The following is a 112,674-nucleotide window of genomic DNA, read 5'->3' as shown; positions in this document are numbered from 1 at the left end:
GGCTGTCCGCGTCCGCCGGGTGGCCGTCCGCCTCGGCGGCCTCGCGTAGAAGGGCGGCCAGCGGGGCCCAGCGTTCCTGCCCCGGCGGCCGCGCCCGGTCCCCCTCGTCGGCTGCGGCCAGGCCGGCCTGCACGATTGTGCGGGCGTGCTCGGGATGGTCCGTCAGGTAGCCGATCATGGCCCGCACGTAGGCCCCGGGGGCCTCTCGGGGCGAGGTTTCCTCGACCTTGCCGGCCACGTGCGTGACCAGGGCCGTCATCACGTGCTGGTAGGCCGTGGCCAGGACGGCGTCCTTGGTCGTGAAGTGGTAGACCACGGTGCCCTTGGCCACCCCCGCGGCCTGCGCGATCCTCGACAAGGAGGCCGCGGCGTGCCCGTGCTCGGCCACCAGGGTGATGGTCGTGGCGATGATCTGGGCGCGCCGCTCCCGCTCGATCCGGGTGAGACCGTCGGGCCCCGACGCGCGCGCTGGCATGGGACGAGGCTACTCTGGAACCTAGGATTTGACCGAACGGTCAAAAAAAAGGGGGACCATGGAGGAGGACGTCCAGGACGCGACGCCCGAGGACGGTGCCCGCATGGCCGCGCGCAAGCGTCGTCGCCGCCGGGCCGGGGGCATCACCGCCGGGGTGCTGGTGGTTGCGGTGGTGGCCGGGGCATTCGCGCTGCGCACACCGAGCCCTGTGGGGCACTGGAACTCGAAGGCCGGGTACGAGGCGTTCATGGCCGACTACAAGCGGGCCTGGGAGGCGATGCCCGCCCCGGACAAGACGCTGGACGTGCGCACCGGGTTCGGGTTCGTGCGCGTCTACCGGTTCGAGGCCACCACCGACGCCCCGGCGAAGCACCCGTTCGTGCTGCTGCCGGGCCGGTCCTCACCCAGCCCGATCTGGGCGGACAACATGCCCTCCCTGCTGGAGCTCGGGGACGTGTACGTGCTCGACCTGCTGGGCGAGCCCGGCCTGAGCGTGCAGATGGTCCCGATCGAGGACTTCGCCGACAACGCCGCCTGGCTCGACCAGGCCCTCGCCGAACTGCCCGAGGAGAAGTTCAACCTGCTGGGGCTGTCCATCGGCGGGTGGACGGCCGCGAACATGGCCGCCCACCGCCCCGAGCGGGTGGCCGGGCTACTGCTGATCGACCCGGCCTACACGTTCGGCAGCATCCCCGCCGAGACGGCGGTGCGGGCGATCCCGGCCTCGGTGCCCTGGCTGCCCAAGTCCTGGCGCGACTCTTTCGCCTCCTACACCGCCGGGGGCGCGCCAGTGGAGGACGAACCGGTGGCCCGCATGATCGAGACCGCGATGAGCGCCTACTCGATCAAGCTGCCCCAGCCGGCCCGGATCCCGGAGAAGGACCTGAAGGGCCTGAACATGCCGGTCCTGGCGATCCTGGCCGGCAAGTCGGTCATGCACGACACCGCGAAGGCCGAGAAGGTCGCCAAGCGTGTCCTGCGTGACGGGACCGTGGTCGTCTACCCGCATGCCTCCCACGCGGTCGGCTCCGAAGAGGCCGGCGCGATCGCCAAGGAGATCAAGGCCTTCCTCGCCGCTCACGCATGAACCTCGTCCGATGAGTTCGGTTCCGGCGGCTGGTCGGAACCTCGACACGACACTCACGAACGGAGGTATGAGCATGGGCAAGGTCATCGTCGATCTGAGCGTGTCCCTGGACGGGTTCATCGCCGGGGCCGACGCCGGCCTGGACAGCCCCCTCGGTGTCGGCGGTGAGCGGCTGTTCCATTGGTTCAGCGCGGGCCCGGAGTCCAACCGCGTCAACCGGTGGTTCTGCCCGCCCGACGCCAGCAGGCAGGTCATCGAGGGCTGGTACCGCGACATCGGGGCGATGATCAGCGGGCGGCGGACGTTCGACGTCGCCCGCGGGTGGCGGGACGGCCATCCCATCGACGTCCCCATCTTCGTCGTCACGCACAAGGCGCCGGCCGAGGGCGAGTGGAGCCCGCGGGTCTCCTTCGTCACCGAGGGCGTCGAGCGAGCCGTGGAGTTGGCGAAGGAGGCCGCCGGCGGACGGGACGTGTCGGTGTCGGCCGCCGACACCGCGCAGCAGTTGATCCGCGCCGGGCTGCTCGACGAGATCCGGCTGAGCATCGCGCCGTGCCTGCTCGGGTCGGGCGTCCGGCTGCTCGACGACATCGGGCCGGAGCCGCTCGACCTCGAGCAGATCTCCATCGTCCCGTCGGACGGCGTGACCCACGTCCGCTACCGCGTCGTCCGCTGAAGCGAGGCGGGCCGGGGGAACAGGTCCGGATCCGGAACGCGGCTACTCAACGCGCGGGGTCTTAAGGCTTCGGTGCACCGGCTGCTAGGCGTGCCAAATGCTGGCGAGCTGTCGGGTGGCCAGGCGGGCCGGGATCGCGCGCAGCAGGCTGTCACGCACCCAGGCGGCGGCCCCGGTCCGAGAGGTCAGCCGGGACTGCCGCTCGGCGGCTCGCATCATGCGGTTGGCGCGCGGGCGGCGCTGCGCGTCGTAGCGCAGCAGCCGCTCGGCCACGTGTGCGGGCTCTGCCGCCTCCAGGTGGCGGGTGAGCGAGGCGGCGTCCTCGAAGGCCTGGCTGGCGCCCTGCCCGAGGTCGGGCGTCATGGCGTGTGCGGCGTCGCCGAGCAGCGCGATCCTGCCGGACGCGAACGTCGGCAGCGGCTCGGCCAGGCAGGCGATCGGGTCGACGTAGACGTCGTCGGCCGCGGTGGCCGCCAGCAGTGCCGGGACGGCCGGATGCCAGTCGGCCATCAACTCCAGCATCAGCTCACGAGCCCGCTCCGGCTCCGGGACGGTTTCGGGCAGCGGAGAGTCGGTGAACCAGTACAGCCCGTCCGAGCCGAGGGGGAACAGCCCGAACATCGCACCGGTGCGCCGGTCGATCAGGATCCCGGCCAGCAGCTCCTCCACGTCCGGCTCCGCGGGGCGGGGCAGGGTGCCGCGCAGGTCCATGCGGCCGATTCTGCGCAGCCCGCGGTGGCCGGGGAACAGCTGTGCGCGCAGCCTGCTGCCGATCCCGTCGGCCGCGATCACCACGTCCGCCTCGTCGACGCGCTCGCCGCCGCTGAACACCGCCACCGCGTCCTCGCCGGCCTCCAGCCGCTCCACCGGTGCCGCGGTCCGCACCGAGTCGGCGGGCAATGGGGCGCGTAGGGCGCGGTGCAGCTCCGTCCGTTCGGCCACGATCATCGACCCGACCTCGCGTTGCGCCTGCACCGCGTCGGTGATCAGCAGCGGCCGTCCGCGCCAGTCGCGCAGCCCGCCGGTGCGGGCGCGGGTGGACCGCGCTCCGCCGATGTCAGTGGTGTCGTAGCCGAGTTCCTCCAGCGCCCGCAGCCCGTTGGGCATGACCACCACGCCGGTGCCCGCCTCGCGGAGCTCGGCGCCCCGTTCGTAGAGGACGACCTGGTGCCCCTGACGGTGCAGCCCCACCGCCGCCGTCACCCCGCCCAGCCCTGCACCGACCACGATGACGCGCATGGCACCCTCCATTCACTACGGTCGTACTACTACGGCTATTGGTAGCATGGTGCGGTGCCGCCCACCAACCTCGCCCGCCGCCAAGCCCTGACCGACGCCGCCATCGACCTCCTGGCGGCCTCGGGAGTGCACGGCGTGACCCACCGGACGGTGGAGAAGCAGGCGGGGCTGCCGCCCGGCACGGCGTCCAACTACTTCCGCAGCCGCGAGGCCCTACTGGTGGCCGCGGCGGAGCGGGTCGTCGAGCTGCACCTGGCCGACATGGAGCAGGCGGCCGAGCACCAGCCCGCGGGCGGCGCCGACCTGGTGGAGATGCTGACCGAGTCGTTGTTCACGGCGGCGACCGCGCTGCGCGACCGCTACCTTGCGATCTTCGAGCTGAAACTGGAGGCGCTGCGCCGCCCGGCGCTGGCCGCGGCGCTGGCGGGACTGCAGGAAGCCGCGGTGCGTTTCACCGCCGGGCTCCATGACCAACTGGGGCTGAAGATCGCACCCGAGAAGGTCCCCGCACTCATCGCGCTCTACGGCAGCGCCCTGTTCGCCCTGGTCAGCGCACCACCCGGCACCGTCACCCGGCCCTCCGTCAAAACCATCGTCGACACCATGGTGCACGGCTCAGCCGTACCGGATCCCTAACGCGGGCCGTGGTCGAGCTACGCCGCTCACGCCCCGAACCGGCGAGAGAAGGCCGCCCTGATGCTGCTCGACCAGAGGAACGGTTGGACGCCGAACCAGATCACACCCAGGGCTGTGAGCAAGGTGGCGAAGGAGGCGTCCAGTTCGATCTCCATGCCGTATCTCCAATCCGCCAGCTCGTAGACCGGCTTGGCCCAGAACAGGGCCACCACGCCCTCGACGGGAACCGCCACGGCGAGCAGGGCATGGCGGACGGGCGGGGCAGTCACCCGGCCGGCGAACGACCAGTTCATCACGGTGAAGGCCAGCATGAACGCGAGTGTGCCCAACGCCCAGGGAACTCCGAAGCCCTCTTTGGCCTGGCTACTCTCCCCGTACGTGTACACCGAGACGATTCCCACGTGAAGGGCGCCGAGAATCAAGATCATGCTGCCGAGGCTGAGGAGCGGTCTGTGCGACAGGAACCACAGTCCGCACATGACGATGAAAGCCACGACCACCAGCAACAGACCGGGCGAAGGGTGCGTGTAGTACTCGAGGGGAAACCTGTCGCCGACCTCGCTCCACGGTGAGACCAGAAAGGTCAGCATGGAGAGTACGGCGCAGACGAGGGCGACTCTGATCAAGATCGCTTGATGGCGCTGGAACGGGATGTCACTGACGGGTGAGGAGAGAAGGGAAGTACGGGGCTGCGGACGATCCTGGACGGGCGGTCCGATGTCGACCGCGGTGTTGCCTGTCAGGTTGAGGGCGGCGTTGAGCAGGTCGCGGACCTGTGCGGGGTGGAGCCGTTCGTCGGGGTTCTTGCGCAGTAGGCCGTTGAGGGCTTGGGCGAGTGGGCCGCCGCACCTGGGTGTGGGTGGGTGCCGGGTGGCGATCGCGACGAAGACGGCGCCGTGGCTGGGGCCGTCGAACGGTCGGCGGCCTTCGACCGCCGCGTACAGGGTGGCGGCCAGGGACCACAGGTCCGAGGCCGGGGTGACCGGCTTGCCCTCCACCTGCTCGGGCGACATGTAGGCGGGCGTGCCCAGCACCATGCCCGAACGGGTGATGGTGGCATCGCCCTCCAGCGCGGCGATGCCGAAGTCGGTCAGCAGGACCCGGTCGCCCTCCAGCAGCACGTTGGCGGGCTTGACGTCCCGGTGGACCACGCCCTGGGCGTGCGCGGCCGACAAAGCGTCCAGCATCGCCAACCCGATCACCGCGACCTCACGTGGCGGCAGCGCCCCCTGCCCGGCCAGCACGTCCCCGAGGGACCGGCCCTCCATGAGTTCCATCACGATCCAGGGACGGCCATCGTCGCCCGTCACCCGGTCATAGACGGCCACGATGCCGGGGTGCCGCAGCCGCGCGGCGGCGCGGGCCTCACGGTCCATCCGCGCGTACCAGTCGCGCCGTTCCCGGTCGGTGACCTGGTCGGGAACCAGAAGCTCCTTGACGGCGACCTCACGGTCCAGTTCGAGGTCATGGGCCCGCCACACCGACCCCATCCCGCCCCGGCCGATCCGGTCGAGCCGCCGGTACCGGCCCGCCAGCACCCCGTCACCGTCCCAACCCATGATCAGAACCTACCGATGCGGGACCGCCGGCCGTTGACGATCCGGGTAACTGTCAGACATCGGTGTTCGGCTGAAGGTCGCGTCCAGTGGAGTGGTGCAGGGAGTCGTGGTTTCAGCGGCTCACGGTGGTCTCCCGCTGCACGTACGACAGCTTTTCGGGGTTGCGCACGTGGTAGGCGCCGGTGATGAAGCCGTTCTCGACCCGCACCGCCACCACGCCGTCGATGTCTCCGTCGACCCGGACGAGCAGGCCCGGGCCACCATTGATCTGTACCGGCTCGACCGTCCTTTCGGCGTCGCGCTTCCACCAGCCGGTGGCCAGCAGGCGCGCCACCTTGTCGGCCCCGATGACGGGCTTGAGCAGGGCGTGTTTGATTCCGCCGCCGTCGCTCAGCGCGACGACGTCCGGCGCCAGGATGTCGACCAGGCGCTGCAGGTCGCCGGTTTCCACCGCGCGCTGGAAGGCCCCGAGCGCGGCCCGGGTCTCGGCCGGTGAGACGACGCCGCGCGGCCGGCGCGCGGCGACGTGCGCCCGTGCCCGGTAGGCGAGCTGGCGGACCGCCGCCGGGGTCTTGTCGACGGCTTCGGCGATCTCGTCGTAGTCCAGGTCGAACACCTCCCGCAGCACGAACACCGCCCGCTCGACCGGCTGCAGCGTCTCCAGCACCAGCAGCATCGCCATCGACACGCTGTCGGCCAGCTCGACGTCCTCGGCCACGTCGGGCGTGGTCAGCAGCGGCTCGGGCAGCCACGGCCCGACGTAGGACTCCTTGCGCCGGCCGAGCGTCCGCAGCCGGTCCAGCGCCTGCCGGGTGACGATCCGCACCAGGTAGGCGCGCTTCTCCCGCACGGTCGCCAGGTCGACGTCCACCCACCGCAACCAGGTCTCCTGAAGGACGTCCTCGGCGTCGGCGGCCGACCCCAGCATCTCGTAGGCCACGGTGAACAGCAGGTTGCGATGGGCGACGAACACCTCGGTGGCGGAATCCACGCGGTCACCGCGATCGAGCGGCTCGGCCGTGCTCGCCGTTCGTTCGCTGCGCTCGTGCATGCCTGACTCCCGCCCGCTCGCTCTCACCACTGCCATACGCACAAGACGTCGTTCTCCACCGCCCCGTAACACCCCGGGCGGGTGGCCTAGGTCACTTGTTCGCGCTGTTACGGAGATCGGGGCACCGGCGTCTCGTGGTCGTCGGGACGCCGCGCGGACGATCCGTCCGGCACTACGACATGCGACATCACGAGATGAGCTCGGAAGGGAAGACCTCACCATGTCCACACCCACGACGACCCCGCGGGAGCATCCGCGGTCGCGTATGCCCAACCCCCTCCCCTGGCCCACGGCATGAGCACCGTCAAGGCCGTGGTGGCGGGAGCGACCGGGCGGTTGGGACGCCACGTCGTGGACGTTCTGACCGAGAGGGGACACCGGGTCGTGCCGGTATCCCGGGCCACCGGCGTGGACATCGTCACCGGTGAGGGCCTCGGCGAAGCCCTCACCGGGGCCGGCGTCATCATCGGCGTCGACAACGCCACCGCCGGTTTCCTCGCCGCCAAGAAGGCGCACGAGGAATTCCTCCGGTCGGGTCCGATCCCCGTCCGCATCCTGCGGGCCGCGCAGTTCCACGAGTTCGTCGGCCAACTCCTGGACTGGCGGCAGGGCGACGTCGCCTACATCCCGGCTCTGCCCTCTCAGCTCGTGGCCTGCCCCACCGTGGCCGAGGAACTCGTCGGCCTCGCCCTGGATCCGGGCTCTCACGCTCTGGAGACGCCGATTCCCGAGATCGCCGGCCCCCGCAAGGAGGTCCTGGCCGAGGCCGCCCGGCTCCTCGGCGCCCGCCGAGGCGTCCAGGTCGTCGGCGTCGACGGCTCCGGCATGCCCGATGCCGAGATCGCCGCCGACGGCGGGTTCCTGCCCAGCCCGCACGCCAAGCTCGCCGGACCCACCTTCGAGGAGTGGCTCGGCGGCCAACCCTGAGCCGGCCGTACGCACGCGCCCGCCCTTGTTCCGGAAGCCCCACCACCCGCTACCCGACCACCTAGGAGTGCTCCCATGTCAACGCCGACCGCGCCGCCCTCCTCCGCCGGCGCCGAACAGCCCGTGCGTCCTCGGTTCTTCGCTCTGATGAAGGCGAGCACGGTGTTCCTGTCCACCGCGCTGCTGGTGCAGGGGGTCACCGCGGGACAGCTCCTGTCGGACGGGGGCAGCCGCCAGTTGCACGATGCGACGAGTCCCGCCGTTTCGGTCGCGATAGTCCTGCAGTTCATCGCCGCGCTCCTGGTGTGGCGGGCGGGGCGCGGGCCGGTGCTGTACCCGGCCGTCAGCGCGCTCCTTCTCGTGCTGATCATCGTCCAGTTCCTAGTCGGTGAGAGCGGTGACCTCGCCGTCCACGTCCCTCTCGGCGTGGCGCTGTTCGGGGCGAGCGCCGTCCTGACGGCACAGGTATGGTTCCCCCGCTCCGCCGACTGAGACGATGGAAGGGAGCGCCGCTCCCCCAGCCGATCACAGCACGGGCTTGGTGCCTGGTGAGCGAGCCGGCGGCTCGTTTTCTCGGGGTGTCGGGCCGAGGTCTTTGCGCGGAGGGCCCTGCGGCTCGGTTCCGGTCGGGACGCGTACCAGCCAGATGGCGCACACTGCGGTGACCGCGGCCATGAGGGTCAGCAGGACCCGGTAGTCGACGACCAGGGACAGTGCCGCGCCGAGGGCGATGGAGACGGTCTGCGGGGTGCTGACGACGCCCATCGACGCGGTCAGTGCCCGGCCGCGCAGGGCGTCGGGCGTGCGTCGCTGCACCGCCATGACCAGGCCGACGGTCGTCCAGCACATGCCGAAGCCGAAAAGGAACGCCCCCACCGCCACCGGGAGGATGGCGGGCGCCAGATAGACCAAGGACGCCACCGTCACCAGGGCGATGCCCGACATCACCGTGCGCAGGTCGCCCACGCGGCGGATGGCGGCGCCCGCCGTCAGGCCGGCGCAGACGGCGCCCGCGCCCTGCACACTGCTCAGCACGCCGACGAACGCGGGAGCGCGGTGCAGCCCGTCGTCGACGATGGAGAAGATGAGGGTCTGGGAGAAGCCCGTCACCAGCATGGCCAGGCCCAGTGCGCCCACCAGCGTGCGCAGTTGCGGGGACCGGTAGATGTGGCGCAGGCCCGACAGCACCTCTTCGCGCAACTCCAGTGCACCGGTGACATGACGCTGGTCACCGGGCGCTCGGATGAGCCACACGCATACCGCGGCCGCCAGGAACGTCGCCGCGTCCAGCAGGGCCACCACCTGGCCGCCCGCCACGGTGAACAACGCCGCGCCGAAGAGGGGAGCCAGCAACTTCACGCCGTCGGCGGAGGTCTGGAGCAGGCCGTTGGCGTCGGGGAGTGCGTCCTCGTCCACGATCGCCGTGACGAGGGCGGCCTGGGTGGCGGTGATGACCACGCCGGCGATGCCGTAGCAGAGGATGATCGCGTACAGCAGCCAGACCTGGCCCTCGCCGCGCACCAGCAGGCTGAGCAGCATGACGCACGCCATCGCCAGGTTGGTCACGACGAAGACCTGGCGCCGCGGGAACCTGTCGATGAGCACCCCGGCGAACGGGGCGAACAGGAACGGCAGGGCGACGAAGAAGAACGCGCCGCCCGCCGCCGCATTGCTGCCGGTCAGCTCCTTGACCCAGATGCCGAAGGCAATGATGAGAGCCCGGTCGCCAAGGGTTGACAAAGACTGCCCGATGATCAGGAGCCGAAACCCCCGATTGGTCAGGAGAACCCGCACAGGCGACCTCCTCGGCGGGGCGGCGGAACTACAAGACCATGCCATATCCGAGCCTTCATGGATATGGAAGACCGGTGGCCGGATCCGGCACTCGGCAATTCCGCCTGATCCATTTACCATCGGTAAAGATCATGTGTCGGACGACCCATCGGACACCTGAGCGACTGCGTCGCCGTCCTCCCGGCCACCCGCAGGGGAGGCGGCGAACTGGCCCGAGGCCGCTCGCCGGTGCCGTCCGTGCGAGGAGGTCGATATGTCGGAGGCGCCGGTCGCGGATCCGGCCGCGGGACTCGCGGAGCCCGCGGCGCTGCTGGACCCCTACGCCTTCTTCGGCCGCCTGCGCGAGAGCGCGCCCGTCCACCGCAGCGCCTTCCTCGACTCCTGGGTGCTGACCCGGTACGACGACTGCGCCGCGGTGCTGCGCGACACGGAATCGTTCGCCTCGGACTGGCGCCGGATCGGCGAGGCCGTGCCGGAGCCGCTGCTGAGCATCCAGTCGCTCGACCCGCCCGAGCACACGGCCATCCGGCACTTCATGGTCGACGCGGTCCGCGGGCTCGACCCGGGCGTGCTGCGCGAGCGCATCGCCGCGCAGGTCCGCGCCCGTGCCGAGCGGCTGCGCGCGGCCGGGGAGTTCGACTGCGTGTCCGACTTCACCGCGCCGCTCGCGCTGGACACCATCACCGCGGTGCTCGGGGTGCCGCCCATCGACCCCGCATGGTTCCTGCCCGTGTCGCAGACGATCGTGGACGGCATGGACGCCGGGATCTGGCCCGAGACCGGGGAGCCCGCCGTGCGCGCCCGCGCTGAGCTGGCCGAATACACCGGCCGGTGGCTGGACGATCCGCCGGCGGACGGGCTGGTGGCGCATGTGGCGGCCAAGGCGCCCGGCTCCGGCATCGCGCGCCCGGTGCTGCTGAACACGCTGCGGGCCGTCCTGCACGCCGGGTTCGAATCGGCGGGGCGGCTGCTCGGCAACGCGCTGGTCGTCCTGCTGAACTCACCGGAGAATTTGGCACGTTTCACCCGGGCTGACCTGTCACTCGCAGTGGAGGAACTGGTCCGGTACGTGTCGCCGGTGCAGGCCGACGCGCGGGCGTGTGTACGGGAGACGCGCCTCGGCGGCCGTGTCATCGCGCCCGGCGAAGCGGTGACGCTGATGCTGGCCGCCGCGAACCGGGATCCGGCCAGGTTCGCCGAGCCCGACGAGCTGGACTTCGCCCGCCGGCCCAACCCGCATCTGGGGTTCGGCCGGGGCGCCCACGCGTGCCTCGGGCAGTCGCTGGCGGTCCTCCAGGCCCGGGTCGTCCTCGGCCTGCTCGCGACCGAGTTCCCGGGAATCCGCCTGGCCGAGAAACCCGTCTACCACCGGAATCTCACGCTGCGAGGCGTGGCCCGGCTCAAAGTCCACCTCAGCTGACCGACCTCGAATCCGTCTTGACAGAAAGGAGGTGGCACGGATGCGTTACCTCCACTGAGTGGCATAGAGGGTGCCCGGCATATCGGAGCACGCTTCCCGCCTGCACCGATATGCCGGGCCACTCATTATTCACCGCGTCGGCCAACCTCAGAGACTCTCCGCGCACTTCAGCGCGGTCTCTGTCTCTTGGCACCACGTATTTTCATCTGGAGCGCTTATGAGGGTGTTTGTGCGCACAAAAACCGCCTTGGTAACCGGCCTCGTCACGATAACCGCCACCATCCTTCCGGCCGCTCCACCGTCCGCCACCTCCCACGCCTCCGCGACCCCGCTCCACGCGGCTCCCGCCCACGCGGCGGCAGGTCCTTCGGGCGACGGGTCCCGGGAGCTGTGGCTGGCGCGGCTGCTGGCGGGGTCCACCCATGGCGCCGACGCGTGGCGGCACCTGCGCGTCCTCGACCGGATCGCCGCACAGAACGGCGGGGTGCGCGCCACCGGCACGCCGGGGTTCGAGGCTTCCGCGCGCTACGCCGCCAAGGTGCTCACCGCCGCCGGCTACCGCGTTCACCGGCAGCAGGTGCCGTACACCGACTATCAGATCGACGCGGAGAGCGCGGCGGTGACCGCGCCCGCCGCCCGCCAGGTGCGCGCGATGGTCATGCGCTGGTCACCCGTCACCCCGCCCGGCGGTCTCGACGCCCACCTCGTCGTGCCCCGGGCCACGGCGGGCGACGCCGCCGGATGCTCCGCCGCCGACTACGACGGGCTGCCCGTGGCCGGATCCATCGTGCTCGTGCGGCGCGGATCCTGCGGCTACACGGCGCAGCAGCGCGTCGCCGCCGGCCTCGGCGCCCGGGCGATGCTGATCTACCTGGACACGCCGAGTCCGGACAACATCTACCGGCTGCACGCGTTCGACCCGAAGGCGTTCACCATCCCGGTGGCCAGCGTCACGCAGACGCAGGCCGAACAGCTCGCCCAGGAGACCGCGCAGCACCAGGTGCGGCTGCGTCTCGACCTGCGCGGGCACGGGGTCGCGGGAGTCACCACCAACCTGATCGCCGAGACGCGCGGCGGCAGCGACGACCGCACCGTCATGGCCGGCGCCCATCTGGACAGCGTGTCCGAAGGACCCGGCATCAACGACAACGCCGCCGCCGCGGCCGCGTTGATGGCGACCGCGCTGCGGCTGGCGCCCCACCAGGACAAGGTGCGGCACAAAGTCCGGTTCGCGCTGTGGGGGGCCGAGGAGCTCATCGACATCGGCTCCAACTACTACGTGCACAACCTGACCCCGGCCGAACGCGCCAAGATCGCGCTCTACCTCAACTTCGAACTGATCGCCGCGCCGAACGGGGTGCGGTTCGTCCTCGACGGGGACGCGAGCGAGCAGCCGCCGGGCACCCCGCCCGGCCCGGCGGGTTCGCAGGTCGCGGAGAAGGTCTTCAAGGACTACTTCGACCACGCCGGACTCCCCTACGAGAGCCACGACCTGCGGGCCGTCGGCTCCGACCACGAGCCGTTCGTGGCCGCGGGCATCCCGGTCGGCGGCCTGAACGGCGGCGTCCTCGGGGTCAAGACCGCCGCGCAGGCGGCCCGGTTCGGCGGGACGGCCGGGCAGCTGTACGACCACTGCTACCACCAGACCTGCGACACGATCGGCAACCTCGACCGCCGGGCTCTCGGCGAGAACGTGCCCGCCATCGCGTGGGCCGTGGGCCGCTTCGCCCTCGACGTCTCCGACCTGCCCGCGGCCGGCGCCCGGGAGCAGCGACCATGACGACGTACCACGAGGCCGTCGAATCGCCGACGGAACCGTCCGCCGCCTACCCGCCGTCGGCGCCGATGCGGCTCAGTTTCGACGTCGACGCGCTGCGCGCCGACCTCGACCTGCTGCGGCACCGGCGGTGGCGCGCCCAGCGCGCCTACAGCCAGGACGGCACCGCCATGGAGTCCGGCGTGGACTGGCGCATCCTGCCGCTGCGCAGCGTCGGCGGCGATCCGGTACGGACCGACCCGGGCGGCCCGGGCCTGACCGACTTCGCCGACACCCCGTGGCTGGACGACGCCCCGGCCCTCGCGCAGGTCATCGACGCCCTGCCGGCGCCGGTCCGGGGCGTACGGCTGATGGCCCTGGGCGCGGGTGCGACCGTGCACGAGCACCGCGACTACAAGTACGGGTTCGAACGCGGGCTCCTGCGGCTGCACGTGCCGATCGACACCAACCCGGACGCCGTCGTGGTCATCGACGGCGTGTCCGAGCACTGGACGCCGGGACGGTTGTGGTTCGGCGACTTCGGCCGCAGGCACTACGTGGCGAACCACGGGGACCGCGCCCGGGTGCACATGGTGCTCGATTGCCTGGTCAGCCGGGAGGTCGTCGGGCTGCTGCCGGACGAGTTCCGGGAGCTGCTGCCGCTGAGCGAGGTGATGTTCGCCCGCGATCCGGTGCCGCTGACCGCGTCCGAACGCGACCGGCTGTGCTGCCGGTTCCGGCTGCCGGGCGACTTCGCGCAGTGGTCGGAGGAGGAGGTCGAGGCCAGGCCCGACAGCGACGCCGCGGTCCTCGTGCACGAGGACCGGCTCGTCCTCGCCATCGACGGCGAGCCCGCCTTCGGCCTGGTGCATCTCGGGCTGGGCGAGTTCCGCCTCACCGGCTGGAGCGAGGAGCGCACCATCGCCGTCGAGTCCACCGGCCAGGTGCGGATCAGGGAGCGCGCCGGCCGCGCCCTCCGCGAGTGGACCCGTCCGGCACAGCCCGTCCACGGCGGCCGGACGGCGTCGGCCGCGCACGATCCCCTGACGACGCGCCCGCGTCCCGACCAGACAGGCAGGTGACTCGCATGACCTCCGCCACCCGGGTCGCTCCGCTCGGCACCGACCCGTACGCCTTCCAGCCCGGTTACTACGATCTCTTCCGCGCCTCCCGCGGAGAGGGCGCCCTCCCCGACCCCCGGTTCTTCGCCGGCCGCGCGCCCCAGGGCGGACACGCGCTGGAGATCGGCGCGGGCACCGGCCGGATCACGCTGGCCGTGGCCGAGCGAGCCGCCACCGTACTGTGCCTGGAAAGGTCCGCCACCATGCGCGCGGTGCTGCTGGCCAAGCTCGCCGAACGCCCGCACCTGCGGGCCCGCGTCACCGTGCTCGACCGGGCGGCGCCCCACTTCGACCTCGGCAGCCGCCGCTTCGACTTCGTGTACCTGGCGGGTGTGCTGGAGCACGTGCCGCACCCCGAACGGCCTGTGCTCTTCGAGGCGATCGCCGAACATCTGGCCGAGGACGGCGAGGTGGCGATGGACATGGTGCTGTCGGAACCCGTACCGGACTGGCCCGAGCACGTCGCCGACGAGGCCGCCCTCGGCGACTGCCGGTACGAGATGTCGTCCGAGGCGCGGCCCGTCGGCGACGACCAGGCGCACCTGCGGTTCGTCTACCGCACGTACCACCAGGGCGATCTGGTGGCGACCGAAGTGGTGGAACGCGCCCACTACCTGCACCGGCCGGACGCCGTCGTCGCCGACCTGGCGGCGGCCGGGCTCACCCCGACGGCCGGAACCGCCCTCAACCCCGTCGCCGACGGCGAAGACCCCGGCACCCTGGTCGCCCGCCGTACGGCCTGAACGTCATCCACTTCACCCGAAGAGAGTTCGCGTGCAGGTCATCGGCGTCGGTTTCCTCCGGACGGGCACGACTTCACTCGCGCTGGCACTCGACCGGCTCGGGTACGGCCCGTGCTACAACATGCGGGTCCTCACCACCGAGCCGGAGCGGGCCGCCGACTGGGCCGCCGCGATGGACGGGCGGACGGTCGACTGGGGGAAGGTGTTCGCGGGCTACGGCTGCGCCGTCGGCTCGCCGGCCACCGCGTTCTGGCGCGACATCGTCGACGCGTTCCCGGACGCCAAGGTGGTGCTCACCGTCCGCGATCCGCGACGCTGGTACGACAGCGCCGCGCAGACCATGTCCGCCGTGCTCGCCAGGCCGCCGCTCCTGGTGCGGGTGCTGAGCTGGCGTGGCCCGCGCCGTCCCGATCCCGTGGCGCAGGTCCTCGACCGCGTGCAGCGGACGACGTGGGAACGTGAGATCGGCGGGCCGTTCGGCGAGCGCGCGGAGATGGCCGAGCGTTTCGAGCGGCACGTCGCCGAAGTGCGGGCGTACGTGCCCGAAGACCGGCTGCTGGTGTTCGAGGTCAAGGACGGGTGGGCGCCGTTGTGCGCCTTCCTCGGCCGCCCGGTCCCCGACGAGCCGTTCCCCCGGGAGAACGACGCGGCCACGTTCAAACGGCGGCAGCGGCAGGCGCTGAAGAAGAGGCTGGCTCCTCGGATCCTCGCCGCCACCGCGCTCGCGACCGGCGCCGCGATCACCTGGGCGGTACGCCGCAAACGGCGCCCAAGCCGACCCGGCAGGTGACCCACAGACCACTCGACGCCCCAGTTCGCCTCGGCCTGTATGTAAGCGCAGGTCCGCCTTACTGCGGGCGGGTGAGGCGGATGTAGCCGTAGGGGTTGAAGAACAGGTCGTCCTCGTCGTAGCGGTCGCAGTCACCGGTGCGCAGGACGTGGCGGGGCGCGTCCTCGGTCAGGCGGAAGCCGGCGCCGTCCTCGATCTCCTGCGCGCGGGGGTCGGCCAGCAGGTAGATGGCCAGCGCGTCCAGATGCGTGACCAGGTCGGGGACGCCGTCGGCCGCCAGCTGCTCCTCGTCGACTTCGATCTCCACGTCGGGCGCCCCGAGCAGGTGCATGCCGCAGCTGTAGAGGACCTCGCCGTCGTAGATCGGACGCTTCACCCAGGCGTTGACGAGCACGGCGGCGAGTTCCTCGTCCTTGGCCTCGGCGGCCTGCTCGCCCAGGGCGAGCCAGCGGTCCCGGCCGTGCGCGACCCCGCTGCTCTCGTTCTTCACCGCGGCGGCGCCGGAGCGCAGCAGCGCGGCCGTCACCTCCAGCAGGCGCCGCGACGTGTCGGCCGCCAGGCCCCGCATCATCGGCGCGGACAGCAGGTAGCCCACGGTGTCGTGGGACGCCACCGCCTCCCGGTCCGCCTCCCCGAACGGGACTCCCGCCATGCTCGCCTCGAACGCCTCCGGCATCCGGGGGTCGGGCTCGTCCTGGGAGTACTCGCGGTCGAGGACGAACCCGCCGAACGCGCCGGCGACCCGTTCCATCTCCGCGAGCCCGAACCCGGAGCCGGAGCCGAGCACGCACAGGACATGGCGAGGGATCACGTCACTCATCCCGGAACACTATCGATCATGTGCACCGCTCCCCGCGGACCACGTCCGACCACCGTTCGTGGAGGTGGGTGGGTGCGGCCGGGGGGTGGGATGCGGCTTGGGCTTCGGCGAAGGCGTCTTCTCCTAGGACGGATCTCGCTGCGGACGCGATGCGGTCGACGTCAGCGCGTTCTTCGGGCGGCAGAGGGGCGCCTACGGATTCGCGGAGGGCGGCGGCTTCGCCGAGGAGGCGGGCTGCTTCTTCCGGGGCGCCTCTCAGGGCCGCCGCGCCGGCCAGTCCTTCGAGGGCGAGCGCGATCGCTCTGGGGTCGCCGATGTCCTGCGCGACGGTGAGGGCCTCCCGGTGGAGTTCCTCGGCCGCTGCGGCGTCCCCTCGCTGCTCGGCGGTGAAGCCGAGTTCGGCCAGGCCGAGCGCGATGCCCGGTGCGTACCGCACCTCGCGTGCGCGGGCGAGGGCGTCGCGCATGTGGGCCTCGGCGTCGTCGAGGCGGCCCGCGCGGCGGGCGGTCAGGGCCAGGCCGGTGAGGGCGAACGCTTCGCCGGGACGGTAGCCGTGCTCGGCGGCGAGCGTCCTGCCCCGCTCGTGGCGCCGGTCCGACTCGGCGTGGTCGCCGGCCAGCAGGGCGATCCGGCCGAGCCCGGACTGGAGCAGCGAGACCTGGAGCCACAGCCCGAGCTCCCCGGCCAGCCGGAGCCCGTCCCGGCAGAGGCCGGCGGACCTGCGGTGGTCGCCCCTGATCTCCGCGAGCCGGCCGAGCAGTTCGACGGCCCGGACCCGCCCCCACCGCTCGCCCAGCTCCTCGAAGATCGCCAGGCTCTCCTCCCCGGACCGTTCGAGCGCGCCGAGGTCGCCGCGGACGAGGGCGTGGTTGGCCTCGGTGGCCAGGGCCGCGGCGGTGCCCCAGCGGTCGCCGAGCCGCCGAAACACCGGCAGGGCCCGCTCCACCAGGTCCCGGCTGAGGTTCAGGTCGCCGGCGCCGAGCAGCACGTCGCTGAGGAACCACTCCGCCCTGGCGCGTTCGCCCGGATCGGCGATGGCCTCTGAGGGCGTGCGGACGTCCGCCGTACGGCCGCCGAGGAGTTCCAGGCCGGTCTGCCATGCCTCGGCCCTTGCCCTCGTCGCGGTGGGGGCTTCGGCCTGGATGTCCAGTGCCATCGCGAACGCGCGCCGTCCCTCGCCGATCCTGCCGCGCAGGAACCAGTACCAGGCCAGCGCGTTGACCAGCCGCAGCGCGCGGCCGGCGTCGCGCCGCCGCACGGCCTCCTCCAGCGCGCCGCGCAGGTTGGCGTGCTCGGCGTCCAGGCGCCGCAGCCAGCGCCGCTGGTCGGGGCCGTGGAGCTGCGGCTCCGCGCGTTCGGCCAGTGCGACGTGAAAGGTCAGGTGCCGGAGGCGGATCCGCTCGGTCTCGCCGGCCTCCTCCAGCCGGTCCAGGGCGTAGGCCGCGACCGATTCCAGCAGCCGGTAGCGGGCCTGGCCCGGTCCGCCGGCCCGGACCACCATCGAGCGGTCGACGAGGCGGGCCAGCAGGTCGAGGACGTCCTCGGGCGGGATGTCTCCGCCGTCCGCGCAGACCTCCTCCGCCGCCTCCAGCGTGCAGCCCTCGTGGTGCACCGCGAGCCGCCGCAGGACGAGGCGCTCGGGCCCGGACAGCAGCTCCCAGCTCCAGTCGATCATCGCGCGCAGGGTCCGCTGCCGTGCCGGGGTGCCGCGGTGTCCCGAGGAGAGCAGCCGGAACCGGTCGTCCAGCCGTTCGGCCAGGTCGTGGACGTCCAGCGCGCGCAGGCGGGTGGCCGCCAGCTCCAGGGCCAGCGGGACGCCGTCCAGCCGGCGGCAGATCGCGGCGACCGCGCGGGCGTTGGCGGTGTCGATCGCGAACCCCGGGACGGCGGCCGCCGCGCGCGCCTCGAACAGCCGGACGGCGCTGAACCTGCGGAGGCTCGCGGGCCCGTGGTCGGCGGGCGCGTGGGGCGCCTGCAGCGGCGGGACGGGCCAGACCGACTCCCCCGCGAGTCCCAGCGGCTCCTGGCTGGTGGCGAGGATCCGCAGCTCCGGCGCCGCCCGCAGGAGCCGCTCGCCCAACGCGGCGACGTCGTCGATCACGTGCTCGCAGTTGTCCAGGACGAGCAGTACCCGGCGGGTCCGCAGCGCGTCGGCGAGCCGGGCGGCCGGGTCGGCGGGCGCGCCGGCGCACGGCAGGCCGGGGGCGGTGTCGTCGCGGATGTCGAGCGCGGCGGTCACGGTCTCCACGAGCCGGTGGCCCCCCGATGCCTCGGCCGTGCGGTCGAGGCCGGCCAGCTCGACGAGCCACACGCCGTCCGGGTGGTCGGCGGCGGCCCGCGCGGCGGTCTCCAGGGCGAGCCGCGTCTTGCCGACACCGCCGGGGCCGGTGAGGGTGACCAGCCGGGCGGACCTCAGCACCGCCTGGACCTGGACCACCGCCTCGTCGCGCCCGATCAGCTCGCTGATCTGCGCCGGGAGGTTCGTCTGCGGCGGCGTGGTGGGCGCGGTGGCCAGGGCGGGGTCCTGGGCGAGGATCCGCCGGTGCAGTTCGGCGATCTCCGGCCCGGGGTCCAGGCCGAGTTCCTCGCGCAGCCGCGTCCGGAGGTCGGTGTAGGTCTTGAGGGCGTCGCTCTGCCTTCCGGTGGCGTACAGGGCGCGCATGTACGCGGAGCGGAGGCGTTCGCGCAGCGGATGGCGTTCGACCAGGTCGCCCAGCTCGTCGGCGAGCGCGCCCTGCTCACCGGTCTCCAGGTGCGCCTCCGCCCGTTCCTCCAGGGCGGTGAGGCGCTGCTCCTCCAGGAGCGCCGCCACCGGGCGCGCGAACTCGGCGTCGGCGAAGTCGGCGAAGGCCGGCCCGCGCCACAGTTCCAGCGCCTCGGTCAGCAGGCCCGCCCGTGACCGCGGGTCAGCGGCTTCGCGCGCCCGCGCCAGCAGCGCGGTGAACCGCGTCGTGTCGACGGACTCGGGGGCCGCCCGGAGCCGGTAGCCCAGGGCGTCCTCGAAGGACACCAGTTCCCGGGCGCCGGGCTCGGCCTCGTCCAGGGCGCGGCGCAACTGCGAGACCTTGACCTGCAGTGCCCCGGACGGGTTGCGGGGCGGTGCGTCGCCCCACAGGTCGTCGATCAGCCGGTCCACCGGCACCGGCCGCCCCTCGTGCCCGATCAGGACGGCCAGCAGCGCGCGGACCTTGGCCCCGCGCACCGCCACGGGGGCGCCGCCGGCCGTCCATACCTCCAGCGGCCCGAGCACCCCGAATCGCATGCCCCCACGATATCGGCCGCTTTCCCCCGGGATCGGCCCGCTTACGCCGGCCCGCCGCCGGCGGAAAGCGCGCGGTAAGTGCCGGATAAGCACCGGTCGCCATGCTCGCCCCACCGAGCCGTATAGGAAGTTTCGAAGGGAGAGCACGATGACCCCGACCGGGCCGCTGAACATCGCCGTCATCGTCGGCAGCGTCCGGGACCGCCGGTTCGGCCCCACGGTGGCCGCATGGTTCGCCGGGGAGGCCGCCCGGCGCCCCGCCCTCCGCCTCGACGTCGTCGACCTCGCCGAGACGGCCCTGCCCGAAGTGCTCCCCGCCGACGGCGCGGGGACGTCCGAGGCGCCCGAACCGGTACGGCGGCTGGGAGAACGGCTGGACCGGGCCGACGCGTTCGTCGTCGTGACGCCCGAGTACAACCGCAGCTTCCCCGCCTCGCTCAAGACGGCCATCGACTGGTACGTGGACGAATGGCAGGCCAAACCGGTCGGCTTCGTCTCCTACGGCGGAGTCTCCGGCGGCCTGCGCGCCGTCGAGCACCTCCGGCAGGTCTTCGCCGAACTCCACGCCGTCACCGTCCGCAACACGGTCAGCTTCCACTCCTGCCGGGACAGGTTCGACGACCGCGGCCGCCCGATCGACGCGGCCGGTTGCCGTGCGGCGGCCGAGAGCCTGCTCGACCAGCTGACCTGGTGGGCCCGCGCCCTGCGGGACGCCCGCGCCGCACGCCCCTACGCGGCGTGACCCAAGCCTCGCCCCGAACCCTTCTGAGGAGACCGCGATGTCATCGCGCAAGAAGCCCGCCACCGGCGGCCGTCCGCGCTGGAGCCTCGGCCTGCTGGCCTTCTCCAGCCTGATCACTTCGCTCGACTTCACCATCGTGTACGTGGCGCTGCCCGACATCGCCCGCGATGTGGGGCTGTCCGGTCACGCCACCCAGTGGGTGGTCAGCGCCTACGCCATCTTCTTCGGCGGCTTCCTGCTGCTCGGCGGCCGCTCGGCCGACCTGCTGGGCCGCCGCCGCATGTTCGTCCTGGGCATGCTCCTGTTCGGCGGTGCGTCGCTCCTGGGCGGGCTGGCCACCTCACCCGCGACGCTGATCGCCGCGCGGGCGCTCCAGGGGATCGGCGGCGCCGTCCTGTTCCCCGCCACGCTCTCCCTGGTCACCACCAGGTTCGCCGAAGGCCCCGAACGCGTCCGGGCTCTGGCCGTGTGGGCCATGGCCGGCGCGGGCGGGCTGAGCCTCGGCGCCCTGCTCGGCGGTGTGCTGACCCACGCGTTCGGCTGGGAGGCGGTGTTCGTCGTGAACGTGCCGCTGGTCGTGGCCGGCACCGCGGGCGCGTTCGTCCTGCTCGACCCGGACGGCCCGCGCGAACGGCGGCGCGGATTCGACATCCCCGGCGCCCTGACCGGCACGGCCGGGCTGACCCTCCTCGTCTTCGCCATCGCCCAGGGCCCCGAGACGGGCTGGGCCACGGCTCCCGTCCTCACCTCCGGCGTCCTCGCCGTGGCGCTGCTGGCCGCGTTCGTCGTCATCGAGGCCCGCACCCGGCACCCGCTGATGCCGCTGCGGCTGTTCGCCAACCGCAACCTCCGCGCCGGACTGCTGGTGATCCTCGCCTTCGGCATCACCATGCAGAACCTGGTCTACTTCCTCACCCTGTACTTCCAGGACGTGCTCGGCTACACGGCGCTGCAGGGAGGGCTGGCCTTCCTGACCCTCTCGCTGGTGATCGGCATCGCCAACGTCGTCGCCGAACGGCTGATCATCCGCTTCGGCTCCCGGCCGACCCTGATCACCGCCCTGCTGCTCGGCTCCGCCGGCGGCGCGCTGATGGCCGCGGGCATGCGCACCGACGGCTCGTACTGGACGATCCTCGCCGGGCTGATCGTCTACGGCGCCGGCATGGGGACGATCTACCCGACCATGTTCGGCACCTCCGGCAACGGCGTGGCCGACGAGGACCAGGGCGCCGCCGGGGGCATGGCCAACACCGCCCTCCAGATCGGCACCAGCGTGGGCCTGGCCATCCTCGTCGGCGTCTCCACCTCCGGGCTCACCGACCTGACCGGCGAGGCACTGCGCGCCGCAACCTCAGACGGTCTGCGCGACGCGGTCTACGTCGCGGCCGCTCTGACCCTCGCGGGCATCCTCGCCGCCCTGACCGTCCCCCGCCGCACCGCCCCGGCTGCCCCTCCCGTCACCCCCGCCAGCGAGGACCACGTCCCCACTCTTCACTGACCCACCGAACGAACGAAGGGCATCCAACCGCCCCTAGACCTGCGCGGGCACGCCGGACGTCATGTGTCCGGTGTGCTCGCTAGGGCGTTTTCCGGGTCGTAGTTGTAGATCCAGGCGTTGGCCACCAGGGGGTCGGCGGTGGTGAAGGAGTCGTCTCGGGCCTGTTGCTCCGGGCCGTCCGGGAGGTGGTTCACGAGGGACCGGGCGTGGCTGACCTCTTGGAGACGGGTGGTTCGGGGGATCCGCAATCGCTCGTAGCGGCGCAGGGCCCGGGGCGGGTCGTCGGGGTCGTCGGCCAGGCAGCGGGCGAGGACGGCGGCGTCTTCGATGGCCTGGGCGGCGCCCTGCGCGAAGAAGGGGAACATCGGGTGGGCCGCGTCGCCCAGGAGGGTCACGGCGCCCTCGGTCCAGCGCCTCAGGGGCGGCCGGTCGAGGAGGGCCCAGCGCCCGGGGGTCCCGGCCGCGCGGATGAGCGCGGTGAGCCTCGGGTCCCAGCCTTCGAACTCGTGCAGGAACTCCCCGACCGTCGCCGTCGCGGTCCAGGACTCGACGGCGTCGTCCCCCGCGGGGGCGAACGCCACGAGGTTCACGAAGCGTCCGGCGGAGACCGGGTAGTGCACCAGGTGGTGGTCGGGGCCGATCCACAGGGTCTGGGCGTTGCGCCGCGCGAAGGCCGGGGCGCGCTCGGACGGGACGAGCGCGCGGAAGGCGCAGATGCCCGAGTAGGTCGCGGACGCTGCTTCGGTGATCACACCTCGGACGATCGAGTGGATCCCGTCCGCGCCGATCACGACGTCGGGCTCGACGGTCTCACCGTCGGCGAAGCGCAGCACCGGCTGCCTCTGGGCCCGCATGGTCAGTTCGACGCACCGCTTGCCGAGGCGGACGGCGTCGTCGGGGACGGCCGATCGCAGGACGTCCAGCAGGTCGGCGCGATGCGCGGTGTAGGTGTGCTCGCCGTACAGCCGCTCGCATGCCGAGGCCAGGTCCTCGGCGGACAGGACGGTGCCGTCCCGCCACCGGCGGAACTCCCAGCCGACGTCGAGCCGGACGGCACGCGCGGCGAAGGCGTCCAGCACACCGAGCCGGCGCAGCAGCCGGGCCATGTTCGGGGCCGCTACCAGCCCCGCGCCCACCTCCCTGAGCTGCGACGCCTGCTCGTAGACGGTGGCCGTGATCCCTTCGCGGCGCAGGAACGCGCTGGCCGCCAGCCCGCCGATGCCGCCTCCGACGATCGCGATCCGCGGTCCTGCGGCTCCTGCGCCGATCATCTGCTCACGCTCCCGCCCTCCTCGGCAAATCCGGTACCGCGATGATCCCCTCCTGCTCCTCTCGCGCCATCGGGGTGTTCATCTGATGAACATGGTTGTTAGGCTGCCGGGTCACCCGAGACCGGAGGGGGGTGCGTACCCGCATGCCGCGTACCCGTGAACCGGGCAGGACGGTCGGCTCCCGCCTGCTGGACGTCCTCTTCGCCTTCGGGCCGGACCACCCCGACCTGAGCCTGGCGGATCTGGTGCGCCTGACCGGCATCCCCCACCCGACCGCGCGCCGCATGGCCCTCGAACTGGTGAAGGCGGGCGCCCTCGACCGCCGGGAGGACGGGCGGTTCACGGTCGGGCTGCGGCTCTGGCGGCTCGGGACGCTGGCCCCGCTGACGGAGTCCTTGCGGACCCTCGCGCAGCCGTTCATGGAGGACCTGCACAGCGCTCTGCAGCAGCATGTGCAGTTGGCCGTGCTCGAAGGACGCCAGGCAGTGGTCATCGAACGGCTGTCCGCGCCGAGCGCCCTGGGCTTGATGTCGCAGGTCGGCGGACGGCTCCCGCTGCATTGCTCCGGCGTGGGCAAGGTGCTGTTGAGCCACGGCGGCCCGGACCTGGTGGAGAGCGTCCTGGACGGCGGCCTGCGCAAGTACACCTCGCGGACGATCACCGACCCCGGGGAGCTGCGCAGGCAGATCGCCGCGTGCCGCCGGACCGGGACGGCGACCGTCCACGGCGAACTGACCGGGGAGGCCGACTCGGTGGCCACCCGGATCGTCGACGGCCGCGGCCGGGTCGTCGCGGCGCTGTCGGTCGTCCTGCGGAAGGGGTCGGTCAAGCACCAGGCCGCGCTGCCGTCCGTGCTGGCGAGCGGCCTGGGCATCTCGCGGCAGCTCGGCTGGCGCCCCGGAACGGCCGTCCGCCACGGCTGAGCCCGTCACCGCCCGTGACGCGGCGGCCCGGCCGGGCCGATGCGGACGCGGTCGGCGGCGGCGAGGATCGCGGAGGCGCCGCCGGCCGGCGGGTGGATCGCGGCGCCGCCTAGGTTTCGCTCAGGACGGCGTATCCCTCGCGAACGCCGGGGCCGGTGCGGGCGTCCGCGGATCAGCGCTGGAGGGGAGGCGCGTCCGTGGGAGACCGCCGGACCACCAGGTCCCGGGCTCGGGCCTTCTTGGCCCTGCTCCGGTACGCGAAGGCCCCGGACACTCCGAGACTGATCAGCCAGATCAGCCCGTGTACCTGCCATCCCGGCCCCTGGCCCGGCCGCCTTGCGTCCACCGCGCTGTCCGCCGGCCGGGCTCCCTTGTACCACACGCGGACGCGCTCGCCGGCCTTCGGCATCTCCACCCAGGCGCCCTCCTCGATGGAGGTCCGCACCCGCTGACCTGACGAGGTCCTGAAGTCCACGTCCGCGTAGCCGGTTCCCTTCGCGTCGGTCCACGTCCTGACGACGGCGGCGGACGCCTCGGACCCACCCCACTCCGCCTGGATCGTGAGGGAGCTGGTGACTGCGCAGAACACCCCGGCTCCGGCGATGAACGTCGCCATCCCCCCGGGGACCGCTATCGGTCCGCGTCTGTGCCTGCTCACTCGGAAACGAGCCCGATGGCGCTGTTCGAGCGCCTCCATCCACGTCCCCCGACGGCTCACAGCGCCTCCCCCGGTTTCTCATGTGACGCCTTCCTCCGCCCCGGGGTTGCTCTGACCGAGCCGTCAGCGATCGTGCGAGCACAGGCCGGAGAGGCCCCGGACCAGTCCGGAGCCCCTCCGCTCGCGCTCGCCGTCAGCAGCGGAACTGGTTGACCTCCCACCGTTCGTAGGAGCGGCCGAGGTCGGGGCGCCACGACTGGCCGGCCTGGACGGTGCTGTAGTACTTCCACCTGCCGCTGGAGTCGGTCGTCCTGATCTCGGCGCAGTACCCGGAGGCGACGTAGTAGCCGTCGGCATAGGGCCAGCCGAAGCCGGCGGCGCAGTCCGTGCGCTGGCCGACCGGCAGGACCCTGTCGTAGTAGCCCTCGGCGTAGATCTTGCCGTAGCCCCGCCAGTCGAACATCACTCCGAGGCCGATGTCGCCCTGGTTGCTGATGTAGCTGGTTCCGGGCGAGCACGCCCTGGCGCCCGAAGGGGATCCGGCGGGTGCGGCGTTCGCGGTGGCGCTCAACGGGAGCATGGCGGCCACGCTCAGGACCAGCACCGACAATCTCTTCCCGTACTTCATCGTCCTCCTGCCCTTTCGGAACGTCTCCGGTTCTCTCCGATCGAGGGTGCGGGACGCGGAGGATCATGTCGTTACGGCGCAGTGCACACTTCTTTAGTGAGCGTGCACTCCCGACGGACGCGGCGCACGGCCTGGGCTTATGGGTGGCTGGCCTTACGAGGAGCTGGTCGCCGCCGTCCGGCGGAACTGGCGGGGTGAGAGGCCGTAGGCGGCGCGGAACGCCTGGCTGAAGTGGGCCGAGCTGGTGAAGCCCCAGCGGGCCGCGATGGCGCCGATCGGGGTGGCGGTGAGCAGCGGATCGCTCAGGTCACGCCGGCACTGTTCCAGGCGGCGTTCGCGGATCCAGCCCGCGACGGTGCGCTCCTCGGCGCGGAACAACTGGTGCAGGTAGCTCAGCGAGATGTGGTGGGCGGCGGCGATCGCGCTCGGGGTCAGGTGCGCGTCGCCCAGGTTCGTCCGGATGAAGGCGTGGATCTGGGCGAGGAGCGCGCGCCGCCGGTTGCCCGGCGGTACCGCGCTGCCCGCCTCCAGGGCGTCGGCCAACGCGGCGGTCAGGACGTCGAGAGTCAGCGTGGACACTCGCGACGCCTCGGCCGCACTGAACTGTTCGAGGCGCCGAGCCAGCTCCAGCAGGTACTGCGAGGCCAGCGCACCGATGCCCCGATCGCCAGGGATGCGAACCGCGCTGAGATCCCGCAGCCCCCGTTCGGGTAAGGGCAGCACGGAGCGTGGGAACTGCAACGAGAGCAGTTGGCCGCCCGCAGGGTCCGTCGATCCGAATCTGGTCATGTAGGGACGTGAGCTGTCACGGAGCATCAGGTCACCGGTGCGCAGTTCCGCGTCGCGGCCGGCTTGTTCCGCTGTGGCGTCACCGCGCACGGCGCAGGTGATGAAGAAGGTCTCCGGGTCCGACTGGCGGATGAGCCGGGGCGTGCGCTGGATCGTCAGCGACCGCGCGGTCAGCAAGGTCGCCTGGACGGAGCCGAGCCCGCCGAGGGCGACATGCGCCTGGAACGTGTCCTCCAGATGCGGCTCGCTGTGCGCATCCAGCGGCATCCACATCTTCGCGCTCATCTCGCGCCAGAAGGCGAACCGCTCTTTCGCCGGAACGGCGGCGAAACTGACCACGTCCATGACCCACCAAAGCTGTTGGCGCCGCGGGGTTCGATCAGCAGCATCACCCGGGAGGCCACGCCGCCGCAACCGCCAGCGCCGATACACGGTGATGGCATGCGTGAGCAGGCCCCGGACGTGCGGCAACACCGTCCGGGGCCCTCGCCCCCGTTCAGGCCCGCTCCGCGCGGCCGCGGAGCGCGCCGGCCGCGGGTCAGATGGTCACGCAGGGCAGGCCCACCGAGTGCCATTGCCCGGCGACGCGGGACCAGCCCTCGGCGCACACCTGCCCGGTCCCCCGCGCGGACCAGCGCTGCGTGTCGTGGCCGGCGGGCCAGTAGCCGTTCGGCGAGGACCGGCGCGAAAGGCCCGGCCCCCAGACGTCGAGGTGCCCGTCATTGACCCTGGTGTGGTCGAACTCCGCCCAGACCTGGTAGCCCAGGCCGGTGTACGCCGTGTAAACGCACACGTTCCAGTTGCAGCCGGACGGCCCGTTCACGTCGGTCGTCCCGGCGGGCGCGGCCTGCGCCGCGCCGGCCGTGGACAGGACGAACGCTGCCACGGCCGACGTGGCGAGCCCCGCCATACGGCTGGTTTTCATGCCTTCCCCTTTCCGTTCTGCTTTCCCCGAAAGGATGTGGCCACGGCCGGGGTCTTTTCTTTCACCTGCGTGCACGGCTCTTTAGCCTCAATCCACCGATGGCGCATCGAGCCGTGGGGCAGCGCCCGCCGCATCACGCTCAGCGCGACCGGGCGCCCTCCACCCCTTCAAGACGGCGCCGGTGCATTGCCGGAGCGCGACCCCGGAAACCGGGTTTTCGAGCGGCATGTACTTCGCTTACCCTCATAAAAGGGTTGAAACTGCAATAGTTGCCTAATTTTGGAGGTTTTTGGGTTTTCGCGACTTAAGACTCGGCGGGGGCAGGTAGGTCTACCGGCAGGGCCAGGCCCCCACGCGGGGCCGGTGAGACGTGAAAGGACTTCGCCATGACCGAGAACTTCCCGGCACCGAGACGCGACCTGTGCGGCGCCATGCACGTGCACCGCCGGCTGCTGAACGAGAGCATGACCTACCGCGCGCAGCGCGCCCGGATCGAGAGCCGGGCACTCCAGTACGAGACCGGGCGGCGCAGTTCGGTGCGCCGCGGAGTGGTCACCCTCCCGGTCGTCGTCCACGTCGTCCACAACACGCCGGAGCAGAACATCGACGACGCGCAGATCCACTCGCAGATCGACGTCCTCAACCGCGACTTCAGGGCGGCCAACCCCGACGTGTCGCGGGTGCCGGAGGTGTGGCGGACGCTGATCGCCGACAACGAGGTCGAGTTCGCCCTCGCCACCGTGGACCCGCTGGGCGACCCCACCGACGGCATCATCCGGGCCGCGACCGACCGGACCTCCTTCGACGTGGACGACGGGGTGAAGGCGGCCGCGACGGGCGGCTCCGACCCGTGGCCGACCGACCAGTACCTCAACGTGTGGGCGTGCCGGCTGGGCGGCGGCCTGCTCGGCTACGCGCAGTTCCCCGGCGGACCGCCGCCGACCGACGGCGTGGTCATCCTGCACACGGCCTTCGGGACGACCGGCACCGCCACCGCCCCGTACGACGGGGGCCGCACCGCCACCCACGAGATCGGCCACTGGCTCGACCTCTTCCACATCTGGGGCGACGACGACGGCGCGTGCAGCAACGACGACCGGGTGGCCGACACGCCGAACCAGGCGGACTCCAACGTCGGCAAGCCGGCCTTCCCGCACGTCACGTGCAACAACGGGCCGAACGGCGACATGTTCATGAACTACATGGACTACGTCGACGACGACAGCATGTTCATGTTCACCCAGGGGCAGCGGGAGCGGATCAACGCCTGCCTGGAGGGGGCGCGGGCCTCCTTCCTGGTCGCGCGGCAGGCGGCGCCCGCGAAGCAGCCCGCCGCGGCGGTGGCGCCCGCCCAGGCGCAGGCGGAGGACGGCGACGTGGAGCGGCTCCTCCACGACTCCGAGCGGCTGACCAAGGAGGTCCTCGCCGACATCCAGAACATGCTGGGGCTCGTCGGGCACGAGTCCGGCAAGTGACCCGCCGGGGAGAGGGGACCGCATGAACGGTCCGCCGCCGGACGTGACCGGCGCCTGGATCCACGCCTTCGAGGAGGACACCGGGGAGGCGGCGGTGTACCGGCCCGCCGACCACCCGTTCCGTCCCGCGCGGCGGCCCCGGCGCCGGATCGAGTTCGGCGCGGACGGCACGTTCACCGAGCATCGCCCGGGGCCCGACGACCGTCCGCGTCCGGTGCGGGGCCATTGGGCGTGGCAGGGGGCGAACCGCATCGCCGTCACCTTCCCGGAGGGACGCGGCGGCGCGCCTTTCGGCATCACCGTCCTGTCCCGCACCGGCGACCGGCTCCTGATCGCGAAGTGACCAGGACCGCTCGCCGATTACGGAGTCTGAAAGGGACGGTCGTCGAGGCTGGACGCTTCAGAAGCGTCCAGCCTCACTGCTGCGGTGGTGGTGGCGGCGGCCGGTCCGCTGGGCCTCGCGGAGTCGGTGCCGGGGGCAGGGCGGTGTGCGCCGGGTCCCGGACGCTGTCGAGGACGGCCTGCCCCTGCCGGTCGACGAACTTGGTGAACAGCTCCTGCGAGTAGCCGAGGACGACGGCCCAGGCGATGATCTGCGCCGAGGAGTCCAGCGCGCTGAGCCCGGGGATGAACGCGCCGCGCATCAGCAGCAGCCCGAGCACGGCGGTGATGGCCCCGGTCGGGAGCTTGAGCATCGCCAGCGCGACCGGGATGCCGAACGCGGTGGACGTGCCGCGGATCTTCCGCAGCGCCGACGCCGCCGCGATCCCGGCCGCGACGAGGCCGACGAACTCGACGACGATGTAGTCGCCCCAGCCCGCCACCTCGCGGGTCCGCGCCGTGAGGTCCCCGGCGGGCACGGACGCCGCCGCGTTCGTCGGGCAGACGACGCCGAACTCGCCCTGCGAGCCGGGGCTCGGCGACGGGGTGAAGCACAGCGGGACGGCCGTCGTCCAGAGTGCCGACAGCACCCCGATGAGGATGACGACCGCGCACAGGAACACGGTGATCCACTGGACGATCCGCACGAAGCTCTCGGCGCGCAGCTTCTCGCGCAGCGCGGCCTGCCGGGCCGCGTCCACCGCCGCGACGAGGCTGATCAGCTGTGCGTCGGTGAGCGGCACGGACCGTCCGGCCTCCTGCGCGTCGCAGGTCTCCCGGGCGATTCGCTCCACGAACACCCGGTTCTCGTCGGTCGGCGGCAGGTGCTGCTTGACCGTCGCGTACATGGCGGGCAGGTACGACTGCAGCTCCAACGGCGAGAGCGTCCGCATCCACAGGGACCGCCCCGAATTCAGATGGAGTTGGGCCGTCGTTATATGGGCTCCGGACAAGAACCTGCTGTGGGCAACAGCGTCCACGGCGTTCTCCGCCCGCTTCAGGGCCTCCTCAGCGCCGTGCAGCAGTTGGGCGTCGCGGGCGGACATGTCTCCGTGGTCCCGGCGGGCGGCCAGGAGCGCGCCGAGCTCGTGGACGCCCGCGCGCACCTCTTCGCAGAGCACCCAGGAACCGCGCTCGTGCCGCCATCCCCGGAACCGCGAGGCGCCGGGCGCCCGGCCGATCACTCGGCTCATCCGCACTCCCGGATCCGGGCCGCCGTCAGACGGCGATCGCGACCCGCTCGCGCCAGGCGGCCTCCCAGGTCGCGCGGTCGACCTGCCCCGTCACGGGGAGGCCGAGGGCCGCCTGCAGGGCCCGGCACGCGACGGCGGTCTCCTCGTCGAAGGAGCCGTCGATGTTCTTGATCCGCCACCCGCGGCCGTCCGCCTGCCGCTCCCAGGTGACGACGGCGTCGCCGTAGGAGCCGACCCGCAGGACGTCGGCCGGCGCGGGCGGGGGCTGCGTGCTCGGGGCCTCCCAGGCCGCCCGCCAGGTGATCGGGCCGACGATCCCGTCGGCGTTCAGCTGGTGCTCCTGCTGGAAGTTCCGGCAGATCCGCTGGCTGGCCTGGCCGTACTTGCCGTCCGGGGCGATGTTCCAGCCGCGGTTCTTCATCTGCTGCTGCCACATCTGGACGGTCGCGCCGCTCGTGATCGGCGGATATTTCATCAGCGGGGGCTGAAAGGCTGGGGCCGACATGGCATCTCCTCTCCTCGCACCTTTTCTTTCAGTGAAACAGCGCGGGTAGGACGGGACCACCAAGGGACCGTAGGTCGTCGACAGAGTTCCGTTCGATCGGCCGCCCGATTTCCGGGTTGAGCAAACCCGGCGGCGCCCGTCCGGCCGGGCGCTGACGGCCGCCGAGGCGCCACGCGAGTGCTTGATCAGCGCCGCGCAAATGACAAATCATCTATTGCCGCCGCGACATATCCGAGTACACGAGCCCGCCCGGCGCGTGTCGCGACGAATTGTCCGCGCCAGCCCGTTGTACTCGGCGCGGATCAGCGCAGGAGGCCGGCGAGGAAGGCGGCCACATCGCGGCGCAGTTCGTCCAGTGTCGGATCCTCGCCGGCGCCGGCGAGCGCGTAGAACATGACGCCCTCGGCGTAGGCCACGAGGCGGCGCCCGTCGTTCTGCGGGTCGGCGGAGCCCAGGGCCGCCATCAGCGCGACGGCCGGCTCCCGGAAGTGGCGGCCGCTCGCGTCGTACAGCGACCGCAGTTCCGGGCGCCGGGTGGCCTCCAGCGCCAGCTCGTAGCGGGCGAGGGTGCGCCGCCGCCCCTGGGTGAGCTGCGCGTGCAGCAGCCGCGCGAGCAGGTCGGTCGCGAGTTCCGGTCGGTCGGGGACGGACGCGATCCCGAGCGCGGCGAACTGCCGCTCCTCGAGTTCGTTCAGCCGTGCCAGGGCCAGTTCCAGCAGGGCCGCGCGGGTGCGCGCGACGTTGGAGGCGGCACCCGGGGGCAGTCCGGCGGCGGCGTCCACGGCCCGGTGGGTCAGCCCGCGCATCCCGCGCTCGGCCAGCAGCGCGATGGCGGTCTCGGCGACCAGCTCGGCGCGCGTCGTTCCCATGGTCGGACACCCTACTTGCCGAGTGATCACTACATCCGTAGTCTGGACTACAGACGTAGTGGAGGTGTGCGGTGAAGGCGATCGTGATCGGTGGCGGGATCGGCGGGCTGACCGCCGCCGCGGCGCTCAAGGGCCGCGGCTGGACGGTCGGCGTCCTGGAGCGGGCCCCGACGCTGGAGCCGGTCGGGTCCGGCCTGGCGATGATGCCCAACGCGCTGCGCGCCCTCGACACCCTCGGCATCGGGGACCGGGTCCGCGAGCTCGCGACGTTCGCCGGCGACGGCGGGATCCGGCGGCCGGGCGGCGGCTGGCTGAGCCGCACCAGCGCCGAGGCCGCCGCCGCGCGGTTCGGCGACCCGACGGTCGTCCTGCTGCGCGCCACCCTGGTCGACCTGCTGCAGGGGCTGCTCGACCCGGCGGAGATCCGCCTCGGCGTCACCGTCGAGTCGGCCTCCCCCGACGGGACGGTGACCACCTCCGAAGGCGTGGAGAGCGCGGACCTCGTCGTCGCCGCCGACGGCATCGGCTCCGGCGTGCGGTCCGCGCTGTTCCCCGCGCACCCCGAGCCGCGGTACACGGGCCTGACGGCCTGGCGGCTGCTCGCCGCCGACCCGCTGGGGAACGGCTCCTTCTCCGAGACGTGGGGCCGCGGCCTGGTCTTCGGGGTCAACCCGATCGCCGGCGGCCGGGTCTACTGCTACGCCACCGCGCCCGCCCCGGCGGGGACGACGGTGCCAGACGAGAAGGGTGAACTGCTGCGCCTCTTCGGCGCCTGGCACGACCCGATCCCCGAGCTGCTGCACCAGGCCGACCCCGCGCGCATCCTGCGCAACGACATCTTCTTCATGCCGCGCCCGCTCCCCGCACTGCACCGCGACCGGATCGTCCTGCTGGGGGACGCCGCCCATCCCATGACGCCCAACCTCGGCCAGGGCGCCTGCCAGGCGATCGAGGACGGCGTGACGCTCGCATACGAGGTCACGGAAGGCGCCGGGCTCGCCGGATACACCGCCGCCCGGCGGGACCGGACGGCGGCGATCATGACGCGTTCCCGGCAGATCTCCCGCCTCACCCAGATGCGGAACCCGCTGGCGGTGGCTCTCCGCGACGCGGGCATGTGGGCGGCCGGCCGGCTGGGGCAGAACCTCGTCCTCCGCCAGGCCGACCCCGTCATCAACTGGACCCCGCCCGGCGGACGCCTGTAGTGCTCACGCTGCTCTGAGCAGATCTGCCGTGGGCAGATGCGGCTATCACCGGTGCCGGCGGCGGCGCAGAGTGAGGGCATGAGCGAGGAACAGAAAATCCCGTTGTTCAACGAACGAGTGCGGAACGAGCTCTACCACCAGCGCGTCCTCGTGCTGGACGGCCCGCTCGACGACGACAACGGCACGCTGCTGGCCACCCAGATGATCACTCTGGCGCGGGAGGACGCGTCCGCCGACATCGCGCTGTGGATCCACTCCCCCGGCGGGTCGGTGCCGTCGATGCTCGCGATCCGCGACGTCATGCGGCTTCTTCCGTGCGACGTGTCCACGACGGTGCTCGGCATCGCCTACAGCGCCGGCCAGTTCCTGCTGTCGTCCGGCACCCGCGGCAAGCGCCGCGCCATGCCGCACGCCCGCGTGCTGATGCACCAGGGCTCCGCCGGGATCGCCGGCGCCGCCGTCGACATCGAACTGCAGGCGGGCGACCTGCGCCACACCCGCGACACGGTGCTCGGGCTCATCGCCGAGGACACCGGGCAGCCCCTCGACCGGATCTTCGAGGACTCCCTCCACGACCGCTGGTACACGGCGCGGGAAGCGCTCGAATACGGGTTCATCGACTCGATCGTCAGCACCTTCGACGAGATCGCGCCGCCGACCCACCGCCCCGTCGGACTCCGCGTCCACTCCGAAGGAGCCGCCCGATGAGCACCTACACGATCCCGAACGTCATCGCGCAGCACCCGCGCGGTGAGCGGATCATGGACGTCTACTCACACCTGCTGACGGAGCGGATCATCTACCTCGGCACCGCCATCGACGCGGGAGTCGCGAACGCCCTCGTCGCGCAGCTGCTGCACCTGGAGGCCGACAACCCGGAACGCGACATCCAGCTGTACATCAACTGCGAGGGCGGAGACCCGAGCGCGATGCTGGCGGTGTACGACACCCTGCGCTACATCCGCGCGCAGGTGGCGACGACATGCGTGGGGCAGGCGGTCGCCGTCGGCGCGGTGCTGCTTGCCGCGGGCGCCCCCGGCAAGCGCGCCGCGCTGCCGCACACCCGCGTCGTCCTGCACCAGCCGATGGGGCAGAGCCGCGGAGCGATCCCCGACCTCATCCTCCAGGCGGACGAGGTCGTCCGTGTGCGCTCGGACATCGAACGCATCCTCGCGCGGCACACCGGCCAGGACACCGCGACGCTGCGCACCGACACCGACCGCGACCGCGTCTTCACCGCGCAGGGCGCGCTGGACTACGGCCTCATCGACCTGGTGCTCGAGGAGCGGCAGCCGCTCCCCGCGGTATGACGCCTTACGCGGCGAGCGCGTAGGCGGCCTGGCACGTCGGGCCGGCCGGAGCCCGTCCGGCCGGCACGGCCAGCAGGCTCGTCGCGACCGCGAGCGTCAGGTCGGCGAGCGTCATGTCCAGGGCGCCGGCGACCGCGGCGATCATCTCGCTCGACGGCTCCTTGACACCCCGCTCCATCTCGGAGAGGTACTGCGGCGAGACCCCCGCACGGCGCGCGGTCTCCACCAGCGTCTCGCCGCGCTCACGGCGCAGCTCCCTCAGCCGGCCGCCGAGCGCGTCGCGCCACAGCGGCTCCGCCGGCGGGCGGCTCTCGGTCGGCGTCTCGTCGGCGGGCATGAGCGGTCGGACGGTCTCGGCCATGCGCACATCGTAAATCGGCGGCACTGTCACCCCCTAGCCGTTCCGCCGACCGCAGAACGGGGATCGGCAGGGCACCCTGCCGATCCCCTCTCCCTTCAGCCGAGAACGTCCAGAAAACCTCTGACGGCAGCCGCGAACCCCGCAGGGTCCGTGGTGTGGACGAAGTGGTCGCCGTCGAGCTCGGCAAGACGAGTGTTGGCCCGCCGATCGACGATCTCACGGCCCTCCTCGGCCGTGATGACCTGGCTGCTACGGGCCATCACGAACAAAGCGGGGCAATCGCTGGCAATCCAGTCGGCCCAGTGGTCGCCCCGCGTTCCCTCCTCCGAGGCGATGGTGTCCTGCGGATGGAACGGCAGGCGCCAGCCACCGTCGCCGGTGGGCCGGAGCTTGTCACCGAGCATCGGCGCCAGCGGGCCGATGGCGTCCAGAAGCGCCTCCCTGCGAGACGCGCTGTAGGGCATCGACAGCACGAACGACAGTGCGCTGGGCCCGTCGTCGAGGTCGCAAACCGGCCCCTCGACATTGACGATCCCCGTCACGCGTCCGGGATGGCGGGCGGCGATCTGAAAGGCGGTGATGCCGCCGCCGGAGTGACCGAGCGTCACAACCTGCTCGACCCCCAGATGGTCGAGCAGCGCGACCGCATCATCGACGTAGTCGTCACGCGTGTAGGAGGCGGCCCGGTCAGAGTCACCGTGCCCCCGCTGATCAGGCGCGATGACCCGCCACTGCGGCGCCAGTGCCTCGGCCAGCTGCTCCCACGTCCGCCCCTCGTAGAGATGCCCGTGCAGAGCCAGCAGCGGCCGTCCCGCCCCACCGAAGTCCAGAAAGGACAGCCGCCGCCCGTCGACGCGCACCTCGCCACGCATTCCAGTGCCGTTCATGCTCGAACCTCCATCAGGTGTCTCCCTCGATGAACAGCACTCTGTCCACACCCACTGACCACCAACGCACCACCCACTGACAACCCCCACCCCTCCCCGTGCGCGGTGGCCTATTGACGCCTGGGTGTCATCCGGGCAGCACAGAGAAGCGTCAACACTGCACATCCCGTCTACGGGCTCGGGATGATGTGGACGGGGCGTTCAGGCGATGAGGGGGCGCGGGAGTGTCGTGGCTGGCCGGGGAGAGCGGTGCGCAACCGACGTCGACCGCCCGTTGGCACGGACCTGGGGAGGCCTGCCGTGTCGCGGACCGCGTCCTGCCGGGCGGCATGGTGTACATCGGCACGGATCTCGCTGCGGCCACCAGGCAGGGCGCAGAGCCCGCGCTGATCGACCCGCGCCTGCCGGTCGATTGGTCGACGCCCGACTGGACGGGTAAGGGCCTCGGCTACTGGCCGTCGTACACGGAGATCGCGCCGCAGGCCCGTGCCGCCTATCTGCGCTGGTTGGAGGGTGGCCGCCGGCATCGGGACGTGTCCGTGGGGTATGCGTTCCTGTTCCTCTACGGACTGGAGCGCCGGGTCCTGGTGGACCTTCAGCGTGACGACACGGCGCGTGCGGTGGAGGTGCCGCTCATCCGCGACGAGGTCGAGCGACTGCTGGGGCTGTTCGGGTCCGACGACTCGTTCCGGAGCTACGCCACCGAGTTCTGCGATCTTTTGGAGGCTGCCCGGACCGTCGCGGACGGTGAAGCGATCGCCGGTCCGGTGCCGGAGGCCGACCGGGTTCGTCCCTCACCTCGATTGCGCATCGGGCTGGGGGAGTTCGCACGTTCCCGGCGGCCGCTTCCCGCGGAATGGGCCCTGAGCTGGGTGCTGTCCCATCCCGGTTACTCGCCGCGGACGGCCGCGAAGCGGTGCCCCGAAGAGTTCGCGAAGCTCTTCGCGCTGCGTTATGACGACCGTCATCTCGGCGGGTTCCATGTCCAGCCGACGGGATCGCGACTGACCTTCTCGTACCGTCCGGCCAGCGGCGGTTTTCGCGGCCCTGTCGAGGTGGTCGTGCCGGGCGTGCCGGATGTGTTCGATCAGGCGTCGGCCCTGCGGCGGCTGGCGTCTCTGGCGGACGAGTGCACCGAGAGCCTGGACGCGTTCAGCCGGCTGATGGGACGGGATCCGCGACTGCGCGGAAGCCTGCCGGCCGCCGCGCTACTGCCCGGAGAGCTCTTGGACCTCGATACCGGCGACGTCGGCGCGTTCGCGGAATGGGCCCGGTCGCGGCTGGGCGGTTTCGCGATGTCGGCAGTCCCGGCCGCGGACCTCCTCGCCTGGTCCGGAACCGGGCAGCCGGGGAAGAAGGACGTCGTCGCGCTCGCCCGGATCCTCGCCCGCGCCGGGATCGGGCTGGAGCCCGACCCGCGGTTCGGCGGCCCGGTCCCCAAGGGCGGTTCGGTGGTGCTCTTCCACGTCGAGGACGCGTCGGAGGCCGCGCCGTCGCACGCCTACCGCGCCGCGACGCTGCTGCTGCACCTGGGAGCCGCGGTCAGCCTGGCGGACGGCGAAGTGGCGATGGAGGAGAAGCAGCTCCTTCTCGGCCACATCGAAGAAGCGCTGTACCTGACGGCGGATGAACGGGCGCGGCTTCGCGCCCATCTTCGCTGGCTGCTCGCGACCGGCGTGAAGCTCACCGGGCTCGCGCGGCGCATCGAGGACGTCGACCGGGCGCAGCGCGAACGTCTCACCGGTTTCCTCGCCGCGGTGGCGGCCGCCGACGGCCGCATCGACCCGGCCGAGGTCAGGACACTGCACCGCATCGCCGGCCTTCTCGGGCTCGCGCCGGAGACGGTGGACGCCTCGCTCCGGGCGGCGTCGGCGACCGCGCCGCCGACGACCGCCCTGCCGACGACCGCGCCGCCGGCCTCCGAGCCGGTGGTCGTGCGGCCCGGCAGGCCGGAGCCTGGGCACCCGATCCCGCGTCCGGCGGATCCGCCCGCACCGGCGATCAAGCTGGACGAGTCGCTGCTCGCGGCCCGGATCGCCGAGGCCGCCGAGGTCTCCGCCCTGCTCGGTTCGGTGTTCGGTGACGAGCCCGCCGCCACGCCGCCGGCGCCGCCCGAGGTCGTGCCCGTGGCCGGCCTGGACGGTCCGCACTCCCGGCTGATCAGAGCCCTGCCGGAAGATCCGCTCATGGCGAGGTCCGCGTGGGAGGATCTGGCGGCCGCGCACCGGGTGATGCCGGACGGTGCCATCGACCGCCTCAACGAGGCCGCCTATGAGGCGACCGGCGAGCCCGTGCTCGAAGGAGACGACCCATTGGAGATCAACCGCGACGCGCTGGAGGCGATGCTGTGACCACGACGACCCGGATCCGCCCGCGTGAGCGTGATGCCCTGCTGCAGAGCCTGCGCGCGGGCGTCGTGCCCAGGGTGGGCCAGCAGCACGTCCAGGTCGGGCGTGTGGCCGAGGTCCGCGCGCTGCTGGCCGACGTGGAGCGGATCGCGGACGGCGGCTCCGCACTGCGGTTCGTGGTCGGCGAGTACGGGGCCGGCAAGACCTTCTTCCTCCATCTGGTCAGGTCGATCGCGATGGAGAAGCGGCTGGTCACCGCACACGCCGACCTCAACCCCGATCGCCGCCTGCACGCCACCGGCGGCCAGGCCCGCGGGCTGTACGCGGAACTGATGCGCAACCTCGCCACCCGCTCCAAGCCCGACGGCGGTGCGCTGGCCAGCGTCGTCGAGCGCTTCGTGTCAACCGCCCTGTCCGAGGCCGAGCGGACGGGCCGGGCCCCCGACCAGGTCATCCGCGCGCGCATGGCCGACCTGTCGGAACTCACCGGCGGCTATGACTTCGCCGAGGTCGTCGGCGCCTACTGGCGCGGCCACGACAGCGGCGACGAGCACCTGAAGTCGGCGGCCGTGCGGTGGCTGCGCGGCGAGTACGCGACGCGGACGGACGCCCGGGCCGCGCTCGGCGTCCGCACGATCATCGACGACGGCACCATGTACGACCATCTCAAGCTGATGAGCCGCTTCGTCCGGTTGGCGGGCTTCGACGGTCTGCTCGTCTGCGCCGACGAGATGGTGAACCTGTACAAACTGGCCTCGACGCGTGCACGCAACGCCAACTACGAACAGATCCTGCGGATCCTCAACGACACTCTTCAGGGCAGCACCGAGCACCTCGGCTTCCTGTTCGGCGGCACTCCGGAGTTCGTCCGGGACACCAGGCGGGGCCTGTTCAGCTACCCGGCGCTCCAGTCGCGTCTCGCTGACAACGCCTTCGCCGGCGATGGACTGGTCGATCTGACCGGCCCCGTCCTCGAACTGCAGGCCCTCACCCAGGAGGACTTCTTCGTCCTGCTGACCAAACTCCGCCACGTCCACGCGTCCGGCGACGAGAACGCCCATCTGCTGCCCGACGAGGCCCTCATGGCCTTCATGCAGCACTGCTCGGAGAAGGTGGGAGACGCCTACTTCCGGACCCCGCGCACCACCATCAAGGCGTTCTGCGACCTGCTGGCCGTCCTGGAGCAGAACCCAGGCGCGGATTGGCGGCGCCTGCTCGGATCGGTGACCCTCGCACCCGAGCAGAACCCGGACCTGGCACCGCTGGAGGACGAGGGGCCAGACGACGACCAGGCCGCCGACTCGCCCGCGGGCGGCGCCGGAGCCTCCCGGACCGACGATGACGACTTCAGCACCTTCCGGCTCTGAGAGCGGCTCGCGCTCCTTCGACCTGCTCCATCCCACGGTCCAGCGATGGATCTGGCAGCAGCGGTGGACGGCGCTGCACGACGCCCAGGAGGCCGCGATCCCGGCGATCCTCGCCGGCGCGGACGACGTGCTCATCTCGGCCGCCACGGCGTCCGGCAAGACCGAGGCCGCCTTCCTCCCCATCTGCTCCGCGCTCGCGGAGCCGTCCGGGGCGGGCGGCTTCGGAGCCGTCTACATCGGCCCTCTCAAGGCTCTGATCAACGACCAGTTCGGACGGCTGGAAGAGCTCTGCGGCCTTCTGGAGATCCCCGTCCACAAATGGCACGGGGACGTGGACGCGGCGCGCAAGGCACGGCTCGTCCGGCAGGCCGCCGGCATCGTCCTGATCACACCGGAGTCGCTGGAGGCGCTGCTGGCCAATCGCGGCACCCGCGTCCCCTCGATGTTCCAGGGCGTCCGGCACATCGTGATCGACGAGCTCCACTCCTTCATCGGGACCGAACGCGGCGCGCAGCTCCGGTCGCTGCTGCACCGGCTCGAACTCGCCGTCCGCCGCCGCATCCCCCGCATCGGGCTGTCGGCGACGCTCGGCGACATGCGAGCGGCGGCCGAGTTCCTCCGCCCGGCCGGCGGGGAGCGCGTCCGGCTGATCGAGTCGAGTTCCGACGGCCAGGAACTGCGCCTCCAACTCAAGGGCTTCCTGGACGACGCGCCCCGCCCGCCGGGACCGCGGACGCCGGCCGGCGACCAGTCCGAGGACATCGCGGGCGGCGGCGGGCGCGCCATCGCCGACCACCTGTTCGCCGTGCTGCGCGGGTCCAACAACCTCGTCTTCGCCAACGCCAGGCAGAACGTCGAATACTTCACCGACCTGCTGGTGCGGCGCGGGGAGCAGGCCGGCGTGCCGAACGAGTTCATCCCGCACCACGGCAACCTCTCCAAGGAGCTCCGGGAGGACACCGAGGCCCGGCTCAAGGACGGTTCCCTGCCCGTCACCGCGGTGTGCACCTCGACCCTGGAGATGGGCATCGACATCGGATCGATCGCCTCGGTCGCGCAGATCGGCCCGCCCCCGGGCGTCGCCGCGCTCCGCCAGCGCCTGGGCCGGACGGGGCGCAGGGGCGGCCCGGCGACCCTGCGGATGTACGCGGCCGAACGCGAACTCGCGCTCTCCTCGCCCCCGCAGGACGAACTACGCGTCCAGCTGGTCCAGATGATCGCCGTCGTCGACCTGCTGCTCGACCGCTGGTGCGAACCGCCCGAGGCCGGCGGGCTGCACCTGTCGACGCTCGTGCAGCAGATCCTCTCGCTGATCTCCCAGCACGGCGGAGTGCTCCCCCAGGACGCCTACCAGGCCCTGTGCGCGCAAGGCCCCTTCCAGCACGTCGGACCGGGCCTGTTCAAGACGCTCCTCCACGACCTCGGTCAGGCCGACTTCATCCGCCAGGAGAAGGACGGCCTGCTCCTGCACGGCGAAGAAGGCGAGCGCATCGCCAACCACTACACCTTCTACGCCGCCTTCCACGCCCCCGAGGAGTACCGCCTGGTCACCACCGGGCACACGCTCGGCTCACTCCCCCTCGCCCATCCCCTCGCCCCCGGCAGCCTCATGATCTTCGCCGGACGGCGCTGGCGGATCGCCGCCGTCGACCCGCGGGCCAAGGTCATCGAGCTGGCTCCGGCCGGAGGCGGGAACGCGCCCGCGTTCACGGGCGTCGCCGCCGACGTCCACGACCGGATCCGGACCGAGATGCGGCTGGTCTACGAGAGCGACACGGTGCCGGTCTACCTCGACTCCGGCGCGCAGCGACTGCTCGCCGAGGGCCGCGACGCCTACCGCCGCCTCAATCTGGCCCGAACTCCCCTCGTCGATTGGGGGAACGACACGCTGCTGATCCCGCTGCGCGGCGACACCCTAATGAACACCCTCGCCCTCGCGCTGCACCAGCGCGGCATCTCGGCGGCCAGGCAGGGGGCCGTCCTCATCCTGGCCGACACCGCGCCCCGCCACGCGATCGACGCGCTCACGGCGCTGGCCGCCGAGCCTCCCCCGGCTCCCGAGTCGCTCGCCGCGCTCGTCCCGGACCAGGTCATCGAGAAGTACGACGACGTCCTCGGCGAGGAACTCCGCACCCTCGCCTACGCCGCCCGCAAGCTGGACGTCGCCGCCACCTGGGCCGCCCTCCCGGACATCGTCGCCGCGGCCGAAGCGGGCGCCCCCTAGCGCATCACGCGCCCTGAGCAGGGGTGGGAAGAGATTCGCCGTAGATGACCCTCAGTTGGGCCTCGTCGGTGTGCGTCAGAGGCCAGAGTTGGGAGTCATCGAGCCAGCCGTTCCAGAACGAGTGTCGCTTGCCGCCCCTGGACGTAGCGCCGAACAGCAGCGGGCCCGCACCGGGTGAGGCCGTCCACGCGGTCGGTTCCACCCCGGTCTCCGCAAGCATCAAGAACTCGGTGAAACAGTTCCAGGGCGCGTCGGGGTCGCATACCTTGAAGTCCCCATCGGCTTGGGTGCGCAACCAGATCTCGCCGGCGACAGGGTCGTAACCGCCCATGAGCGAGACCCAGTGGTCGGTCCACGGTGTGCCGTTCGCCGCCTGCGGCATGTCCCGCGCCACCGAGGCCACGATGCCGCCGCCGGCGGTGCGGTGCCGGAAGGTCCACCGGCCGTCGATCCAACCGAGTTCGAAGACGCTGCCGTCGGCCGCGCCCTGGCTCATGGCGACCTGGTCGCCGTCGAGAGAGGCGAGCTTCACCCAGGTGGAGAACATGAACCGCTCGCCCGTGTCCACGATGGGCCTGACCCGGCCGAAATCGTGCCGGCCGTCCAGCCTTACGGCGTTGTCGGCGACCGCCGCGTTGCCCGGCTGCCCGAACTCCACCCCGGGCGTGAACCGCAGGTTCGCCCTCGGGTTCGCCGCACCGGCGCCGGCCACGGCATGCGCCACCGGGCCCTCGGTCTCGTCCATCGACCAGCCCGCGTAACGCGCCGGCTGCTCGTCCGCGGAGGCGACCGGAGCCGTGAAGGCGGAGGCGGCCAATACTCCCGAGACCAACGTGCCGACCGTGCGAGCGCGCATCCTGGACGCCGTCATGCTGATCCTCATTCCGGTGAGGGCCGAACAGGTCGGCTCAATGTAATGACAAGATCAACGACAGGGGAAGCACAGGAACTCGGACGTCCTTGTGGCGATCAACACTGGAAACGGCGCCAACCGTACGCCCCTGCCAGGCGTCGCCCGGCGGCTCGGTAGGGTGCGGCCGCTCACGGGTCGCCGGGTCGGTCGGTTCCGGGTGAGTTGTCGGTGAGCTGTTCTACGGTTTCTTCATGATCGACACGGGGAGCGGTGAGGACGCGTTCGTCATGCCGGAGGGGTGGCGGCGGGTGCGGCATGCGCGGCGGGATCGGGGGGACGTGCCGGGCGCGCCGGGGCTCGTGGCGGACGCCGTCGAGGGTGCGCGGGCGCTCGTTGACGCCGTGCGCGACGACATCGAGGTGGTGCTCGGGCTGCCGGGTACCGAGGGCGGCATCGCGGAGGCGGCGCGCGCTCACCTGGGCGGGGAGGCGAATCCGCTCGGCGCGGCGGCGATCGCGTACATCACCGCCCCGTTGAACGAAATGTCGGAGTTCTCCGAGCCGCCGCCCGACCGGCTCTTCATCGACGCCCTGGTCGCCGAGCACGGCATCGCGTTCGCGGCGCGGGCCTGGACGGAGTGGGCGGGGATCTACGCCGACAACCCCGCATGCATCCGCGCCACCGGTCTGCCGGTGCGGCTGGGCACCGAGCGGCGCCGCGCTGAGCTGCGGGCGATGACGCTGCGGCGGCACCGTACCGATGAGCTCCACTGCGACTGGTGGCTGACCAGGGAGAGCGGCCGGGCGCTGCGCGGTCGGCTGGCCGCGGCGCCCGAGGACGTGTACGCCGAGGCCGTCGCACTGGTCGGGGACGTCCGCGATCATCCGCTGCAGAAGGCGGTCGCCGCGTATCTGCTCCCGACCCGGGAGGAGTGGGTCGAGGACCTGTGGGCGCGGCCCGGGGAGATCCGGCTCGGCCACCTGCCGGGGTGGCTGCCGCTCTGCGCGCTCGGCCGGCCGCACCAGCCCGCCGAGCTGGGGCTTCCGCTCGGCTTCGAGTGCCGGCGCGACGTCGTCGCGACGCTGCTCGACGGCGTCGGCGTCGATGCGGTGGTGCGGCTGCTGATCGAGGCCCTGGACGGCCCTTACATGACCGGCACCGACCGGACTCGGACGCTGCTGGGGTTCTTTCCTCCGCTCCCCGGGACGAGGCGCTGCGGGCCCTCGTCGAGCGGGTCGACCGGCCCGAGGTCGTGCCCGCCCTGCTGGCCGCCGCCCGCCGCCAGCCCGTGCGGGCGATGCGGCTGCTGCCGGAGTCGCCGGAGCCGCGGGCGGCCGAGTTGCTGTCCGCGCACGTCCGCGCCAACCCCGGCATCGCGGCGGAGGTCGCGCCCGGCCTCCCGGCCGAGCGGCGGGCGCGGATCCGGGAGATCCTCGACGCGAACACGCGCGTCCCGCAGACGTCGGACGTGCCGCCGCTGCTGACCGAGCCGCCGTGGACGCGTCCGCGCAAGGCGGTCAAGCCCGTCGTCATCAAGGATCTGCCCGCGCCCTGCTCCAACGCCGTTGTCTGGGGCCCCGGTGAACGCGACGTCTGGGCGGCGCGGGAGGCCGACCTGTGGGACCGGCGGGCCGAGGGCACCGATTTCGCGCAGCGGGCCGCGGACGTCGAGGAGGGACGCGGCTTCTCCATGACCGAGCGCCCCACCCTGTTCCTCCGGGGGCCGGAGGATCTGGTGCGGCCGCTGCTGCCGAGGTGGGAGCCCAGCGACAACGAGATGTGGGAGGTGCACGAGTGGCTGCCGCCGCTCGTCGCACGCCACGGGACGCAGGCGTGCGGTCCGGCGCTGTCGGTCGCCGGCCGCGACCCGGGCGCGTTCGGGCAGTACCTGCTGCCGCTGCTCACCGACGAGGTCGCGGTGACGATGGCCGACTGGCTCGTCCGGCTGAAGTCCGGGGGCAGGACGGCCCGCGCCTGGCTGCGGCGCCACGGGACCGCCGCCGCGCCCTCCCTCATCCCGGACGCGCTGGGCAAGGCGGGCCCCGCGCGGCGTGCCGCCGAGGCCGCGCTGCGCTTCATCGCCGGCCGGCACGGCCCGGAGCCGATCGTGGAGGCGGCGCGGGTCCATGGCGGCAAGGCCGCCGCCGCGGTCGAGGCGCTGCTGGCCCGGGACCCCCTGGACGATCTGCCCAAGAAGATCCCGGTCGTCGACTGGGCGGAGCCGCGCATGCTCCCGCAACTGCTGCTGCGCGACCGCGAGCGCGCCCTCCCGGACGAGGCGGCCGGGCACGTGCTGACGATGCTGGCGATGTCGAAGCCCGGGGACGCCTACGCGGGCGTGGGGGTCGTCCGCGAGCTGTGCGATCCGGCGTCCCTCGCGGCGTTCGGGTGGGCGCTGTTCCGCTGGTGGGAGGTGTGCGGCGCGCCATCCGCGGACGGCTGGGCGTTCACCCAGCTGGCGCTGACCGGCGACGACGAGACGGTCCGCCGCCTCACCCCGGTCATCCGGGCGTGGCCCGGCGAGGGCGGGCACGCCAAGGCCGTGGCGGGCCTGGACGTCCTCGCCGCCGTCGGCACCGACACCGCCCTGATGCACCTGCACTCGATCTCGCAGCGGGTGAAGTTCAAGGGGCTGAAGGCCCGGGCGCAGGAGAAGATCCGGGAGCTCGCGGCCGAACTCGAACTGTCCGCCGAGCAGCTCGCGGACCGGCTCGTCCCGGACTTCGGGCTGGACGCGTCCGGGACGCTCACCCTCGACTACGGCCCGCGCCAGTTCGTCATCGGGTTCGACGAGGCGCTCCGGCCGACGGTCGCCGACGAGGGCGGCGCGCGGCGCAAGTCGCTGCCCCGGCCGGGAGCCGGCGACGACCCGGCGCTCGCCCCCGACGCCTACAAGCGCTTCGCGGGCCTGAAGAAGGACGTCCGGACGGTCGCGACCGACCTGCTCGCCCGCTACGAGAACGCGATGGTCACGAGCCGCCGCTGGCCGGTGGCGGAGTTCCGCGACTTCCTCGTCGGGCATCCCCTCGCCGGGCATCTCGTCCGGCGCCTGGTCTGGCTGGCCGAGGACGGTCCCGCGTTCCGCGTCGCCGAGGACGGGACGTTCGCCGACTCCGCCGACGACACCGTCGCCCTTCCGGAGACGGCGCTGGTCGGCATCGCGCACCCCGTCCACCTGGGCGGGGAGGTGAAGGCGTGGTCGGAGGTGTTCCTCGACTACGAGATCCTGCAGCCGTTCGAGCAGCTGGCGCGGCCCGTCCACGAGCTCACCGGTGAGGAGCGCGAGACCGGCCGGCTGACCCGGTTCGAGGGGCTGGTGGCTCCGATCGGCGACCTGCTCGGCCTCGTCCGGCGCGGCTGGGCGCGCGGCCCGGCGATGGAGGCCGGCATCGAGTGGTACGTCTCCCGCCGCGTCGCCGCCGACCGGCATCTGGTCGCCACCTACGACGGCGGCTTCCCCGTGGGGGCGCCCGACGAGATGGGCGACCAGACCTTGGCGGACGTCCGGTTCGCCGTGTACGCCGACCGCTACCGGAACGACCGGCCCGCCGCGAGCGTCCCGGACGGCCTCGACCCGGTGACCGTCTCCGAGGTCCTCGCCGACCTGACCCGGCTGACCGCTTCCTCGGCGAAGACAGACCGATGACCGGCGCGGGACCTGCTGTTTCGCCGCTGAAGGCCACCCCGCGGCGCCGTGATCAGATCGGCCGGTAGCGTGCGGAGGGTGAGCACGGCGTCTGAACTCCCTCCCGGTCAGGTGGTCTGAGCATGACGAACTACGCCCGCATGTACCGCTTCGGCATGACGCCGTGGGAGCGCTATGGCAAGGCCGCCGGGGACAGCATCGCCGCGCTGCTCGACCGGGAGGAGGCCGACCGGTCCCGGCCGCTCGGCCGGGCCCTCGACCTCGGGTGCGGTCGCGGCCAGTTCACCCCCGAACTGGCGCGGCGCGGCTGGGAGGCGGTCGGGGTCGACTACGTCCCCGCCGCGATCGAGGCGGCCCGGAGCAAGGCGGAGGAAGGCGTCACGTACGTGGTGGGCGACGTGACGGACCTGGAGGCGTCCGGTCTCGGAACGTTCGGCTTCTTCATCGACATCGGCTGCTTCCAGGGTTTCGAGCCCGAGCAGCGGCGCGCCGAGGGGCGCGGGGTCACCGCGCTGGCCGACCCCGGCGCGACGCTGCTGATGCTCGCCTTCGGCGTCACCCGGCTCCGCTCGCGCATCGGCGGGGTGTCCCAGGCGGAGGTCGAGGCCGCGTTCCCGGACTGGGAGATGCTCGACGTCCGGCCCGCCGAGACCGCCGGGCTGGGCTGGCCGATGAACAGGACGTCCCCGCAGTGGTACCGGCTGCGGCGGCGAGGCTGACGGCGAGGCCGGCCACCGCCGCCGCGTGCCTCAGGCCGCCGCGTGCCTCAGGGGGACGGCGGCGAGCAGGCGGTGAGGGTGTCGATCAGGGTCGCCCGGAGGAGCGCCACCTTGTAAGCGTTCTGGGGCAGAGGGGTGCACCGGGCGGTCGCCAGGTCGGCGGCGGCCGTCAGCGTCTCCTCGGTGGCGGGCTTGCCGAGCAGGGCTTCGGCCACTTCGGTGAGGAGGAGCGGCGTGCGGGCCACTCCGCCCACGGCGACGGACGCGGTGGCGATGGTGTCACCGTCGAAGGTGAGGCGGGCGGCGGCTTCGACCAACGGCCATTCGGCCATCTCGCGGGCGGTGGCGCGGCGGTACGCGGCTCGTTCGTCCGGCGTCGGCGGAGGCATGACGACGGCCTGCAGGATCTCGCCGGGCTCCAGGCGGTGGTCGCGCGTGGGGTCGGCGCCGTCCCCGTACAGTTCGGCGATGCCCAGCGTGGAGCGGCCGTGGACCTCGGCGGTGGCGCCGTAGGTGAGGAGCGCCACGGCGAGCGAGGACGGGTGAGGGGCGACGCAGGGGCCCTGGTCGACGACGGCCGAGTAGAGGTGGGCGCCGTCGCGGGCGTGACAGGTGTCGCCGCCCGTCTGGTGGCAGGTGAAGGCCGGGTTGCGCAGGTACCAGCAGCGGTTGCGCTGGAGGAGGTTGCCGCCGACGGTCGCGACGTTGCGGATCTGCGGGGTGGCGACGGCGGCGGCCGTGGCGGCGAGCGCCGGGTAGGCGGCGGTCAGCCGGTCGTCGGCGAGCAGGGCGGCGATCGTGGTGAGGGCGCCGACGCGGGCGGAGCCGTCCGGCCGCCAGTCGACGCCGCCCAGGCCGGGGACGCCGAGCAGGTCGACCGCGGGACGGGCCGCCCGGGTCATGACGTCGGTGCCGCCGGCGCGCGGCTCGCCGCCGGTGTCGCGGACGGCCGCGGCGGCGGCCTCGATGGTGGTCACGTGCCGATCCCCTCGAGGAGCAGGTCGGGCCGGATGGGCAGGTCGTGCGGGCGCCATCCGGTGGCGTGCCGGACGGCGTTGCCGACCGAGGCGGCGACGGCCACGGTGCAGACCTCGCCGAGGCCGATGCCGCGGCCGGGGACGTGGTCCCAGCCCTCGGTGTGGAAGTGCACGTCGATCTCCGGGGTGTCGGCGATCCCGGGGATGCGGTAGTCCTCCAGGTTCGCGGTGAGGACGGTGCCGGTGGCCGGGTCCTCGTGGCGCTGCTCGAACAGGGCGTAGCCGATGCCCTGGATGACCCCGCCCTCGCACTGGTTGCGCGCCAGCCGGGGAGCGTAGACGTGGCCGGACGTCACGCCGCACCAGACGCGGGTCGGTTTGACGCGTCCGAGCAGGGTGTCCACTTCGACCTCGGTCACGACGACGGCTCCGGAGAAGCCCCGTCCGATGGCGAAGTGGTCGAGCGGGAAGGGCGTCACGTATCCGCGCCGGTCCCGGGGGCGCTTGCCGACGACCCGGAGCCCTTCGGCCTCCTCGAGGGTGCGGGCGCCGAGGGCCTTGCGGAGCCGGCGCGCCGCGTCCTCGGCCGCCGGGGCGACGGACGCGGTGGCGCAGCTGCTGGCGGACGTCGGCCCGTAGGCGTGGTCGCTGTCGCCGACCTCGACGCGCACCTGCGCGGGCCGCAGGCCGAGCGCGGACCGCACGACCTCGGCGATCACCGAGCGGGTGCCGGTGCCGATGTCCTGGACGGCGACGCGGGCGACCACGGCGCCCCGCTCGACCGCCAGCGCGACCTTGGTGCCGGGGTCGAGGAAGTACATGTAGTTGGCGGCCGCGACGCCGACGCCGCGGCGGAGGCGCCCGTCGCCGGGGTCCGCGCGGTCGCGCCACATGGGCAGCTCCGCGGCCCGGTCGTACAGGGCGTGGCGCTTGGCGTTGCCGTCCCAGCGGCGGCGCAGGTCGACGGGGTCCTCGCCGCGGCGCAGCGCCATCTCGTCCACGCCCTGTTCCAGCGCCCACAGCATCGGCGGCAGGCCGGGGCCGCGGAAGGGGATGCCGGGGGCGCGGTTGGTGACGTGGTCGTAGTCGCGGATCCGGCGGGGCGCGTTGCCGTAGAAGAACCGCGAATGCCAGGCCGCGTTCGACCCGATGGACACGCCCGAATCGCCGTGGGCGTCCATGGTGAAGGCGGACAGGCCGCCGTCGGCGTCCGCGAGAAGGGCCAGCTCGATGCGGACCCCGGGGCGGGTGCCGCCGTCGACGAGCTCCTCCGGCCTGCTGAGGACGACCCGGACCGGCGCGCCGTGCAGGCGGGACAGCTCCACGGCGGCGGCCACGTCGGGGGTGACGTTGACCTTGGAGCCGAAGCCGCCGCCCACGTGCTCTGCCACGATGTGGACCTGCTCCCGGCGGAGGTTCCAGCGCTTGGCCGCCTGTTCGGCGACGCGGGTCACCGCCTGGGTGGACAGGTGGAGGTGCAGTTCACCGTCTTCCCAGCGGGCCACGCAACCGTGCGGCTCCATGCAGGTGTGGGCCTGCACGCCGGTGGTGAAGGTGGCCTCCACCAGGGTCTGGCCGCCGTCGCTCCGGGCCTTCTCGATGCGCTTCACCGCCGTGCCGCCGCGCCAGCTCATGCCGGCCGGGCCGCGCACGTTGCCGTTCCACTTGGCGGACGCGAGCGGGCCCTCGTTGGCGCGCGGAGCCTCCTTGCGGGACTCCGCGGTCGGATAGACGACGGTCTCGTCCTCCGGCGAGAGCACGGCGGGCAGCACCGTGTAGTCGATCTCGACCCGCGCCGCGGCCTCCAGCGCCTCGGCCTTCGTGGGCGCGGCGACCGCCGCCACCGGCTGGCCCACGTAGCGGACGACGCGGTCCGCGGGCAGCAGCTCGGTCAGCGGACCGTCGTACCGGATCTCCCCCACCTTCGCGTGCGGGTGCGGCGACCGTACGATCACGCCTTCGAGCTGCCCGTCCAGGACGACGTCCGCCGTGTACCGCGCGGCGCCCGTGATCTTGCTGAGGGCCTCCACGCGGGCCGGCGTCACCGCGCCGTCGTCGTGCTCGCCCGCGCACGCCGCCGCGACCGCCTCGTAGATGCCGACGTACGCGCCGCAGCGGCACAGGTGCCCGGCCAGGGCCTCGGCGATCTGCTCGCGGGACGGTTCGGACGTGCCGTGCTCGGCGCGCCACCGGTCCATGAACGCCGCCGCCTCCACCACGAAGCCCGGCGTGCAGTAGCCGCACTGGAGCGCGTCGTGCTCGGCGAAGGCCCGCTGCACCGGATGGTCGCCGCCGAGGCCCTCGACGGTCGTGACCTCGCGGTCCGCCACCGCCTCGGCGGGCAGCAGGCAGCTCGCCGCCGTGCGCCCGTCCACCAGGACGGTGCAGGTGCCGCACACGCCCGTGCCGCAGGCGACCTTCGTCCCGGTCAGCCCCATCCGCTCGCGCAGTACGTCCGCCACGGTCTCCGCGGGTTCGGCACGGGTGCCGACGGACTTGCCATTGAGGCTGAATTCCATTCGCGCTCCATGCGCAGGGGGCTGATCAGCGTCATCGTGGCACAGCGAACAGGGTAAATCACCACTTTCGTGCTATCTCACCTCTACAGTTGTCGCGACGTTTCATCGCTCACGGCAGACGGGAACCGCGGTGCCACCACAGCCGGGCGTGCCACAGGGGATCGATCCGAACACCCCGAACGTGGCGCGCATGTACGACTACGTGCTCGGCGGCAAGGACAACTACGCCGCCGACCGCGAACTCGCGGGCCACCTCATCGCCTCCATCCCGGACGGGGTCGAGGCGCTGCGCGCGAACCGCCGCTTCCTCGGCCGCGCCATCGCCCACGTCGCCGGGCAGGGCATCGACCAGTTCATCGACCTCGGCGCGGGCCTGCCCAACCAGGGCAACGTCCACGAGATCGCCCAGCGCGTCCACCCGCACGCCCACGTCGTCTACGTGGACATCGACCCGGTCGTCATCGCGCACGCCCGCGCCCTGCTCGCCGCCGACGACCGCACCGCCGCGCTCCAGGCCGACATGCGCGACCCCGGAACCGTCCTCGCCTCCGACGCCGTGGCCCGCCTCATCGACTTCGACCGCCCGGTCGGCGTCATCTTCAACGCCATGCTGCACTTCGTCACCGACGCCGAGGACCCCGCCGGCATCGTCGGCGCCTTCACCGACCGCATGGCCCCCGGCAGCCACCTCGTCATCTCCCACAGCACCCTCGACGACCGCCCCGCCGACCTCGTCGAGATCATCAGGGCCGCCTACGAGAACGCCTCGGCCCCCATGGTCTTCCGCGACCACGACGCGATCCTGCGCCTGTTCAACGGCCTCCGCCTCGTCGAACCGGGCCTCGTCAAGGTCAACCGCTGGCACTCCGACGCCGAGGAGGCCGCCGCCACCGGCGGCGCCTGGGTCTACGGCGGCGTCGCCGTCAAGTAGCGTCGCGCGTCACGGCGGGCCGGAGCCGTCGACCGCCCGCTCGTGTTGAGCGTTGCTGCTTTTCTGTCTCCTATAGTGAGCCGAGCATTCGTGTCACTGGGAGGAAGGATGTTCGGCATGCCGTCGCCGGTGCGCGGGAGACCCTCGTGGTCCCGGCCGTGCCTGGGGCTGGCGTTGCTGATCATCCTGCTGACGGTCGGCTGCCTCATGCAGCTCGGCAAGGGCGCCGCCGCCTTCCAGTCGGCCGGTGCCGGTCCCGTCGCCGCCAGTGCGGCGGACGAGCCGCCGCGGGAGTCGGGGACGGAGCCGGGTACCGGGCAGTGCGGCAAGAAGACGGTGGCCGAGGCGCCCCCGGTCGCGCCCGCCGCCCAGCCGCTGCCGGTTCCGGCGGTCGTGCTGCCGGCCGCACTCGCCGAGGGCGCGGCGGCGCCGCCGGGCGCGGTCGCCCCGGTGGCGCGCCAGGGACCCGCGCCGCCCCCGCCCGACCTCGCCGGACTCTGCGTTCTGCGGATCTAGAGGCCCCGTTCACCCGGGCCGCCAGATCCGACCGAACGGAGTCCGACCGATGATCTCTGCTCGCCCGTCCGTGCGGGCGTCCACCGGCATGCTCGCCAAGGCGGGCCGCGCGCTGGCCTGCTGGCCGCGCCGCCGCTGGGCCTTCGCCGCCGCCGGGGCCGCCGGGGCCGCGCTGCTGGTGGGAGCGCCCACCGACGTGATCCCGAATCCGCTGTTCGGCCGTTCCGTGCCGGTGCAGTGGTGGAACTATCCCGTGCTCGCCGTCACCGCCGCCCTGTCCGGGCTGGTCCTGGCCACCTATGCCGGACGGCCGTCCGGCGCGGGCCGGCGCCTCGGCCCGCTCGGCGGGCTGCTGTCGTTCTTCGCGATCGGGTGCCCGGTGTGCAACAAGGCGGTGCTCCTGCTGCTGGGCACCTCCGGCGCACTGACGATCTGGGCGCCGCTGCAGCCGGCCGTGGCCGTGCTGTCGATCGCCCTGCTGGCCGTGGCCGCCGTGCGGTGCCTGGCCGGGGAGATCGACTGCCCGGTCGGCACGCCCGGCTCGTCCTGACACTTCTTCCGCACCGCGCGCGCCGCGCCGCGCGGTCAGCCCGCCTGCGCTGACCACGGGCCGCGTTCACGCACGCCCGGCCGCGCCGCGCGCTCTCTTGGAAAGGCTCTTCCGCCATGTCGGCTTCATCTCGCAAGACCCGCTCCCTGACCATCGCGGCCGTGCTGCTGGGCGCGGCCCTGGTCCTCGGCCTGGCCGCCGCCCTCAGCACCCGGGGCGGCGGGGAACCGGCCGCCGCCGGGTCGCCGTCGCCGTCCGCCTCGCCGTCGCGGTCGACGTCCGGCGGCCCCGACCTGGCCCGGCGCAAGGACGGCGACCCGTTCGCGCTCGGCCGCACCGACGCCCCGGTCGTCATGATCGAGTACAGCGACTTCCAGTGCCCGTTCTGCGGCCGGTTCGCCCGCGAGACCAAGCCCCGGCTGATCAAGGAGTACGTGGACGCCGGCGTGCTGCGGATCGAGTGGCGCAACTTCCCGATCTTCGGGGACGAGTCGAAGGCCGCGGCGCAGGCGGCCTACGCCGCCGCCCGGCAGGACCGCTTCTGGGCGTTCCACGACCGGCTGTACGCCGAGCCGCGGCGCCGCAACTCCGGCGACTTCGCCCGCAAGCACCTGATGACCTGGGCGCGGGAAGCCGGCGTGCCCGACCTGGACCGCTTCCGGGCCGACATGGAGAGCGGCGAGGCCGAGGACGCCATGATCGCCGACCAGGTCGAGGGCTACCGGATCGGCGCCGCCAGCACCCCGACGTTCCTGATCAACGGCCGGCCGCTCCTCGGCGCCCAGCCGTTCGAGGTGTTCGCCAAGGCCGTCGAGGAGGCGCGCGGGCGGTGAGCGTCGGCTACCTGGCCGCCCTCCTGGGCGGCGTCCTGACCCTGTTCAGCCCGTGCAGCGCGCTGCTGCTCCCGGCGTTCTTCGCCTACTCCTTCACCGAGCGGACGCGACTCGTCGCCCGCACGGCGGTCTTCTACCTCGGGCTCTGCACGACGCTGGTCCCGCTCGGCGCCGCCGGGGCGCTGGCCGGCCGGCTCTTCTACGGGCACCGCGACCTGCTGGTCGCCGTCGGCGGCTGGACGATCATCGCGCTCGGCGTCGTCCAGATCGCCGGGCTCGGGTTCGGCTCCACCCGGCTCCAGGGGCTCGCCGCCCGGCGCGGCAAGGCCGGGTCCGCGCTGTCGGTCGGCCTGCTGGGGGCCGTCTACGGGCTGTCGGGATTCTGCGCCGGGCCCCTGCTCGGCGGCATCCTCACCGTCTCGGCGGTCGGCGGCAACCCGCTGTACGGGGCGTCGCTGCTGGCGGTGTACGCGCTGGGCATGGCCGTCCCGCTGTTCGTGCTGGCCCTGCTGTGGGACCGCTACGACCTCGGCCACCGCCGCGTCCTGCGCGGCAGGCCGGTCACGCTCGGGCCGCTGCGGGTGCACTCGACGTCCCTGGTCGGCGGGCTGTTCTTCATCGTCCTGGGGACGGTGTTCCTGCTCTTCGACGGCACGTCGGCGCTGCCCGGCCTCCTGGACCCCGACACCGAGTTCGCCTTGGAGGAGACGGTCTCCCGCATCGGCGCGGCCGTGCCGGACGGCCGGCTGCTGGCGGTCCTCGCCGCCGGGGCCGCCGTCGCGGCCGCCGCGTTCCTGTGGCGCGGACTGCGGGAGGACCGCCGCTCGCCCGACTGAACGACATTGATAACCGTTTTCACTTTCGTTAGTGTGTGGCACCCCGCGTCGCCGTTCCGAGGGAGAGCCATGCACGACCAGTTGACCCGCCGCGCGTTCCTGGGAGCCGCCGCCGGAGCCGCCGTCCTCGCCGGGTGCGGGACGGGCCCCTCCTCCGGCGGCGGCGGCAGGCTGCGCGCGGCGTTCGCGGGCGGCGGCGCGACCGAGGTGCTCGACCCGCACCTGGCCAACCTGTTCGTCGAGGCGGCGCGGGCGAAGGCCATGTTCGACAAGCTCGCCGACCTCGGCGACGACGTCGCGCCGCGGCCCCGGCTGGCCGAGCGGTGGGAGGCGAGCGCCGACCTGCGGACGTGGCGCGTCACCCTGCGCGAGGCGGTCTTCCATGACGGCAAGCCGGTGCGGGCGCAGGACGTCCTGGCCAGCTACGCGCGGATCCTCGATCCGAAGGGCGCCTACCGGGCCCGGTCCAGCCTGGCGCTGATCGACCTGGGCGACAGCAGGGCGGTGGACGAGCGCACCGTCGAGTTCGCGCTCAAGCGGCCGTTCGCGGAGTTCCCGAACGCGCTCGCGGCCTTCGGCGCGTACATCGTCCCGGCGGGCCTGCACGACTTCTCCAAGCCGGTCGGGTCGGGGCCGTTCCGGTTCGCGTCGTGGCAGCCGGGCCGGGCGGTGCTGCTCGCCCGCAACCCGGACTACTGGGACGGCGCGCCGCACATCGGCGAGCTGGAGTTCCTGATCGCCAACGAGGAGTCCGCCCGGATGAACGCGCTGCTCGGCGGCCAGGTCGAGTACGCCCACGACATCTCGCCCGCGACCGCGCGCCGGCACGGCTCCCGCGCCCGGTTCGTGCACTCCCCGAACAGCAACATGCAGGCGTTCGCGATGAAGGTCGACCGGCCGCCGTTCGACGACCGCGACCTGCGCGAGGCGCTGTTCCTGCTCGCCGACCGGCGGCGGCTGGTCGACACGACGATGCCGGGCGCCGGCCAGATCGGCAACGACCTGTTCGGCAAGGGCTACCTGCACTACGCCGCCGGAATCCCGCAGCGCGAACCCGACCTGGACCGTGCCAAGGCGCTCATCAGGAAGGCCGGGGCGGACGGGACGACGATCGAGCTGACCACGTCCCAGGCCGCGTCCGGCTTCGTGGAGGCGGCCACCGTGTTCGCCGACCAGATCCGCGCCGCCGGGCTCAAGGCCAAGGTCGTGACCGGCGACAAGGACACCTACTGGTCCGACATCCTCAAGAGGGGCACGCTGGTCAGCTTCCGGTCGGGGGCGATGCCGATCGAGACGCACATCTCCCAGCGGCTGCTCTCGCACTCGACCACCAACGCCACCAGGTGGGCCAGGCCCGACTTCGACGCGCTCTACGACCGGGCCGTCTCCTCGCCGCGCGAGCAGGACCGCAAGGACGCCTTCGACCGGATGCAGCGCATGCTGCACGCCGAGGGCGGCCTGCTGGTCTGGGGATTCGCCGACGGCATCGTCGCGACGGCCCGCAACGTGACCGGCGTGCGCGGCGCCCCGATGAACACCCTGGACTGGGCGCGCTTCGACAAGGTCCGCCTCGGATGAGCCTCCCCCGCTACGCCGCGCGGCGGCTGCCGCTGGCGTTCGCGCAGGTCGCCGCCGTCACCACCGTGATCTTCCTGCTGACGGAGCTGCTGCCGGGCGACGCCGCCGTGGTGCTGGCCGGCGACTCCCCGGATCCCGCCCGGGTCGCGCAGATCCGTGCGGGCCTCGGCCTGGACCGTCCGCTGCCCGAGCGGTTCGCCGAGTGGGCGGCCGGGCTCGCGCACCTGGACCTCGGCAGCTCGATCGTGTCCGGACGGCCGGTGGCGGAGATCGTCCTGGCCGCGCTCGCGCCGACCGCGCTGCTGGCCGGGCTGACGCTGGCGCTGCTGGTGCCGCTGGCCATCGCGGCCGGGGTGGGCGCGGCGGTCCGGGAGGGCGGCCTGCTGGACCGCGTGCTGACCTCCACCGGCGTCGCGCTGTACTCGGTCCCCGAGTTCGCCCTGGCCATGCTGCTCATCGCGGTGTTCTGCGGGTGGCTCGGCTGGCTGCCCGCCACCGCGATCGACGGGCTCGGCGCCGCCGTGCTGGTACTTCCGCTGCTCGTGCTGCTGGCCCGGCCGCTGTCGTCCACCGGACGGCTCGTCCGCGCCGGGATGATCGACGCGCTGCACGCCGGCTACACCCGGCACGCGCTGCGGCTGGGCGTCCCGGTGCGGCGCGTCCGGTACGCGCACGCGCTGCCGAACGCGCTGGCGCCCGCCGCGCAGCAGCTCGCCCGCACCGTGGACTGGCTGCTCGGCGGCGTCATCGTCGTGGAGGCGGTGTTCGTGGTCCCGGGGCTCGGCACCGTACTGGTGGACGCGGTCGCCGACCGGGACCTGCCCGTCGTCCAGGGCCTGGCGGTGCTGTTCGCGACGACGACCGTCCTGGTCAACCTGGCCGCCGACCTGGCGGCGTTCCGCCTGGTGCCGCGCGCATGAGGCGGCCGCCGATCGTCCCGCTGCTGCTGGTGGCGGTCCCGCTGCTGATCGCGCTGGCCGGGCCGTGGCTGGCGCCGGGGTCGGCCGGGACGTCCGGACGCGGGGCGGCGTTCGCCGCGGACGGCCCGCTCGGCACCGACTTCGCCGGACGGGACGTGTGGGGCCAGGTCCTGCTCGGCGGCCGGACCCTGGTGCTGGTGGCGCTGGCCGCCACCGCCGGCGCGTACCTGCTGGGCGTCCCGTGGGGGCTGGCCGCCGCGACCGCGCCGCGCCGCGCCGTGGACGAGGCCCTGATGCGCCCGCTGGACCTGCTGCTGGCCGTGCCGTCGCTGCTCCTGCTGATCCTGCTCGCGGCCATCGGGTCCGGCGGCGCGCTGGTGTGGGCGCTCGCCCTCGTCCACCTGCCCGACATCGCCCGCGTCACCCGCGCGGCGGCACTGGAGGCGGCGCACGGGACGGCGATCGAGGCCATGCGGCTGCAAGGCGAGCACCGCTGGCGCACCGGTGTCCTGTTCGTCGGACGGTCAGCGCTGCGGACGCTGGTCACCGACGCGGGCACCCGCCTGACCGGCACCCTCTACCTGGTCGCCGCCGCCGCGTTCCTCGGCATCGGGGTCTCCCCCGACACCGCCGACTGGGCCGTGATGATCGACCGCAACCGGGCGGGCCTGTTCCTCAACCCCTGGTCCGTCCTCGCACCCGCGCTGCTGATCGTCATGCTCACGGTCGGGCTCAACCTCGCCGCCGACCGCGCCTTGGAGGAACGGTGATCGAAGTGGTGGGCCTGCGGGTCCGTTCCGCCGCCCGGACGCTGGTGGACGGGGTGGGCTTCACCGTCCCGGAGGGGCGGGTCCTCGCGCTGGTCGGGGCGTCCGGCAGCGGCAAGACGACGACCGGGCTGGCGCTGCTCGGGGAGCACCCGCCGGGCACCGAGGCCACCGGCACGGTGCGGATCGACGGGCGGTGGCCCGCCGCGGCCGGCGCCGTCGGCTACATCCCGCAGCATCCGTCGTCCGTGCTGAACCCCGCCCGCCGGATCGGGCCGATGCTCCGGGGCATCGCCCGGTTGCACGGCACCGATGCGGTCGCCGCGCTCGACGCCGCGCGGCTGCCCTCCGGCGGAGCGTTCCTGCGCCGGTTCCCGCACCAGTTGTCGGGCGGGCAGCAGCAGCGGCTCGTGCTCGCCCAAGCCCTGCTCACCGCGCCCAAGGTGATCGTCGCCGACGAGCCCACCACCGGCCAGGACGCCGTCACCCGTGCCGAGCTGGTCGGGGTGCTGCGCGGCCTCGGGGTGACGCTCGTGCTGCTCAGCCATGACCTGGACGTCGTCCGGGCGCTCGCGGACGACGTCGTCGTGCTGCGTGGCGGCAAGGTCGTCGAAGCGGGTCCGGACGTCCTGGACGCGCCGCGCGGCGACTACGCCAAGGCCCTGGTCGCCGCGCAGCCCGACCCCGCGGCGCCCGCCACCGCCCGGCCGCTGCCGGACGCCCCGCTGCTGCGCGTCCGCGACCTGACCGCGGGCCACGCCGGCCGCCGGGACCGTCCCGCCGTGGACAGGGTCAGCCTCGACCTGGCCGATGGGGAGCGGCTGGGGATCGTCGGCCGGTCGGGCGGTGGCAAGACGACGCTGGCCCGCTGCGTCGCGGGGCTCCACCCGTGGACGGGTGGCAGCGTGGCCGTCGGCGGCGTGCCGCTGCCCGCACGGCCTCGGCGGCGCACCCGCGCCCACCGGAGGCTGGTCCAGTACGTGTTCCAGGACGCGCGCGCCTCGTTCGACCCGTGGCGCCCCGTCCACGAACAAGTGGCACGCACCGCCGTCCGGCTGCGGGATCTGCCCTCCGCCCAAGCCCGAGCGGAGGCGCTCGACAGCCTGGAGCGCATGGGCCTGGACGCGTCGGTCGTCCGGCACCGCCCCGACCGGCTGTCCGGCGGCGAACTCCAGCGGGCCGCCCTCGCCCGCGCGCTCCTCGCCCGGCCCCGCGTGCTCATCTGCGACGAGATCACCTCCGGGCTCGACACGCTCACGCAGGCCGCCATCCTGGACCTGCTCGCCGGCCTGGACCTCGCGCTGGTCTTCATCAGCCACGACCTCGGCGTGGTCGCCCGGATCGCCGACACCGTCGCCGTCGTCCACGACGGCCGCCTCGTCGAGCACCGGCCCGCTGCTCACCTCCTGCGGGCACCCGAGCACCCCCTCACGAGGGCCCTCCTCGGAGACCCGGAGGGTCAGCGGGCCACGGTCTGGCGGTAGCGCTCGTCAGTGCGGAGGAGGGCGCGGTGCGTGTCCTCGGCGGTGATGGCGCCGCCGTCCAGGACGAGGACGCGGTCGGCGGCGTCCAGCAGGGCGGGGCTGGTGGTGATCACGACGGTGGTCCGGCCGCTCCGCAGACCGGCGATGCCTCGCGCGATGAGCTGCTCGGTGACCGCGTCGACGGCGGTCGTCGGGTCGTGCAGGACGAGGACCGGGCTGTCGGCGGCCAACGCGCGGGCCAGCGACAGCCGCTGGCGCTGCCCGCCGGACAGGTTCGCGCCGCGGTCGCGGACGGGGTGGTCGAGCCCGTCGCGGTGCAGCGCGACGACGTCGGTCAGCATGGACGCCTCGACGGCCGCCGCGACCTCCCGGGCGGTGCCCGACGGGTCGATGTTCGTGCGGAGCGTGCCCGCGAAGATCTCCCCGTGCGACGGGTTCACCAGCAGGTGCGCGCGGAGCCCGTCGGTCGACAGGTCCGCGGTGTCCCGGCCGCCGACCCGCACCGCGCCCTCGTACGCGCCCGGCGGGACCTCGCCCGACAGCAGCGCCATGAGGTCGGCGGCGGCGCGCTGCTCGTAGGCGGCGATCGCCGTGAACTCCCCGGCGGGCACATCGAACTTCAGCTCGCGCAGCGACCCGTACCGGACGCGGTCGACCTCCAGGCCGCCGTCCGCGTCCGGGCGCGCCGTGCCCGGCACCGCCACCGGCGGCGCGGCCAGCACCAGCGCCATCCGCTCGGCGGACGCCCGCGCGACCATGAGGTGCTTCGGCATCTCCGAGAACAGCTTGAGCGGTTCCATGATGAACTGCGCCAGCCCGACGGCCATGACGAGTTCCCCGGTGGTGATCCGGTCCTCGAACGCGAGCCAGCCAGCCAGCAGCGTCACGGCGGTGGCGAGGAGCGCGTTGAGCGCCAGCGCGGCGCCCGCGTACGCGCCGTTGGCCCTGGCGACGGTGACCGCCTGGTCCCGCGCCTCCCCGCTGACCCGGCGGTAGGACGCGAACGCCGCGTGGTTGCCGCCGAACCCGTGCAGCGGGCGCAGGCCGCTGATCAGGTCGGCGACCTTCGCGCTCGCCCGCGCGACGCGGGCCTGCTGCTCGCGGGTGCCGGTGCCGATCCGCTTGGACAGCACGCTCAGCACCGACAGGACCGCGACGGTCCCCGCGATCACCAGCAGGCCGAGCCCGACGTCGGCCAGGCCCAGCGCGACCGCCGCGATCAGCACCGCGACCAGCGAGCTGACCAGCAGCGGCACCACCTCGATGATGTCGGCGGTCTGGTCGGCGTCCTCGGTGGCGATGGTCAGCACCTCGCCGGACTTCAGGTCGGCGTCCCGGGCCACGGGCTGGAGCCCGCAGGCCGCTACCCGCACCCGCCAGCGGTGCGCCTCGGTCGTGTTGGCCTTCTGCAGGATGCGCATCCCGAACCGCCACGAGAACGACACCGTCGTGATGATCACGGCGAGCGCGGCGATGGACAGGCCGAGCGCGCCGAGGCTCCGGTCGCGCATCGTGTGCTCGACGATCAGGCCCAGCGCGATGGGGAAGGCGGTCTCGCCCGCCTGGTACATGCCCATGAGGACGGTGCCCGCGGTCATGGCGCCCGCGTTGCGGCGCAGCGCGGTCCGCAGGATCGCGGAGCCCGTGCGGGGTCCCGGTTCGGCGGCGGTCGTCGTCTCCGCGGCGGTCGTCATCGCCGGTTCAGCCCCCCGCCCGCCAGGCGCGCCACAGCCGCGCGTACCGGCCGCCGAGCGCCACCAGTTCATCGTGGGCGCCCTGCTCCACGACGCGCCCGGCGTCGAGCACGGCGATCCGGTCGGCCGCCATGGCCTGGGTGAGCCGGTGCGCGACGAACAGCGTCGTGCGCCCCCGGCACGCGGCGAGGACGGCCCGCTCCAGCGCGGCGGCGCCCTGGCTGCCCGCCTCCGCGGTCGACTCGTCCAGCACCACGACCGGCGACCGGCTCAGCACCAGCCGGGCCAGCGCGACCTGGGTGGCCCGCGTGGCGTCGAGGCGCTCGCCGCCCTCGCCGACCGGGGTGTCCAGGCCGTCCGGCAGGGCGTCGACCCAGCCGTCCGCGCCGACCGTGCGCAGGGCGTCCATCAACTCGGCGTCGGACGCGTCCGGCGCGGCCAGCCGCAGGTCGCCGGCGAGCGGGCCGGAGAACACGTGCGTCTCCTGCGTCAGGATGCTCACCAGGGCCCGCGCGCCCGCCTCGTCCAGGTCGGCGAGGTCGACCGGGCCGATGCGCACCGACCCGGCCTGCGGGGTGCCGATGCCCGCGATGAGCGCGGCCAGCGTCGACTTGCCAGCGCCCGTCGCGCCGACCAGCGCGAGCGAGCCGCCCGCCGGGATCACCAGGTCGACGTCCCGCAGGACCGGCTCCTCGGAACCGGGATAGGTGAACGTCAGCCCCTCGACCGTGACCGGGTGGGCCGCGGCGTCCGGCTCGGCGGGCGTCCCGCCCACCAGGCGCTCCTCGGCGGGCTCCCCCAGCACCCCGACCAGCCGGGTCAGGCTCGCGCCCGACTTCTGGGCCTCGTCGAAGGTGAACAGGATGGAGCCCAGCGGGTTGAACAGGCGGTGGAACAGCAGCGGGGCCGCCGCGACCTCGCCCAAGCTGGCGGCGTCCGCCTCCAGCAGGGCGTACCCCACCGTGATGATCAGGACGAGCCCGATGAACTCGGCGCGGTTCTCCCGGCCGACGAACCGGCCGAAGAGGCGGAACACCTCGATGCCGAGGTCGCGCACCCGCCACGACTCGCGGGTCACCCTGGCGCGGAACGCGTCCTCCAGCCGGTACGCGCGGACGGTGCCGATCCCGTCCAGCCCGCTGATCAGCTCCTGCGCCCGGTCGGCCTGCGCCGCGCGCTGCCGCCGGTAGAGCGGCGCCGACCTCGGCAGGTACCAGCGCAGGGCCAGCGCGTAGGCGGGCAGCGCGCCGGCGCCCGCCAGGCCGAGCCGCCAGTCGAGGCCGAACATCCCGGCGGTGGCGATCGCGACGAGCACGCCCGCGGAGAAGACCGTGGGGACGGCCGTCCGGATGCCCTTGGACAGGACGGCGACGTCGTCGCCGACGCGGGAGAGCACGTCCCCCCGGCCGACCTGCTCGATCCGCGCGCTCGGCATGCCGAGCACCGCCCGGACGGCGCCCTCCCGCAGCCGCGCGAGCAGTTCCGCGCCGAGCCGCCCGATCAGGTACGTCGACGCGGCGGTGGCTGCGGCGCCGAGCGGAACGGCGGCCACCAGCAGGGCCCCGATCGTGATCAGGATCGCGGGCGAGCCGCCGCCGGCCACCCCGTCCACCACCCGGCCGAGCAGGAGCACCGGCAGCACCTGGAGCGCCGCGCCCGCCACCGTGGTGAGCACCGCGGTGCCCGTCAGCCACGGCGTCTCGCGGCAGTGCGCCGCGACCCAGCGGGACGCCTCGCGCCCGGACGCCGTGCGCAGGGCGGCCGGGGCGAGGCGCGGGACGGCGGTGGTCACTCCTGGCCGACCGACGCGACGATCTCGGCCTCGTTGCCCAGGGCCTTGGCGATGTGCACCGCGTTGCCCTGCCACGGCTCCATGACCGCGCTCATCCGCGCGGGCCGAGTCCGGCTAGCACTACTTTCCTCCGAAATCAGACCTGAATAAGGAGAGCCTAACCTAAATGGGATCATGGACTCCGGCCCGGGCGGCGTGCGCCTCATCCCTAGTTGCACCTCACGCCCAGGGCCTCGGGAAGTCGTCGCCGTCCAGCCGGGCGCCTTCGGCCAGCCCCAGCGGGTCGGTCACGGGGTGCGGGGCGCCGTTGTAGACGGTCTCCTCGTCCATGTAGATGACGACGTGCGCGAGCCTCGCCAGATCGGTCGTGTTGGGCAGGGCCATGTGGCCGGTGTAGCCGCTGTGGAAGGTGCAGTCCCCGGCCCGGAGGGGGATGGTCACGCGCGGGATCCATCGCAGCGCCGGATCCGCCTCGAACAGGTCGCCCTCCTCATGGAGGTCCTGCGCGCGCAGGCCGCTGCGGGTCTGGGTACCGGGGAGGAACGTCATGCAGCCCCGCTCGGGCGGGACGTCCACCAGCGCGATCCACGCCGAGAGCGGGAGCCGGTCGTCGGCGTGCGGCCAGTACGGCCGGTCCTGGTGGAACTCGGTGGCGGTGTTGCTGTGCGGCTCCTTCACCAGCATCTGGTCATGCCACAGCCGCACCGGGAAACCCGCGAGCTGCTCGGCGACCCGGCCGAGCCGCCGGTCGAACGTGAGGTCGCGCAGGGTCTCGTCGCGCCGCCAGACGTTGACCAGCTGGCTGAAGGCGCCGCCCTTCTCCAGGCTCTCCCCGCGATGGGATTCGAGGTACGCCTCCGCGCCGGCTCTGAAGCGCTCGACCTGCGTGCGGTCGAGCACGCCGCGGACTCGGACGAATCCGTTCTCACGGTAGCTGCTGACGAGGTCGTCGGAGAGGCGTCCGTCCGGGCCGAGGTCTGTCTCTTCGCTCATGTGGAAAGCCTCGCAACGGCCGGAGGCACCGGCTAGGCCGATGCCGTCCTCCAGTCGTACGATTCCGACATGACCACGGTGCTGCACGAGCGGGCGTTGTTCGCGGACGAGCCGATTTGGGGAAGCGTGCAGCAGCTGTCCGCGGACGTCGAGGCCCACGCGCACGACTTCGTGGAGATCGCCGTCATCGGGCCCGGCCGGGGCACGCACGTGACCGCCACGGGCGTGCACCGGCTGCGGCACGGCCAGGCCGTCGTGCTCCGGCCGGGCGCGTGGCACGGCTTCGAGGGCTGCGCCGATCTCGTCGTCGCCAACTGCTGCGTGTCGGCCAAGGCGCTGCGCTCCGACCTGGAGGGCCTGATGCGGGTCCCGGCGCTGCGCCGGCTGCTGTGGACGGAGCCCGTCGCCTCCGGCTCCCGGGGTGTGGCGGTCACCGCCGTCGGGCCGGACGCCGCCGACGAGGCCATCGACCAGATCCGGCTACTCGAAGCCGACCTGTCGGGTGCCCCGCCCCGCACCGGACGCGCGCTGGGCAGGCTCGTCACCGTCCTCGGCATCCTCGCCGACGCGGGCTCCCCCGGCGGCGCCGGGCCCGGCATGCACCCGGCGGTCGCCGCCGCCATCGCGCGGATGGAGGCGGCGCCCGCCGAGGCGTGGCGGCTGGGCGGCCTCGCACGCGCCGTCAACCTCGACCCCGACTACCTGGGGCGGCTGTTCGTCCGGCACGTGGGGGCGTCCCCGCTCGCCCATCTGGCCCGGATCAGGGCGGAACGGGCCGCCGACCTGCTCGCCCACTCCGACCTCCCGGCCGCGCGCGTCGGCGCGGCCGTGGGCTGGGACGATCCGACCTACTTCGCGCGGCGCTTCCGCGAGCTCGTCGGCCTGACCCCGACCGCGTACCGGCGGACGGCCAGGCCGCCGGCGGCGGTCGCGAGCAGCAGGCCGCCGAGGACGGCGGGCGCCTGGCCCCCGCCGGAGCCGCCGTCCTTCGCCGGCCCGTAGCCGCCCGCCATGCCCTGCCGGTCGTAGGCCGAGCCCGGCATGCGGTCGCCGTAGCGCTCACCGACCGCCCGCTGGTAGGCCGCCAGCGGGACGGACGCCGCGCCGGTCGCCTGCCGCGCCTCGGCGTTGAGGGGGTGGACCCGGCCGTTCCGCAGCGCGTACCAGGCGTTGATCTGCGGCTCGCGGAAGACCGTGCCGCTGTTGCGGGCGTAGGTCTCCTCGTCCGCGCCGGAGGCGATGTTGGCCAGCCGCCAGGCGCCGTCCTTGCGCACGGCCCACACCGACGCATGCTGACCGTCCGCCGAGACCGCCTCGGTGGCGAGGAACGACAGCCGCGCGACGGTGCCGGAGGCGCCGGTGACGAAGCCAGGGTTCAGGTCGTAGACCGGCACGGTGGGGCCGGTCAGCTCGGGCGCCATCCGCTTCGCCGCGGCGGCGCTGACCTCGCCCGTCCTGCCCCGCCCGGCGAAGAAGCGCGCGACGGTCGGGGCCGCCTCCGCGGCGACCTGCCGGGCGGCGGCCACGTCGGCGGCCGGCGGCGGGGTGGGTGCGGGGGACGCGGGGGACGCCGCCGCCGGTGACGCCGCGGACACCGCGATCGCGCCGCCGAGCGCGAGACCGGTGAACAGTTTCATCTCACGCCTCCTCATGCGCCGATGTAGTCGAGGGAATGGGTCCAGAAGAAGGTGCCGTTGCTGACGTAGTAGTCGTACGCCGACCAGTTGTAGCGGTAGTCCGACGGCCAGGGATTGCCCCAATAGACCATGTTCGAACTGTCGTCGTAGCCGTACAGGACCTCCATGTGCCCGCCGCCGCTCGTCCATTGGATGCGGGCTATCACGGGCCGCCGCGCGTCGATCTCGCGGACGATCGCCCAGTAGTAGAGATGGGCGTTCACGTAGTTGCCGGGATTGATCCCGATCTTGCGGAAGGCGGTCTGGTCGTCGGCGAGCGTCGCCTGGCTGTTCGGGCAGGACGAGTTGATCGAGCGGTTGAAGGCGAGGTTGCAGAACTGGTTCTGGGTGTAGTTCCGGCCCATGAAGGCGGCCACGGTGTTGCCGGACGCGGCCCAGCACCAGTTGGACATCTCCTGCGCCTGCATCGAGATGCCGAGCCGCAGGGCGGCCGCGTCGGCGGTGCCGGGCACGGCCGCGGCGGCGAGGGCCAGCGCGCACACGGCGGCGCGCAGGCCGGAGCGAACTTGCATGGAAACGCACTCCTCCGGGGACGGGGTGGGGGGCTGTTCGGACGTCCGGAGAACGTCAAATGAATGGTCGTCCCGCACCGGGCGCGAAACAACCCTTTCAACCCCGGAGGCATTTCAACGTATACGCGGCCATAAATTAGAAACGGCGTGCGAGAGGGCGGTTCAGTCCCATTCCCAGCGGATGCCGTGCACGCCGGGCCGCACTTCGATCTCCGCCATGTGGACGGCGCGCCAGTCCGACAGCGGCAGCTCCCGCACGTCGGTCGGTGGCGTCACGGTGTTCGGCTGCCAGACGCGGTGGCAGCGGGCCGGGAGGGCGTCCGGCTCGAAATGAACGTGCAGCAGGTACATGTGCATGGGGTGGCGGAACCACCGGTGGTAGAAGGTCGCCTCGGGACCGCCGCCGCTGTAGCCGAACTCGTAGTCGACCATGCAGGTCTCGTCCCGCCGCAGCGGGCGCTCGAACAGCAACTCCACGGCGGTGACCCCGGCCGCCGCGTCGGTGCGGACCTGGCCGAGCCGGCAGTGGGACGCCCGGCGGATGTCGGGCAGCATCTCCTTCTCGCAGTGGTACACGGCCACGTGCCGGTCGACGCCGTCGGTGCGCGCCTGGAACACCGCCCGCGTGCGCACCGACCGCTCGTCCCGGCCGGCGCCGACGCGGACGGTCTCGTCGCAGCTCAGCCAGCGCAGCTGGCCGTCCACCGGGTTGCGGATCTGCCCGAGCAGCCGGTCGACGCTGGCGTGCACCTCGCTGACGTCGCGGTACGCCAGCGCGCCGGGCACGTTGTGGGCCCACCGGCCGCGCGGGCGGCGCGGCCCGAGCAGCGCGGTCAGCGACTCCGGCGGCACTTCGAGGATCTCCTCCAGCGCCCGGACGGCCGACACCCGCTCCGGGCGGCACCGGCCCCGCTGCCAGTTGCTGAGGCTCGCGACGCTGACCTGGATCCCGCGGTCGGCGAGCCTGGCATGGAGCCGTTCCAGCCCGAGCCCGCGCGTCTGGATCGCCGTCCGCAGCGCGCTTTCGAACGAATCCGCCATCGCCGGATCCTCCTGCTGGGAACCTGCCCGACGACTGGGGATCGTCGGGGGCCGGGGTAGCAGTGAGGAACGTACTGAGTCGCCGTCCAGTAGTCCAGGAGTCGCGCGCCGGTCAGCCGGCCTGGGGGGCCAGGACGGCGCGCAGGACGTCCAGGGCGCGCTGCCGGTGCGCGTCCAGCTCGCGGACGAGCCGGTCGGCGTCCCGGGCGCGGACCGCCTCGATGATCCGGTCGTGCGCGTCCACCGAGGCCGCGCGCTCCGCCGGGTCGTTGTAGTACATGGCCCGGTACACCTCGGTGGAGTCCCAGAGCAGCCGGATCAGCCGCAGGACGTGGGGCTGGCCGGGCGTCTCCAGGACGGCGAAGTGGAACGCGCGGTTGGCGGCCAGCTCGGCGGCGACGTCTCCGGCGGCGGCGGCCTCGGCGCAGGCGCGGGCGGCCTCGCCGATGCGCCGCAGCGCGGCGTCGTCCAGCATCGGGAGGGCGTGCCGGGCCGCGCGCTCCTCCAGGATCTTGCGCAGCTCGTAGATCTCGCTGAGGTCCTCGTACTGGAGTTCGGTGACGACGTACCCGCGCCGGGGCCGGTAGGTGAGCTGCCCCTCCTCGGCGAGGACGCGCAGCGCCTCCCGCACCGGCGCGACGCTCAGCCCGACCTGCGCGGCGATGTCCTCCTGGTTGACCCGCTCGCCGGGCCGGACGTCCCCCGACGCGATGCGGCGGCGCAGCGCGTCGACGGCGTGCTGCTGGGCCGTGGGCACCGTGGCGCGGGGATCTTTCACCGGGCCGAGCATAGCCGCGGGCGCGCCGGTCAGCGGAACGCCTGGACGCCCGTCAGGGCGCCGCCGATGACGAGGGCGTGGACGTCCGCCGTCCCCTCGTAGGTGACGACCGACTCCAGGTTGTTCATGTGCCGGATCACCGGGTACTCCAGGGAGATCCCGTTGGCGCCGAGCACCTGGCGGGCGCTCCGGGCGACGTCCAGCGCGGCGTTGACGTTGCCGAGCTTGCCCATGCTGACCTGCTCGGGACGCAGCCGCCCGGCGTCCTTGAGCCGGCCGAGGTGCAGGGCGAGCAGGGTCGCGCGGTTGACCTCCAGCGCCATGTGGGCGAGCTTCTGCTGCTGGATCTGGGTTCCGGCGATCGGCTTGCCGAACGCCGTGCGCTCCCCCGCGTACTTCAGCGCGGCCTCGAAGCAGGCGCGCGCAGCCCCGGCCGCGCCCCACACGATGCCGTAGCGGGCCTCGTTCAGGCACGACAGCGGGCCCCGCAGGGACGACACCTCGGGCAGGACGGCGTCCGCCGGCAGCCGGACGCCGTCCAGCACCAGCTCGGAGGTGATCGAGGCCCGCAGCGACAGCTTCTTGCGGATCTCCGGCGCGCTGAACCCCGGCGTGCCGGCCGGGACGAGGAAGCCGCGGACGCCCTCGTCGGTGCGAGCCCACACCACGGCCACGTCCGCGATCGAGCCGTTGGTGATCCACATCTTGCGGCCGTCGAGGATCCAGTCGCCGCCGTCGCGGCGCGCGCGGGTGCGCATCGCGCCCGGGTCGGAGCCCGCGTCCGGCTCGGTCAGGCCGAAGCAGCCGACGGTCTCCCCGGTCGCCATCCCCGGCAGCCACCGCCGCTTCTGCTCCTCCGAGCCCCAGCGCCAGATCGCGAACATCGCGAGCGACCCCTGGACGGACACCATGCTGCGCACCCCGCTGTCGCCCGCCTCCAGCTCCATGCAGGCCAGGCCGTAGGCGGTCGCGCTGGTGCCCGCGCAGCCGTACCCCTCCAGGTGCATGCCGAGGACGCCCAGCGCGCCCAGCTCGCGCGGCAGCCCGCGCGGGATGGACGCCTCCTCGAACCAGTCGCCGGCGTGCGGGACGACCCGGTCCTCGACGAAGCCGCGGACGGTGTCGCGGATGTCGCGCTCCTCGTCCGACAGCAGGCCGTCGATGTCCAGGAAGTCCAGGGGGCGGAGCTCCACCGCCCGGTCGGACGCGCTGGTCATGGCCGTCACATCCCCTCGCGACGCAGAATCTTCGAAAATCGAAGAACCGATGGTCGCACACATCCGGGCGCCCCGCCAAAAAGAGCCCGCCGCCCGGACGCGGGCGGCGGGCACGCGCGGCCCCTACTTGCGGCGCGCCACGTCGTAGGCGGCGCAGCCGATCAGTTCGAGGGAGACCTGGAGCCGCTCCAGGCTGATGTTGTCGGCGATCGTGTCCTCGGGGGTGTGGTAGATCGGCTCCAGCTGGCTCGGCGCCTCGCCGCCGCGCCAGCTGAAGTTGCCCGCAGGGATGCCGCGCTCGTAGAACGCCTCGTGGTCGCTGGAGCCGCGCGCGGTCGGCCCCTCGGTCTGGCCCGCGTACCCGAGGCGGCGCGCGGCGGCGTTCACCGCGGCCGTGGTGGTGTTGTCGGCGCCGTCCACCGACAGCAGCCAGTACGTGCCCGCCGGCGGATGGCTGGTGGCGACCATGTCGTTCTGGAAGCAGCCGGTGATCCGCCCGACCTCCGCCTCGTCGAGCTCCTTCACGTAGTGCCGGGCGCCGACCAGGCCGCTCTCCTCCGCGCCCCACAGGCAGATCCGCACGGCCTGCTGGGTGGGCAGCCGCTTCAGGACGCGCGCCAGCTCCAGGCACAGCACGGTGCCGCTGCCGTCGTCGTTGGCGCCGGGCGAGCCGGGGACGCTGTCGTAGTGCGCGCTGACGATGACGGCCTTGCCCCCGGGGTTGGGCAGCGTGGCCCGTCGCTCCGCCAGGACGTTGTACGAGGTGAGCCCGGCGTGATGGGCGACCTCGAACGACAGGCTCCGGGCACCGGCCCGGATCCGCTCGCCGTGGTACCCGGCCAGCCCCAGCACCGGGATCGCGACCGGCTCCTTGAGGTTCGGGACGAAGGCGCTGGGCTTGCGCTCCGGGTAGGTGGTCGAGCGCGCGTTGACGATGAGCGCCGCCGCGGCGCCCGCGTCCGCCGCCGACTTGGCCTGCCCGGTCTCCTGGCCGGTGACGCGGTCGAACAGCACGAGCTTGCCGCGCACGTCCCCGGTGACCTCGGTGGCCGGGCCGACGTCCACCACCGTCCCGGCGGCGGGGGCGACGGCGCCCTGCGGGGACGCGCTGCACTGCCAGAGCCGCTCGCCCTCGGCGCGGATCTCCGCCAGGTACTTGTCGGCGACCGGGAAGGGCTGCAGCTCGACCGTGTACCCCAGGTCGCGCAGCTGCCCGGCGATGTAGTGGGCGGCACGGTGCTCGGAAGGAGTGCCGGCGATGCGCCAGCCGATCTCGTCGCTGAGCACCCGCAGGTGCCGCAGCGCCCGGCGCGCGTCGACGCGGGCGACCACGGCCCGGTCGCCGACGGTGAGGGAGGGCGGCCGGGCGGCACCGGGCCGCTGCCGGGTCGCGGCGGCGGCGGTGCCGGGCAGCAGGCCGACCGTCGCGAACCCGGTGAGGGCGGCGACTCCGGCCAGCAGATCACGGCGTTTGACCTCGGACATGTGGCGTCTCCTCAGGGAGCTCGGGCGCCGCCCCCGCCCGGTCCGGATCGCGAACCGGACAGACGCGGCACGACAAGGACCTTTCACCCCCGTTCGGGCGAACCTACGAAAAAGCCTCTCCGTTAACAAGAATGGCGAGATAACCCGCAACCGGAACGTGATCAGCCACCGTGCGGCCGATCACCCTGTCACCATTCCCCGGAACGGCCAGATGATCACGTCGCCGAAAAGAGATCCCGGCCCCATGCCCCGGCACCGCACCCCGGCACCGTCGCCCGCGAAGACGCCGCGCGGCCGAATTCCAACGCGTCACGCGCACCGGCATCGACCGGCCGGAGGGGCCGGTGCGCGCCGGTGCGCCGCCCGTTCGCGGGCGGTCGTCAGTGCGCCGCCTCGTACTGGGCGATGACGGTGGCGGGGATGCGCCCGCGCTCGTTGATCTCGATGCCCTGCTCCTTCGCCCACTGCCGGATCTCGGCGCCGCGCTCCCGGGCCTGACCCGCGCGGGCCGGAGCGGCGCCCCGGGTGCCCTTGAGCCGGCGGCCGCTCTCCATGTAGCTGTGCAGCGTGCTGCGGAGCTTGCGGGCGTTGTCCTCGCTGAGGTCGATCTCGTACGTCCTGCCGTCGATGGCGAACGACACCGTCTCGGCGGCCTCGCCGCCGTCGAGGTCGTCCGTCATGATGATGCGAACCTTCTGTGCCACGTGCGTTCCCCGTCTTGTCGTGTTATTCGGTGCCCCCGACCGTAGCCGATTCGGGCCCTCGGCGATCCGCCGGGGAAAGGCGCGCGCCGCCCGGCCCGGACGCGGTCACAGGTAGCCGAACAGGCGGCCCGCCACGCGGCGCATCTGGATCTCCTCGGAGCCCTCGGTGATGCGGTAGCGGCGGTGGTGGCGGTAGATGTGCTCGAACGGCTCGTGGCGCGTGTAGCCGATGCCGCCGTGCACCTGCATCGCGCGGTCCGCCGCCTCGCAGACCAGCCGGTTGCCCCGGTAGTTGCACATCGACACCAGGTGCCCGATGGTGACCGCGGGCTCGCCGGCGGCGTGCACCTCGTCCAGCCGCTGGGCGGTCTTGTGGATCAGGGTCCGCACCATCTCGGCCTCCGTGTGCAGCTCCACGAGCGGCCACTGAATGGCCTGGCGGGACGCGAGGGGCCGGCCGAAGGTGGTGCGCTCGCGCGCGTAGGCGACGGAGCGGTCGATGCAGAACTGGGCCGCGCCCACGCCGCTGGCGGCCTGGCGAATGCGGTTCTCGTGGACGAACGTCTGCGCGACCGCGAGCCCCTGCCCCTCCTCGCCGAGGATGGACGACGCGGGCACGCGGACGTCGTCCAGCGTCACCTCGGCGTGGTCGGTGGGCATGTTGAGCGTCCACCAGTAGTAGGGGACGTCGAAGCCGGGGGCGTCGAGCGGCACGATGAAGGCGGTGATGCCCTCGGCCTGCCCGGGTTCGCCGGACGTGCGGGCGAAGACGACGTCGTGGGTCGTCGCCGCGCCGAGCGTGTTGAACCGCTTGGTGCCGTTGATGACCCAGTCGCCGCCGTCGCGGACGGCGCGCGTCGACATCCAGGTGGCGTCGCTGCCGTGCTCGGGTTCGGTGAGCGCGAACGCCAGGCCGTTCTCGCCCCGGACGGACGGCTCCACGAACTGCTCCCGCTGCTCGGGCGTCCCGAACCGGTGCAGCAGTTCGACGAAGACGAGGTTGCCGACGACGGAGTGCTCGGTCTGCAGGTCGTTGTGCAGGCCAAGCCCGCGGTGCGCCAGATGCTCGCGGATCACCGCCATCTCCAGGTTGCTGCCCCCGTGCCCGCCCAGCTCGGCCGGGAGGCTGTACCGGTAGAACCCGGCGGCGTCGGCGCGGCGCTTCGCCTCGGCGAGGAGCTCCTCCCACTCGGGGCGGGCGACGCCGCCGCGCTCGAAGTCGGTCCGGGCCCACTCCCTGCGGTGGTCGAAGAAGCGGCGGTTGTCGTCCGCCTCCTCCAGCGGGACGATCTCGCGCTCGATGAAGGCGTCCAGGGCGTCCAGCAGGTCGCGGGTCTGCTCGGGGATCTCGAAGTCCATGCGGGTCTCCTGTCTCACGCGCGTCCGAGGAGGATGTCACGGGCGATCGCGGCCAGGTCCCGCGGCCGCCGTTCGAGCGCCTCCAGCGGCTCGGCGGGGGCGTCCATCGCGCCGCCGCGGTACCGGTCGTGGACGCCGTGGCCGATGCAGCCGAGCCGCCACAGCGCGAACGCCTCGAAGAACGGCAGGTCCGACACGTCGCGGCCGGTCGTCTCGGCGTAGCACCGCGCCAGCGCGTCGCGGTCGAGGAACCCGGGGAGCCGGGACGGGCCCCAGCCGACCGTGTCGCCGGTGTGCCACCAGGCCGTCAGCCAGCCGAGGTCGGCCAGGACGTCGCCGGTGGTGCACAGCTCCCAGTCGAGGACGGCGGCGACCGTCCCGTCCGGGCGGACGATCATGTTGCCGGGGCGGAAGTCGCCGTGCGCGACGCCCGTCCAGCGCTGCGTGGGCGTCCGGGCCGCCAGCAGGCCGCGCACCTCGGCGAGGTCGCGGGCGGCGGGGTCGTCGCCGCCGGTGCGGGCGGCGACCCGTTCCACCTGCGCCGTCCACCGGCGGAGCTGGCGGGTCACGTAGGGCTCCGCGCCCGGACGGACGGTGAGGCCCGCGTCCGCCGGGGCCACCTCGTGGATCGCCGCGAGGACCTCAGCGCACTGCCGCGAGAACCGGTCCCGGGCGTCGGGCGGCAGCCCGGCGGCGGCCGCGTCGGAGTCGAGGACGGTCCCGTCGACGAAGTCCATGACGTAGAAGGGGGCGCCGGTGACGGCCGGGTCCGCGCAGAGCCCGCGGGTGCGCGGCACCGGCACGGCGCTGCGGCCGAGCGCGGTGACGATGCGCCACTCCCGCTCCATGTCGTGGGCCGTCGGCAGGAGGTCGCCCGTCGGGGGCCTGCGCAGCGCGAACGCGCGCCCGTCCGGGGCGTCCACCCGGTAGGTGAGGTTGGAGCGGCCGCCCGCGATCAGCGTGAACGCGAGCGGGCCGGGGACGCCGAGCGCCTCGCCGAACCATCCGGTGAGCGCGCCGGCGTCGATCCCGGGCGGTGCGCCGGTGCCCACGGGTCAGACGCCGCGGCTCGGCGCCGGGTCGGCGGCGAGGCCGGCGGCCCGCAGCGCCGCCCGCTTGGCGGCCTCGACGTCGTAGTGCTTGCGGGTGACGATGCGCTGCGCGTACAGGCCGCCGCCCGCCTGGACGTTGGTGACCTGCCGCCATCCGCCGTAGGAGTCGGCGGTCAGGTCGCGGATCGCGTGGAAGAGCCGGGTGCGGTACTCGCCGTCCACGTCCGACCGGGTCGACATGTACTTGCGCGCCAGCGGCCCCACCTCGGGGTTCTGCAGGTCCGCGATGGACGGCGCGGTGACGACCGCGGCGCCGGCGATGTCGTGCAGGTGCCGCACCATGGCGGTGTACTCGGTGGCCCCGGTGTACTTGCCGGCGTTGGTGTACAGCTCGTTGGGGAAGACGGCGCCGAACTCGCCCGCCTCCGCGTGGGTCAGCGCGGCCTCCAGGCAGGCCCGCACCACGGTCGCGTGGATGATCATCTCGGCGATCTTCTCGCGGACGTGCCCGACCCGCTGCAGGCCGTTCGCCTCGGCGATCAGCTGCGCGAACCCGACCAGCACGTCGGCGCCGTCCGCCATGGACGTGAGGCCGCCGAGCCGCTCCCACAGCCCGAGGGAGTGGGCGAAGACGGCCGCGCTCGCCACCTCGCCGTCGAGGAACACGCGCTCGCGGGGGACGAACACGTCGTCGAAGATGACGAAGCCCTCCGGGAAGTGCTCGCCGCCCGACATCGGGAACGACCGCGCGTCGGCGTGCCGGGGCGCGTACGTCGTGTTGATGATCTTCACTCCGGGGGCGTTGACGGGGATCACCGCCGCGAACGCGTAGTCCTCCTCGCCCGGCTTCATCGCCTTGGTCGGGATCGTCATCAGCTCGTGGCCGAACGACGCCGCGGTGATGTGCAGCTTGGCGCCGCGGATGACGACGCCGTCGGGCGAGCGGTCGACCACGCGGACGTAGGCGTCCGGGTCGTCCTGCCGGGCCGGCGGGAGCGAGCGGTCGCCCTTGGCGTCGGTGATGCACTGCGTGACGCGGATGTCGCGGGCCTGCGCGTCGTCCACGTAGGCGCGGATGCGTTCGACGTACTGCGGGCTGCTCCGCGCCAGCCGTCCCGCCGCCGTCGTCAGCGTCATCAGCGAGGTGTAGTTGACGTGCGCCATCATGCCCGCGCTGTGGACGAGCCCGACCTTCTCGCGGAGCTGGTCCACGGTGGCCGGGATGCCGCTGAGGGGGCTGACGCCGTCCACGGCCTTGAGCGCCAGCCAGTCGTAGCCGTCCGCGATGTTCCGCACGACGGTGCCGAGGATCGGGTGGCCGGGGAGGTCGGTGACCTTCTCTCCCTCGAAGTAGGTGCTGCGGCCGTCGTCGAGACTGGCCTTGTACTGGTCGCCGGTGAGCATGCTCGGGCCGTTCCTCTCGTTCTGCGCGCGGGTCAGGTGGCGGTCTGGGCGCGGCCCCGGTCGACGATCGCCTTGCGGCGCTCCTCGACGGACGCGGGGGTGAAGCCGCGGGCCAGCCAGTCGCGGGACGTCCGGCCCTCGATGCCGTAGCCGTCCGCGATCTCGGCCAGTTCGATGCGCCGGTAGGAGTCGAGCAGGGTCCGCACGGCGTCGCGGTCGTTGCCGGCGATCGTCCGGGCGACGCGGTGCGCCGCGGGGAGGAGGTCTCCGTGCGCGACTACCTCCGTGACGAGGCCGGCGCGGAGGGCCTCGGCGGCGGGGACGAAGTCGCCGGTCAGGCTCATGCGGCGGGCCGTCTGCCGGCCGACGAGCCGGGGCAGCAGCACCGACAGCCCCCAGCCCGGCAGCACGCCGACGCGGGCGTGGGTGTCGGCGAACCGGGCCCGTTCGGAGGCGATGAGGATGTCGCAGTTCAGCGCCAGCTCCAGCCCGCCGGTGACCGCGACGCCGTTGACGGCGCCGATCACCGGCTTCGACGGCACCGGCCACGGGTACGGGGACGGCTCCTCGTCGTCCTCCTGGCCGAGCCGGAGGTTCTCCCCCGAGCTGCCGAGCTCCTTGAGGTCCAGGCCAGCGCAGAAGGCGGGGTCGGACCCGGTGAGGACGATGGCGTGGACCTCGTCGTCGTCCTCAAGGGCCCGCATGGTGGCGCGCAACGCGGTGATGAGCGCTGCGCTGAGGGCGTTGCGCGCCTCGGGCCGGTTGAGGGTCACCGTGGCGACGCCGTCGGCGCGGTCGAGGAGGAGGATGTCGTTCATCAGCGCCCCTGCCACACCGGGGGACGCTTCTCCGCGAAGGCGGTGGCGCCCTCGCGCGCGTCGGCGGACCCCGCCACGGGCCGGGCGATCCTGTCCTGCTCGATCCAGGACTCCTCCTCGCCCCAGCCCGCCGACTCGACGATGATCCGCTTGCTGGCGGCGAGCGCGAGCGGGCCGTTCGCGGCGACCTCCCGGGCCAGCCCGAGGGCCGCGCCGAGCGCCTCGCCGTCGTCCACGAGCCGGTTGACCAGGCCCAGCTCGCTCATCCGCGCCGCGCTCATGTGGTCGCCGAGCAGCGCCAGCTCCATCGCCACGTGGTAGGGGACGCGGCGCGGCAGGCGCAGGAGCCCGCCCCCGGCCGCGACGAGGCTCCGCTTCACCTCGGGGATGCCGAACGTCGCGCCCCGGGCGGCGACGACGAGGTCGCAGGCCAGCACGATCTCGAAGCCGCCCGCGAGCGCGTAGCCCTCGACGGCGGCGATGAGCGGCTTGCGCGGCGGCCGCTGGACGAGCCCGGCGAAGCCGCGCCCCTCCACCACGGGGTGCTCGCCCCGGACGAACGCCTTGAGGTCCATCCCCGCGCAGAAGGTGCCGCCGGCGCCGGTGATGACGCCGGCCTGGAGCGCGGGATCGGAGTCGAGCCGGTCGGCGGCCCCGGCGACGGCGCGCGCGACGTTCTCGTTGACGGCGTTGCGGGCGCCGGGGCGGTCGATGGTGATGACGAGGACGCCGCCGTCGGCCTCCACGTGCACCTCGGCGGCGGGCTGTGCTTCGGTGGTCATGGTGCTCCCTGGTCGTGGACGGGTCAGGACGCGGCGTCGAGGACGGACGCGGCCAGCCGCTCGGCCGCGGCGGCGCGGCCGCCGAGCAGCGTGGCGTCGCCGACGGCGCGCTTGTAGTAGAGGTGCGCGGAGTGCTCCCAGGTGAAGCCGATGCCGCCGTGCACCTGGACGGTGTTCTTGACCACCGCCTGATAGTCGGCGGCCGTCCGCACGGTGGCCAGGTCGACGGCGATCCGCGGGTCGTCGAGGCCCGGGTCGTCCAGCGACCAGGCCGCGTGGTAGGCCGCCGACCGGGACTGCTCCACCGCAACGTGCATGTCAGCGCACCGGTGCTTGACGGCCTGGAAGGACCCGATCGGCCGCCCGAACTGGAGCCGGGTGGACGCGTACTCCACGCTCATCGCCAGCAGCCGTGCACTGGCGCCGACGGCCTCGGCCGCGAGGACGACCGCGCCGACGTCGCGGGCCGCCGCGACGGCGTCGAGCGCGGACGCCCCGGCGTCCCCGAGGGGGCGTGCGGGCGTCCCGTCGAGCCGCACCCGGCCGAGGCGGCGCGTCTGGTCGAGCGTGGTCAGCGGCTCCACGGACAGCCCTTGCGCTCCCGCGTCGACGAGGAACAGCGCCGGGTCGCCGTCTGCCTCGGCCACGACCACGAAGAGGTCGGCGGCGACGGCGTCGAGGACGTGCGAGACGGTGCCGCTGAGTACGGGGGCGTCCGGTCCGCCGGTGGCGGTGATGCCGGTCCGGGCGGGTGCCCAGGCGCCCCGCGCGTCGGTGGCCACCAGGCTCGCGACGGTCTCGCCGGAGACGATCCCGGAGACGAGGCCGGGCGCCTCCGGAGCGCCCGAGCGCGCCAGCGCGGTCGCGGCGAGCGCGACGCAGCCGAGCAGCGGCACCCCGGCGAGGACGCGTCCCAGCTCCTCGGCGACGATGGCGAGCGCGACCGTCCCGCCGCCGTCACCGCCCGCCTCGACGGGCAGGGCGAGCCCCAGCACGCCGAGGTCGCGGCCCAGGACCCGCCACGCCTCGCGGTCGAACCCCGACGACGTCCACAACTGCGCGCGGACGGCGTCATCGGTCCAGGTGCGCTCCGCCATGGACCGGGTCAGGTCCCGCAGCGCCCGCTGCTCCTCGGTGAACGCGAACTCCATCACAGCTCCCTCCCGCCCGGCGCGGTGCCCGCCGCCTCAGCCACGGGGCACCTCCCGCCACGGCTTGCCGGTGTCGGCGCGCAGGTCGCCGGGGAGGCCCAGCAGCCGCTCGCCGATGACGTTGCGCAGCACCTCGGACGTGCCGCCCTCGATGGTGTTGGCGCGCGAGCGCAGGAACTTGCGAGCGAGGTCCTCCCCGTCCGCCCCGTCCCGCTGCTCGCCGGAGGGGGCCGCGTCATAGCCGCTGTAGAGCGCCGCCTCGGGCCCGAGCATGTCCATGCAGAACTCGTAGACGTCCTGGTTCAGCTCGGCTCCGGTGAGCTTCCCGATCGACCCCTCCGCGCCGGCGGGCCGGTCCCCCTGCTCCACCCGCTGCCGGTCGCCGGTCAGCCGCGCGGCGTCCGCGCGGGCGAACAGCTCCAGCAGCCGGGCGCGCAGGACGGGGGTCCGCAGGTCCGCCCGCTCCCGCCACAGCCGCAGCGCCGAGCCGATCGAGCCGGTACCGCGGATGCTGGAGCCGCCGCCGATCGCGTTGCGCTCGTTCATCAGCGTCGTCATGGCGACGCGCCAGCCGTCGCCGACGTCGCCGAGCCGGTGGGAGTCGGGGATGCGGGCGTCGCGCAGGTGGACCTCGTTGAACTCGGCCTCGCCGGTCATCTGCCGCAGCGGCCGGACCTCGACGCCCGGGTCCTCCATGTCCAGGACGAAGTACGTCAGCCCCCGGTGCTTGGGCCGGCCGGGGTCCGTCCGGGCGAGCAGCAGCGCCCACTTGGCCTTGTGGGCGTTGCTGGTCCACACCTTCTGCCCGTTGACGACCCATTCGCCGCCGTCCCGGACGGCCCGGGTCGCGAGCCCCGCGAGGTCCGAGCCCGCGCCGGGCTCGGAGAACAGCTGGCACCAGATCTCGTCGCAGACGTAGAGCGGGCGGAGGAGGCGCTCCTTCAGCTCCCAGCTCGCGTGGGCCATCACGGTCGGGCCCGCCATGCCGTAGCCCATGGGGTTGAGGTCGAACGGCACCGGTCCGCCGGCGCTCTGCAGGACGGCGTCCACCGCCGCCTGGAGGCCCGGCTCCACGCCGAGCCCTCCGAGCCCCTCGGGGAACTGGACCCACGCGAGGCCCGCGTCGAAGCAGGCTTCGAGGAACTCCCGCCGCGGGGTGGACCCGGGCGGGGTGCGGTCGAGCACGGCCCGCGCGGCGTCGAGGACGCGCCGGCGTTCGGGCGAGTCCTCGTCGGCCCGCGCGTCGCCGGGGGCGGTGGTGGTCATTCCGGCCTCCTCGGGCGGTCAGCGGTCATGGAACAGGGGCGGGCGGCGGGCCAGGAAGGCGGCGGCCGCCTCGCCGTGGTCCGCGGTGAAGGAGGTCAGGATCTGGGTCCGGTTCTCCAGGTCGATGCCGGCCTGGAGGCTGCCGATCTCCAGCTGGCTCCACATGACCTCCTTGGTCATGCGGACCCCCATCGGGCTGTTGGCGCGGATGGCGCGGGCGGTCTCCAGCGCCGAACCGAGCAGGTCCCCGTCCGGGACGACCCGGGTCACCAGCCCGATGCGGTCGGCCTCCGGGGCGTCGATGATGCGGCCGGTGAGCATCAGCTCGAACGCGCGGGACGCCCCGATCAGCCGCGGCAGCATCCAGCTCACGCCGATGTCGCATCCCGACAGGCCGATCCGCACGAACGCGACGTTGAAGCGGGCCGACTCCCCGGCGATCCGGACGTCCGAGGCGAGCGCGAGCGCCAGCCCGCCGCCCGCCGCCGGCCCGTTGACGGCCGCGATCACGGGCTGCGGCATCGCCCGCAGCTTCGGCACCAGGGCCGCGATGTGCCGCTGGAGCCGAAGCCGCTGCTGGGGCGAGTCCGGCCGCTCGCGGGTGTTCTGGGTCGCGAGGTCGTAGGCGGTGAGGTCGAGGCCCGCGCAGAACCCGCGGCCCGCCCCGGTGAGGACGAGGACCCTGGTCGCGGGGTCGGCGGCGACCTCGTCGAGCGTGCGGTGGAGATCGTCCAGCAGTTCCGCCGAGAGCGCGTTGAGCCGCTCGGGACGGGACAGGGTGAGCAGGGCGATGCCCGGCTCGGGAGTGCTCAGCTCCAGCGTGGTCATGGCTGCTCCTGGATGCCGGGAGGGATGGGGAGGGTTCCGCACGGTGTCAGCCGCCGCGCTGCCGCTCGTTGAACGGGACGTCCTTCTCGGGGTCGGGGTCCTTGGGCAGCCCCAGGACCCGCTCGGCGATGATGTTGCGCTGGATCTCCGACGTCCCGCCCGCGATGCTCGTCTGCTTCATCGCGAGGAACTCGTAGGACGCGGCGGAGTTCGGCGTCCCCCGCTCCCACGCCAGCGCGGACAGCGGCTCGACCTCGGCCGCCAGCGTGCCCGCGGTCTCCTCGATGTGGGCGTGGACGAGCTTGCGGATCGACCCCTCGGCGCCGACCGCGTCCCGGCCGGACTCGGCGTACGACCGGATGGTGGTCATCTGCAGGACGCGCTCCTCGACCGCGAGGCGGAGCAGCTCGTCGCGCAGCACCGGGTCGGCGAGGGTCCCGTTGTCCCGGGCCCGGCGGAGCAGGACGTCGGCGCGCCCCTCCCCCACGGCGGGTGGCCCGGTCAGCCCGTTGCGCTCCTGCATCAGTGTGGTGATCGCGACGGCCCAGCCCCCGTTGACCTCGCCGAGGAGGGCGTCGGCGGGCAGCCGCACGTCGGTGAGGAAGACCTCGTTGAACTCGGCGTCGCCGGTCATCTGCTTCAGCGGCCGGGCGTCGACCCCGGGCGTGCGCATGTCGACGAGGAAGTAGCTGATGCCGCGGTGCTTCGGCAGCGCGGGATCGGTGCGGGCCATCAGCAGTCCGTAGTCGGAGACGTGGGCGAACGAGCTCCACACCTTCTGGCCGTTCACCAGCCAGCCGCCGTCGTCCCGCCGCTCGGCCCGGGTCGCTAGGCCGGCGAGGTCGGAGCCCGCGCCGGGTTCGCTGAACAGCTGGCACCAGCGGTGCTCGCCGCGCGCCAGCGGGCCGAGGAAGCGCTCCTTCTGCGCCCGCGTCCCGTGGACGATGATCGTCGGCCCGGCGAGCGCCAGCCCGACGAAGTCGTCCATGCCGCGCCCGGCCCGGTACCGCAGGACCGCCGCGGCGACGGCGCCCGCCGCCCGCGCCGACAGCCCGAGCCCGCCCCACTCGCGGGGCCACGCGGGCGTGGACAGCCCCGCCGTGCCCAGCGCGGAGAACCACGCGGGCCCGCGCGCCGGGTCGGCGAGGAACGCCTCGACGGCGGGCCAGTCGGCGTCCAGCGCGGCCTTCAGGACGTCGGCGGGCAGGTGCTCGCGCAGCCAGGCGTCCGCGGCCTCGAAGGCTTGGGCCTCGGTGGCGTCCTCCGGCAGTTCGATCATCGGGCCGCTCCTTCCAGCTCCGGCGGCGGGTCGGTGAGGAGGTGGGGCAGCAGGGCGGCGCGGGCCTCGGCAGCCCCGCCGAGCAGGGTCGCGTCGAGGCGGGCCCGCCGCAGGAACAGGTGCGCGTCGTGCTCCCAGGTGAAGCCGATGCCGCCGTGCAGCTGGATCGTGTCCTTGGCGGTCTGCAGGAAGGCGCCGGAGCAGTAGGACCGGGCGACGAGGGCGCCGAACTCCTGCTCGGCCGAGCCCGGCTCCCGCCACGCCGCCCAGAACGCGGCGGACCGCGCCATCTCGTGCCGCACCGCCATGTCGGCGAGCCGGTGCTTCACGCCCTGGAAGGCGCCGACCGGGCGGCCGAACTGCCGGCGCGTCGCCGCGTACTCGGCGGTGCGGCGGACCAGCTCGCCGGCGGCGCCCGCCTGCTCGGCCGCGAGCAGGATCGCGGCCGTCCGCCGCATCCGCGCGGCGACCGCCCATCCGCCGCCCGGTTCGCCGACCGGCCGCGCCGGGGTCCCGCGCAGTTCGAGGGACGCCGCCGGACGGGTGCCGTCGAGCACCTGGCGCGGTGTCCGGACGAGACCCGCGGCCCCGGCCTCGACCGCGTACCACCCGAGGCCCGCGTCGGACCGCGCGAGCACGAGCACCACATCGGCGCCGGCGCCGTCGAGGACGAGTTCCTTGTCGCCGTCCAGCACGGGCCCGCCGCCGCCGTCGCGCGCGGAGGTCCGCACCGACTCCGGCGACCAGCGCCCGTCCGCCTCGACGACGGCGACGGCGGCGGTCAGCTCGCCCTCGGCCAGGCGCGGGAGCAGTTCGGCGGCGACGGGGTCGTCCGGCAGGGCCGCGAGCACGTTCGCCGCGAGCACCACCGTGGGCAGGAAGGGGCCGCCGAACAGCACGGCGCCCATCTCCTCCATGACGATCGCGAGGTCCACGAGCGAGCCGCCGCTGCCGCCCGCGTCCTCGGGGAGCGCCAGCCCCTGCAGCCCGAGCTGGGCGGCGAGGGTCTCCCACGTGTCGGGATCGTGCCGTTCGCCCGCCTCGGCCAGTTCCCGCGCCCGCGCGAGCGGCGCCTTGTCCGCCAGCACCCTCCGCACCGCGGCGCGCAGGTCGCCCTGCTCCGGCGTCCAGGAGAACTCCATGCGACTACCTCCCTGTGCCGGCCCGCTCAGCGGGGGCTCATCCTGATGGCGCCGTCCAGCCGGATCGTCTCGCCGTTGAGCATCGGGTTCTCGATGATGTGCTCGACCATCGCGGCGTACTCGGCGGGGGCGCCGAGCCGCGACGGGTGCGGCACCTGCCGGCCCAGGGACGCGCGCACCTCCTCGCTGAGCGCGCCCAGCATCGGGGTCTCGAAGATGCCGGGCGCGATCGTCATCATCCGGATCTGCAGGGACGCGAGGTCCCGCGCGATCGGCAGCGTCATCCCGACGACGCCGCCCTTGGACGCCGAGTAGGCCGCCTGCCCGATCTGCCCTTCGTAGGCGGCCACCGACGCGGTCGCGACCGCGACGCCCCGCTCCCCGTCGACGGGGTCCCGCTCGGCCATGCGCGCGGCGGCGAGCCGGATCAGGTTGAAGGTGCCGACGAGGTTCACCCCCACGGTCCAGGAGAAGTCGTCGAGGGGCATCGGCCCGTCGCGGCCGACCGTGCGGCCCGCCCGTCCCGAGCCGGCGCAGCTCACCGCGACGCGCAGCGGGCCGAGGCGGGACGCCGCGTCCACGGCGGCCGCCACGTCGTCCTCCGAGCGGACGTCGCCGGCGGCGAAGACGGCCCGTCCGCCCAGCTCCGCGGCCGCCTTCTCGCCCGCCGAGGCCGGCAGGTCGAGCAGGACGACGCAGGCGCCCCGCTCCAGCAGGCGGCGCGCGGTCGCCAGCCCGAGCCCGGACGCTCCGCCCGACACAAGGGCCGCCGTGCCTTCGATCCTCATCTGGTCACTCCTGTACGTCCGTCCCGCATGGCGCGGGTGGTCGGGGGGCAGCGGGGGTCAGCGGCGGGTCAGCGGCCGCGGAAGACGGGGGGCCGCTTCTCGAAGAAGGCGCGGCCCGCCTCCGCGGCGTCCTCCATCGCGAGGTTCACCGCCTGCGCGTGGGCCTCGGCTTCGAGCGCGCCTTCGAGGCTGCTCTCGAAGGCGTCGTTGAGCAGCCGCTTGGACTGGGCGAGCGCCATCGGCGGCCCCTCGGCGAGCTGCGCGGCGAGGCCGGCCACCGCGGCGTCGAGCCCGCCGGGCGGGACGACCTGCCGGACGATCCCGAGCCCGTGCAGGGCGGCGGCGTCGATCATGCCGCCGAGCAGCACCATCTCCTTGGCGCGGTGCAGCCCGACGAGGCGGGGCAGCAGCCAGGAGCCGCCGAAGTCCACCGACAGGCCGCGCTTGACGAAGATCTGGGCGAAGCGGGCCCGGTCGCTGGCGATGACGAAGTCCCCGGCGAGGGCGAGGTTCATGCCCGCTCCGACGGCGTACCCGTCGACCCGGCAGATGACCGGGATCCGCAGCCGGTGGACGGCGAGGCACGCCTCGTTGACCTCGTGCATGCCGGTGAGCGCGTGCCGTTCCGAGGGCGCGGACAGGTCGGCTCCGGCGCAGAAGTCGTCGCCCTCGCCGGTGATGACGAGCACCCGGGCCTCGCTGGCGGCGACACCGGCGACGGCGTCCCGGAGCGCGGCCCAGCCCGCCTGGCCGATCGCGTTCTTGCGCCGGGGGTTGGAGATCGTGAGCGTCGCCACGCGGCCCTGATGCGACACCGCGAACGGCGGGGCCGCGGGGGCGGCCTCGTCAATGCTGGTCATGGGTCCAATCTCGCACGGTTCGAATGTGATGTCATTGTCATGTTGAGGCGGAAGAAGGGGTCCACCGGCGCAGCTCGCGCTTGAGGATCTTGCCGCTGGCGTTGACGGGCATCGCGTCGAGCACGACGAACTCCCGGGGCACCTTGTGGCTCGCCAGCCGGGCCCTGCAGTGCGCCAGCAGCTCCTCCGCCGCCGGCCGGTGCCCGGTCGCGGCGGTGACGAACGCGCGCACGACCTCGCCCCGCGGCACGTCGCGCAGGTCGGCGTCCACGATCCGCAGAGCGACCCCGATGGACGGGCGGCCGCACGAGTGGAGCAGCTCCGGACGTTCGGCGAGGGCCCACCGGTGGTCCTCCGGCGTCAGCGTCGTCTGCAGTCCGGCCTCGGTGGCCGCGCCGAGCTTCCTGCACGCGAGCACGATCTCCATGTAGCGGTGCGAGTCGAGCGCGAAGACCGCGAGCCGGTCGCCGCGCCGGACGCCCTCGGCGCGCAGGGCGGAGGCGAGCCGGTTGACCCGCGCGTTCGTCAGCGCGAACGAGTGCGCGGAGCCGTCGGGGAACCGGAAGCAGGCCCGGTCGGGATGCCGCCGGGCGCTCAGCGGGAGGAACTCGCCGACCGCGATGCCGAGCCCGGTGACACCGGTCCCCGTGCTGCCGAGCCGTCCCGCCATCGTCCCGTCCTCCGGATTGAGACTGATGTCAATATCGACCTGTCTACCGGCACCGCCCGGCCATGTCAACGGTCGGCCGGGAATCCCCTGACAGGCCGTGTAGCTCCGCGTTGCCGGGCTTGGAAGCATTGACACTGCTCTGGCGATGGTTTAGACACTGGATGACTCCGACGTCATGTACGGCACGAGGTTCGAACCTCCCGGCAATCGCAGGAGCGGCCATGCACCCCAGGATCCGCGTCGGTGACTACCTCCGCCTCAGCGCGCGACGCCATCCGGACGTCCCGTGCTTCGTGTTCGGTGACGGCACTGAGCAGACCTTCGCCGAGACCAACACGCGCGTGAACCGGCTCGCGGACGCCATGGCCCGGCGGGGCGTCGCCAAGGGCGACAAGGTCGCGATCGTCGCCACCGACTGCGGCGGGTACGCCGAACTGCTGCTGGCCTGCATGAAGCTGGGCGCCGTCTACGTCCCCCTCAACAACCGCCTCGCGGACTCCGAGCTGCTGACCCTCCTGCGCTGGGCCAAGCCGTCGATGCTCTTCGTCACGAGCCGCTACCTCGACTCCGGGCGCGCCCTGCTGCCGCAGGTCGAGAGCCTGCGGCAGCTGATCGACTTCGACCAGGCGGAGGGCCCGGAGGGCTACGAGGCGCTGCTCGCGACGGGCGCCGACGTGGAGCCGGACGTGGACGTGCGGGACGAGGACGTCATCGGCCTGGCGTTCACCTCGGGCACGACGGGGCTGCCCAAGGGCGTCCTCCAGTCGCAGCGGATGCTGAAGTCGCTCATCGTCAACATGTCGATCGACTACGAGATCGTGCCGGGCGAGTTCCGCTACACCGCGTCGCCGACCTTCCACATCGCCGGGCAGGGCATGATCCTCATGCACGTGTGGCGCGGCTTCCCGACGCTGATCCTGCCCCAGTTCGACCCGGCCGAGGTGCTGCGCTGGATGCGGTCCGGCCGGCTCACCGGCGTGTTCCTCGTCCCGACGATGATCAGTTCGGTGCTGGAGCGGCCCGAGGCGGCGGCGGGCGACTACCCCGGCCTGCGGTCCATCATCTACGGCGGCGCCCCGATCTCGCCGACCCTGCTGCGCCAGGCCATCGAGACGTTCGGCTGCGACCTCATCAACGCGTTCGGGGCGGCGACGGAGGGGGGCCTGCAGACCGTCCTCGGCTCCGCGGACCACCGGCGCGCGATGGCCGGCGACACGCACCTGCTCGGCTCGATCGGCAAGCCCGCCTTCGGGGTGGAGCTGCGCATCGTCGGCGCGGACGGCGCGGACGTGCCGCGCGGCGAGATCGGCGAGATCATCACCCGCTCGGACGCAGTGATGAACGGCTACCTGGAGATGCCGGACGAGACCGCCCGCGCGATCCGCGACGGCTGGTTCTGGGGCGGCGACCTGGCCCGGATGGACGACGAGGGGTACCTCTACCTCGCCGGGCGCAGCAAGGACATGATCATCCGGGGCGGCGAGAACATCTACCCCGTCGAGATCGAGACGGTGATCTCCGGGCATCCCGGCGTCGCGCAGGTCGCGGTCGTCGGCCGTCCGGACGAGCACTGGGGCGAGGTCGTGGTCGCCTACCTCACCGCCGAGCGGGAGATCGACCTGGAGGCGCTGCGCCGCCGCTGCCGCGACCGGCTGGCCGCCTACAAGGTCCCGGTGGAGTTCGTCGTGGTCGCGGAGATGCCGCTCAACGCCAGCGGCAAGATCCTCAAGCGGACGCTCCGGGAGGCGCCGCCCGCCGCCATCGACCGTCCGGCCGCGCGGGCCGCCGCCCGCTGACCGGGCGGCCCGCCGGGCCTGCTCCGGCCCCCGTGTGCTAGCTCGGCTTGGTGCTCTGCCAGTCGTAGATGCCGGCGCCGCGCAGCCACACCGTGGTCAGCGCGTGCAGCAGCTTCTCCTCGTCGAACTCCTTGCCGAGGTTCAGCCAGACGTGGCAGATCTGGTCGACCATCGAGCCGATCAGCTCCGCGGTGAGCTCGGGGTCGAGGGAGGTGTCGGCGAGGCCCTCGTTCTGGTGGTGCTCGATGATCCGCGCCATCCGGTCGACGTGCGCCTCGCGGACCTGGAGCCGGATCCGCTTCATCTCGGGGGTGAACGTGCCCACCTGCTCGATGAGCGCGACGATCTTGGCGTTGCGCCGGTAGGAGTCGACGAACCGCTTCATCGCGGCGTAGGTGCGCTCGTAGGACGCGGGCGACTGCGGGCGGCTCGACCCCAGCTCGATGATCATGTCGCCGGCGACCCGGGTGGCGACGGCCTGGAAGACCGCGTCCTTGGAGTCGAAGTAGGTGTAGAAGGTGCCCTGGGCGACCTTCGCCTCGGCGGCGATGTCGGCGACGCGGGCGTCGAGGAACCCCTTCTCCTCGAAGACCCGGCGGGCCGCGTCGAGGAGCGCGGCGCGGCGCGCGTGGCCGCGTCCCGTCAGCGGGCCGGTCTGGCGCCGCTCCTGCTGCTCCGGACTCGTGGCGACGCCGAGCCTGCCACCGCGCGTCTTGGCCATGCCCATCACTCCCGATCACTGGTCTGCCGCCCCGTGCGCGCCCCACATGAGCATCCCACCTTCGCGGCCGGGCCATCAAAGGTTCGGAGGCGCGGCGCTCGGCGTGGGCGCCGAAGGACGGTATCTCACCCTCGTAAGGTTCGCATCTTACTTGACAGTGACGTCATGAACAAAATGACTCCGCGGCACCGGCGCGCAGTGCCGGTGCCGCGGAGCGGGGGCCGAGCGGCCCCGTCAGCTGACTGCCTCCGGCTCCAGGTCGATGTAGCCCCGGCCGTCGATCGGCTTGAGCGAGCCGTCCTTCTGCACCTCGAAGAAGATGCCCTGGTCGCTGCACGCGCCGGGGCGTCCCGGCCACTGCTTCCCGTCGCAGGTGACCTTGGGGCCGAGGTAGGTCTGGAAGTCCTTGACCTGCTGCATCGCCGCGGAGACCGACTTGTTGGTGATCTCACCCTTGACGCCCTGCACCACCTTGGCCAAGTTGATGAGCCCGGCGAAGGAGTACAGCGACCGCGCCGACTGCTCCTTCTCGTAGTCGACCGCCTCCATCGCCTCCTCGAACTCGTCCAGCTGCTTCTGGACCTCGGCCGGCGCGTGCTCGCGGGAGGCCGGGACCCACAGCCGCGGCTGGACGATCGCGCCCGCCGCCTCCTCGCCCAGCTCGTCGATGAACTGCGAGCACGACCCGGCGAAGACCGTGCCGCCGTAGCCGGACTGGCGGAGCGCCCGGATCAGCCCGGTGCAGCCGTCCTCCGGCAGCGCGATGACGCCGGCGACGTCGGGCTTGGACGACATCTCGGTGGCCGCCACCACCTGGAAGTTGATGTTGTCGACCTTGACGTAGACGCCGTCCACGGCGATGCCGAGCTTCTGCCCCATCGGCTTGACCAGGTCGTCGACGTACCCGTGCGAGGACGGCGCGTCGGTCACGGCGAGCGACGCCTTCTTCTTGCCGAGCCGGCTGAGGATCTTCACCATCCCGAGCGCGCTCGTCTCCAGCGGGCCGGAGAAGTAGAAGGCCGCCGGGTACTGCGCGCCCTCGGCCACCGCCTGCCCGGCGAGCGTGCCGACGATCGGGATGCCGGCGGACTTCAGGATCGGCGTCATCGCGCCCATGCTCGTGCCGTCGTAGGCGTCGAAGACCACCGGGACGTCGGCGGCGACGAAGTCGTTCGCGCACTTCACGCCGGTCTCCGGGGTGCCGTCGCCGGAGCAGATGTCCAGTTTGACGGGGCGGCCGCCGATGCCGCCGAGCTTGTTGTTGATGTACCACTCGGCGGCCTTGGCGCCGTAGGTGTTCTGCGGGTAGGCCACCGGGCCGGTGTCGAGGGACTGGACGCCGAGGACGACCGGCTCCCCCGTCAGGCCGCCGTCGGAGCTCGAGGCCTTCGTGTCCCCGCCGCAGGCGGCCAGGGCGAGGGCCGTGGTCACCGCCACCGCGGCCGCGATCGTCTTCTTCATTCCCACTACCAGCCTCTCGCCGGCGGCGGCCCGCGGCCGCCTCGCTCCACTGTGTTCCACATCATATGAATGTTGACGTCAATGTCAATCGTTCATATGGCCATTTGCTCGGGAATTTCGGCTGCTCAGCGGCGGTACCGGGACACCCCGCCGGCCCGCCGGATCGGTCAGGAGGTATCAGGAGGTGAGCCGCTCCACCAGGTCGCTCTTGCGGACCTTGCCCGTCGGGTTGCGGGGAAGCTCGGGCAGGACGTGGTACTCCACCGGCACCTTGTAGCCCGCCAGCCTCGCGCGGCACATCGCGTCCAGCGCCTCGACTGAGGGCGGCTCCCGCCGGTACTCCACGAACGCCACCACGACCTCGCCCCACGTCTCGTCCGGGCGGCCGACCACGGCCGCGTCCGCGACCTCGGGGACGTCGGTGAGCACCAGCTCGATCTCCGAGACGTAGATGTTCTCGCCGCCCCGGACGATCATGTCGCGGCTGCGGCCGCCCAGGTAGAGGTAGCCGTCCTCGTCCACCCACCCCCGGTCGCCGCCCCAGAACCACCCGTCGTGCAGCGCCTCCCTGGTCTGCTCGGGCAGGCCGAGGTACCCGGCCATCACGCACTCGGTCCGCGCCGCGATGTTGCCGACCACGCCGGGCGGCACCTCGGCGCCGTCGTCGTCCAGGATGCGCATGTCGACGTACAGCACCGGCTGGCCGACCGAGGACAGCAGGTGCTCCTCCCCCGCCAGCGCGCGCCGGTGGTCGCCGGGGCGCAGCAGGGTCTGGACGCCGGACTCCGTGCCGGCGCCGAACAGGTTCCAGAAGTCGCACGCGGGATACCGCTCCAGCGCCCGCCTCAGCAGGCTCGGCGGCATCGGCGCCGAACCGTAGAGCATGGTGTCGAGCCGCTCCCGCCCGGTCGGGCCGGCGTCGGCGTCGAGCACCGCCTGGATCATCGTCGGGACGAGGAAGCAGCCGGTCAGCAGCCCGTCCCCGATCGCCCGCGCCGTCACCACCGGGTCGAACTGCGGCTCGATGAGGGACGTGCAGCCGACCGCCACCTGCTCGAAGACGAGCGCCCAGCCGGCGATGTGGAACAGCGGGGAGGCCGTGTACCGCACGTCGCGCGGCCTGGCGAAGACCTCCCAGCCGAGGCTCAGCATCCGCTTGAGCATGCCGTGGGTCTGCATGACCCCCTTCGGCAGGCCCGTGGTGCCGCTGGTGAACATGATCCCGAGAAGGTCGTCGTCGGCGAGCCGCACGTCGGGCTCGATCTCGCGCCCGGCGGCGACCAGCGACTCGACGTCGTCGTCCAGGCAGCCGTCCAGCGACAGCAGCGCGCACTCGCGGGGCAGCCCGGGGGCGACCTTCCGCGCCGTCTCCAGGTAGCGCCCGCCCACGAAGAACAGCTCGGGCTCCGCCTGGCCCAGGATGTTCTCGATCTCGAACTGCGCCAGGCGGAAGTTCACCGGGACGTACGTCGCGCCGAGCTTGAAGCACGCCAGCAGGACCTCGGCGTAGGCGAACGAGTCGGTGTCCAGCAGCGCGATCCGGGTGCCCTTCCGGACGCCGCGCGCGGCCAGCGCGTCGCAGATGCGGTTGACGCGGGCGTTGACCTCCGCGAACGTGCGCTGGTCCCCGCCGGTGGAGAGCCAGCACGGGACGTCACGGAAGCGCCGCGCGGACTCGGTGATGATCCTGCCGATGGGCCATGAGACATCCAGGTCCACTTCTACTCCTTACGCGGGTCCGCCGGAACGGGCGCCAGCAGCCGGTCGATCGCCCGGCGCAGCAGCCGGCCGAACGGCGCACCCTGGTCGATCATCACGTGGTGGTAGGCGTTCGGGACGTCGTACTGGTGGACGGGGCGGCCGAGCAGCGCGGCCAGCACCGCGGCGGCGTCCGGCGGGACGAGCCGGCTCAGCTCGCCGCGCACCACCGCCGTCGGGCACCGGACGTCCGCGAGCGGCGCGGTCAGCCGGCCGGTGTCCAGCGCGCCGAAGATCGCCGGGTCGGCCTTCCACGTCCAGCCGCCGGTGACCGGCCGCACCGACCGCTCGGCGACGTAGGTCAGGACGCGGACGTCGGGCACCGGCTGGGGCGGCATCAGCCGGTACCGGCCGAGGGCCTCCTCGACCGTCGCGAACACCGGGGCGCCGCGCCCCGCGGACGGCCGGGGCGGGGACTCGCGGGGCTCGGCGACGACGCAGTCCACGAGGACCATCGCCCGGACGGCGTCCGGGCGGGCCGCCGCCGCGCCGCTCGTGACGAGCCCGCCGATGCTGTGGCCCACGAGGACCGCCGCGCCGCCGCACACCTCGTCGACGACGCCGAGGACCTCGCGCGACCAGGTGCCGAGGTCGTAGGCGCTCCGCCGGCCGCTGTTCCCGTGGCCGGAGAGGTCCACGGCGACCACGTCGTACCCGTCGGCGAGCCAGCGGACGGTGTGGTGCCACCACGCGGTGTGCGCGGAGGTCCCGTGCACCAGCACCACGGACGGGGCGCCGGGCCGCGGCCACCGCTCCCAGGCGATCGCCGCGCCGCCGACGGCGACCGCGCCGCGCTGCTCGGGGCCGAGCCCCGCCGGGTCCGTCATCGCGCCGCCCTCATGACGGCAGCACGGCGTCCGCACCGTGCTCCCCTACGTGCTCGCCGGCGTACTCGTCGGCGCCGAAGTACGCCGCCTCGACGTCGGCGCGCCGGTCCAGCAGCGACCTCGCGGAGCCCTCCAGCACGACCCGGCTGTGGTTGAGGATGATGCCGCGGTCCGCGACGGACAGGGCCAGCTCGATGTGCTGCTCGACGAGCACCAGCCCGATCCCCTCCTCCGCGGCCAGGTCCCGGATCGACGGCAGCATCTCCTGGACGATCTTCGGCGCCAGGCCGAGGCTCATCTCGTCGATCATGAGCACCTTCGGCCGGGCGAGGATCGCCTTGGCGATGGTGAGCATCTGCTGCTCGCCGCCGGACAGCAGCCCGGCGCGGCGCCCCTGCAGCCCGCGGAGCGCGGGGAACCGGTCCAGCACCTGCTCCTCGCGCTCGCGGTCCTGCCGCCGGTGCGCCAGCCGGAAGTGCTCGCGGACGCTGAGCCCGAAGAACACGCCCCGGTCGTCGGGCACGAGCACGACGCCGCGCCTGGCCAGCCGGTGGGTCCGCTTGGGCTCGACCTTCTCGCCGAGCGCGCGCACCTCGCCCGACATCGGCGGGACGAGCCCGACGATCGACAGCAGCGCGGTGGTCTTGCCCGCGCCGTTCGGGCCGAGCAGGGCCACCACCTCGCCGGGCGCCACGTCGAAGGTGAGGTCGCGGACCGCCTGGACGCCGCCGTACCCGGCGGTGAGGTTCCGGACGCTGAGCACGGGATCAGGCATCTGCTTCCTCCATCGGGGAACCGAGGTAGGCGGTCGCGACCGCCGCGTCCACCCGGGCCTCCGCCGGCGTGCCGGTGAAGATCACCTTGCCGAACTCCATGACGTAGACGACGTCGCACACGTTCAGCACGAGCGACATGTCGTGGTCGATGAGCAGCACGCCGGGGCCGGACGCCGCGATCTCGCGGACCCGGCGGCCGAACGCGACGCTCTCGTTGCTGTCCAGGCCGGCGGCCGGCTCGTCCAGCAGGAGCAGGTCGCACCGCCCGGCGAGGGCGCGGGCGACGCCCACCAGCTTCTGCTGGCCGAGGGTCAGGTCGCGGGCGAGCACGGAGCGGACGCCGTCGAGCCCGACGGTCTCCAGCGCGCGGTCGACCGAGCGGCCGACGCTCGTCCGGCCGAAGACGTCGCGCAGCAGCGTGCGGAAGCCGACCGTCCGCGCCGAGACGAGGAGGTTCTCCTCGACGGTGAGGTTGCCGAACAGCTCGGCCGACTGCCAGGTGCGGGCGAGGCCCGCGGCCTTGCGGCGGTGCGGCGGCATCCCGGCGAGGCTCCGCCCGTCCAGGGTGATCTCGCCCTCGGCGGGGGTGAAGCCGGTGACGGCGTCGACGAAGGTGGTCTTGCCGGCGCCGTTCGGCCCGATGAGGCCGACGACGGAGCCGGGCGGGACCCGCAGGTCGATGCCGTCGTTGGCGACGACGCCGCCGTAGCGGACGGTCAGGGCGCGGGTCCGCAGCCCCTTTGCGCGATCAGGCATGACGGCCGACCTCCTCCCGGACACCGCCGGGCGGCGGGCCCTCGACCACGGGCGTCCCGGGCGCGCTCGGCGCCGGGCGGCCCGCCAGCTTCCGGCGGACCCACGCGATCTGCTCCTCGGTCTTTCCGGCGATGCCCGCCGGGTTGAGGATCGCGGTGAGGATCAGCGCGATCCCGCTGATGAGCGCGTAGTAGTCGCCCATGTCGAACCACCGGTGCATGGCGGTGTAGACGAGCCCCAGCGGGCCGATCATGCCGGCGACGATCGCGCCGCCGAACGAGGTGATGCCGCCGAGGTAGGCCATCGCGAGGATCTGCAGCCCCACGAACACCGAGAACGACTCGGCGGAGAGCTGGCCCTGGCTGTAGCCGAGCAGGCAGCCGGCGACGCCCGCGATGAACGCCGACAGGCCGAAGCCCATCAGCTTCGTGCGCCGCACGTCGATCCCGGCCGAGGCGGCGGCGCGCTCGTTGGCCCGAACGGCCAGGAACGCCCGCCCGGTGTCGCCCCGGGCGATCCGGACGAACAGCAGGATCACCAGCGCGACGATCACCAGCACCAGCAGCGAGAACTCGACCCGCGCGAGGTCGCGTCCCTCCCGCACGGCGAAGCTCACGCCGAACAGCTCCGGGTCGGCGATCGGGTTCCCGGTCGGGGGCGTCAGGCTGTAGTTGCCGAACACGAACCGCTCGATGGCGAGCGCCGCCGCGATCGTCACGATGGCGAGCTGGACGCCGCGGATCCGGAACGCCGGCAGCGACACGGCCATGCCGAGGCACGCGGCGGCCAGCGCGCACAGCACGATGGCCAGCGGGAACGGCATGTTCCAGGCGTCGGTCAGCTTGGCCAGGGCGAAGCCCGCGGCGCCGGCGAACGCCGACTGCGCGAGCGAGATCTGCCCGAGGTAGCCGGTGATCAGCACGTAGGACAGCGCGAGCAGCGTGATGATCAGCGAGCTGGTGAGGGCGAAGCGGTAGGTGTCGTCGAAGGCGAACAGCAGGCCCGCGGCGGCGCCCAGCAGGAGCAGCGCGGGGACGGGGCGGACGCGCGGCACCGCCACGTCCGGCAGCCGCACCGACTGCAGCGACCCCCGGGCCGGCATCCGCCGTCCGAGCACGAACAGGATGACCATGATGACGGCGAACGGGACGACCTGGTCCAGGCCCGACTTCGCCCACTCCGGCCACCAGCTCTTGGTGGCGATGAGGCTCAGCTCGGACTGGAAGACGCCGAGCGCGATCCCGCCCGCGCCGACGAGCGCGATGGACTCCAGCCGCGCGATCAGCAGCACCGCGAGCGCCGGCACGATCATCACGGTGTAGTTCGCCGGGCTCAGCCCGGTGAGCGTGCTGGCCAGCAGCACCCCGACCGTGCTGACGAGCGCGCCGAGCACCATCGCGACGAGCGCGAGGCGGTTCGGGTCGAGGCCCATCAGCACGGCCCCGCGCTCGTTCTCCGACGCGGCCCGGGTGGCGGCGCCGGCGTGGCTGAACCGCAGGTAGGCCCAGACCCCGGCGGCCAGCGCCAGCATGATCGCCGCCATCACCAGCTCGCGCACCGACAGGGACGCGCCGAGCAGCTCGATCTCCTCGCGCGGGATCGGCGACTCGACCTTGACGTTGTTCGGCCCGAACCGGATCACCGCCAGCGCCTGCAGGCCGATCATGAGCCCGATCGAGACCACCACCTGGGCGAGCACCGGCGCGTTCCGCACCGGCCGGAACACCAGGTAGTGGACGAGGACGCCGAGCACCGCCGCGCACAGCAGCCCGATGAGCAGCGCCGGCAGGATCCCCACCTCGTCGCCGAGCTGGACGCTGCCCACCGGCAGGACCAGCAGCCCGTCGTCGACGAGCGTGGCGAAGACGTAGGCGCCCCACATCGCCATCGCGCCCTGCGCGAAGTTGATGATGCCGGTCGCGCGGTACACCAGCAGCAGGCCGGTCGCCAGCCCGATGTAGACAGCCGCGAGCCCGAGGCCGAGCACCGCGAACTCCAGATACGTGGTCACCCGCGTCTCCTCGCATCCGCCATGGTTCGTGTCCGTCCCGTCGTGGAGGGTGCGGGGGTCATCCGCCGGCCAGGCCCGCCGCCTTGAAGGCGAGGTGCTTGGCGCGGTCCATGTCGTAGTGGCGCCGGGTGACCAGCCGCTGCGCGAACAGCCCGCCGCCGGACTGGATGTTGGTCACGTGGTGCCAGCCGCCGTAGGCGTCGGCGGTCGTGTCGCGGATCGCGTGGAAGAGCCTGGTGCGGTACTCGCCCCCCACGTCCTTCCCGGTCGACATGTACTTCTCCAGGAAGGGGCGGAGCGTCCCGTTGTCGAAGTCCGCCATCGAGGGCGCGGTCAGGACGGCGCCTCCGGCGATGTCGTGCAGGTGGCGCACCATGCGGCTGAACTGCGTCGCGCCCTGGTACTTGGTGACGTTGGTGTACATGTCGTCGGGGTAGTAGTACCCCTCGGGCGTCGCGTGCGCGTGCAGGAGCGCCGCCTCCAGGCCGGCCCGCAGCAGGGTGGCGTGGATGATCATCTCGTCGATCTTCTCCCGGACGTGCGAGATCCGGTGGGTGCCGTTCGCCTCGGCGATCAGCTGCGCGAGGCCCACCAGCTCGTCGGCCTGCTCGACCATGAAGGCGGTGCCGCCGAGCCGCTCCCACAGCCCGAGCGAGTGCGCGAACACCGCCGCGTGCTCCACCGGCCCGTCGAGGAAGACGTGCTCGTTGGGGACGAAGACGTCGTCGAAGATGCACATGCTGTCCGGCACGCTCTTCTTCGAGCTGACCGGGAAGTCCCGGTCGTCGCCGCCGCTCGGGTGGTAGGTGGTGTTGGTGATGTGCACGCCCGGCGCGTTCACGGGGATCGCGCAGGCGATCGCGTAGTCCTCCTCGCCCGGCTTCATGGTCTTGGTGGGCATCACCATCAGGTGGTGGCCGAGCGCGGCGGCGCTGATGTGCAGCTTGGCGCCGCGCACCACGACCCCGTCGGGGGTGCGGCGGACGACGCGGACGTAGGCGTCGGGGTCGTCCTGCTTCGCCGGCGCCTGGCTGCGGTTCCCCTTGGCGTCGGTGATGCATTCGGTGATGCGGATGTCATCTTCGAGTGCCTTCTTGATGTAGGCGTTGATCCGCGGGAGGTACTCGGGCGCGGCCGACTCGATGCGGGAGGAGGCGACGATCAGCGTCATGACCGACTGGTACGTCACGTTGAGGAGCAGGTCCATCTCCAGCAGCTCGGGAATCTTGTCCCGCAGCTCGGCGGCACTGCGCGGCGCGGTGATGACCGGGTTCCGGGCGCCCGGCTCGGCGGAGTAGTACTTGTCGTATCCCTCGGCGGCCACTTCCATCGGAACCGCCAGGGCGGGTTCGGTGGCGAAATCCTCGATGAGCCGCCCCTCGAAGTAGACCTTGCGGCCGTCCTTGAGCGAGTCCTTGTACTGCTGCCCCGTCATCATGCTGGGGGTCCTCCTCCTGTGCGAGGCAACGCCGCCCGCGCGGCGCTCGTGCGGTGCCGGGCCGCCCCGGCCGAACGTCTGTCAGCCGCTTGAACATGACGTCGTCGTCATAAAGCGGACCTTGTCACGGCCCTTCCCCGGGTGTCAAGGGTCACATTTTCGTCGGACCGGAACCGCGCGCCCCGGGGACGCGGGCATGCCGGAGCGCGCCGCGACCAGCGCCGATCGCGGCCGCCGGGCGGTGCTTCCGGGCGGTGCTTCCGGGCGGTGCTTCCGGGCGGTGCCTCCGCCGGGTCACTCCCAGGTGCGCAGCTCCCGCTTGAGGATCTTGCCGCTGGCGTTGACCGGCAGCGCCGGGACGAACCGGAACTCCGCCGGCACCTTGTACTTGGCCAGCCGCTCGGCGCAGTGGGCGGCGAGGTCCTCGGCCGTCACCCGCGCGCCCTCGCGCGGCTGCACCCACGCCCGGACGATCTCGCTCCAGTGCTCGTCGGCGACCCCGACGACCGCGCTCTGCACGACGTCGGGATGCTCGGCGAGCACGGACTCGATCTCGATCGGGTAGATGTTCTCGCCGCCCCGCACGATCATGTCCTTCTTGCGGCCGTGCAGGTAGAGGTAGCCGTTCTCGTCGGCGTAGCCCATGTCGCCGGCCCGGAACCAGCCGCCGCGGGTGGCGCGCTCGGTCTCCTCGGGCATGCCGAGGTAGCCGTCGAACAGCATGTCGCTGCGGGTGGCGATCTCCCCCACCTCACCGGGCGGCACGTCGCGCAGGTCGTCGTCGACGATCCGCAGCGCGACGCCGTACGCGGGCTTGCCGATCGAGCCGAGCAGCTCGGGCCGCCCGTCCAGGGCGCGGCGGTGGTCCTCGGGCCCGAGCAGCGCCTGGAGGCCCGCCTCGGTGCCGGCGCCGAAGGCGTTGAGGAAGTCGCATTTGAAGGTGTCCATCGCCCGGCGCAGCAGGGACGGCGACATGGCGGCGGCGCCGTAGTACATCAGCCGCAGCCGCTCGTAGTCGTGGTCGTGGACGTCGTCGAGCTGCAGGATCGTGCTGATCATCGTCGGCACGAGGAAGACGCCGGTCAGCGTGTCGGCGGCCAGGTGGTCGAGCGTCACCCGCGGGTCGAACTGCGGGACGATCAGCGAGGTGAAGCCGTAGGCGACCCCCGCGAGCAGCTGGCAGATCCCGGTGATGTGGAAGGCCGGCGCGGCCGTGTAGCGGACCTCCTCCGGCAGCATGCGGAACTCGATGATCTGCTCGGTGACGATCGCCTTCATCATCCGCTGCGACTGGAGCACGCCCTTAGGCAGGCCCGTCGTGCCCGAGGTGAAGGCGAGGCCGATGACGTCGCGGTCGGACGCCACGACCGGCGGCTCGGCCTCGGTCCCGGTCGCGATGAAGTCCTCGTAGTCGGAGGACGCCTCGCCGGGGCGCTCGTCCAGCGCGAGCATGAGCTTGATCCCGTGCTGCTCGTCGAGCCCGTCGAGCAGCGCCGCGTACCGCACGTCGTAGAAGAGGGCCACCGGCTTCGCCCGGTCGACCAGGACGTCCACCTCCGGTCTGCGGAGCCGGTAGTTGAGCGGGACGTAGACCGCGCCGAGCTTCGTCGCGGCGAGCACGATCTCGACGAAGCGGTGCGAGTCCAGCGCGAAGATCGCCAGCCGGTCGCCGCGGCCGACGCCGTTGCCGCGCAGCGCCGACACCAGCCGGTTCACCCGGGCGTTCGTCTGCGCGAAGGTGTGCTCGCCGCCGTCGGCGAACAGGAAGCTCGCCCGGTCGGGGTGGTTGCGGGCGGTGAGCGCGATGCCCTCGCCGAGGCTGATCTCCATGCCCGCGCTCACAGCCGCTCGATGATGGTCGCGTTGGCCATGCCGCCGCCCTCGCACATCGTCTGCAGGCCGTAGCGCCCGCCGGTGCGCTCCAGCTCGCACAGCAGCGTCGCCAGCAGCCGGGTGCCCGACGAGCCGAGCGCGTGGCCGAGCGCGATCGCGCCGCCGTTCGGGTTGACCTTCGCCATGTCGAAGCCGGTCTCCTTCTGCCACGCCAGGACGACGGACGCGAACGCCTCGTTTATCTCGACGATGTCGATGTCGTCGGCGGAGAGGCCGGAGCGTTCCAGCACCTTGCGGGTGGCGGGGATCGGCGCGGTGAGCATGGCGATCGGGTCGTCGCCGACCACGGCGAACGAGTGGAAGCGGGCGCGCGGCGTGAGGCCGAGCCGGCCCGCCGCCTCCTCCGACATGATCAGCACCGCCGAGGCGCCGTCGGTGATCTGCGAGCTGTTCGCGGCGGTCACCTTGCCGTCGGGCAGGAACGCGGGCTTGAGGGCGGCGAGCTTCTCCGCCGTCGACTCCCGGATGCCCTCGTCGGACGTCAGGTCGGTGCCCGTGCGGGTCACCTCCCGGGTCTCCGGATTCCAGGTCCGGGCCTCGACGGGCAGCAGCTCGCGGTCGAAGCGCCCGGCGTCGCGGGCCGCGGCGGCGAGCCGCTGGCTGCGCAGGCCGAAGGCGTCCAGGTCCGCGCGGCTGAGCCCCCACCGGTCGGCGATGAGTTCGGCGCTCAGCCCCTGGTGGACGAGCCCTTTCCGGCCGTGGGTCTCGACATGGGCGTAGCGGGCCATGGCGAGCGGCCCGAACGGGTCGCCGCCGACGCCGGACGCGCCCATCGGCGTCCGCGTCATGACCTCGACGCCCGCGGCGACGACGATGTCGTAGGCGCCGGCGAGCACGCCCTGGGCGGCGAAGTGCGCGGCCTGCTGGCTCGACCCGCACTGCCGGTCGATCGTGGTCGCGGGAACGCTCTCGGGCCACCCGGCGGCGAGCACCGCCGAGCGGCCGATGTTGACGCTCTGGTCGCCCACCTGGCCGACGCATCCCATGATGACGTCGTCGACGCGGGCGGGGTCGAGGCCGTTGCGCCTCGCCAGCGCCCGCAGGACGGTGCCGGCCAGGTCGGCGGCGTGCCATCCGCCCAGGGAACCGTTGCGCCTGCCGCCCGGCGTGCGGACGGCGTCGACGATGACCGCGGATCCGACCATGCCACTCCCTACTTTGAAGTTGACGTCGGCCTCAGGCTAGATACACGGTTCGGAAGGTGTCAACGGTCACACCGTCTGGATGAACTTGACGTCGTCCTCGGCCTCGGCTCCGGCACGGCGGGACTGTCCCCCGTGCGAGCTACCGGCGATTGTCAACCGCGCGGTGATGATCTGGCGGGGTCGAATCCCTAGCGTTCTCAATGTCGAAAGCAACACCCGATCCGCGAAATTCCATTCGTGGCGAATTCGGCCACGCAAAATCACCGCCGGACCATTTTCCGGCATTCGGCTTTCCCTTGGAGGACGTCATGATCCGCGCTTTCACGAAGACCGCCGCGATCGCGGCCTGCTGCGCCGTCGCCGCCGCCGGGCTCACCGGCTGCGACGGCGTCCCCGACTCGGACGCCTTCCCGTTCGACTCCCCCGCACCGCGCAAGACCGCCGACGCGTTCACCGGCACCAAGAAGATCAAGGTCGGCGGCCGGTCGGTGAACGTGTCCTGCGCGGGCGCCCCGGTGAAGGACGCGCCGATGATCGTCCTGATGGCGGGGCTCGGCGACGGGCTCGGCAAGATGGCCGCCCTCCAGAAGACCCTGAGCAAGGAGAACCGGGTCTGCTCCTACGACCGGCTCGGCGCGGGCGCGAGCGACCGGCCGGAGGGCCCGCAGAGCTTCGCCGACACCGGGAAGGTGCTGACCGGCGTCCTCGACCGGGTCGCCGGCGACGGCCGGGTGGTCCTCGCCGGGCACTCGCTGGGCGGGATGATCGCCGCCAGGTACGCCCCCGGCCACAGGGACCGCGTCAAGGGGCTCGTCCTGATGGACGCCACGTCCCCGACCTCGGTCGCCGACATCAAGGGCGCGATCCCCGAGTCCGCCACCGGCCCGGCGGCGCAGCTGCGCGCGCAGACCCTCGCGGTGGACGCGGGGCAGAACCCCGAGCGGCTCGTCATCACCGATGAGAAGGTCCGCTCCGCCGGGAACATCCCGGCCGAGGTGATCCGGCACGGGAAGCAGTACCTCGCGGCCGTCCCCGAGTACGGGCCGGCCCTGGAGCGCGGGTGGACGGCCGGCCAGCGCACGTGGCTCGGGGTCTCCGCGCGCGCCAGGCTGAGCACCGCCGCCGGCAGCGAGCACTACATCTACGTCGACCGGCCCGACATCGCCGTCACGGCGATCCAGCGGGTCACCGCGCAGGCCGCGACGGCGGCGTGACCCGTGCGGGATCATGGGCCCATGCCGCCCAGCGAGGTTTCCGAGCGCGAGGCCGAGGTGCTGGCCGCCGTCGGCCGGCACCTGACGAACACCCAGATCGCGAGCAGGCTGCACATCTCGGTGCGGACGGTCGAGAGCCACGTCTCGTCGCTGCTGCGCAAGTACGGGGTGGCCAACCGGCGTGAGCTGGCGATCCTCGCCGCCGAGCGGCAGGAGGACACGGCCGGCGGCGCGGCGCGCTCCGTCGCCGGGCTGCCCGCCGCCCGCACCTCCTTCGTCGGGCGCGGCGAGGAGCTTGCGGAGATCGAGGCCGCCTCCGGCCAGGCCCGGCTGGTGACGCTGCTCGGCCCCGGCGGGGTGGGCAAGTCGCGGCTCGCGGCGGTGGCGGCGGCCGCGTCCGGGCAGGGCGGCGCGTTCGTCGACCTGGTGCCCGTGCGGGACGGCTTCGTCGAGCACGCCGTGGCGGCGGCGCTGGACGTCACCGAGAGCCCGCGGGCCGAACTCCGCACGGTGATCGCCGGGCGCCTCGGCCGCAGCCGCACGCTGATCGTGCTCGACAACTGCGAGCACCTGCTGGACGCGGTCGCGGGCTTCGCCGACCGGATCCTCGCGGCCTGCCCCGGCACCCGGATCCTCGCGACCAGCCGCGAGCGGCTCGGCGTCCCCGGCGAGCGGATCGTCCGGGTGGGGCCGCTGCCGCTGGCCTCGCACGCCGAGGCGCTGTTCACCGACCGCGCCCGCGCCGCCGACCCCGATTTCGCCGCCGGCCCGGCGGCGGTCGCGGAGATCTGCGCCCGCCTCGACGGCATGCCGCTCGCGATCGAGCTGGCGGCGGCGCGCAGCGCGGCGTTAGGCGCGGACGGCGTGCTGGCCGCCCTCGACGACCGGCTCCGGCTGCTCGCGGGCGGGCGCGGCGCCGACGCCCGGCACCGCTCGCTGCGCGCCGTCCTCACCTGGAGCCACGACCTCCTCGACGCGGAGGAGCGCGCCCTGTTCCGGCGGCTGGCGGTGTTCGCGGGCGCCTTCGACCTGGCCGCGGTGCTCGCCGTCGCCCCGGGGACGGGCGCGGGGGCGGCGGCCGACGTGCTGGGCCGGCTCGTCGACAAGAGCCTGGCCGGCAGGGCGGGCCCGGCGCGCTGGCGGCTGCTGGAGACGGTCCGCGCGTTCGCCGCCGAGCAACTCGCCCTCAGCGGTGAGGAGGCGGACGCACGGAGCCTGCACCTGGCATGGTCGTCCGGCGTCGCCGCCGAGCTGGCCGCCCGGGACGGGGACGTCCGGGCGGAGTTCGACACCGCCGCCGACGACCTGCGCGCCGCGCTGGCCGCCGCGCCCGCCGATGCCGGGGAGGTCGCGCACGGGCTGGCGCGGTCGCTCGGCCGGCTCGCCTACCGGCGCCGGTTCCCGCGCGAGGCGCACGGGCACTTCCTGGACGCGGCCGAGCGCGCGGGGTCGCCCGGCGAGGCGTCCGCGGACCTCAAGAGCGCGGCCGACTGCACGCACGTCATGCCCACCGGCGGGCACCGCCACTACGAGCTGCTGTGCACGGCCGCCGACCGCGCCCGCGACGCGGGCGACGGGAACGCCGAGGCCGTGCTGCTGGCGACGGCGGTCGTCACCACGGCGCGCAATCCCGGCTGGTACGCGGTCCCGCAGGCGGAGCTGAGGCGGCTGGCGGAGCGCGCGGAGGCCGCCGGCGACCAGGACGATCCGGTCGTCGCGGCCTGGCTCGCCGCCGCCCGCGCGTGGACGGCGCCCGCCGCACCCTACAGCGCCGACCCCGCCCTGGCGGAACGGGCCGTCGCGCTGGCCCGCGCGGCGGGCGACCCGGTGCTGGTCAGCGCCGCGCTCGACGCGCTCGTCAGCGCCGCGCTGCGGGCCGGGCGGCTGCGCGAGGCGCACCGCGTCGCCCGCGACCGGCTGGACCTGCTGGCCGGCCTCCCGCTCGCCGACCCGCGCTGCTCCGCGGAGGTCGTCGACATCGTGCACGTGGCGGTGAACTGCGCCTTCGCCGCCGGGGACCTGCCCGCCGCGCTCGCCGCCGCCCGGCCCGCGCTGGCCGACGACCTGCTCGGCGACCTGCTCGGCGACCAGTACTACCTCTCGACCAACAACCTGATCCTGCCGCTGGCGCTGAGCGGCGCGTTCGACGAGGCGCTGCGGCACGCGGACGACGCCTGGGAGAGCTGGCTGCGGGCGGGACGGCCGGAGAGCGGCATGATGCAGCCGGTCGCCGTCGGGCCCGCGCTCGTCCACGGCCTGCGCGGCGACCGTGAGCGGCACGCGATGTGGCGGGCCCGCACGTCCGGGGAGGCGACCGGGCAGGTGTTCGACCACGCGACGCTCGCCGGTTTCGCGGACGCCCTCGTCGCCGTCCACACCGGGCGCCTCGACACCGCCGCCGGCCTGGTCGGCGCGCTGTTCTCGGACGCGACCAACCCGCTCTACGCCGGATACGCCCACGCGGCCGGCGCCGAACTCGCCGTCCTGGCGGGCCTGCCGGACGCGGCGGCCCGGATCGACGCCGCCGAGCCCGCCGCCGCCGAGAACGCGTGGGGCGCCGCGTGCCTCGCCCGCGCGCGGGGACGGCTGCACGGCGATCCCGCCGAGCTGGCCGCCGCCGTCGAGGGCTGGGAGCGCATCGGCGCCCGGTTCGAGCGGGCGTCCACGCTGCTGCTCCTGCCCGGCCGCGAGGACGAGGGCCGCGCCGAACTGGCCGAGCTGCTGGAACGCCGATAGCGCACCCCCGGTCGGGAGGTGCGCCATCGGCCGTGCAGGTCAGGCGGTGAAGAACCCGCCCACCGCCGCACCGATCGACTCGGGGTCGACCTGGCCGTGCGCCTGCCCTTCCAGCCACTCCAGACGGGCGTCCGGGAGCAGCCCCGCCACCGCCTGCGCGGCGTCGCGCATCCGGTCGGTGCTGGCCGAACCCGCCAGCACCAGCGTCGGGACCGCCACCGTGGACAGCCGCTCCGGGACCGGTCCCGCGCCGACGACCGCGGCCTCGTAGGCGAGCGTGTGCGCGACGTCCTCGATCTGCGGCCAGAACGGCTGGGCCTTCATGCCCGCCACCGCCTCGGGCGGCATCTCGGCACCGGCGGTGAGGAACAGTTCGACGGCGTCCCCGCGCCGCCCCTGCTCGACCAGCGCGCCCAGGTCCTTCGCGGACGGCAGCGAGCCGCCCGGCGCCGTGACGTACGGCGGCTCGAACACCGCGAGCCTGCTGATGGGCGCGCCCGCCGCCGCCGCCTCCAGCGCCAGCGCGCCGCCGGACGACCCGCCGAACACCAGCGCCGTGCCGCCGGCCGCCTCGATCAGCGCGGTCAGGTCCTCGATCTCCCGCCGGACGTCGTACGGGGCGGTGTCGCCGCTGTCGCCTCGGCCGCGCCGGTCGTAGGTGTAGACGGTGTGCGTCGCGGCCAGCGCCCCGGCGATCCCGGTCATGATCGGGTCGCTGCGGGTGGAGAACGCGCCCTGGACGAGGACGACCGCCGGTCCCGCGCCGACGCGGTCGTAGGCGATGGACGTGCCGTCCGCCGAGGTCGCCGTGCGGTGCCGGGGCCGGTAGGTGAGCAGCACGATCCCGTCGCCGCCCACCGGCCGGGACTCCACCAGCCGCAGCTCCGCGGCTTCGGCTCCGTCGCCGAAGAGCCGCTGCCCGCCGCCCAGCATGACCGGGTGGACCAGCAGCCGGTACTCGTCCACCAGCCCGCGCTCGGCCAGCGCCTGGACGAGCCGGGCGCTCCCGTTGACCAGGATGTCCTCGCCGGGCTGCCGCTTCAGCTCGGCGACGTCGTCCAGCGTGATGACGGTCGTGTTGTCCCACTCCGGGTCGTCGAGCGTGCTGGAGACGACGTACTTGGGCATCCGGTTCATCGTGTCCGCGAACTCGCCGGTCTGCCGCGGCCACGCCTGCGCGAAGCCCTCGTAGGTCGTCCGGCCCAGCAGGAGGGCGCCGGCGGAGCGGACCTCGTCGGCCTTGAGGGCGTCGCCCTCCTCGCCGCGGTCGAACCGGAAGGCCCAGCCCAGCTCGCCGGGCCTCTCGATGACGCCGTCCAGGGTCGTGAACTCGGAGACGATGATCTTCCTCATGGTCGTTCCCTTTCGGATGGGGTGCGGATGGATAGATGAGGTCAAGCGGTGCGGGTCCGCCGGGTGCGGGCGCCCGTCCCGGCGAGGAGGGGCAGCAGCATGAGCGCGGCCGTCAGGCCGAAGGCGGCCGGGTACCCGGTGCGGACGGCGAGGAGGCCGAAGCCGGTGGCGCCGAGCGTCACCGCCACGGGGTTCGACACCGCGACCAGCAGCGCGATGCCGCTCGCCGCGATCACAGCCCCGGCACGAGCTGCCGCGACGCGACGGCCGGCGTCCCGCAGGCGACGCCGTGGACGCCGAGGCCCTCGCCGCGCCGCTCGGCCGGGACGATCGAGGCCACCAGCGCCCCGCCCAGCACCACCGCCACCGCGAACCCGGCGCCCCGGACCAGGCACGCCGCCAGGACCATCGGCATCGATCCGGCCGCCGCCAGCACGAGCGCCGGCGCCCCGAGCAGCACGAGCCCGGTCCCGAAGACCGCCCGGTACCCGAAGCGGGCCGTCAGGCGCGGGACGGCGAACTCGGCGGCCACGGTCGCCAGCATCATCACGCCGGTGGTCAGCCCGGCCCCGACGCCGCCGGCCCCGATCGCGTCCGCGTAGCGGGGCAGCGCCGAGAACAGCAGGTAGAAGCTGGTGGACGAGCCCACTCCGGCGAGGAGCACCAGCACGAACGCCCTGCTCATCAGCCGGGGCCGGGCTGCGGCGCCCGTCGCGGCGTACATCGTGGTGGCGGTCATCGGGTCCTCCTCGGCGGTCGTCCGACTGCTGAGCAAGCGTCGCCGCCGGACCCACGGAGCGGCATCCGTGCCCATCACGGATCCACCACGGACGGCCCCGCAGACACGGACGCGCCGGTGGCGTCCCCCCGAGGGACGCCACCGGCGCGGGCGGTGCGGTTACTTGCAGATCGCCGTTACTTGCAGATCGCCGTGTCGACCAGCTTCGAGATCGTCGTCATCTTGTCCATCGCGTCCTTCAGCATGGCCTCCTCGGAGTCCTGCTTCGCGATGATCGCGCCCGGCAGCGCGTTGACGACCACCGTGACCTCGCGGCCGTCGGTGGTCACGCCGCCCCGGGACTCGTAGCCGTGGATGTCGCCGCCGTGGCCCCAGATCTTCGTGCAGGACAGCGTGGTCTGGTCGAGGCCCAGCCCGAACACGGTGTCCGGCATGTCGCCCGGCGACTCCATCGTCTTCTGCATCTCCGCGAGTTGCGCGGCGGGCATCAGCTTGCCGCCGACCACGGCGGTGAAGAAGCGGTTGAGGTCGCGCGGGGTGGAGACCACCATGCCGGCCGCCCCGGAGATCGACGGGTCCATCTCGGTCGCCTTCTTCAGCGTGCCGCCGGGTGGCGCGATGTACCCCTCCATCCGGGGCTTGCGGACGCCGGTGTCGCCGGGCTTCGGCCAGTAGGTCTGCTTGAGGCCGATCCGGTCGATGACCCGTTCGGTGACCGCCTCGCCGACCGGCCTGCCGGTGATCTTCTCGACGAGCATCCCCGCGAGGACGTAGTTGGTGTTGCTGTACTCGCGCTTCTTCCCGACGGGGAACGACGCCTTCATCTTCAGCGCGGGCCGGAGCAGGTCCTCGGCCGTGTAGGTCTTGGTCGGGAGCGTGTCGGTGGTCGGGACGAGGGCCTGCGTGTAGTCGGGGATCCCGCTGGTGTGCCCGAGCAGGTTCCGGACGGTGATGCTCTTGCCGTCCCAGTCCGGGCCCTTGGCGACGCCGGGCAGGTAGGTGTCGATCGGCTCGTCCAGCTTCGCCTTCCCCTCCCCGATCAGCTGCAGGACGGTCGCGGCGACGAAGCTCTTGGTGTTGCTGCCGACGCGCACGTACCCGTTCTTCGGGGGCGCGTCGCCGGTCTCGCGGTCGCCGGCGCCGGCCGAGTAGTCGCGGACCTTCCCGTCCGCACCCTTGACGGAGACCAGCACGCCGGGGAACCCGGCCTTCACCACCTTCTGCATCGCGGCCACCACGGCGACCTCGTTCTTGGCCGTGCCGATCTCCGCCTCGGCATCGGCCTTGTCGCCGGTGGCGCAGCCCGCCAGGCCGAGCCCGGCTGCCACCGCCACCGCGGCGAGCTTCACCGGCCTCCTGCGGCGCGCGGACAGGACGCCGGGACGAGCGGCGGGCGGGAAATACTCGGACACCTTTTCTCCTCAAAACCACCGGGTTCGGTGGGAGCGGGGGGCGTTTCTCTGGAAAGCCTCAAGAATGGCGGCCCGCAGGTGCTCGATTCGATAACGCGCACTGGAAGAAACACGGTGTAGCCAGCACCACCGCCCCGGTACAGCGGGCACGACCGGGCAGGCGGCTCCCCTGGGACTGGTAGCGCCTGCACTACCGCCGCATGGGCAACTGGCTGCATTGCCGCGGGTGAGGCGCCGTTCCTAGCGTCGTGGGGCACTCGAACGAGACCGATCCCCCCGGAGGACTGCTCCCGATGTCAATGCCCCCCGTGGACGACGTCGTCCACATCGAACGCGTCAGCAAGACGTACGGCGACGAGAATCCCGTCGTCGCGCTCGCCGGCGTCGACGCCCGGTTCCGCCGGGGGACGATGACCGCGGTGATGGGGCCGTCCGGCTCCGGGAAGAGCACGCTGCTGCACTGCGCGGCCGGCCTCGACCGGCCCTCCTCGGGACGGGTCATGATCGGCGACACCGACCTGTCGACGATGTCGGAGAAGGAACTGACGATGCTGCGCCGCAGCAGGATCGGCTTCGTGTTCCAGGCGTTCAACCTGATCGGCGCGCTCACCGTGGAGCAGAACGTCCTGCTGCCGTCGCGGCTGGCGGGCGCCCGCCCGGACCCGGCGTGGGTCACCGAGGTGATCGAGCGGGTGGGGCTGGCGCACCGGCTCGGGCACCGCCCGGCGGAGCTGTCCGGCGGCCAGCAGCAGCGGGTCGCGATCGCCCGCGCGCTCGTCACCCGGCCCGAGGTGATCTTCTGCGACGAGCCGACCGGCGCGCTCGACACGACGACCGCGGCGGAGGTGCTCGCGCTGCTGGGCGCGGCCGTCGAGCAGTCCGGTCAGACGATCATCATGGTGACGCACGACCCGGTCGCCGCGTCCTACGCCAACCGGGTCATCGTGCTGGCGGACGGGAAGATCGTGCGGGACATGCCGCAGCCCGGCGCCCCGCGCATCGCCGAGGAGCTGGCGATGCTCGGCCGCCGCAAGCCCGTCGCCGCCCGGGAGGGCTGAGCGGTGCTGCTCCTCGCCTTGCAGATGCTGCGGTACCGGAAGGGCACGTTCGTCGCGACGTTCCTCGCGCTGTGCGCCGGCGTCCTGGTCCTCACCGTGTGCGGCGTCCTCACCGAGTCGGGACTGCGGTACAACGGCCTGCCGCAACGGTATTCGGACGCGCTCGCCGTCGTCGCCAAGCGCGACCTCACGGTGGCCGGTCCCGAGAAGTTCGGGGAGCGCGAGACCACGAGGCTCGTGCTGCCCGAGCGCGGCGGCGTCCCCGAAGCGCTCGTCGCCCGGATCGCCGCGGTCCCCGGCGTGAAGCAGGCCGTCGCCGACCGGTCGATCACGGTCGCCCTGCCGGCGGCGCCGTCCGTCCCCGCGCTGGGCCACGGCTGGGCGAGCGCCGCGCTCGGCCCGCACCGCATGGTGTCCGGCGCGCCGCCGCGGGCCGACGACGAGATCGCGGTGGACGCCCGCCTCGCCGCGGCCGGGAAGCTGAAGCCCGGCGCCACCGCGCGGCTCCTCACCGGCGGGGCCGTCCACCCGGTCCGGGTGAGCGGCGTCGTCGACACCGGCGACGCGGAGGGGACGAGCGCGGCGCTGTTCTTCACCGACGCGCGGGCCGCCGCGCTCGACCCGCACCGCGGTCGCGTCGACGCGGTCGGGGTGCTCGCCGCGCCGGGCGCCGACCGGGACGCGGTGACCGCGAAGGTCGCGCGCATCGCGGACGCCGCCGGGGCCAAGTCCTACACCGGCGACGAGCGGGGGCTCGCCGAGGAGCCCGAGGCCGCCGCCGCCAAGGAGATGGCCGTGCAGGCCGGCGCCGCGTTCGCCGGCTACGCCGTGATGATCATCGTGTTCGTCGTCGCGGCCACGGTCGGGCTCTCGGTGCGGCACCGCCGCCGCGACATCGCCCTGCTGCGGGCCATCGCGGCGACCCCGGCGCAGGTGCGGCGGCTGATCCTCGGCGAGGTGGGGATGCTCGCCGCGCTCGCCTCGGTCGTCGGGGTCCCGGCCGGCTTCGCCGCCACCGTCTGGATCCGGAACCGGCTCGTGGACCGGGGCTTCGTGCCCGAGTCGTTCGAGGTGCGGGGCGGCGCGCTCGCCGCGCTCGCGTCGATCGCCGCCGTGGCCGTGGTGGCGCTGCTGTCCGCGCTGGTCGCCGCGCGCCGCACCACCGCGATCCGGCCCACGGAGGCGCTCGGTGAGGCCGCCGTCGAGACGTCCCTCGGCGGGCGGTTCCGGATCGTGTCCGGCGCGGTGTGCCTCGCCGGCGCGGTGGCGATGATCGGGCTCACCGGCACCGCGACCGGGCAGACCGCCATGGGCGTCGCGTTCGGCATGCTCATCGCGTTCGTGCTGGCGGTCGCGCTGCTCGCGCCGTGGATCAACCGGGCCGCCGCGCAGGTCCTCGGCCCGGTCCTGCGGGCGGTCTGGGGCGACAGCGGGTACCTGGCCGCCGCGAACCTGCGCGGCAACGCCCGCAGCATGGTGGCCGTGCTGACCGGGCTCGTCCTGTCCGTCGGGCTGGGCGGCACCGTCTGGTTCCTCCAGGACAACCTCGACCGGCAGACGGTCGAGCAGAGCCGGGACGGCACGATCGCGCAGCACGTGCTGGCCGGCGCCGCCGGGCTGCCCGCGTCGGCGGCGGAGGACGCGCGCCGCGTCCCGGGCGTGCTCGCCGCGACCGGCGTCCGCCGCACCTCGGTCATCGCGCCCACGGACATCGAGCCCATGACGTTCGTCGCGCAGGGCGTCGACCCGCAGGGCGTGGAGAAGACCCTGGACCTCGGCGTCAAGTCGGGACGCCTGGCCGACCTGCGCGCCGGCGCCGTCGCCGTGTCGACGTCCCTCGCCGACCAGAACGACCTGCGGGTCGGAAAGGACGTGAAGCTGTGGCTCGGCGACGGCACGCCGGTCACGCTGCGGGTCGTGGCGACCTACGACCGCAACTTCGGGTTCGGGGACGTCACGCTGGCCAACGAGACGCTCGCCGGGCACACCGCGACCGGGCTGGACGACCACGTCCTGATCCGCACCGCGCAGGGCGCCGACGCGGGCGCCGCGCTGAAGGGGCTCGCGGCCAAGTACCCGGCGAGCACCGTGACGGGCGCGAGCGAGCTCAACGGCGAGCTGGCCAAGGACCTCGCGATCAGCGCGTGGCTGAACAAGATGCTGATCGCCGTCCTGGTCGGCTACGCGGTGCTCGCCGCCGCCAACACGCTGATCATGGCCGGGCTGTCCCGGGCCCGGGAGCTGTCGCTGCTGCGGCTGGTCGGGCTGACCCGCGGCCAGGTGCGGCGGATGGCGTACGCGGAGCAGTCCGTCCTGCTCGGGGTGGCGCTCGCGATCGGCGTCGGGATCGCGGCGATCACCCTGTCCTCGGTCGTCAACGCCCTCGCCGGGCAGCGCGTCCCGTACGTCCCGGCCGCCGGCTGGATCACCATCGTCGGCGGGACGGTCCTGCTCGCACTGGTCGCGACCGTCCTCCCGATCGCGCGTCTGCTGCGGACGCCGCCCGTCGAGGGCATCGGCGTCCGCGAGTAGGGCGGGCGAGCAGGGCGGGAGAGCCCCCGCGTCCCGGCCGCGCGCCGCCGGGACGCGGGTTCCCGCCGCACTGGCTCCTAGGCCCGGCGCCTGGTGTCCTCCAGGTAGCGCAGGACGGCGGCGACGCGGCGGGAGACGCGGTCGGTCGGGGCGAGGTCGAGCTTGGCGAAGATGTTGCGGATGTGCTTGTGGACGGCGCCGTCGGTGACGACGAGCCGCTCCGCGATGGCGGTGTTGCCGAGCCCCTCCGCCATCAGCGCCAGCACGTCCCGCTCCCGGCCGGTCAGCCGCTCCAGCCCGGTGTCGGCGCGGCCCCGCGTGATGAGCTGCGTGACGACCTCGGGGTCGATGGCCGTGCCGCCCTCGGCGACCCGGTGCAGCGCGACCAGGAACTGCTCGACCCGGCCGATCCGCTCCTTGAGCAGGTACCCGAGCCGGTCGGCGCCCCCGGCGAGCAGCTCGCCCGCGAACGCCTGCTCGACATGGGCGGACAGGACGAGGACGGCCAGCCCCGGCCGCCGGCGCCGCGCCTCGACCGCCGCCCGGATCCCCTCGTCGGTGTGGGTCGGCGGCATCCGGACGTCGACGATGGCGACGTCCGGGCGGCCCTCCTCGACCGCGTCGAGGAAGGAGTCGGGGCCGTCGGCGGCGGCCACCACGTCCAGGGACTCGGCGCGCAGCAGCGCGGCCATGCCCTCGCGCAGCAGCGGGTCGTCCTCGGCGATCACGATCCGCACGGCAGCTCCATCCGGAGAACGGTCGGCCCGCCGGGCGGGCTGGTCAGGGCGAGGGACCCGTCGTGCGCCTCGATCCGGCTCCGGATGCCGGCGAGGCCGGAGCCGGCGTGCTCGTCCGCGCCGCCGGCGCCGTCGTCCTCGACGCGCAGCAGCAGCCGGTCGCCGCTGCGGCGGACGACCACGGCGGCCTGCCGGGCGCCGCTGTGCCGGGAGATGTTGGTGAGCGCCTCGGCCGTCACGAAGTAGGCGGTCGCCTCGACGGACACGGCGCAGCGGCCGGGGACGTCGACGTCCACCCGGCAGGGGACGGCGCAGTCGGCGGCGAGGCCGTCCAGGGCGCGCGCGAGCCCGCGGTCGGCGAGGACGGGCGGCAGGATGCCGCGCACGACCCCGCGGAGCTCGGCCAGCGCCTGCTCGGCGGCGTCCTGCGCGCGCTCCAGCAGCGCCTCCGCCTCCGCCGGGTCGCGGGCCAGCGCGCGGCGGGTCGCGCCGACCAGCAGGGAGACGGCGACCAGCCGGCTCTGCGCCCCGTCGTGCAGGGAGCGCTCGATGCGCCGCAGCTCGGTCGCGTGGGCGTCGAGCGCGGCGGCGCGGGTGGCCGACAGCTCGGCGACGCGCAGCGACAGGTCGGCGTCGGGCGGCGGCGCCAGCAGGCGCCGGCCCGGCCACGCCTGCAACCGGGCCGTGGCCGGTCCGACGACCACGAACGCGACGGCCAGCAGGACGCCGAACGCCGCGACCGCGAGGGCGTCGCGCTCCCGGTGCACCGTCCAGAAGACCAGCGTCGGGGCGGCGTTGTCCGCCGGCAGGATCCGCCACCACAGCGGGTACGTGACGTTCTGCAGGGCGTTGACCGCGAGGGTCGTCCCGACGATGCCGAAGAACAGGCCCAGCGTGCCGTGCACCGCGAGCCAGACCAGGTCGCGCCGCAGCACCGGGTCGGTGCGGACGGCCCCCGGCCGGCTCGGCGCGGGCCCCATCGGGATCAGCTCCGGGCCCGACCGGGACAGCCGCGCCCGCTCCCGCTCGGCGACGGCCCGGACGACGCGCGGCCAGACCGGCGCCAGCGGACGGCCGGCGCCCACCGCGTACAGGGGCGCGGCCAGCAGGAACGCCAGCAGGGCCGCGAACGACAGCAGGGCCGTGGCCAGCCCCCAGACGAGCTGCTCGAGCGCGTCCAGCACGGCGCGGGCGTGCCGGACGGCGATCAGCCGCCGGGTCCGCCGGGCGCCGGCCGCCTTCGCGGTGTCCGCCAGAGTACGCACGCGGTGACAGTACGACACCCAAACGATCTTTGCGCCGGGGTCGGCCGGATCGTCTCGGTCAGTGGGACCCGCCGGGCTCGCACCGCGTGCCCGGAGCCGTCCGCTACGCGCCGGACGCGTGCGGTTGCAGCTGCTTGCGCGAGGTCACGTCGAGCTTGGCGAAGATCTTCCGCAGGTGCCACTCGACGGTGCGGGGGCTGATGAACATCCGCGCGCCGATCTCGGGGTTGGTCAGCCCCTCCCGGACCAGCCGGACGATCTGCGCCTCCTGCGCGGTGAGCTCGCGGCCGGTGTCGGCGGCGCGCCGGCGGACGTGCTCCCCGGTGGCCGACAGCTCCCGGGCGGCCCGCTCGGCGAAGGCGCCCATGCCCATGGCGGTGAACGCCTCGTGCGCGGTCCGCAGCTGCTCGCGGGCCGGCCGCCGGTGCCTCCGGCGGCGCAGCCATTCGCCGTAGAGCAGGTGGGCGCGGGCCAGCTCGCCGCGCAGCCGGGTCCGGCCGAGCCGGTCGATCGCCTCCAGGTAGTGCTCCTCGGCGGTGGTCCCGGTGGCGGCGAGCGCCTGCGAGCGCGCGTGGAGCCCGAGCGCCCAGTCGGTCCCGGCGGTCCGCGCGAGGACGCCGAGCCGGCGCAGCGGCGCGGCGGCCCGCTGCGGCGCGCCGCCCCGGACGGCGGCCTCGACGCACTCGGGCAGCACCCACGTCTCGGTGGCGACGTCCGCCGGGCGGTCGCCCGCGCACCCGGCCACGGCGGCCAGGGCGTCCTGGTATCGGCCGAGGCCGTTGCAGAGCACGGCGGTGGCCCAGGCGCCGAGGACGGGCCCGTGCCCGTCGCCGCGGGAGGCGGCCTCGGCGGCGACCGCCTTGGCCAGCGCCGCCGTCCCGGCCTCGCGGCCCTGCCAGGCGGCCAGCATCAGCGCGCCGTAGGGCGACCGCGCGTTCCCGGTCGCCTCCGACACCGTCTCGGCCTCGGCGACCAGCGCCGCCGCGGCGGCCAGGTCGCCGCCGAGCACCTTCGCGGCGATCCGCGCGGTCAGCGCCAGCGGCAGCTCGCCCGCCCGGCCCGTTCCCCGGACGAGCCGGACGTACCGGTCGGTGAGCGCGTCCCAGGTGCCGTAGTCCCACAGCGTCGCGGCGGCCAGGCCGGCGAGCCAGCCCCACTGGAGGCCGTCCTCGTCCGGCAGGTCCGGGGCGCGGAAGGCGTCGGCCGCGGTCCGCAGCGCCGCCGCCCCCGCGGCGAGGCCGTCGGTGAGGCAGCGCGCCATCCCGTCCAGGAGCAGGTCGCCCGGGCGCGGCGGCTCCGGCGGGGGCGGCGCCGACCGCGCCGCCGCTGCCGCCGCCGCGGGACCGCCGCCCGCCGGGCCGCCGCCGAGGATGGCCGCGCCGATCGCCTCCAGATGGGCGTCGCGGGCGAGCGGCGCGTCCTGCGCCCGGAGCCGCCGGGCGGCCGTGAGCAGCAGCGGGGCCGCGGCGCCGGGGTCGGTGGTGACGGCGATCCGGGCGCGCAGCAGCTCGGCCCGGCCGCGCCGGCCCCGGTCGAGCGTGCCCGCCTCGGCGATGGACAGCATCCGCGACGCGGCGCGCGCCGCCCCGGCCTGGTGCGCCGCCCGCGCCGCGGCCAGGGCGCGGTCCCGGCGCCGGGCCGGGTCCGGGGTCAGCTCGACGGCGCGGGTCAGGAACGCCGCCGCCGCGGC

General features: G+C 73.4%; 99 protein-coding genes (1 of these 99 only partly in view). 39 read left to right on the top strand and 60 right to left on the bottom strand.

What is annotated here, in order from left to right; translation table 11 throughout:
- Positions 1–475, bottom strand: partial view of a TetR/AcrR family transcriptional regulator gene (locus AB0K34_RS13400; RefSeq protein WP_138637957.1) — the 5' portion only. 128 nt of this gene lie to the left of the window's left edge; only the first 475 of its 603 coding nucleotides appear in the window; its start codon is at positions 473–475; its stop codon lies beyond the left edge, outside the window.
- Positions 476–533: 58 nt separating this feature from the next.
- On the opposite strand from AB0K34_RS13400, the gene AB0K34_RS13395 reads away from it, so the two are divergent.
- Positions 534–1,562, top strand: a complete 1,029-nt coding sequence (locus AB0K34_RS13395) for an alpha/beta hydrolase (protein ID WP_364548089.1) — start codon at positions 534–536, stop codon at positions 1,560–1,562.
- A gap of 73 nt (positions 1,563–1,635) precedes the next feature.
- Positions 1,636–2,238, top strand: a complete 603-nt coding sequence (locus tag AB0K34_RS13390) for a dihydrofolate reductase family protein (protein ID WP_364548086.1) — start codon at positions 1,636–1,638, stop codon at positions 2,236–2,238.
- 84 nt (positions 2,239–2,322) lie between these two features.
- Here AB0K34_RS13390 and AB0K34_RS13385 read toward each other — a convergent pair whose 3' ends face one another.
- Complete coding sequence (locus AB0K34_RS13385) at positions 2,323–3,477, bottom strand: FAD-dependent monooxygenase (RefSeq protein WP_364548083.1); 1,155 nt, start codon at positions 3,475–3,477, stop codon at positions 2,323–2,325.
- A gap of 54 nt (positions 3,478–3,531) precedes the next feature.
- Between AB0K34_RS13385 and AB0K34_RS13380 the strand changes: the two genes are divergently transcribed.
- On the top strand, positions 3,532–4,113 hold the full coding sequence (locus tag AB0K34_RS13380) for a TetR family transcriptional regulator (RefSeq protein WP_364548080.1): 582 nt from the start codon (positions 3,532–3,534) through the stop codon (positions 4,111–4,113).
- Between the two features lie 26 nt (positions 4,114–4,139).
- Here AB0K34_RS13380 and AB0K34_RS13375 read toward each other — a convergent pair whose 3' ends face one another.
- A complete protein-coding gene (locus AB0K34_RS13375) occupies positions 4,140–5,651 on the bottom strand; it encodes a serine/threonine-protein kinase (protein ID WP_364548077.1) in 1,512 nt (503 codons plus the stop codon).
- Between the two features lie 133 nt (positions 5,652–5,784).
- Positions 5,785–6,723 (bottom strand): RNA polymerase sigma-70 factor, encoded by a 939-nt coding sequence (locus tag AB0K34_RS13370; protein WP_364548074.1) that lies wholly within the window; start codon positions 6,721–6,723, stop codon positions 5,785–5,787.
- 294 nt (positions 6,724–7,017) lie between these two features.
- Here AB0K34_RS13370 and AB0K34_RS13365 point away from each other — a divergent pair, with 294 nt between their 5' ends.
- The gene (locus AB0K34_RS13365; RefSeq protein WP_364548071.1) at positions 7,018–7,650 is read left to right on the top strand and encodes a hypothetical protein; all 633 of its coding nucleotides are present in this window, start codon (positions 7,018–7,020) and stop codon (positions 7,648–7,650) included.
- 75 nt (positions 7,651–7,725) lie between these two features.
- Positions 7,726–8,142, top strand: coding sequence for a hypothetical protein (locus AB0K34_RS13360; protein ID WP_364548068.1), 417 nt, complete (start codon positions 7,726–7,728; stop codon positions 8,140–8,142).
- Positions 8,143–8,175: 33 nt separating this feature from the next.
- On the opposite strand, the gene AB0K34_RS13355 is transcribed toward AB0K34_RS13360, so the two are convergent.
- Positions 8,176–9,489, bottom strand: a complete 1,314-nt coding sequence (locus AB0K34_RS13355; protein ID WP_364548065.1) for an MFS transporter — start codon at positions 9,487–9,489, stop codon at positions 8,176–8,178.
- 208 nt (positions 9,490–9,697) lie between these two features.
- Between AB0K34_RS13355 and AB0K34_RS13350 the strand changes: the two genes are divergently transcribed.
- The 5 genes from AB0K34_RS13350 (at position 9,698) to AB0K34_RS13330 (ending at position 15,274) form a co-directional block, all read left to right on the top strand.
- The gene (locus tag AB0K34_RS13350; RefSeq protein WP_301174394.1) at positions 9,698–10,864 is read left to right on the top strand and encodes a cytochrome P450; all 1,167 of its coding nucleotides are present in this window, start codon (positions 9,698–9,700) and stop codon (positions 10,862–10,864) included.
- Positions 10,865–11,111: 247 nt separating this feature from the next.
- Positions 11,112–12,644 (top strand): M28 family peptidase, encoded by a 1,533-nt coding sequence (locus tag AB0K34_RS13345; protein ID WP_364548061.1) that lies wholly within the window; start codon positions 11,112–11,114, stop codon positions 12,642–12,644.
- Positions 12,641–13,702, top strand: a complete 1,062-nt coding sequence (locus tag AB0K34_RS13340) for an aspartyl/asparaginyl beta-hydroxylase domain-containing protein (protein WP_364548058.1) — start codon at positions 12,641–12,643, stop codon at positions 13,700–13,702. Before AB0K34_RS13345 ends, AB0K34_RS13340 begins: the two co-directional genes overlap by 4 nt.
- A 5-nt stretch (positions 13,703–13,707) precedes the next feature.
- Positions 13,708–14,484: a class I SAM-dependent methyltransferase gene (locus AB0K34_RS13335; RefSeq protein ID WP_364548055.1), complete on the top strand. Its 777-nt coding sequence runs from the start codon at positions 13,708–13,710 to the stop codon at positions 14,482–14,484.
- Between the two features lie 31 nt (positions 14,485–14,515).
- Entirely contained in the window at positions 14,516–15,274 is a 759-nt protein-coding gene (locus tag AB0K34_RS13330) for a sulfotransferase family protein (RefSeq protein WP_171069124.1), read from the top strand.
- A 58-nt stretch (positions 15,275–15,332) separates the two neighbouring features.
- Here AB0K34_RS13330 and AB0K34_RS13325 read toward each other — a convergent pair whose 3' ends face one another.
- Both AB0K34_RS13325 and AB0K34_RS13320 read right to left on the bottom strand, forming a co-directional pair.
- Positions 15,333–16,094 carry a hypothetical protein gene (locus tag AB0K34_RS13325; RefSeq protein WP_364548053.1) on the bottom strand — a complete coding sequence of 254 codons (762 nt, stop codon included), beginning with the start codon at positions 16,092–16,094 and terminating at the stop codon, positions 15,333–15,335.
- Positions 16,095–16,110: 16 nt separating this feature from the next.
- A complete protein-coding gene (locus tag AB0K34_RS13320) occupies positions 16,111–19,356 on the bottom strand; it encodes a BTAD domain-containing putative transcriptional regulator (RefSeq protein ID WP_364548051.1) in 3,246 nt (1,081 codons plus the stop codon).
- Between the two features lie 148 nt (positions 19,357–19,504).
- On the opposite strand from AB0K34_RS13320, the gene AB0K34_RS13315 reads away from it, so the two are divergent.
- A complete protein-coding gene (locus AB0K34_RS13315; RefSeq protein ID WP_364548049.1) occupies positions 19,505–20,098 on the top strand; it encodes an NAD(P)H-dependent oxidoreductase in 594 nt (197 codons plus the stop codon).
- A 37-nt stretch (positions 20,099–20,135) separates the two neighbouring features.
- Complete coding sequence (locus tag AB0K34_RS13310) at positions 20,136–21,596, top strand: MFS transporter (RefSeq protein WP_364548047.1); 1,461 nt, start codon at positions 20,136–20,138, stop codon at positions 21,594–21,596.
- 59 nt (positions 21,597–21,655) lie between these two features.
- Here AB0K34_RS13310 and AB0K34_RS13305 read toward each other — a convergent pair whose 3' ends face one another.
- The gene (locus AB0K34_RS13305; protein ID WP_364548045.1) at positions 21,656–22,867 is read right to left on the bottom strand and encodes an FAD-dependent monooxygenase; all 1,212 of its coding nucleotides are present in this window, start codon (positions 22,865–22,867) and stop codon (positions 21,656–21,658) included.
- 143 nt (positions 22,868–23,010) lie between these two features.
- On the opposite strand from AB0K34_RS13305, the gene AB0K34_RS13300 reads away from it, so the two are divergent.
- On the top strand, positions 23,011–23,790 hold the full coding sequence (locus AB0K34_RS13300; RefSeq protein ID WP_138639797.1) for an IclR family transcriptional regulator: 780 nt from the start codon (positions 23,011–23,013) through the stop codon (positions 23,788–23,790).
- A 172-nt stretch (positions 23,791–23,962) separates the two neighbouring features.
- On the opposite strand, the gene AB0K34_RS13295 is transcribed toward AB0K34_RS13300, so the two are convergent.
- The 4 genes from AB0K34_RS13295 to AB0K34_RS13280 all read right to left on the bottom strand — a co-directional run bounded on the left by AB0K34_RS13295 (position 23,963) and on the right by AB0K34_RS13280 (position 26,790).
- The gene (locus AB0K34_RS13295; protein WP_364548042.1) at positions 23,963–24,406 is read right to left on the bottom strand and encodes a DUF3592 domain-containing protein; all 444 of its coding nucleotides are present in this window, start codon (positions 24,404–24,406) and stop codon (positions 23,963–23,965) included.
- A gap of 235 nt (positions 24,407–24,641) precedes the next feature.
- Complete coding sequence (locus AB0K34_RS13290; RefSeq protein ID WP_138639799.1) at positions 24,642–25,076, bottom strand: hypothetical protein; 435 nt, start codon at positions 25,074–25,076, stop codon at positions 24,642–24,644.
- Between the two features lie 153 nt (positions 25,077–25,229).
- Entirely contained in the window at positions 25,230–26,210 is a 981-nt protein-coding gene (locus AB0K34_RS13285; RefSeq protein WP_364548039.1) for a helix-turn-helix domain-containing protein, read from the bottom strand.
- Positions 26,211–26,403: 193 nt separating this feature from the next.
- Complete coding sequence (locus AB0K34_RS13280; RefSeq protein WP_138639801.1) at positions 26,404–26,790, bottom strand: hypothetical protein; 387 nt, start codon at positions 26,788–26,790, stop codon at positions 26,404–26,406.
- Between the two features lie 386 nt (positions 26,791–27,176).
- Between AB0K34_RS13280 and AB0K34_RS13275 the strand changes: the two genes are divergently transcribed.
- Positions 27,177–28,265 (top strand): zinc metalloprotease, encoded by a 1,089-nt coding sequence (locus AB0K34_RS13275; RefSeq protein ID WP_364548035.1) that lies wholly within the window; start codon positions 27,177–27,179, stop codon positions 28,263–28,265.
- Between the two features lie 22 nt (positions 28,266–28,287).
- Positions 28,288–28,608 carry a hypothetical protein gene (locus AB0K34_RS13270; protein WP_364548032.1) on the top strand — a complete coding sequence of 107 codons (321 nt, stop codon included), beginning with the start codon at positions 28,288–28,290 and terminating at the stop codon, positions 28,606–28,608.
- 73 nt (positions 28,609–28,681) lie between these two features.
- On the opposite strand, the gene AB0K34_RS13265 is transcribed toward AB0K34_RS13270, so the two are convergent.
- The 3 genes from AB0K34_RS13265 to AB0K34_RS13255 all read right to left on the bottom strand — a co-directional run bounded on the left by AB0K34_RS13265 (position 28,682) and on the right by AB0K34_RS13255 (position 31,213).
- Complete coding sequence (locus AB0K34_RS13265; protein ID WP_364548031.1) at positions 28,682–29,839, bottom strand: hypothetical protein; 1,158 nt, start codon at positions 29,837–29,839, stop codon at positions 28,682–28,684.
- A gap of 25 nt (positions 29,840–29,864) precedes the next feature.
- Positions 29,865–30,344 carry a peptidoglycan-binding protein gene (locus tag AB0K34_RS13260; protein WP_364548028.1) on the bottom strand — a complete coding sequence of 160 codons (480 nt, stop codon included), beginning with the start codon at positions 30,342–30,344 and terminating at the stop codon, positions 29,865–29,867.
- Between the two features lie 302 nt (positions 30,345–30,646).
- Positions 30,647–31,213 carry a TetR/AcrR family transcriptional regulator gene (locus tag AB0K34_RS13255; protein WP_364548025.1) on the bottom strand — a complete coding sequence of 189 codons (567 nt, stop codon included), beginning with the start codon at positions 31,211–31,213 and terminating at the stop codon, positions 30,647–30,649.
- A 71-nt stretch (positions 31,214–31,284) separates the two neighbouring features.
- Between AB0K34_RS13255 and AB0K34_RS13250 the strand changes: the two genes are divergently transcribed.
- The 3 genes from AB0K34_RS13250 (at position 31,285) to AB0K34_RS13240 (ending at position 33,728) form a co-directional block, all read left to right on the top strand.
- A complete protein-coding gene (locus tag AB0K34_RS13250; protein ID WP_364548023.1) occupies positions 31,285–32,418 on the top strand; it encodes an FAD-dependent monooxygenase in 1,134 nt (377 codons plus the stop codon).
- Positions 32,419–32,496: 78 nt separating this feature from the next.
- On the top strand, positions 32,497–33,126 hold the full coding sequence (locus AB0K34_RS13245) for an ATP-dependent Clp protease proteolytic subunit (protein WP_364548020.1): 630 nt from the start codon (positions 32,497–32,499) through the stop codon (positions 33,124–33,126).
- Entirely contained in the window at positions 33,123–33,728 is a 606-nt protein-coding gene (locus AB0K34_RS13240; RefSeq protein ID WP_138639809.1) for an ATP-dependent Clp protease proteolytic subunit, read from the top strand. Before AB0K34_RS13245 ends, AB0K34_RS13240 begins: the two co-directional genes overlap by 4 nt.
- A gap of 4 nt (positions 33,729–33,732) precedes the next feature.
- Here AB0K34_RS13240 and AB0K34_RS13235 read toward each other — a convergent pair whose 3' ends face one another.
- On the bottom strand, positions 33,733–34,089 hold the full coding sequence (locus AB0K34_RS13235) for a helix-turn-helix transcriptional regulator (RefSeq protein WP_138639810.1): 357 nt from the start codon (positions 34,087–34,089) through the stop codon (positions 33,733–33,735).
- Positions 34,090–34,184: 95 nt separating this feature from the next.
- Positions 34,185–34,976 carry an alpha/beta hydrolase gene (locus AB0K34_RS13230; protein ID WP_364548016.1) on the bottom strand — a complete coding sequence of 264 codons (792 nt, stop codon included), beginning with the start codon at positions 34,974–34,976 and terminating at the stop codon, positions 34,185–34,187.
- Between the two features lie 224 nt (positions 34,977–35,200).
- Between AB0K34_RS13230 and AB0K34_RS13225 the strand changes: the two genes are divergently transcribed.
- The 3 genes from AB0K34_RS13225 to AB0K34_RS13215 are packed head-to-tail and all read left to right on the top strand — an operon-like array spanning position 35,201 to position 40,915.
- A complete protein-coding gene (locus AB0K34_RS13225) occupies positions 35,201–37,327 on the top strand; it encodes a TerB N-terminal domain-containing protein (RefSeq protein ID WP_364548013.1) in 2,127 nt (708 codons plus the stop codon).
- Positions 37,324–38,691 (top strand): ATP-binding protein, encoded by a 1,368-nt coding sequence (locus tag AB0K34_RS13220; RefSeq protein ID WP_364548010.1) that lies wholly within the window; start codon positions 37,324–37,326, stop codon positions 38,689–38,691. The genes AB0K34_RS13225 and AB0K34_RS13220 overlap by 4 nt, the downstream gene beginning before the upstream one ends.
- Positions 38,663–40,915, top strand: a complete 2,253-nt coding sequence (locus AB0K34_RS13215) for a DEAD/DEAH box helicase (RefSeq protein ID WP_364548008.1) — start codon at positions 38,663–38,665, stop codon at positions 40,913–40,915. The genes AB0K34_RS13220 and AB0K34_RS13215 overlap by 29 nt, the downstream gene beginning before the upstream one ends.
- 4 nt (positions 40,916–40,919) lie before the next feature.
- Here the strand turns inward: AB0K34_RS13215 and AB0K34_RS13210 are convergent, their stop codons facing one another.
- The gene (locus AB0K34_RS13210; protein ID WP_364548005.1) at positions 40,920–41,786 is read right to left on the bottom strand and encodes a hypothetical protein; all 867 of its coding nucleotides are present in this window, start codon (positions 41,784–41,786) and stop codon (positions 40,920–40,922) included.
- 233 nt (positions 41,787–42,019) lie between these two features.
- On the opposite strand from AB0K34_RS13210, the gene AB0K34_RS13205 reads away from it, so the two are divergent.
- From AB0K34_RS13205 to AB0K34_RS13195, 3 genes are all read left to right on the top strand, one after another.
- Entirely contained in the window at positions 42,020–43,252 is a 1,233-nt protein-coding gene (locus AB0K34_RS13205) for a hypothetical protein (RefSeq protein ID WP_364548002.1), read from the top strand.
- Between the two features lie 206 nt (positions 43,253–43,458).
- Positions 43,459–45,414, top strand: a complete 1,956-nt coding sequence (locus AB0K34_RS13200; protein ID WP_364548097.1) for a DUF4132 domain-containing protein — start codon at positions 43,459–43,461, stop codon at positions 45,412–45,414.
- A gap of 122 nt (positions 45,415–45,536) precedes the next feature.
- Positions 45,537–46,133, top strand: coding sequence for a methyltransferase domain-containing protein (locus AB0K34_RS13195; protein ID WP_364548000.1), 597 nt, complete (start codon positions 45,537–45,539; stop codon positions 46,131–46,133).
- Positions 46,134–46,180: 47 nt separating this feature from the next.
- Here the strand turns inward: AB0K34_RS13195 and AB0K34_RS13190 are convergent, their stop codons facing one another.
- Both AB0K34_RS13190 and AB0K34_RS13185 read right to left on the bottom strand, forming a co-directional pair.
- Positions 46,181–47,110, bottom strand: coding sequence for an FAD binding domain-containing protein (locus AB0K34_RS13190; RefSeq protein WP_364547997.1), 930 nt, complete (start codon positions 47,108–47,110; stop codon positions 46,181–46,183).
- Complete coding sequence (locus AB0K34_RS13185) at positions 47,107–49,629, bottom strand: molybdopterin-dependent oxidoreductase (protein ID WP_364547993.1); 2,523 nt, start codon at positions 49,627–49,629, stop codon at positions 47,107–47,109. Before AB0K34_RS13185 ends, AB0K34_RS13190 begins: the two co-directional genes overlap by 4 nt.
- Positions 49,630–49,759: 130 nt before the next feature.
- On the opposite strand from AB0K34_RS13185, the gene AB0K34_RS13180 reads away from it, so the two are divergent.
- The 9 genes from AB0K34_RS13180 (at position 49,760) to AB0K34_RS13140 (ending at position 58,044) form a co-directional block, all read left to right on the top strand.
- Positions 49,760–50,560, top strand: a complete 801-nt coding sequence (locus tag AB0K34_RS13180; RefSeq protein ID WP_364547990.1) for an SAM-dependent methyltransferase — start codon at positions 49,760–49,762, stop codon at positions 50,558–50,560.
- 117 nt (positions 50,561–50,677) lie between these two features.
- A complete protein-coding gene (locus tag AB0K34_RS13175; RefSeq protein ID WP_364547987.1) occupies positions 50,678–51,076 on the top strand; it encodes a hypothetical protein in 399 nt (132 codons plus the stop codon).
- A gap of 49 nt (positions 51,077–51,125) precedes the next feature.
- Positions 51,126–51,626 carry a hypothetical protein gene (locus AB0K34_RS13170; protein WP_364547985.1) on the top strand — a complete coding sequence of 167 codons (501 nt, stop codon included), beginning with the start codon at positions 51,126–51,128 and terminating at the stop codon, positions 51,624–51,626.
- A gap of 116 nt (positions 51,627–51,742) precedes the next feature.
- Complete coding sequence (locus tag AB0K34_RS13165; protein WP_364547982.1) at positions 51,743–52,459, top strand: thioredoxin domain-containing protein; 717 nt, start codon at positions 51,743–51,745, stop codon at positions 52,457–52,459.
- Complete coding sequence (locus AB0K34_RS13160; RefSeq protein WP_138637505.1) at positions 52,456–53,295, top strand: cytochrome c biogenesis CcdA family protein; 840 nt, start codon at positions 52,456–52,458, stop codon at positions 53,293–53,295. The genes AB0K34_RS13165 and AB0K34_RS13160 overlap by 4 nt, the downstream gene beginning before the upstream one ends.
- Positions 53,296–53,364: 69 nt before the next feature.
- On the top strand, positions 53,365–54,873 hold the full coding sequence (locus tag AB0K34_RS13155; RefSeq protein WP_364547979.1) for an ABC transporter substrate-binding protein: 1,509 nt from the start codon (positions 53,365–53,367) through the stop codon (positions 54,871–54,873).
- Entirely contained in the window at positions 54,870–55,793 is a 924-nt protein-coding gene (locus tag AB0K34_RS13150; protein ID WP_364547976.1) for an ABC transporter permease, read from the top strand. Before AB0K34_RS13155 ends, AB0K34_RS13150 begins: the two co-directional genes overlap by 4 nt.
- A complete protein-coding gene (locus AB0K34_RS13145) occupies positions 55,790–56,563 on the top strand; it encodes an ABC transporter permease subunit (RefSeq protein ID WP_138637502.1) in 774 nt (257 codons plus the stop codon). Before AB0K34_RS13150 ends, AB0K34_RS13145 begins: the two co-directional genes overlap by 4 nt.
- Positions 56,560–58,044 carry an ATP-binding cassette domain-containing protein gene (locus AB0K34_RS13140; RefSeq protein WP_138637501.1) on the top strand — a complete coding sequence of 495 codons (1,485 nt, stop codon included), beginning with the start codon at positions 56,560–56,562 and terminating at the stop codon, positions 58,042–58,044. Before AB0K34_RS13145 ends, AB0K34_RS13140 begins: the two co-directional genes overlap by 4 nt.
- Here the strand turns inward: AB0K34_RS13140 and AB0K34_RS13135 are convergent.
- From AB0K34_RS13135 to AB0K34_RS13125, 3 genes are all read right to left on the bottom strand, one after another.
- The gene (locus AB0K34_RS13135; protein ID WP_138637500.1) at positions 58,020–59,738 is read right to left on the bottom strand and encodes an ABC transporter ATP-binding protein; all 1,719 of its coding nucleotides are present in this window, start codon (positions 59,736–59,738) and stop codon (positions 58,020–58,022) included. The genes AB0K34_RS13140 and AB0K34_RS13135 overlap by 25 nt on opposite strands.
- A 7-nt stretch (positions 59,739–59,745) precedes the next feature.
- Positions 59,746–61,530: an ABC transporter ATP-binding protein gene (locus AB0K34_RS13130; protein ID WP_138637499.1), complete on the bottom strand. Its 1,785-nt coding sequence runs from the start codon at positions 61,528–61,530 to the stop codon at positions 59,746–59,748.
- 219 nt (positions 61,531–61,749) lie between these two features.
- Entirely contained in the window at positions 61,750–62,523 is a 774-nt protein-coding gene (locus AB0K34_RS13125) for a phytanoyl-CoA dioxygenase family protein (RefSeq protein WP_138637498.1), read from the bottom strand.
- 69 nt (positions 62,524–62,592) lie between these two features.
- On the opposite strand from AB0K34_RS13125, the gene AB0K34_RS13120 reads away from it, so the two are divergent.
- Positions 62,593–63,525 (top strand): helix-turn-helix domain-containing protein, encoded by a 933-nt coding sequence (locus AB0K34_RS13120; protein WP_138637497.1) that lies wholly within the window; start codon positions 62,593–62,595, stop codon positions 63,523–63,525.
- A gap of 646 nt (positions 63,526–64,171) precedes the next feature.
- Here the strand turns inward: AB0K34_RS13120 and AB0K34_RS13115 are convergent.
- From AB0K34_RS13115 to AB0K34_RS13025, 19 genes are all read right to left on the bottom strand, one after another.
- Positions 64,172–64,732, bottom strand: coding sequence for a papain-like cysteine protease family protein (locus AB0K34_RS13115; RefSeq protein ID WP_138637867.1), 561 nt, complete (start codon positions 64,730–64,732; stop codon positions 64,172–64,174).
- Between the two features lie 162 nt (positions 64,733–64,894).
- Positions 64,895–65,773 carry a helix-turn-helix transcriptional regulator gene (locus AB0K34_RS13110; RefSeq protein WP_138637866.1) on the bottom strand — a complete coding sequence of 293 codons (879 nt, stop codon included), beginning with the start codon at positions 65,771–65,773 and terminating at the stop codon, positions 64,895–64,897.
- A gap of 112 nt (positions 65,774–65,885) precedes the next feature.
- Entirely contained in the window at positions 65,886–66,551 is a 666-nt protein-coding gene (locus AB0K34_RS13105) for a GntR family transcriptional regulator (RefSeq protein WP_205719350.1), read from the bottom strand.
- Between the two features lie 29 nt (positions 66,552–66,580).
- Positions 66,581–67,768 carry an acyl-CoA dehydrogenase family protein gene (locus AB0K34_RS13100; protein ID WP_138637864.1) on the bottom strand — a complete coding sequence of 396 codons (1,188 nt, stop codon included), beginning with the start codon at positions 67,766–67,768 and terminating at the stop codon, positions 66,581–66,583.
- Between the two features lie 123 nt (positions 67,769–67,891).
- On the bottom strand, positions 67,892–69,253 hold the full coding sequence (locus AB0K34_RS13095; RefSeq protein ID WP_138637863.1) for a M20/M25/M40 family metallo-hydrolase: 1,362 nt from the start codon (positions 69,251–69,253) through the stop codon (positions 67,892–67,894).
- Positions 69,254–69,633: 380 nt separating this feature from the next.
- Positions 69,634–69,957, bottom strand: a complete 324-nt coding sequence (locus tag AB0K34_RS13090) for an Lsr2 family protein (protein ID WP_138637862.1) — start codon at positions 69,955–69,957, stop codon at positions 69,634–69,636.
- Positions 69,958–70,062: 105 nt separating this feature from the next.
- Positions 70,063–71,316: an acyl-CoA dehydrogenase family protein gene (locus AB0K34_RS13085; protein WP_138637861.1), complete on the bottom strand. Its 1,254-nt coding sequence runs from the start codon at positions 71,314–71,316 to the stop codon at positions 70,063–70,065.
- 14 nt (positions 71,317–71,330) lie between these two features.
- Positions 71,331–72,368 carry a phosphotransferase family protein gene (locus AB0K34_RS13080; protein WP_301174383.1) on the bottom strand — a complete coding sequence of 346 codons (1,038 nt, stop codon included), beginning with the start codon at positions 72,366–72,368 and terminating at the stop codon, positions 71,331–71,333.
- Positions 72,369–72,371: 3 nt separating this feature from the next.
- Complete coding sequence (locus AB0K34_RS13075) at positions 72,372–73,772, bottom strand: 4-hydroxyphenylacetate 3-hydroxylase N-terminal domain-containing protein (RefSeq protein WP_138637859.1); 1,401 nt, start codon at positions 73,770–73,772, stop codon at positions 72,372–72,374.
- Between the two features lie 32 nt (positions 73,773–73,804).
- Positions 73,805–74,590 carry an enoyl-CoA hydratase gene (locus AB0K34_RS13070; RefSeq protein WP_138637858.1) on the bottom strand — a complete coding sequence of 262 codons (786 nt, stop codon included), beginning with the start codon at positions 74,588–74,590 and terminating at the stop codon, positions 73,805–73,807.
- A complete protein-coding gene (locus AB0K34_RS13065; protein ID WP_138637857.1) occupies positions 74,590–75,372 on the bottom strand; it encodes a crotonase/enoyl-CoA hydratase family protein in 783 nt (260 codons plus the stop codon). The genes AB0K34_RS13070 and AB0K34_RS13065 overlap by 1 nt, the downstream gene beginning before the upstream one ends.
- 23 nt (positions 75,373–75,395) lie before the next feature.
- Entirely contained in the window at positions 75,396–76,523 is a 1,128-nt protein-coding gene (locus tag AB0K34_RS13060) for an acyl-CoA dehydrogenase family protein (RefSeq protein ID WP_301174382.1), read from the bottom strand.
- 36 nt (positions 76,524–76,559) lie between these two features.
- On the bottom strand, positions 76,560–77,789 hold the full coding sequence (locus AB0K34_RS13055; RefSeq protein ID WP_138637855.1) for an acyl-CoA dehydrogenase family protein: 1,230 nt from the start codon (positions 77,787–77,789) through the stop codon (positions 76,560–76,562).
- Between the two features lie 18 nt (positions 77,790–77,807).
- Positions 77,808–78,617: an enoyl-CoA hydratase-related protein gene (locus tag AB0K34_RS13050; protein WP_138637854.1), complete on the bottom strand. Its 810-nt coding sequence runs from the start codon at positions 78,615–78,617 to the stop codon at positions 77,808–77,810.
- A gap of 46 nt (positions 78,618–78,663) precedes the next feature.
- A complete protein-coding gene (locus tag AB0K34_RS13045; protein ID WP_301174381.1) occupies positions 78,664–79,896 on the bottom strand; it encodes an acyl-CoA dehydrogenase family protein in 1,233 nt (410 codons plus the stop codon).
- Positions 79,893–81,038, bottom strand: a complete 1,146-nt coding sequence (locus AB0K34_RS13040) for an acyl-CoA dehydrogenase family protein (RefSeq protein WP_301174380.1) — start codon at positions 81,036–81,038, stop codon at positions 79,893–79,895. Before AB0K34_RS13040 ends, AB0K34_RS13045 begins: the two co-directional genes overlap by 4 nt.
- Before the next feature lie 26 nt (positions 81,039–81,064).
- Positions 81,065–81,826 (bottom strand): SDR family NAD(P)-dependent oxidoreductase, encoded by a 762-nt coding sequence (locus AB0K34_RS13035; RefSeq protein WP_301174379.1) that lies wholly within the window; start codon positions 81,824–81,826, stop codon positions 81,065–81,067.
- A 68-nt stretch (positions 81,827–81,894) separates the two neighbouring features.
- Positions 81,895–82,686 carry an enoyl-CoA hydratase-related protein gene (locus tag AB0K34_RS13030; protein WP_138637637.1) on the bottom strand — a complete coding sequence of 264 codons (792 nt, stop codon included), beginning with the start codon at positions 82,684–82,686 and terminating at the stop codon, positions 81,895–81,897.
- Positions 82,687–82,723: 37 nt separating this feature from the next.
- A complete protein-coding gene (locus tag AB0K34_RS13025; protein WP_240807787.1) occupies positions 82,724–83,356 on the bottom strand; it encodes an AMP-binding protein in 633 nt (210 codons plus the stop codon).
- Positions 83,357–83,577: 221 nt separating this feature from the next.
- Here AB0K34_RS13025 and AB0K34_RS13020 point away from each other — a divergent pair, with 221 nt between their 5' ends.
- Positions 83,578–85,152: an AMP-binding protein gene (locus AB0K34_RS13020; protein ID WP_171069089.1), complete on the top strand. Its 1,575-nt coding sequence runs from the start codon at positions 83,578–83,580 to the stop codon at positions 85,150–85,152.
- A gap of 37 nt (positions 85,153–85,189) precedes the next feature.
- Here AB0K34_RS13020 and AB0K34_RS13015 read toward each other — a convergent pair whose 3' ends face one another.
- The 11 genes from AB0K34_RS13015 to AB0K34_RS12965 all read right to left on the bottom strand — a co-directional run bounded on the left by AB0K34_RS13015 (position 85,190) and on the right by AB0K34_RS12965 (position 98,223).
- A complete protein-coding gene (locus AB0K34_RS13015) occupies positions 85,190–85,873 on the bottom strand; it encodes a TetR/AcrR family transcriptional regulator (RefSeq protein WP_138637634.1) in 684 nt (227 codons plus the stop codon).
- A gap of 234 nt (positions 85,874–86,107) precedes the next feature.
- On the bottom strand, positions 86,108–87,334 hold the full coding sequence (locus tag AB0K34_RS13010; RefSeq protein ID WP_138637633.1) for an ABC transporter substrate-binding protein: 1,227 nt from the start codon (positions 87,332–87,334) through the stop codon (positions 86,108–86,110).
- A 177-nt stretch (positions 87,335–87,511) separates the two neighbouring features.
- Positions 87,512–89,053, bottom strand: a complete 1,542-nt coding sequence (locus tag AB0K34_RS13005) for an AMP-binding protein (protein WP_301174378.1) — start codon at positions 89,051–89,053, stop codon at positions 87,512–87,514.
- Between the two features lie 2 nt (positions 89,054–89,055).
- Positions 89,056–89,919 carry an alpha/beta hydrolase gene (locus tag AB0K34_RS13000; protein ID WP_138637631.1) on the bottom strand — a complete coding sequence of 288 codons (864 nt, stop codon included), beginning with the start codon at positions 89,917–89,919 and terminating at the stop codon, positions 89,056–89,058.
- Positions 89,920–89,929: 10 nt separating this feature from the next.
- On the bottom strand, positions 89,930–90,694 hold the full coding sequence (locus AB0K34_RS12995) for an ABC transporter ATP-binding protein (protein WP_138637630.1): 765 nt from the start codon (positions 90,692–90,694) through the stop codon (positions 89,930–89,932).
- On the bottom strand, positions 90,687–91,451 hold the full coding sequence (locus tag AB0K34_RS12990) for an ABC transporter ATP-binding protein (RefSeq protein WP_138637629.1): 765 nt from the start codon (positions 91,449–91,451) through the stop codon (positions 90,687–90,689). The genes AB0K34_RS12995 and AB0K34_RS12990 overlap by 8 nt, the downstream gene beginning before the upstream one ends.
- Positions 91,444–93,462, bottom strand: a complete 2,019-nt coding sequence (locus tag AB0K34_RS12985) for an ABC transporter permease (RefSeq protein ID WP_138637628.1) — start codon at positions 93,460–93,462, stop codon at positions 91,444–91,446. Before AB0K34_RS12985 ends, AB0K34_RS12990 begins: the two co-directional genes overlap by 8 nt.
- A 58-nt stretch (positions 93,463–93,520) precedes the next feature.
- Positions 93,521–94,900 carry a 4-hydroxyphenylacetate 3-hydroxylase N-terminal domain-containing protein gene (locus AB0K34_RS12980; RefSeq protein ID WP_138637627.1) on the bottom strand — a complete coding sequence of 460 codons (1,380 nt, stop codon included), beginning with the start codon at positions 94,898–94,900 and terminating at the stop codon, positions 93,521–93,523.
- 294 nt (positions 94,901–95,194) lie between these two features.
- Positions 95,195–96,742: an AMP-binding protein gene (locus AB0K34_RS12975; protein ID WP_138637626.1), complete on the bottom strand. Its 1,548-nt coding sequence runs from the start codon at positions 96,740–96,742 to the stop codon at positions 95,195–95,197.
- Positions 96,739–97,938, bottom strand: coding sequence for an acetyl-CoA C-acyltransferase (locus tag AB0K34_RS12970; protein WP_301174377.1), 1,200 nt, complete (start codon positions 97,936–97,938; stop codon positions 96,739–96,741). Before AB0K34_RS12970 ends, AB0K34_RS12975 begins: the two co-directional genes overlap by 4 nt.
- A gap of 66 nt (positions 97,939–98,004) precedes the next feature.
- The gene (locus AB0K34_RS12965; protein ID WP_138637624.1) at positions 98,005–98,223 is read right to left on the bottom strand and encodes a hypothetical protein; all 219 of its coding nucleotides are present in this window, start codon (positions 98,221–98,223) and stop codon (positions 98,005–98,007) included.
- A gap of 23 nt (positions 98,224–98,246) precedes the next feature.
- On the opposite strand from AB0K34_RS12965, the gene AB0K34_RS12960 reads away from it, so the two are divergent.
- Both AB0K34_RS12960 and AB0K34_RS12955 read left to right on the top strand, forming a co-directional pair.
- Complete coding sequence (locus AB0K34_RS12960) at positions 98,247–99,152, top strand: alpha/beta fold hydrolase (RefSeq protein ID WP_171069088.1); 906 nt, start codon at positions 98,247–98,249, stop codon at positions 99,150–99,152.
- Positions 99,153–99,173: 21 nt separating this feature from the next.
- The gene (locus AB0K34_RS12955) at positions 99,174–101,888 is read left to right on the top strand and encodes a LuxR C-terminal-related transcriptional regulator (protein ID WP_138637622.1); all 2,715 of its coding nucleotides are present in this window, start codon (positions 99,174–99,176) and stop codon (positions 101,886–101,888) included.
- Between the two features lie 39 nt (positions 101,889–101,927).
- On the opposite strand, the gene AB0K34_RS12950 is transcribed toward AB0K34_RS12955, so the two are convergent.
- The 4 genes from AB0K34_RS12950 to AB0K34_RS12935 form a co-directional block, all read right to left on the bottom strand.
- The gene (locus tag AB0K34_RS12950) at positions 101,928–103,241 is read right to left on the bottom strand and encodes an alpha/beta fold hydrolase (protein ID WP_138637621.1); all 1,314 of its coding nucleotides are present in this window, start codon (positions 103,239–103,241) and stop codon (positions 101,928–101,930) included.
- 41 nt (positions 103,242–103,282) lie between these two features.
- Positions 103,283–103,477 (bottom strand): hypothetical protein, encoded by a 195-nt coding sequence (locus tag AB0K34_RS12945; RefSeq protein WP_138641701.1) that lies wholly within the window; start codon positions 103,475–103,477, stop codon positions 103,283–103,285.
- Positions 103,474–103,980: an MFS transporter gene (locus AB0K34_RS12940; protein ID WP_171069470.1), complete on the bottom strand. Its 507-nt coding sequence runs from the start codon at positions 103,978–103,980 to the stop codon at positions 103,474–103,476. Before AB0K34_RS12940 ends, AB0K34_RS12945 begins: the two co-directional genes overlap by 4 nt.
- Before the next feature lie 176 nt (positions 103,981–104,156).
- Complete coding sequence (locus tag AB0K34_RS12935; protein WP_205719701.1) at positions 104,157–105,392, bottom strand: serine hydrolase domain-containing protein; 1,236 nt, start codon at positions 105,390–105,392, stop codon at positions 104,157–104,159.
- Between the two features lie 293 nt (positions 105,393–105,685).
- Between AB0K34_RS12935 and AB0K34_RS12930 the strand changes: the two genes are divergently transcribed.
- Positions 105,686–106,450: an ABC transporter ATP-binding protein gene (locus AB0K34_RS12930; RefSeq protein ID WP_205719702.1), complete on the top strand. Its 765-nt coding sequence runs from the start codon at positions 105,686–105,688 to the stop codon at positions 106,448–106,450.
- 3 nt (positions 106,451–106,453) lie between these two features.
- Positions 106,454–108,982 (top strand): FtsX-like permease family protein, encoded by a 2,529-nt coding sequence (locus AB0K34_RS12925; RefSeq protein WP_301178097.1) that lies wholly within the window; start codon positions 106,454–106,456, stop codon positions 108,980–108,982.
- 77 nt (positions 108,983–109,059) lie between these two features.
- Here the strand turns inward: AB0K34_RS12925 and AB0K34_RS12920 are convergent, their stop codons facing one another.
- The 3 genes from AB0K34_RS12920 to AB0K34_RS12910 all read right to left on the bottom strand — a co-directional run.
- Complete coding sequence (locus tag AB0K34_RS12920; RefSeq protein ID WP_301178096.1) at positions 109,060–109,719, bottom strand: response regulator transcription factor; 660 nt, start codon at positions 109,717–109,719, stop codon at positions 109,060–109,062.
- Positions 109,707–110,984, bottom strand: a complete 1,278-nt coding sequence (locus AB0K34_RS12915; RefSeq protein ID WP_240808086.1) for a sensor histidine kinase — start codon at positions 110,982–110,984, stop codon at positions 109,707–109,709. Before AB0K34_RS12915 ends, AB0K34_RS12920 begins: the two co-directional genes overlap by 13 nt.
- 103 nt (positions 110,985–111,087) lie before the next feature.
- A partial coding sequence (locus AB0K34_RS12910) for a LuxR C-terminal-related transcriptional regulator (protein WP_364547947.1) occupies positions 111,088–112,674 on the bottom strand: 1,587 nt, incomplete at its 5' end.

It is taken from the genome of Actinomadura sp. NPDC049382, from assembly GCF_040677125.1.
GTDB lineage: Bacteria > Actinomycetota > Actinomycetes > Streptosporangiales > Streptosporangiaceae > Spirillospora > Spirillospora geliboluensis.
The sequence above is the reverse complement of the archived record's forward strand: the minus strand, read 5'-3'. Positions and strand labels throughout refer to the sequence as shown.

What these genes read in the sequence shown, in the direction of transcription:
- AB0K34_RS13395 (WP_364548089.1), top strand. Translation starts at nt 534, where the DNA reads ATGGAGGAGGACGTCCAGGACGCGACGCCCGAGGACGGTGCCCGCATG.
- AB0K34_RS13390 (WP_364548086.1), top strand. Translation starts at nt 1,636, where the DNA reads ATGGGCAAGGTCATCGTCGATCTGAGCGTGTCCCTGGACGGGTTCATC.
- AB0K34_RS13385 (WP_364548083.1), bottom strand. Translation starts at nt 3,477, where the DNA reads ATGCGCGTCATCGTGGTCGGTGCAGGGCTGGGCGGGGTGACGGCGGCG.
- AB0K34_RS13370 (WP_364548074.1), bottom strand. Translation starts at nt 6,723, where the DNA reads ATGCACGAGCGCAGCGAACGAACGGCGAGCACGGCCGAGCCGCTCGAT.
- AB0K34_RS13365 (WP_364548071.1), top strand. Translation starts at nt 7,018, where the DNA reads ATGAGCACCGTCAAGGCCGTGGTGGCGGGAGCGACCGGGCGGTTGGGA.
- AB0K34_RS13360 (WP_364548068.1), top strand. Translation starts at nt 7,726, where the DNA reads ATGTCAACGCCGACCGCGCCGCCCTCCTCCGCCGGCGCCGAACAGCCC.
- AB0K34_RS13355 (WP_364548065.1), bottom strand. Translation starts at nt 9,489, where the DNA reads ATGGCATGGTCTTGTAGTTCCGCCGCCCCGCCGAGGAGGTCGCCTGTG.
- AB0K34_RS13350 (WP_301174394.1), top strand. Translation starts at nt 9,698, where the DNA reads ATGTCGGAGGCGCCGGTCGCGGATCCGGCCGCGGGACTCGCGGAGCCC.
- AB0K34_RS13340 (WP_364548058.1), top strand. Translation starts at nt 12,641, where the DNA reads ATGACGACGTACCACGAGGCCGTCGAATCGCCGACGGAACCGTCCGCC.
- AB0K34_RS13335 (WP_364548055.1), top strand. Translation starts at nt 13,708, where the DNA reads ATGACCTCCGCCACCCGGGTCGCTCCGCTCGGCACCGACCCGTACGCC.
- AB0K34_RS13325 (WP_364548053.1), bottom strand. Translation starts at nt 16,094, where the DNA reads ATGAGTGACGTGATCCCTCGCCATGTCCTGTGCGTGCTCGGCTCCGGC.
- AB0K34_RS13320 (WP_364548051.1), bottom strand. Translation starts at nt 19,356, where the DNA reads ATGCGATTCGGGGTGCTCGGGCCGCTGGAGGTATGGACGGCCGGCGGC.
- AB0K34_RS13315 (WP_364548049.1), top strand. Translation starts at nt 19,505, where the DNA reads ATGACCCCGACCGGGCCGCTGAACATCGCCGTCATCGTCGGCAGCGTC.
- AB0K34_RS13310 (WP_364548047.1), top strand. Translation starts at nt 20,136, where the DNA reads ATGTCATCGCGCAAGAAGCCCGCCACCGGCGGCCGTCCGCGCTGGAGC.
- AB0K34_RS13305 (WP_364548045.1), bottom strand. Translation starts at nt 22,867, where the DNA reads ATGATCGGCGCAGGAGCCGCAGGACCGCGGATCGCGATCGTCGGAGGC.
- AB0K34_RS13300 (WP_138639797.1), top strand. Translation starts at nt 23,011, where the DNA reads ATGCCGCGTACCCGTGAACCGGGCAGGACGGTCGGCTCCCGCCTGCTG.
- AB0K34_RS13295 (WP_364548042.1), bottom strand. Translation starts at nt 24,406, where the DNA reads ATGGCGACGTTCATCGCCGGAGCCGGGGTGTTCTGCGCAGTCACCAGC.
- AB0K34_RS13290 (WP_138639799.1), bottom strand. Translation starts at nt 25,076, where the DNA reads ATGAAGTACGGGAAGAGATTGTCGGTGCTGGTCCTGAGCGTGGCCGCC.
- AB0K34_RS13285 (WP_364548039.1), bottom strand. Translation starts at nt 26,210, where the DNA reads ATGGACGTGGTCAGTTTCGCCGCCGTTCCGGCGAAAGAGCGGTTCGCC.
- AB0K34_RS13280 (WP_138639801.1), bottom strand. Translation starts at nt 26,790, where the DNA reads ATGAAAACCAGCCGTATGGCGGGGCTCGCCACGTCGGCCGTGGCAGCG.
- AB0K34_RS13275 (WP_364548035.1), top strand. Translation starts at nt 27,177, where the DNA reads ATGACCGAGAACTTCCCGGCACCGAGACGCGACCTGTGCGGCGCCATG.
- AB0K34_RS13270 (WP_364548032.1), top strand. Translation starts at nt 28,288, where the DNA reads ATGAACGGTCCGCCGCCGGACGTGACCGGCGCCTGGATCCACGCCTTC.
- AB0K34_RS13265 (WP_364548031.1), bottom strand. Translation starts at nt 29,839, where the DNA reads ATGAGCCGAGTGATCGGCCGGGCGCCCGGCGCCTCGCGGTTCCGGGGA.
- AB0K34_RS13260 (WP_364548028.1), bottom strand. Translation starts at nt 30,344, where the DNA reads ATGTCGGCCCCAGCCTTTCAGCCCCCGCTGATGAAATATCCGCCGATC.
- AB0K34_RS13255 (WP_364548025.1), bottom strand. Translation starts at nt 31,213, where the DNA reads ATGGGAACGACGCGCGCCGAGCTGGTCGCCGAGACCGCCATCGCGCTG.
- AB0K34_RS13245 (WP_364548020.1), top strand. Translation starts at nt 32,497, where the DNA reads ATGAGCGAGGAACAGAAAATCCCGTTGTTCAACGAACGAGTGCGGAAC.
- AB0K34_RS13240 (WP_138639809.1), top strand. Translation starts at nt 33,123, where the DNA reads ATGAGCACCTACACGATCCCGAACGTCATCGCGCAGCACCCGCGCGGT.
- AB0K34_RS13235 (WP_138639810.1), bottom strand. Translation starts at nt 34,089, where the DNA reads ATGGCCGAGACCGTCCGACCGCTCATGCCCGCCGACGAGACGCCGACC.
- AB0K34_RS13230 (WP_364548016.1), bottom strand. Translation starts at nt 34,976, where the DNA reads ATGAACGGCACTGGAATGCGTGGCGAGGTGCGCGTCGACGGGCGGCGG.
- AB0K34_RS13215 (WP_364548008.1), top strand. Translation starts at nt 38,663, where the DNA reads ATGACGACTTCAGCACCTTCCGGCTCTGAGAGCGGCTCGCGCTCCTTC.
- AB0K34_RS13210 (WP_364548005.1), bottom strand. Translation starts at nt 41,786, where the DNA reads ATGACGGCGTCCAGGATGCGCGCTCGCACGGTCGGCACGTTGGTCTCG.
- AB0K34_RS13205 (WP_364548002.1), top strand. Translation starts at nt 42,020, where the DNA reads ATGATCGACACGGGGAGCGGTGAGGACGCGTTCGTCATGCCGGAGGGG.
- AB0K34_RS13200 (WP_364548097.1), top strand. Translation starts at nt 43,459, where the DNA reads ATGACCGAGCGCCCCACCCTGTTCCTCCGGGGGCCGGAGGATCTGGTG.
- AB0K34_RS13195 (WP_364548000.1), top strand. Translation starts at nt 45,537, where the DNA reads ATGACGAACTACGCCCGCATGTACCGCTTCGGCATGACGCCGTGGGAG.
- AB0K34_RS13185 (WP_364547993.1), bottom strand. Translation starts at nt 49,629, where the DNA reads ATGGAATTCAGCCTCAATGGCAAGTCCGTCGGCACCCGTGCCGAACCC.
- AB0K34_RS13175 (WP_364547987.1), top strand. Translation starts at nt 50,678, where the DNA reads ATGCCGTCGCCGGTGCGCGGGAGACCCTCGTGGTCCCGGCCGTGCCTG.
- AB0K34_RS13170 (WP_364547985.1), top strand. Translation starts at nt 51,126, where the DNA reads ATGATCTCTGCTCGCCCGTCCGTGCGGGCGTCCACCGGCATGCTCGCC.
- AB0K34_RS13165 (WP_364547982.1), top strand. Translation starts at nt 51,743, where the DNA reads ATGTCGGCTTCATCTCGCAAGACCCGCTCCCTGACCATCGCGGCCGTG.
- AB0K34_RS13155 (WP_364547979.1), top strand. Translation starts at nt 53,365, where the DNA reads ATGCACGACCAGTTGACCCGCCGCGCGTTCCTGGGAGCCGCCGCCGGA.
- AB0K34_RS13150 (WP_364547976.1), top strand. Translation starts at nt 54,870, where the DNA reads ATGAGCCTCCCCCGCTACGCCGCGCGGCGGCTGCCGCTGGCGTTCGCG.
- AB0K34_RS13145 (WP_138637502.1), top strand. Translation starts at nt 55,790, where the DNA reads ATGAGGCGGCCGCCGATCGTCCCGCTGCTGCTGGTGGCGGTCCCGCTG.
- AB0K34_RS13135 (WP_138637500.1), bottom strand. Translation starts at nt 59,738, where the DNA reads ATGACGACCGCCGCGGAGACGACGACCGCCGCCGAACCGGGACCCCGC.
- AB0K34_RS13125 (WP_138637498.1), bottom strand. Translation starts at nt 62,523, where the DNA reads ATGAGCGAAGAGACAGACCTCGGCCCGGACGGACGCCTCTCCGACGAC.
- AB0K34_RS13120 (WP_138637497.1), top strand. Translation starts at nt 62,593, where the DNA reads ATGACCACGGTGCTGCACGAGCGGGCGTTGTTCGCGGACGAGCCGATT.
- AB0K34_RS13115 (WP_138637867.1), bottom strand. Translation starts at nt 64,732, where the DNA reads ATGCAAGTTCGCTCCGGCCTGCGCGCCGCCGTGTGCGCGCTGGCCCTC.
- AB0K34_RS13110 (WP_138637866.1), bottom strand. Translation starts at nt 65,773, where the DNA reads ATGGCGGATTCGTTCGAAAGCGCGCTGCGGACGGCGATCCAGACGCGC.
- AB0K34_RS13100 (WP_138637864.1), bottom strand. Translation starts at nt 67,768, where the DNA reads ATGACCAGCGCGTCCGACCGGGCGGTGGAGCTCCGCCCCCTGGACTTC.
- AB0K34_RS13095 (WP_138637863.1), bottom strand. Translation starts at nt 69,253, where the DNA reads ATGTCCGAGGTCAAACGCCGTGATCTGCTGGCCGGAGTCGCCGCCCTC.
- AB0K34_RS13085 (WP_138637861.1), bottom strand. Translation starts at nt 71,316, where the DNA reads ATGGACTTCGAGATCCCCGAGCAGACCCGCGACCTGCTGGACGCCCTG.
- AB0K34_RS13075 (WP_138637859.1), bottom strand. Translation starts at nt 73,772, where the DNA reads ATGCTCACCGGCGACCAGTACAAGGCCAGTCTCGACGACGGCCGCAGC.
- AB0K34_RS13070 (WP_138637858.1), bottom strand. Translation starts at nt 74,590, where the DNA reads ATGAACGACATCCTCCTCCTCGACCGCGCCGACGGCGTCGCCACGGTG.
- AB0K34_RS13065 (WP_138637857.1), bottom strand. Translation starts at nt 75,372, where the DNA reads ATGACCACCGAAGCACAGCCCGCCGCCGAGGTGCACGTGGAGGCCGAC.
- AB0K34_RS13060 (WP_301174382.1), bottom strand. Translation starts at nt 76,523, where the DNA reads ATGGAGTTCGCGTTCACCGAGGAGCAGCGGGCGCTGCGGGACCTGACC.
- AB0K34_RS13055 (WP_138637855.1), bottom strand. Translation starts at nt 77,789, where the DNA reads ATGACCACCACCGCCCCCGGCGACGCGCGGGCCGACGAGGACTCGCCC.
- AB0K34_RS13050 (WP_138637854.1), bottom strand. Translation starts at nt 78,617, where the DNA reads ATGACCACGCTGGAGCTGAGCACTCCCGAGCCGGGCATCGCCCTGCTC.
- AB0K34_RS13045 (WP_301174381.1), bottom strand. Translation starts at nt 79,896, where the DNA reads ATGATCGAACTGCCGGAGGACGCCACCGAGGCCCAAGCCTTCGAGGCC.
- AB0K34_RS13040 (WP_301174380.1), bottom strand. Translation starts at nt 81,038, where the DNA reads ATGGAGTTCTCCTGGACGCCGGAGCAGGGCGACCTGCGCGCCGCGGTG.
- AB0K34_RS13035 (WP_301174379.1), bottom strand. Translation starts at nt 81,826, where the DNA reads ATGAGGATCGAAGGCACGGCGGCCCTTGTGTCGGGCGGAGCGTCCGGG.
- AB0K34_RS13030 (WP_138637637.1), bottom strand. Translation starts at nt 82,686, where the DNA reads ATGACCAGCATTGACGAGGCCGCCCCCGCGGCCCCGCCGTTCGCGGTG.
- AB0K34_RS13025 (WP_240807787.1), bottom strand. Translation starts at nt 83,356, where the DNA reads ATGGCGGGACGGCTCGGCAGCACGGGGACCGGTGTCACCGGGCTCGGC.
- AB0K34_RS13020 (WP_171069089.1), top strand. Translation starts at nt 83,578, where the DNA reads ATGCACCCCAGGATCCGCGTCGGTGACTACCTCCGCCTCAGCGCGCGA.
- AB0K34_RS13015 (WP_138637634.1), bottom strand. Translation starts at nt 85,873, where the DNA reads ATGGCCAAGACGCGCGGTGGCAGGCTCGGCGTCGCCACGAGTCCGGAG.
- AB0K34_RS13010 (WP_138637633.1), bottom strand. Translation starts at nt 87,334, where the DNA reads ATGAAGAAGACGATCGCGGCCGCGGTGGCGGTGACCACGGCCCTCGCC.
- AB0K34_RS13000 (WP_138637631.1), bottom strand. Translation starts at nt 89,919, where the DNA reads ATGACGGACCCGGCGGGGCTCGGCCCCGAGCAGCGCGGCGCGGTCGCC.
- AB0K34_RS12995 (WP_138637630.1), bottom strand. Translation starts at nt 90,694, where the DNA reads ATGCCTGATCCCGTGCTCAGCGTCCGGAACCTCACCGCCGGGTACGGC.
- AB0K34_RS12990 (WP_138637629.1), bottom strand. Translation starts at nt 91,451, where the DNA reads ATGCCTGATCGCGCAAAGGGGCTGCGGACCCGCGCCCTGACCGTCCGC.
- AB0K34_RS12980 (WP_138637627.1), bottom strand. Translation starts at nt 94,900, where the DNA reads ATGATGACGGGGCAGCAGTACAAGGACTCGCTCAAGGACGGCCGCAAG.
- AB0K34_RS12970 (WP_301174377.1), bottom strand. Translation starts at nt 97,938, where the DNA reads ATGGTCGGATCCGCGGTCATCGTCGACGCCGTCCGCACGCCGGGCGGC.
- AB0K34_RS12965 (WP_138637624.1), bottom strand. Translation starts at nt 98,223, where the DNA reads ATGCCGGAAAATGGTCCGGCGGTGATTTTGCGTGGCCGAATTCGCCAC.
- AB0K34_RS12960 (WP_171069088.1), top strand. Translation starts at nt 98,247, where the DNA reads ATGATCCGCGCTTTCACGAAGACCGCCGCGATCGCGGCCTGCTGCGCC.
- AB0K34_RS12955 (WP_138637622.1), top strand. Translation starts at nt 99,174, where the DNA reads ATGCCGCCCAGCGAGGTTTCCGAGCGCGAGGCCGAGGTGCTGGCCGCC.
- AB0K34_RS12950 (WP_138637621.1), bottom strand. Translation starts at nt 103,241, where the DNA reads ATGAGGAAGATCATCGTCTCCGAGTTCACGACCCTGGACGGCGTCATC.
- AB0K34_RS12940 (WP_171069470.1), bottom strand. Translation starts at nt 103,980, where the DNA reads ATGACCGCCACCACGATGTACGCCGCGACGGGCGCCGCAGCCCGGCCC.
- AB0K34_RS12930 (WP_205719702.1), top strand. Translation starts at nt 105,686, where the DNA reads ATGTCAATGCCCCCCGTGGACGACGTCGTCCACATCGAACGCGTCAGC.